We start from the raw sequence: 114,137 nt of genomic DNA, 5'->3' as shown, positions 1-114,137 counted from the left end.
CGCACCGGCGACGCGCTGAAAGACCCAGTCGCCAACCTGAGTTGTGCGGCCCGCATCATGAACGTGACCGTGGCGCGCGACAATGCCATCGCGGTGTTCGACGGGCGCTGGCGCGGGGTTGCGGCGGACTGGGGACCGATGTCGAACCGGTCGAAAATCCCGGAAATGGCGAACTGGACCCGGCAGCAAAGCTATTGTGTCGCGGTCGAAACGATCCGCCCCCGGGCGCGCCCCGCCGATCTGCTTGCCCGGCAGGTCGCCGCGGCGGTGCCTGACCGTCCGTTGCGGCCGCAGCCGCGCCCGGTCCTGTGGGAAACGCGGCTGTCGACGATGACAGTCAGTCAGGTCGCCGACGGGGGCTGATGCCTCGCGAACGACGACGTGATTGAACCATATGGCCGTTTGCGGCGTTCGTTTCATGACTTGTTGCAAGAACAGCGAAAGGAACAGGCATGTCCGCATCTGACTCCAACATCGAGAAGCAGAAGCGTCGGCACAAGGGGCCGCTGATCGGGATGGCCGCCGGGGTGATCTTCGTCGCTGTCCTGCTGTGGGCTTTCCTTGCCTATACAGCTGAACAGGGCGGTGTGCCCGAAGGCGCCGATACCCAGATCGACAGCCGCACAGGCGAAGAAGTGCCAGCCGACGGCTAAACCCTGGCGCACGCGAAGCCCACATTGCCGACGAAAGTCTGCGCCGCCTGCGGGCGGCCTTTCGCGTGGCGCAAGAAGTGGGCGCGCGACTGGGAGAACGTGCGATATTGCTCGAAACGGTGCAGTGGAGCCAGATCTGATCGCAGGGCATGACCGCGCGATGCGTTGCGCGTGGTGGTCTTATCGCATACCAACGCGGCGACGATATTCCTTACATCTTCTGGAGCGCCCATGACGTCCCGCATCGAAAAGCACGGCCTGCAAGTTCAACCGGTTCTGGCGGAATTTATCGAACGACAGGCTTTGCCAGGGACGGGCGTCGCGGCGGATGATTTCTGGGCCGGATTTTCGGACTTGTTGCACGGCATGGGGCCGCGCAACGCTGCATTACTGGCCAAGCGCGAAAGCCTGCAAACGCAGATCGACGACTGGCATATTGCGCATCGCGACAAGCCGCATGACGCAAGTGCCTACGAGGCCTTCCTGCGCGAAATCGGGTATCTGCTGCCCGAAGGCGCGGATTTCGAGATCACGACCGACAACGTCGACCCCGAAATCGCCAAGGTGCCGGGGCCGCAGCTGGTGGTGCCGGTCACCAATGCGCGTTTTGCGCTGAATGCGGCGAACGCGCGGTGGGGCAGTCTCTACGATGCGTTCTACGGCACCGATGCGATGGGCAGCCAGCCGCCGGAGGGGGGCTATGACAAGGGCCATGGCGCGCGGGTCGTCGCACGGACGCGGGTGTTTTTGGACTCCGCTTTTCAGGTGGTTGGGACCAGCCATGCGGACGCGAAAAGCTATGTCGTGCGCGATGGTGCGCTGTTGGTGGAAGATCAACCGCTGGCCCAGCCCGAAAAATTCGTGGGCCATCAGGGTGACGCGGCCAAGCCCGACGCCATCGTGCTGCGCAACAACGGGCTGCACGTCATTCTGGCGTTCGATGAAAACCACCCGATCGGGGCCACCGACCAGGCACATCTGGCCGACGTGCGGCTCGAAAGTGCCGTATCCGCGATCATGGATTGCGAGGATTCCGTGGCCTGCGTCGATGCCGAGGACAAGGTGCTGGCCTATGGTAACTGGCTGGGCCTGATGAAAGGCGATCTGACCGCCGATCTGACCAAGAACGGCAAGACGATGACCCGGCGTCTGGCCGACGATCTGACCTTCACTGGAGCGGACGGCAATGACGTGACGCTCAAGGGCCGTGCGCTGTTGTGGGTGCGCAATGTGGGGCATCTGATGACGAACCCCGCGATCCTCGACCGTGACGGCAACGAGGCTTTCGAGGGGCTGATGGACGCGATGATCACCGTGATGGTCGCGATGCATGACCTGAAACGCGACGGCGGCAATTCGGCGAAAGGGTCCGTCTATGTCGTGAAGCCCAAGATGCACGGCCCCGAGGAGGTCGCGTTCACCAACGAGATTTTCAGCAAGGTCGAGGACGTGCTGGGTCTGCCGCGCGACACGGTCAAGATCGGCATCATGGACGAAGAGCGCCGCACGACGGTGAACCTCAAGCAATGTATCGCAGCCGCCAAATCGCGGGTGGCGTTCATCAACACCGGCTTTCTGGACCGGACCGGCGATGAGATCCACACCTCGATGGAAGCAGGGCCGTTCAGCCGCAAGGACCATATCAAACGCAAGGGCTGGATCGCGGCCTATGAGGACCGCAACGTCGATATCGGGCTGGAATGCGGCTTTTCCGGCAAGGCGCAGATCGGCAAGGGCATGTGGGCGATGCCCGACATGATGGCGGCGATGCTGGAGCAGAAAATCGCGCATCCGAAATCGGGTGCCAACTGCGCCTGGGTGCCCAGCCCGACGGCTGCAACCCTTCACGCGACGCATTATCATCAGGTCGATGTGATGGCGGTGCAGCAAAAGATGCTGTCAGGTGGTCGCCGCGCGCCGGTCAGCGCGATCCTCGACATCCCGCTCGCCAAGTTTCGCGCCTGGACCGACGCGCAGATCATGCGCGAGGTGGAAAACAACGCGCAGGGAATCTTGGGATACGTTGTGCGCTGGATCGATCAGGGGGTCGGCTGTTCCAAGGTGCCGGATATCAATGACGTCGGCCTGATGGAAGATCGCGCCACCTGCCGGATTTCGTCGCAGGCGCTGGCCAACTGGCTGCACCACGATGTGGTGAGCGAGGCGGCGGTCATGGAGGCGATGCGCAAGATGGCGAAGGTCGTGGATGAACAGAATGCGGATGATCCGGCCTATCGCCCGATGGCCCCGGATTTCGACGGGATCGCGTTTCAGGCGGCCTGCGATCTGGTGTTTCAGGGGCGCGAGCAGCCGTCAGGCTATACCGAACCGGTGCTGCATCGCCGCCGCTTGCAGGTGAAAGCGCAACGCAACCACTAACCCTGCCTCAGGGGTTCAGGACCACGTCGAGCCGTTCCAGCCCGTGCACGCCGATCCGTTTGGCAAAGCGGCGCGGCGCGTCGACCAGTTGCAGGTCGGGATGGCGGGTAAAGAGCCGCAAGACCGCGACCTCGACCTCGGCCCGCGCCAGCTGCATTCCCAGGCAGACATGCGGGCCGTAACCGAAGCCCAGATGCGCGTTCGGCCTACGGTCGATCAGCAGGGTTTCGGGGTTTGTGACCCGTGCCGGGTCATGGTTGGCGCTGATCAAGAGCGGGGCGATCTGGCTGCCTTTCTTAAGCGGCACACCCTCCAGTTCGGTATCCTGTGCCACGAACAGTGGTTGCGTCATAATGACGGGCGCGTAGTAGCGCAGCACCTCTTCGATCAGCAGCGGCAACCTTTCGGGCGTGACCAGCACCACGGCCCGCGCATCGGGGCGGGAGGCGACCACGCGGACCGTCCAGGTGATCAGATGAGCGGTGGTCTCGCTGCCCGCCAGAAACAGGGCGACGGCCATGGCGAGTAATTCATCCTCGCTCAACCGGTCGCCGGTTTCCTCTGCCGCGACCAGATCGCTGATCAGGCCGGGGCGGGGTGCCGCGCGCACGTTGTCGAATTCGGCCCGGAAATAGCGCATGGAGCGCCACAGGCCGGGCAGGGCACGGATCAGCGTGAAGGCGTTGGAAATCCGCGACAGCGATTTGGTCATATTGGCGACGCGGGCGCGATCCTCTGGCGGGACGCCCAGCAGGGCGCAGATCGCCTGCAGCGGCAGCGGGCGGGCCAGCCCGGCGGCGATATCCGCCGGACGGTCTGTCGGCAGGGTGTCGAGCAAACCGTCGGCGACATCTTCCATCTGCGGTTTCAGGTCGGTCATGTTGGTTTTGGCGAAGGCCTTGTCCACCAGACCGCGCAGGCGCTTGTGCTCGGCCCCGTCCGCGTTCACCAGGTTCTTGAACAACGGGTTCATGAAGCGCGGCAGGTACCAGAACCGTTGCGCCATGGATTTGCCGGTCACCGGCGTGCTGTCGCGCACGAAACGGTCGGCGTCTTTCAGCAGGGTGCGCGCACCGCTGTCGGTTGTCACCATCCAGACGGTGCCGACCAGCGGCAACCGGACCTCGACCACGGGGGCCTGCGCGCGCATTCGCGCCAGCATGGTCGCCGGGTCGCGCAGGAATTCCGGGGATGACAGATCGTATGACATGGGCTTCAGCGTTTCCGGCTTTCACGGCGTTGTCAAATGTCGCCCGGTTTTGCTTTTCATCGGGCCGGGGCCTGCTATCCTGCCGCAACCGCTCGCATTGGAGGATACCTGCGTGAAGCCCGTCATCGGCATTATCGGCAACAGTCACCTGATCAACGATCAGTATCCGGCCCACGCGACCGGGCATATCAACGCCGAAGCGATCCGCAATGCCGCCGATTGTATCCCGATGATCGTTCCCGCCGATCCGGCGCTGGTCTCGGTCGAGGAGCTGATGACGGTCTGCGACGGTTTCCTGTTCACCGGCGGGCGCCCCAATGTGCACCCGGAGGAATATGGCGAGCCGGAGACCGAGGCGCACGGAGCCTTCGACCGCGCGCGCGACGCGCTGGCCCTGCCGCTGATCCGCGCCTGCGTGACCGCCGGGCAGCCGTTTCTGGGCGTCTGTCGTGGATTTCAGGAGGTGAACGTGGCGATGGGTGGCACGCTGCACCCCGAAATTCGCGACCTGCCGGGGCGCGACAACCATCGGATGCCGCCCGACGGGACGCTGGAAGAGAAGTTCGCGTTGCGCCATACCGTGCGCCTGACCGAAGGCGGTGTGTTTCACCGGCTGCTGGGGCAGACCGAGGTGATGACGAACACGCTGCACGGGCAGGGGATCAAGACGCCGGGCCCGCGTGTGGTGATCGACGGACATGCGCCTGACGGCACGCCCGAGGCGATCTATATCGCCGATGCGCCGGGCTTCACGCTGTCGGTGCAGTGGCACCCGGAATGGCGCGCGGCGCAGGATCCCGTGTCACGCCCGCTGTTTGCGGCCTTCGGGGATGCCTGCCGCGCCTGGGCCGCAGGCGAGCGGCCGGCGATTGCCCGGACCGCCTGACGCGACCATCCGCGAGGTTATCTGATGAGTTCCGCCTCGTGCCGTTTCAGGCACCGGCGCGCCGTGCGGCCATAACCGTTGGGATTGCTGCGCAGATCGGGGAACAGGGTGAACAGTTCCTCGCGGGCGGGGTCCGACACGGCGGACAGGCCGATCGACCCGGGGTGGAAACTCTCGCTGGCGCCGCCCTCGGCAAAGACGATCTCGTGTTCGTCGAACATCATGTGGATGTAGGTGACCATGCCGCCTGCGTCCTGTGTCACGTCCTTGCCGTCGACCAGATGTTTCGCCGCGATCAGCACCTCGCTTTCGCCAAACAGCAGTTCGGCGCGGTAGCCCTGGAACAGCATCCGGTGCTGCGGTGAGACCAGCAGATCGCGCTCCAACCCGGTAACGACACCGGGGCGGATGCGGATCGGCGCAAAGCGGTCCTGCGCGGGCACGGTGCGGCTCTGGATCCAGCGGATCGGCTGCAGCCCGTGGTCGCGGGTGACGACCAGATCGCCGACCTTCAGCGTCGCGATATCGCGCGCGCCGTGCGGTGTGGCGATCCGGGTGCCGGGAGTAAAGCAGATGATGTTCTCGATTTCCGAGAAGTTCAGGATCGTGCCGTCGTCCATCGTGACAGAGCCGGAGAAGGTCTCGTTTCCGTCGGCGTTGATGCCGTTGGACACTTTGACCAGCGTCGAAAGGTCCGCGTTGTCGCCTAGGACAAGTGTGTCGCCCTCAAGCGTGTTGGGGTTACCGTCGTCGGGGGTTTCGCCGCCGGAGCCGCCCATGATGGTGATCGTGCCGTTCGTCGGCTCGCCCAGATCCTCGAAGGTGAAGGTATCGTCGCCGGTGCCGCCGTCGATGCTGTCGGCCTCGGAGAACGTGATGCTGTCGTTTCCGGCACCGGTCTGGATCGTGTCGGCACCTGTGCCTGTCGTGGTGACGGTATCGTCGCCCGCGCCGGTGATCACGTCCTCGTTTCCGGCACCACCGGTGATCGTGTCGTCGCCGCTGCCGGTTTCGACCTGTTCGATTGCGCTGAAGGTGGCGGTGTCTGTGCCGTTGTCGATCGTGCCCGCTTCGGGGCCAGTGAATGTCACCGTGACATCCTCGGCCAGGTCCGATCCGTCGATGCGGTCACCACCGGTTTCCCCGGCTTCCCCGCCGAAGATTGCGTCGTTGCCAAACCCGTCGTTGATCACGACCGTGTCGTCGCCCGATCCACCCTGTACACGGTCATCGCCGGGGCCGCCGTCGATGGTGTCGTTGCCGCCACCGCCGAAAAGTGAATCGTCGCCGCCGGAGCCTGTAATCGAATCCGCGCCGCCGCCGCCGTAGACGGTGATCGGCGCATTCGCGGCAGAGGCGTCGACCGTGTCGTCACCCGCGCCCAGGTCAAGCGTTTCGATTTCGCTGAACGTCGCGGTCGAGGTGCCGTCGGTGATCGTGCCGGCTTCGTCGCCAGTCAGGATCGTGGTGGTGTCGTCACCTGTGGTCGAGACGATGGTGTCGCTGTCCGTGCCACCTTCACCACCGGTGATCGTATCGTTCCCGAACCCGGTGTCGAGCACGAAGCTGTCGGCGTCATCGCCACCGTCAAGGGCGTCGTTGCCCGCGCCACCGTTGATAGTGTCGTTGCCCGCGCCGCCGTCGATGGTGTCGTTGCCACTGCCGCCCAGCACGGTGTCGTTGCCGCCAGCGGCCTCGATCGAGGTTCCGACGGTGTCGTTGGAGGCATCGACGCTGTCGGCGTACTGCGTGCCTACGACGCCCTCGATCTGGCTGAACGTGCCATCCGAGCCGCTGGTACCGACGGTATAGGTGCCGGCCTCGTCGCCGGTAAAGTCGACGGTGACACCTTCGCCCGCGTCGGTGGTCGTGAAATCGACCACGTCGAAGTCGCCCGCGTTTTCACCGCCGGTGATGGTGTCGGTATCGGTGTCGTCATCCAGTGCAAAGGTATCGTTGCCGCTGCCACCGAATAGCGTGTCGTCGCCGCCGCTGCCCAGGATCCGGTCATCGCCGCCTTCGCCGAAGACAGTGTCGTTACCGGTGCCGCCGTCGACGGTATCGTTATCTGCGCCGGCATAGATTTCGTCGTTGCCGTCACCGGCTGAAATGCTGTCGTTGCCCGCGCCGGCCTCGATCAGGTCGTCGTTCGCGGTGTCGCCGGGCAGGATCGCATCGTCGTTGTCGACGATGTCGCCATCGGGGTCGCCCAGATAGCCGCCGTTGATCGTATCGTCACCGGCGGTGCCGGAGACTGTGCCGTCCGGTAGCGGGATGCCAATGGCGTTGAGGTAGAACGGATCGTCGGCAGCGACAGGCGAGATGCCGTTGAGCGTGATCATCTCGCCGTTGGGGAACGTCAGAACCGCGTTGCCGGCGCCGTCGTCGCTGACGGTGACATCGTTGGTGCGGACCGGTGTGCGGTCGGGGTTGCCGGGGGGCAGGTCGAACAGGTTCGTCGTATCGAGCGTGTCGATCCCGGTAAAGGTGCCGTCGCCGTTGGGCGTGGGGGCGTCGAAGCTGTTGATGACGTCGTCGCCGAACCCGTCCTGAAGGATGATGACATCGGCGTCGCTGTCTGGGCTTCCGTCGCCCAGGTCGAAGGTGTCGTTGCCCGCACCGCCGTTGACGGTGTCGGCCCCGCTGCCCAGCGTGACGGTATCGTTTCCAGCCGACCCGGTGACGCTGTCGTCGCCGCTGCCAAGGCGGACGTTCTCGATATTGTCGAACGTCGCGGTATTGCCGCCGGTGGTCAGGGTGCCGTTTTCGCCATCGGCCGCATTGATAGCCGAGAGGTTCAGTGTGGCGTCGGTCGTCAGCGCGCTGGCATCCAGCACGTCGATATCGCCATCGCCTGCGTCTTCGCCTCCGTCGATGGTATCGGTGCCGAACCCGTCGGTCAGAACGATGCGGTCATCGCCGGTGCCGCTGCTGATGCTGTCGTTGCCGGTGCCGCCGTCGATGGTGTCGCGACCGGTGCCGGTCGTGATGCTGTCGTTGCCGCTGCCCCCTTCGACGGTATTGTCGCCGCTGGTCGCGGAGATCGTGTCGTTGCCCGTGCCGCCATAAAGGCTGTCGTTGCCCGCACCGCCGATCAGCGTGTCGTTGCCACTGTCACCCGAAATGCTGTCGTTACCTGTGCCGCCGTCCATGCGGTCGTCGCCGGTGCCGCCGGAGATCCGGTCGTTTCCGGCATCGCCGGAGAGGCTGTCGTTACCGCTGTCGCCGCTGATCGAATCGTCGCCGGTGCCGCCATTGACGGTATCGTTCCCGTCGCCTCCAAGGACGGTGTCGTTGCCCGCGCCGGAATTGATGCTGTCGTTGCCAAGACCACCTTCGATATAGTCGCCTTCGGTCCCGCTGTCGGTGATGGTGTCGTTGCCCGCGCCACCGAAGACCGAGTCGCTGCCAGCGCCGCCGTTGATCGTATCGTTGCCGTCACCGCCAAGCACGGTGTCGTTGCCCGCGCCGGAGTTGATGCTGTCGTTGCCCAGCCCGCCGTCGATATAATCGCCTTCGGTTCCGCTGTCGGTGATCGTGTCGTTGCCGGTTCCGCCGAAGACCGAATCGCTGCCGGTGCCGCCGTTGATGGTATCGTTGCCGTCGCCACCAAGCACGGTGTCGTTGCCCGCGCCGGAGTTTATGCTGTCGTTGCCCGACCCTCCGTCGACATAGTCACCTTCGGTGCCGCTGTCCGTGATGGTGTCGTTGCCGGTCCCGCCAAAGAGCGAGTCACTGCCTGCGCCGCCGTCGACGGAATCGTTGCCGCCCTGGCCGTAGATCACATCGTTGCCGCCGTCGCCGGTGATGATGTCATCATTGCCGCCGTCGACGGGGACGGCGGAGGTGGTCATCTGCAGGTCGCCGATGCGGATCGCGTGCAGACCAAAGGACGGATCGGCGTTGTTGAAGTCAATTTCGATGCGGGACACCGGGCCAGCGACCGAGACCTGCACGAAGCCTTCGATGTCGGCTTCGGACACGTTGCCCGCGTTCGCGGCTGCCGTTGCGGTCGCGATGCCGTTCGGTGCGGTGGATGTCGCGACGCGGCTGGCGTCGCCCGCCGACATCGTCACGTTGATCAGGTTGTTGTTCGCGTCGTAGGCGCGCACGATCACCTGATCGCGGAACTGGTTGTCGAACTGGTCAATGTCGAACAGACCGAACGTGACGTTGTTGACCGTATTGGCATAACCACCCTGCGCCGCCGAGAAATTCAGCGTGGCGGTCACGGCGTTGGTGTTCGTTCCCGCCGCACCGCCGGTCAGGTTGATCGAGGAATTGTCGTTCAGACCGTTGTAGTTGTGCAGCGTATCCGTCGTCTCCATCGACGCTTCGGAGAAGTTCTGCTCCTGCGTGATCGTCGTGGTGACCTGGATCTGGCCATTGGCGGTTGTCCCGGTGACACCGCCCGTGATGCTGGTTTCGTCTACGATGCCCTGTTCCGACCATCGGAATTCAGTCTGGCCCGCGAACTGCCCCGGGGCCGTATCACCATAGATGACGTCGTTGCCCGATCCGCCGGAGATCGTGTCGCGCCCGAAGTTGGCGACCGACCCGTCACCGACGATAAAGTCGTTTCCGGTGCCGCCGTCGATACTGTCGTCGCCCTCGCCGCCGAACAACGTGTCGTTGCCGCCCTCGCCGCTGACGCTATCGTTGCCCCGGGCGGCATAGACGGTATCGCCGCCGCCGCCGGCCTGGATGATATCGTTGTTGTTGGACGGACGGTCGCTTTGCGGATCACCCGTATAGGACCCGTCGATCAGGTCACCGCCGGCGGTGCCGGTGACGGTGCCGTCGTAGAAATCCGAGTTCGCATGATCTGCATAGTTGAAGGCCGGAGCGCCGGTATCGGCATTCGGGTTGGAATCGTAGGCCAGCGTTTCATAGGTTCGCCCGACGATGAGCGGAATTTCCGACATCAGATAGGACCCGGCGGCATTGCCCTGTTCCACCTGGAACTGGACGACCTGGAAGACTTCGCCGGTTACGGTGTCGCGGACGGTCCAGGCCAGTTCTGCGTCGACCGTCGAATTCGTGGATTTTTGCCCGTTGAGGGTGACGTTCGCCGTCGCAAGTTCGCCACCGTTATTGTCGTCGTCAAGGTTCTGGCCGCCGACGCCTGCCTCGTTGTCGGTGATCGTCGCGCGGCCGGTCGCGTTCGCCGGGCCGTTATAGGTGTACGTGTTGCCGACGGTCGTGGAGAACGTGTTGTTGGTCGAGAAGTTGTAGAAAACGACATTGTGCTCAGGCATCAGAAAGACCCTCCGCGATCAGGACGCGGGGAGACGATCCCGACAAGAAAAAACAAAACACCTGACATTTCACTGCTCCGAACTTGCGCCCTGCGGCGCGGCCTTGGTCCGTACCCGGAACGCGGTCGCTCGGGTCGATTACAGGGAACCTAGTCAGTCGGCGTGGTCGGAGTGTGTGTCAATCAAGGCCAAAATGAGGAAAATCAGTTTCGGAGGGCGCTATTACTATATGTTTATCAATGGCTTGTCTGAGGGGTGCCCACTTTATGCCCCATTCTCGCGCTCTGCGTGTGCAGAGGCCACCCTGTGATTGTTTCCGGCAGCGAAATCGCCGCATTCTGTTAACCAAGCCCCTGATTTGCAATGATTTCAGGAACGTGTTTGCGGAATGCAAAGAAACCCTTCGTCGCCCGTGGCCAGGCATCGCGATCCATTGGCGCGACGATCGAAACGATGCGGGGGGCGGACCGCAGATTGCGCCACCCGTGCTGCATCAGCCAATCCCGGTTCGGCCCCACGGGCACGTGGCGGTGCACGACTTGTTGCAGGCCGTGATCGGCCACCCAGTCCGCAAGCCCCGTCGCGGTGCTGACCGGGACGGCCTCGGGAACGCGGTGCTGCCGTAGGTCGGCCTTGAAACGCGTCACCCGATCCGAGGGCGGGGCCGCACCCGTTGCGGCTGTCACGTTCAGCCGCGCCACGCTGACCGCGCCGTAATCCGGAAAGGTCGCATCCGGCGACAGGTCGTCATCGGTGACGAGAATCCCTGTTCGCAAGTCGGGGTCGACATGATCCGGTGCGGGCAGGGCGACCGGGTCGGGATGTGCCGGCCCCTCCAGCGGGACAGCTGTATCTGCAAGACCGGTCGGCGAAAACCGACCGCCTGTAAATTTTGTGATGTTCTCCGCCGTCGCCAGATAGGTCTTTCCGCGGGTCTGCAACCCGCCGACCCAGCGCCATGACAGTGTATTCGACGCCGGATCGCCATCCAGCAGATGCCGCAGAAAAAAATCCGCACCCAGCACCCAGGGCAGGCGCAGCGTGAAAATCCAGATCGACGCGAACCACATCCGCGCGTGATTGTGCAGATAGCCGGTTTCCGTCAATTCCCGCGCCCAGGCATCAAAACAGTCGATTCCGGTATCCCCGGTGCAGGCGGCCTTCCAGCGCTGGCGCAAACCGCTTTCGGTCTGGAGCCGGTTGTGGGCGGCGGACAGGTCCTGCAAGTAGAACGACCAGACCGTCGGGCGCATCTCCAGCCAGCCTTTCCAATAGGTGCGCCAGAATACCTCGGCGATGAACTTGTCAGCCTCTTCAACGCTGTGCATGGACAACACGGCGCCCAGCACCTCGGATTCCGTCACGACGCGGTGGCGCAAATAGGGTGACAGGCGGGACACGTTTTCGTGTCCCGGCAGGTCATGGTTGCGGCGTTGCGCATAGCGGATACCTGCGTCCGGCAGGAAGGCATTTAGCCGGGCGAGGGCGGCGTCGCGGGTCGGTTCGAAGTTCATGACCGCGAGGTAACGCGCAGCGGGTGCGGATCAAGTCACCTGCGCTCAGGCCATGACGCGGGCTTTGCTGACAGCCGCACAGTAGCACCCCAGCACCATGTCCCAACCTGTCAGATAGCTGCTGCTGACGGCATCGGCCGTCGGCCCCAATATCTCGAAACCGCCGTGGGTCAGCTCCAGCCTGCAGCCGTCGCCTTCGGTCGTGAACCGCAGGGTCACGACCGTGGCCTGGTCTTCGTCCTTGCCAGGAAACCAGCTGAACGCCGCGAATTTCCCCGGCTCCCACCCGATGATGCGCCCCCAAATATGGTCTGTGCCGTCTGCTCCGTGTTCGATGATCCGGCCGTCCTTGCCGGGCTCGACGGTAAGTTTCGGTGCCTTTCCCGCGCCGCCGGTGACGGAATGGCTTTGCACCGGCCACCAGCTGTCGAGTTTGTCGAAGAACAGATCGAACGCCTCTGCCGGGCTGAGTGGAACGGTGATGGATTTTTCGATGGGTTTCATGATCTTGTCTTTCCTTGTTGCGCATTCGCCTGGTCCCGCGCCGCACGCTGGAACGCGGCAAGCGCATCGTCCCAAAGGCTGTCGAGATACCGGCGCAGCGCGTCGGCGCCATGCGGGTCGATGGCATAGAGCCTGCGGTTTCCCTGCGGCGTGACCTGCAAAAGGCCCGCATCGGACAGCACGCGCAGGTGCTGACTGACCGCCGGGCGACTGACGGGCAAACCCTCGGCAAGCCGCCCGACGGGCAGCGCGCCGCCGCGCAACCGGTCCATGATCGCGCGGCGCGTCGGGTCGGCGAGGGCGTCTATTGCAAGTTCGTAAGTCATTACTTACTGTAAGCCTTGGCTAACGGATGCGTCAACCCCCGTGGCGGGCGCGGCACCGCTTCCGTTCTGCCGCTCTTGAAGCCCCTGACCGGCACCACTAAGACTCTGTCAGGATAAATGACGTACAGACGCCCCGAGCGTCCCCCTCACGAGGCAAAGCAGATGCAAGATCCAGTCGAAACCTACATGAATCTCGTCCCGATGGTGGTCGAACAGACCGCCCGTGGCGAACGTGCCTACGATATTTTCTCGCGCCTGCTGAAGGAACGGATCATCTTTCTCAACGGCCCCGTGCACGACGGGATGAGCCAGCTTGTCGTGGCGCAGTTGCTGCATCTCGAAGCCGAGAACCCCAAGAAAGAGATCAGCATGTACATCAACTCGCCAGGCGGCGTGGTGACATCCGGTCTGTCGATCTACGACACGATGCAATACATCAAGCCCAAGGTCAGCACGCTGGTGATCGGGCAGGCGGCCTCCATGGGGTCGCTGCTGCTGACCGCCGGAGAGCCGGGGATGCGGTTTTCGCTGCCCAACAGCCGCGTGATGGTGCACCAGCCCTCCGGCGGGTATCAGGGTCAGGCGACGGACATCATGATCCACGCGCAGGAGACCCAAAAGCTCAAGGACCGGCTGAACCAGATTTACGTGCATCACACCGGCCAGACCCTGAAAAAGGTCGAGGCCGCGCTGGAACGCGACAATTTCATGTCCCCCGAAGAGGCAAAGGACTGGGGCCTGATCGACGAGATCGTGGCGAACCGCGCAAAGGACGACGGGGACAGCTAAATCTTCATGAATTCGGGCGATTGTTTCGCTCTGGTCACGTCACGGGACACGGCGGCATTTTGGCGTTGTGGACCGTGTCGGGCTGCCCTAGTCTTTGGGAACCACGCATATTTTTGACCCATCGGCAGGGGAACGACATGGCGAACAATTCCGGCAACGACAGCAAAAACACGCTCTATTGCAGCTTCTGCGGCAAGAGTCAGCATGAGGTGCGCAAGCTGATCGCCGGTCCGACCGTTTTCATCTGCGACGAATGCGTCGAGCTTTGCATGGACATTATCCGCGAAGAAACGAAATCCGCAGGGCTGAAAGCAGGTGAGGGCGTGCCGACGCCGACCGAAATCTGTCAGGTGCTGGATGACTACGTGATCGGCCAGATGCACGCCAAGCGCGTGCTGTCGGTGGCGGTGCACAATCACTACAAGCGCCTGAACCACGCCGAAAAATCCGACATCGAACTGGCGAAATCCAACATCATGCTGATCGGCCCCACGGGCTGCGGCAAGACGCTGCTGGCGCAGACGCTGGCGCGCATCCTCGACGTGCCGTTCACGATGGCCGACGCCACGACCCTGACCGAGGCCGGTTACGTGGGTGAGGATGTGGAGAACATCATCCTCAAGCTGTTGCAGGCCTCCGAATACAACGTGGAGCGCGCGCAGCGCGGCATCGTCTATATCGACGAGGTCGACAAGATCACCCGGAAGTCTGACAACCCGTCGATTACCCGTGACGTGTCGGGCGAGGGTGTGCAGCAGGCCTTGCTGAAGATCATGGAAGGCACCGTCGCCTCCGTACCGCCGCAGGGCGGGCGCAAGCATCCGCAGCAGGAATTCCTGCAGGTGGATACGACGAATATCCTGTTCATCTGCGGCGGGGCCTTTGCGGGCCTCGACAAGATCATCAGCCAGCGCGGCAAGGGCCGTGGCATGGGCTTCGGTGCCGACGTGAAGGACGTGGACGAACGCGGCGTGGGCGAGGTGTTCACCGATCTGGAGCCCGAAGACCTGCTGAAATTCGGCCTGATCCCTGAATTCGTCGGTCGTCTGCCCGTGATCGCGACGCTGACCGATCTGGACGAGGACGCGCTGATCACGATCCTGACCCAGCCCAAGAACGCGCTGGTCAAGCAGTATCAGCGCCTGTTCGAGCTTGAGGATACCAAGCTGACCTTTACCGACGACGCGCTGACCGCCATCGCCAAACGTGCGATCGAACGCAAGACCGGTGCGCGGGGCCTGCGGTCCATCATGGAGGATATCCTGCTGGATACCATGTTCGATCTGCCCGGGATGGATACGGTGACAGAGGTTGTCGTGAACGAGGAGGCGGTGGGCCGCGATGCCGCACCCCTGATGATCCACGACGACAAGAAAAAGCACAAAGAACCGGCGACAGCTAGCTGATGGCTGTCCGGCGAATACCTTCCGGCGGGGAATACGAACCGAAGATCGGGTATTGCCGCGCGGTTGTCGCGGGCGGGTTCGTGCATGTCGCGGGCACCTGCGGCAAGGGCGATACGGTTGTCGATCAATGTGCCGATGCGCTGCGGATCATCGGCGAAGCCTTGGACAAGGCGGGTGCCAGCTTTGCCGATGTCGTGCGTGTCACCTATATGCTGCCGGACCGGAACACGTTCGAACCCTGCTGGCCGCTGCTGCGCGACGCTTTCGGGGACAACCCGCCAGCCGCGACGATGATCGAATGCAACCTGATTACGCCCGCGGATCTGATCGAGATCGAAGTAACGGCGCTCGCCTCCGTGGACTAGACCTTTCCGTCCGTTTCGGGCATGACACGATCAACGCTATCGGAGACACCCCATGGGCATCGGTCATACTCTCAAACGCATCTTCACCTGGTGGGACGGTCAGACCTTCGGCACGCAGTTGTGGACCTGGCGCAAGGGTGAAAAGGTCGGCGAGGATGCGCAGGGGAACATCTTTTACCGCAATGCCGACGACAGCCGCCGCTGGGTGATCTATAACGGCGATATCGAGGCGTCGCGTGTCGACCCGGACTGGCACGGGTGGCTGCACCGCACCTGGGACGAGCCGCCGTCGGAGGCGCCGATCCAGCACAAGCCGTGGGAAAAGCCGCATCAGGAAAATCTGACCGGCACGGCACTGGCCTATGCGCCCGCCGGATCGCTGCGCCAGCCGACGCCGAAACCACGCAGCGATTACGAGGCGTGGTCGCCCGAATAGGCCCGCGTTTTGATTCGGACAGGAGTGTGATCCATGCGTGAGAACGCGACAGAGGTCATCGTCGGCGGCGTCGTTCTGGCGGCTGCCATCGGATTTGGCGTCTATGCCGCGCAGGCTGCTGGCCTTGGGCAGGCTGGCGGCACCTATCCGCTGACGGCCAGCTTTCGCTCTGTCGAGGGGATCACCGTGGGCAGCGATATCCGGCTCGCTGGCGTCAAGATCGGCAGTGTGAGCGACATCAGCCTCAACCCTGATACCTTTCGCGGTGACATGACACTGGCAATGGCCGACGGCGTCGCCATACCGGATGACAGCGCGGTCGTCGTGGCGTCCGAAGGACTGTTGGGCGGCAATTTCATCGAGATCGTGCCAGGCGGATCGCTCGACAATTTTGCGCCGGGCGCAGAGATCGAGGATACGCAAGGCGCGGTCAGCCTGATTTCCCTGTTGCTGAAATTCGTCGGCGGGGAGGATGACGCATGATCCGGCTGCTGACGCTTTGTCTTGTGCTATGCGCGCCTGCGGCCATCGCGCAGCAGGCAAGCTCCGGCACCGGGGGCGAGTTGCGCGTTCTCGACAAGGTCACGGGCAGTGTCACCGACGTCTCGCTTGCACGGGGGGCCAGTCGGCAACTGGGCCATTTGCGCCTGACGCTCGAAGACTGCCGCTATCCCAGCGCCAATCCGTCGGGTGATGCCTATGCGGCGCTGACGGTGTGGTATCGGCAGGATGAACAGCCTTTCTTTACAGGCTGGCTGATCGCCTCGTCCCCCGCGTTGAGCGCGGTGGATCATCCGCGCTACGATATCTGGGTGTTGCGCTGCATGACGTCCTGAGCGTCGGGCACGGCGCCCTGCGCATGAAAATGTGCGGCGTGCTGTGTCGCATCGTCAAGCATCAGCCGATATTGCGCGCGCGGAACTTCGATCGCGCCAAGCGATGCAAGATGCGCGGTGATGAACTGTGTGTCGAACAGGCGAAAGCCGCCCGTTCGCAACCTGTCGACCAAATAGGCCAGCGCCGTTTTCGATGCGTCGCGCGCGGTGCTGAACATGCTTTCGCCGAAAAACGCAGCGCCGACAGTGACGCCATAGACGCCACCCACAAGTCTGCCATCCTCCCAGACTTCGGCGCTATGGGCATGGCCCTGCGCGTGCAGTGCCACATAGAGATCGAAAATAGTGGTGTTGATCCAGGTATCGTCGCGGTCGGCACAGCCATGGACGACATCGGCAAAGGCTACATCGAAGGTGACCCGGAACCGGCCACTGCGCAGCGTCTTGCGCAAACTGCGCGAAATATGGAATTGGTCGAGCGGCAGGACACCACGAAACCGGGGATCGACCCAGAATACCTCCGGATCGTCACGGCTTTCTGACATCGGAAAGACACCGGCGCGATAGGCATGCAGCAGCAGCGCCGGCGTCAGGCGCGTGTCATCCGGCATCGCCGATCCGTCCTAGCCCAAGTTGGTTTCCAGCCAATGTTCCAGCCAGTGAATGTTGTAATCGCCGGTCTGGACGGCTTCCTCGGCCAGCAAGGCGTGGAACAGCGGCACGGTCGTGTCGACGCCGTCGACGATCAACTCGCCCAGCGCACGGCCCAGCCGGGCGAGCGCCTCGGGCCGGTCGCGGCCATGCACGATCAGCTTGCCGATCAGGCTGTCGTAATAGGGCGGGATCCGGTAGCCATCGTAAAGCGCGCTGTCCATCCGCACGCCAAGGCCGCCGGGCGCATGGTACTGCGTGATCGTGCCAGGGCAGGGCGAGAAGCTGGGCAGCTTTTCCGCGTTGATCCGCACCTCGATCGCGTGACCGTTGATCTTCAGGTCGTCCTGCGTGAACGACATCGGCAAGCCGGAGGCGACGCGCAGCTGTTCGCGCACCAGATCGACGCCGAAGATACCTTCGGTCACCGGGTGTTCCACCTGCAGGCGGGTGTTCATCTCGATGAAATAAAACTCGTCGTTTTCGAACAGGAATTCGATGGTGCCCGCACCGATATAGTTGATCTTGGCCACGGCATCGGCGCAGACCTTGCCGATGCGCGCGCGCAATTCGGGCGTGATGCAGGGGCCGGGGGCCTCTTCGAACACCTTTTGGTGGCGGCGCTGCAGGGAACAGTCACGCTCGCCCAGATGGACCGCGTTGCCCTTGCCGTCGCCGAAGACCTGAATTTCGATGTGGCGCGGCGTGGTCAGGTATTTCTCGATATAGACCTCGTCGTTGCCGAAAGCGGCCTTGCCCTCGGCCCGGGCGGAGTGGAAAGCGCTTTCCATTTGTGCGGCCGTCTGCGCGACCTTCATGCCGCGCCCGCCGCCGCCCGCCGTGGCCTTGATGATCACCGGATAGCCGATCTCTGCGCCGATGCGCTGCGCATCCTTGAGCGTCGGCACGCCGCCGTCCGATCCTGGCACGCAAGGCACGCCCAGTGCCTTCATCGTGTCCTTGGCGGTGATCTTGTCACCCATGACGCGGATGTGTTCGGCGGTGGGGCCGATGAAGGTCAGGTCGTGATCCTCCACCGCTTGCACGAAGGCCGCATTTTCCGACAGAAAGCCATAGCCGGGGTGGATCGCCTGCGCGCCGGTGATTTCGCAGGCCGAGATAATGGCGGGGAAGGACAGATAAGACTGGCCCGATGGCGGCGGGCCGATACAGATCGCCTCGTCTGCCATGCGCACATGCATCGCGTCACTGTCGGCGGTGGAATGCACCGCGACCGATTTCACGCCCATCTCGCGGCAGGCCCGCACGACGCGCAGGGCGATTTCACCACGGTTGGCGATCAGGATTTTGTCGAACATGGGGTGCCCCTTATTCGATGATCACGAGGGGCGCGCCAAATTCGACCGGCCCGCCGTCCTCGACCAGAATGCGCTTGATCGTGCCGGAGCGGGGGGCGGGGATCTGGTTCATCGTCTTCATCGCCTCGATGATCAGGATCGTGTCACCTTCGCTGACAGTCTTGCCCACTTCCGAGAAGGGCGGCGCGCCGGGTTCGGGGGACATATAGACGGTGCCGACCATCGGGGATGTCACGGCGCCGGGGTGGCTGGAGGGATCGTCGCTGGCAGCGGCCGGTGCCGTTGCGGGCGCTGGGGCCGGTGCCTGCGGTGCCGCCGCGGCGGCGGGGGCGGCCTGCACCTGTGGTGCGGGGGGCGCATAGCGGCTGACCTTGACGTCGAGGCTGTCATTTTCGCTGTAGTCGCGCTTGACGCGTAACTCGCTCAGATCATTGGCGCGCAGCAGTTCGGCAAGCGCCTGGATGAATGTGACGTCACTGTCGTGGGTGGTCTTGTTGCTCATGTGGTCCTCGGCCCATTTCCCATTCCGTGCGACGTACCGGAAGTAACGCCACGTCGTGTCCCCGTTATAGGGGAACTCTGCGGCAGTGGAAAGCGGGCCTTGCGGTCACACGGCAGCGGTGAAAGGCGCCTGCCGGTGGCCTCTGGAACGGCAGCGTTTCTGAGGTGGTGGGCGCAGTCGGCGGGGTATTTTGGCGCAAGCAAAAACATTGCCGCCATTGGACCCCGGCTGGGCAATCGTTGCGAGTTTCGATGAGCGTGTATGGGCAACAGGCAGACCAACGCACAAATCGTCGTTCGGTCGACGCAGCGTTTCCGCACCTCCGAAAGTTGACCACCCGGCAGCGCGGCAGGCGTCGTTATCCGCGCACGTTCGGCGCTATAGCTTGGGATGGCCCGTGCGGCAGCATGCTGACGCCGAAGGGTTTCAGCGTTCGCTCCGGCCCCGCGACGGCCAAACCCGGATCGGTGATCCGCGCGCGATTGACGGCGGCGACCGCCGTCAGGCTGGCCGGTGGCGGGAGCGGGACATAGGGCTGCGGATCGCGCGCCAGGGCGGCCGCGTCGGCGACTGGGCGTGTGTCTGCGATATGCACCGGGGCCTGGGTGCTGCGGGGCGTCATTACGGGCGCGAGATGGCTGTCCACGGGAACCTCTCAATCAGGGCAGGTTACGGATTGCCCCGAAAATGCCATCAGGAAATTACGAAACCCTTAAGCGCCGCAACCCGCGCCGCGGCCGTCAGATCGCTAGGTATTTCGCGCGCAGCGCCTCGTCATCCAGCACATCCTTCGCGGAGCCGTCATAGACGACGGTTCCTGTGTCGAGAATCACGGCCCGGTCCGCAAGTTTCAACGCCGCGACGGCGTTTTGTTCGACGATCACCGTGGTGATCCCCTGATCACGGATGATATTCAGCGTCTTGGCGATTTCCTGAACGATCACGGGGGCAAGACCCTCGTAGGGTTCGTCCAGCAGCAGGACCTTGATGTCGCGGGCCAGTGCGCGCGCGATCGCCAGCATCTGCTGCTCGCCGCCGGAAAGGGTGACCCCCTCCTGCTTGCGCCGCTCGCCCAGTCGCGGGAACAATCCGTAGATCCGGTCGAGAGACCAGCCGACAGGTGGCGCGATCTGCGCAAGTTCAAGGTTTTCCTCGACCGTGAGGCCGGGAATGATCCGCCGATCTTCCGGCACCAGCGCGATGCCGGCCTGTGCGGCCTCGAAACTTTTCATCTGGTGCAGCGGCTTGTGATCGAGCCAGATTTCCCCGTGGCGCAGCGCGGGATCGTCCAGCCGTGCGATGGCACGCAGGGTCGATGTCTTGCCCGCGCCGTTACGGCCCAGAAGCGCCAGGATTTCGCCCTCGTGGATGTCGAAGCTGACGTTCTGGACGATATAGCTTTCGCCGTAATAGGCCTCGATTTCCCAGACGCTGAGGAATTTGGGATGCGTGGCGGCATTGTTCACGTTCTTGTCGAATGGGGCGTTCATCGTTTTCTCCGTGCCACGAATTTTCGGCGAAAATTCGTTTCTCATGATTTTTCGCGAAAAATCGGGCGTCAGACCTGCGCTTCACCCAGATAGGCTTCGCGCACCTTGGGGTGACCCTTGATGTTCTCGGGCGTCTCCTCGACCAGCGGTGTGCCCTGGGCCAGCACCGTGATCCGTTCGGCGAGCGAAAAGACGACGTGCATGTCATGCTCGATGATCGCCATGGTGATGTCGCGCTTTTCCTTGATTTCCTTGAGCAGGTCGATGGTGTTGTTGGTATCGGCCCGCGCCATGCCGGCCGTGGGTTCATCCAGCAGCAAAAGCCGCGGTTCCTGCACAAGGCACATCGCCATTTCCAGCCGCCGCTTGTCGCCGCGCGACAGGGAGGCGGCAGTCATGTGGCGTTTGTCCGCCATGTTCACATCCGCCAGGATCGCCTCGGCCTGTTCATGAATATCGGTTTCGTGCTTCACGCTTTCGATGGCGTGCATCCGGAACGCGCCGTCGCGCTTGGCAAAGCAGGGGATCATCACGTTCTCGAACACGGTCAGATCGGCAAAGATTTCCGGCGTCTGGAACACCCGGGAAATCCCCATCTGGTTGATCTCGTAGGGCTTGCGCCCCAGCACCGACTGCCCGTCGAAAGTGACCGATCCACTGTCGGGGATCAGCTTGCCCACCAGCACGTTGAGCAGGGTGGATTTGCCGGCCCCATTCGGGCCGATTATGGCGTGGACGGTGTTTTCCTGCACGCTCAGGTTCACGTCACCCAGCGCCTGCAGCCCGCCGAAACGCTTGTTGACGCCTTTGACTTCGAGGATACCCATGATCTTTCCCTATTCCGCAGGCTTCGTGGTGGCGTCCGCCGCATCGTCGGCGGATTTCTTGCGCCGAAACCGGCGACCGATCCGCTGACCCAACTCGACCAGCCCGCCGGGCACGAAGATCACGACCAGCATGAACACCAGTCCCAGCGTCAGGTGCCAGGCATGGCCGACAAAGAAGTTGGCCATGATATAGACCAGCCCATCCTCCAGCCAGTCGGGCAGCACGCCGAGCCAGGTGTGCAGCTGCGCCTCGCTGATCGACGACAGGATCTTCTCCATATACTTGATCGCACCCGCACCCAGGATCGGCCCCAGCAGCGTGCCCGCACCACCCAGGATCGACATGATCACGATGGTGCCGCTTTCGGTCCAGAACATGCGCTCCGCCCCGGCCTGCGCGTCCATCGCGACCAGCAGACCACCGGCGAGGCCGGCATAGAGGCCGGAAATCACGAAGGCCGCCAGCATGTAGGGTTTCTTGTTGAGACCGGTGTAGGACATGCGCTGACTGTTGGACTTGATCGCGCGCAGCATCATGCCGAAGGGCGAGCGGAAGATGCGGATCGAGATGTAGAAGCTGATGATCAGGATGATCGCGCAGAGGTAATAACCCGCCTCGAAGGTAAAGGACCAACCTCCGATATCGAGGTCGGTCTTGCCGTTGAGGTCGATCCCGAAGAGGTGCGGCACGGTCAGCCCGTCCTCGCCGCGCAGGATCATCGGATCGCGCGTCGGGTTGGGCGACAGGTTCGTCTCGCCGCCGGTGATCGGCGTCAGCACCGAATAGCTCAGCCGGTATGCCATTTCGGCAAAGGCCAGCGTCAGGATCGAGAAATAGATGCCGGTGCGCCGCAGGGAAATCCAGCCAATGACCAGCGCGAACAGGCCGGTGACGATGATCGCCATGGGGATCGCGAAGATCACGTTGAAGTTCAGCAGCTTGTACGTCCACATCGCGGTGTAGCTGCCGATCCCGATAAAGGCCGCATGGCCAAAGGACAGATAGCCTGTCAGCCCGAACAGGATGTTGAACCCGATCAGCACGATCCCGAAGATCGCGAACAGCTGCATCAGCGCAGGGTATCCCGCGTTCAGAAAACTGAGCGTGTTGTTTTCGGGGAACGGGTTCAGCAGGAAGGGGGCTGCAAGGGCCATAAAGGCGACGAGCAGCAACAGAAGAAAGTCGCGTTTGTTCAGTCCCAGCATGGCTTAGTCCTCCATGACGCCCTTGCGGCCCAGCAGGCCACGCGGACGGGTAAGTAGAATGATGATGGCGATCAGGTAAATCGCGATCTGGTCGATCCCGATGATCAGGTTGGCCAGCAGACCGGTCGTATCCAGACCGAGGAAGTCGACAGTCGCCGTTTTCCATGTCGGCAGGGACGCGAAGCTTTGCACGATGCCCAGCAGGAAGCCTGCCAGCACCGCGCCGGGCAGGGACCCCATGCCGCCGACGACGACCACGACGAAGCAGGGCACCAGGTATTCCATGCCGAGGTTGTAGCTGGGGGCCTGGATCGGCGCGAACATCACGCCAGCCACACCCGCGACGGCGGCCGCAAGGCCGAACATCAGCGTGAAATAGCGGTTGATGTTGATGCCCAGCATCCCCACCGTCTCGCGGTCGGCCATACCGGCGCGCACGACCATACCGAAGGTGGTGAACTGCAGGAAAGCAAAGACCCCGGCGATGATCGCCACGGAGAAGAAGAAATAGACGATCCGCCAGGCACTGTAGGTGATCGTGCCCATGTCGTAGCCAAGATAGACGCCCAGATCGACGGCCTTGCTCAGCGTGTCGGGCATCGGTGCTTGGATCGGGTTGGCCCCGTAGAGTGCGCGGATCAGGTCACCCAGAACGATCGCCAGGCCGAAGGTCACGAGGATCTGGTCGGCGTGGGGGCGGTGATAGAAATGCCGGATCAGCCCGCGCTCCATCGCCCAGCCGATGAACACCATGATCGGGATCGACACGAAAATCGCCAGCGGCACCGACCAGTCGCTTAGCCAGTTGCCGACATTCTCGCCGAACCAGACTGAAAAATAGGAGGTTTCGACCATAAGAGGATTGCCGAGGAAGTCGGTCTGACTCGGGTCCTCGACCACGCTGACAAGTTTGAAAAAGTCGTCGTTGCTGCCGATTTCGCCGATGTCGCCCAGAAGATCGGTCATCATCACGGCGATGAAGGCACCGATCATGAACAGCGCGCCGTGCGCGAAATTCACGACACCCAGCGTGCCGAAAATAAGTGTCAGGCCAAGGGCGATCAGCGCATAGGCAGAGCCGCGATCAAGCCCGTTGACGATTTGTTGGATGATTTCTTCCATTGTCCCGCCCCAAAGACTGCCATGCCCGCAAGACGGCGTGGCCTTGGTGATGCGCCCCCGCCCGAACGGGCGGGGACGTCGATTGCCTGGTAGTCCGACTTAGGCGCCGGGGTTGCACTCGCCCAGTGTCGCTTCCGCGCCACCGAATGCGGGGTGGTCGGGTGCGTACTCGACCTGCGCGCGTGGTGTCACCTCGACGATTTCCAGCGTATCGTACTGGTTCGACGGGTTCTCCTTGCCCTTCACGACCAGCACGTCCTTGAAGCACTGGTGATCCGCGCCGCGATAGGATGTCGGGCCGTTGCCCATGCCGTCGAAGTCGAAGTCTTCGAGCGCCTCGACCACGGCACAGGGGTTGAACGACCCCGCACGGGTGACCGCATCCGCATAAAGCAGCGTCTGCACATAGCAGGTGTGTGCTGCGTTCGATGGCGGACGACCATACTTTTCACCGAAGGATTTGGTGAAGGCGGCTGTGCCTTCGTCCTCGAGCTGCCAGTTCCAGTTCATCGACCCCAGGATACCCTGAATGTTGGCACCGGCACCGGCGGCCATCAGTTCGGAGTAGAGCGGCACGACGATTTCCATCTGCACACCGTCGACCATGCGGTCGCGGATACCGGCCTGGATCGCCTGTGTGAGCGAGTTCACCATGTCCCCGCCGTAGTGGTTCAGGACCAGCACGTCGGCGCCGGAGTTCAGCACAGGCGTGATGTAGCTGTTGAAGTCACCGGCACCCACGGGTGTCAGCACCGTCTCGGTTGTTTCCCAACCCATCGCCTCGGTCGAGGCCTGCACCGCGTCCTGGGTGGTGTAGCCCCAGTTGTAGTCGGCGGTCAGGTGATAGGCGCGCCGCTGATCGCCGTAGGCGTTCTTGAGCACGGGGGCCAGGGCCGCACCGGACATATAGCTGTTGAAGAAGTGACGGAAACCGTTGGCCTTGCGGTCCTTGCCGGTCGTGTCGTTGGAGTGTGTTAGACCGGCCATGAAGATGATCCCGGCCTCCTGGCACAGCGCCTGCACAGCCACGGCCACGCCCGAGGACGAGCCACCGTTGACCATGATCACGCCTTCGCGTTCGATCATCTGCTGCGCGGATGCCCGCGCCACGTCGGATTTGGTCTGCGTGTCACCGGTGACGAATTCGACCTTCTTGCCCAGGATACCCGTGCCGTCGAGGTTCTTTTCGGAGAAGGTGTTCAGCATACCGCCGTCACCCATGCCGTTCAGGTGCTCGACCGCAAGCTCCTGTGCGCGCAGCTCGTCCAGGCCTTCTTCGGCGTAGGGGCCGGTCTGGGGCACGTTGAAGCCGATTTTGACGGTGTCGCCCTGCGGCGCGTTGGTAAAGCCCGAATGGCCGTCCGCGCGCAGATAGGTGGGCAGCATCAGGCCGGCGCCGGCGAAGGCCCCGGTTTTCAGCACGCCGCGACGCGAGAAATTGGATGTGGACATGAAAATCCTCCCTTTGTGTGATGTGCTGGCCGGGCCTCCCACCCGGACAACCTGCACCTTTTGCTCAGTGCTGCGGGCATTGTTGGTGGGAATGCCCCATTCTCCAACAGGGCTTTGGAGCGGCTGGACATTTTTGTAAATTAATGCACAGATGCTGTAACCAATCTGTAAACCAAACCTCACGCAGGCGCAGAAAGCACTTGAAAGAAAAGCGATATTCGACATGCCGCCGTCCGCGCTGACCGGGACACGCATCCGCGACCGCAGGCTTGACCTCAAACTGCGGCAGGCCGACGTGGCGCAGGCCGTGGGGATATCACCGTCGTATCTCAATCTGATCGAGCACAACAAACGCAGAATCGCGGGCAAGCTGCTCGCGGCGCTGGCACGGGAGCTTTCGGTCGATGCCGCCGTGCTGACCGAAGGCGCGGATCACGCGCTTGTCGATGCCTTGCGCGCGGCGGCCGCGGATAGCCGCGTGGCGGCCGAAACCGACCGCGCCGATGAATTTGCGACGCGCTTTCCCGGCTGGGCCCGCGTCATCGCCGTGCAGACCGAACGGCTGGCCAAGGCGCGCGCGCATGCCGATGCGCTGCGCCACCGCACGCAGTTCGATCCCGGCCTGGCCCATGCCCTGCACAGTGTCATCTCTGCCGTGACCTCGATCCGGTCGACCGCGGATATTCTGGTCGGGGACGACAGGATCGATGCCGACTGGCAGGCGCGGTTCCATCAGAACCTGCATGCCGAAAGCCTGCGGCTGGCGACCGAGGCCGAGGCACTGATCGCATCGCTGAACACGCCCGACGGGGCGACGCATGACGGCCGCTCGCCCGCGGATGAGGTCGAGGCGTACCTGCTGGCGCATGACTTTGTGTTCGATACATTCGAAACCGGCACGGACAGCACGGCGGCTGAAACCATCCGTGCCGCACGGGGCAGCGTTTCACCCGCCGCTGCGGACCTGCTGACGGACCGGTTGACGCAGTTGCATGGGCTGGCGCAGCGGTTCCCGCGTGCATCGTTCGAGCCTGCGGCACGGGACTGCACCCATGACCCGCTGCGTCTGGCACATGCGCTCGACGCCGCACCCGCCGATGTCATGATCCGGCTCGCCATGCTGGACCCGGACCGTGGCCACCCACCGATGGGACTTGCGGTCTGCGACGGGGCAGGGGTGATCACCTTGCAGAAACCGGTGCCCGGCTTTGCCCTGCCGCGGCAGGGCGGGGGCTGTCCGCTTTGGCCGCTCTATCGCGCGCTGGGCCAGACGCAGGTGCCGCTGCGCGGACAGGTGACGCTGCCCGACGCCACGGCTACGCGGCTGATGTGCTATGCGGTCGCTACCGCGCCGCGCGCGCCCGCGTTCGACGCGCCGGTGATCTGGCAGGCCACGATGCTGGTCATCCCCGATCCGCCGCCCGATGCCGCACCGCCCCTGCCCGTCGGCATGACCTGCCGTGCGTGCCCCCGCGCAGGCTGTCCCGCCCGCCGCGAACCGGCCCTTGCCTAACACCCCAGCGCGTCTGTCCCTTTGACAGCCCGTGCAAACCGCCCGTAAGTTCGACGAGGGCAAGGTGTCGGTCGGGGAGGTCGGTCGCTGTTGCCGCTGGGGAGAGGGATGACCGGGCCATGAACAAGCGTGTCCTGTTGATCGAGGATGAACCGAACATCATCGAGGCTATCAGCTTTATCCTGTCACGGGATGGCTGGACCGTGCATGTGCACGAGGATGGTGCGACGGCGATGGACAAGGTCCGCGCGACACCGCCCGATGTCATCATCCTCGACGTGATGCTGCCGGGGCGCAGCGGGTTCGACATCCTGCGCGACCTGCGCGCCGATCCTGTGTCGGAAGGAACGCCGGTGATGATGCTGACCGCGCGCGGCCAGAAGAAAGATCGCGATCTGGCCGAGCGACTGGGGGCCACGCTGTTCCTGACGAAACCGTTCTCGAACACCGAAATCCGCGATCATGTCCGCACCCTGATCGAGGGCGGGTGATGCGCCCGGGTCGGCAGGTCTTTCTGGCGCGCAAGTCCTATCGCCAGCGACGCCTGCGCGATGTCGCGCGGGTCCTGCCGATAGCGGGCATCATCCTGTGGCTGTTCCCGCTGATGGGCGGGTCATCGAGTGCCACCAGCCGTGTCGGGCTTTATATCTTTGCCGTCTGGGTCCTGCTGATCGCGTGCACCGCGCTGGTCACCGCGCGACTAAAGCCTATGGACGATGCAGAGGATGCGGCACCCCGGCAGGACGGCCCCTGATGGCGAATTTCAATCTGATCGTCGCGGTCTCGCTCAGCTACGTGGCTTTCCTGTTTCTGATCGCCTTTCTGGCCGAACGCCGTGCCGCACGCGGGCAAAGCCGCTGGCTCAACTCGCCGGTGATCTACACGCTGTCGCTGTCGATCTATTGCACCGCCTGGACGTTCTACGGCGCGGTCGGCTACGCCGCCCGGTCAGGGCTGGAATTCGTGACGATCTATCTGGGCCCGACGCTGGTGATGATCGGCTGGTGGTGGCTGTTGCGACGGCTGGTCTGGATCGGGCGCACGCAGCGGATCACCTCGATCGCTGACCTGATCTCCAGCCGTTTCGGAAAATCCACGATGCTGGGCGTGATCGTGACCATTCTCGCCGTCATCGCCGCCACGCCCTACATCGCCCTGCAGCTGCAATCGGTGACCCTGTCGTATTCCGTTTTCGCCACGGCCGGCGGGCAGACATGGGCCAGCGATGATCTGAACGCCGCAGCCCTGTGGGTCGCGGTCGGGCTCGCGATCTTCACCGTGCTCTTCGGGACGCGCAACCTCGATGTGAACGAGCGGCACCACGGCATCGTCATCGCCATCGCGGTCGAGGCGGTCGTGAAGCTGCTGGCGCTGGTTGCGGTCGGGCTGTTCGTGGTCTGGGGCGTGGCGGGCGGCGCCGCGGCGACCATGGCGCAGATCGACGCGTCCGAGATCGCGACGTGGAACCAAAGCGGCAGCCGCTGGGTCACGCTGATCTTTCTGTCCGGTGCGGCCTTCATCTGCCTGCCCCGGATGTTCCAGGTGCTGGTGGTCGAGAACGGCGACGAACGCAACCTCGGCGTCGCCAGCTGGGCGTTCCCGATCTACCTGATGCTGATGTCGCTTTTCGTGGTGCCGATCGCGGTGGTGGGGCTGAACCTGCTGCCTGCCGGATCGAACCCGGACCTTTTCGTGCTGACCATCCCGCTCAGCGAAGGGCAGGACAGGCTTGCGATCCTGTCGTTTCTGGGCGGGTTCTCCTCCGCGACCTCCATGGTGATCGTGGCGACGATCGCGCTGGCCACCATGGTGTCCAACCATATCGTCGTGCCGATCTGGCTGAACGCGCGCCCGGTGGGGGCCGCGATCTCCGGCGATGTGCGCAAGGTCATCGTGCGTGCGCGCCGGCTGTCGGTCGCGGGGATCCTTGCGCTGGGCTATGTCTATTTCCGGCTGTCTGGTGGCGGCGGAGCGTTGGCAGCCATCGGTCTTGTCTCGTTCAGCGGTGCGGTGCAGGTGCTGCCCGCGCTGATCGGTGGTATCTACTGGCGCGGGGCGACCCGGATCGGTGCGGCGCTCGGGTTGTTGACCGGGTTTGTCGTCTGGACCTGGACGCTGTTCCTGCCCTCCATCGGCGGTGACTGGCCGTTTCTGGCCGATGTCATGCGCGACGGTCCGTATGGTTTGGCGTGGCTGCGCCCGCAGGCGCTGTTCGGGATCACAGGGATCGACCCGCTGGTGCATGGGCTGCTCTGGTCGATGCTGCTGAACGCGGCGATGTTCTTTCTGGGATCGGTGCTCAGCTTTCCGACGCCGATGGAACGGTTGCAGGGCGCCCAGTTCGTCAACGTCTACGAACAATCCTCCGGCGGGCAGGCCTGGACAGGGGGGGCGGCCAATGCCGAGGACCTGCTGGTCATGGCGCAGCGGATCATCGGCGCGACCGAGGCGCAGCAGATTTTTCAACGCGAGGCCATCCAGCAGGGCAAGGACGGCTATCTGCCCGATGTCACTCCGCATTTCGTGGCCCGGCTGGAACGTGATCTTGCCGGGTCGGTGGGGGCCGCGACGGCCCATGCGATGATCGGTCAGTTGACCGAGGGTGCGACGGTCTCGGTCGAGGACCTGATCGCGGTGGCCGACGAGACCGCGCAGATTCTGGAATACTCCTCGCGGCTGGAGGAAAAATCGACCGAGCAGGAGCGCACGGCGCTGGCACTGCGCGAGGCGAACCAGAAGCTGACGGCCCTGTCGATCCAGAAGGATGCCTTCCTCAGCCAGATCAGCCACGAGTTGCGCACGCCGATGACCTCGATCCGCGCGTTCTCGGAGATATTGCGCGATGGCGGCATGGATGAGGCGGCGCAGGCGCGCTATGCGGGTATCATCTTTGATGAGGCCGTGCGCCTGACCCGGTTGCTCGACGATCTGCTGGACCTTGCGGTTCTGGAAAACGGTCAGGTCACGCTGCAGGCGGAAAACGGATTGTTGTCGGATGTGCTGGACCGGGCGGTGCAGGCCGTTGCCGGATCCGGCCAGGATCTCAGCATCCGGCGCGATGGACCGGCGGGCCGTGTTCGCCTGCACACCGATCTGGACCGTCTGGCCCAGGTTTTCATCAACCTGATCACCAATGCGGCGAAATACTGCGATGCCGCCCGGCCCCGGTTGCTGATCCGCACGCAGACCATCGACGGTCGCGCGGTGGTGGACTTTATCGACAACGGCAGCGGTATCACCGCGCGTGACCATACGCTGATCTTCGAGAAATTTGCCCGGCTCACCGACGAGGGCAAGGCCGGCGGTGCCGGGCTTGGCCTCGCCATCTGCCGCGAGATCATGGACCGGCTCGGCGGCAGCATCGCCTATCTGCCGGGGCAGGGCGGCGGGGCGTTCCGTGTGACCCTGCCGGTCGAGGAGGCACCCGAACTGTCCGCCCGCCCTGATCTGTTAGCAGGTCAGTAACCCGCGCCCGTTACACCCCGGAACGACCGACCGCACCCAGGTCGCAATCGCGGGAACCCGATGTCCGATCCATCCAGCCCATCAGTGCTCGCCCGCATGGCCGCCCGGCGCGCGGTGGCACCGCAGGACGTGCCGATCACCGCGTCACGCGCGGTCAGGGTCGCCGTCACGCGTGCCGCCGATGCCGCGCATGGCATGACCGTGACGGTGTCCGGTCTGCGCGAGGATTTGACGGGCCTCGACAAGCTGGCAGATGGCCTCGATGCAGGCGCGCTTTATCTGTCGCTGCTGGCGGACGAGCGGCTGATCGGTTTTGCGATGGTCGATGCGGACCTGCGTGACGCCGTGATCGAAATGCGCACGACGGGCCAGCTGTCCGCGACCGGGGGCGATGCGCGCGCGCCCACGACGACCGATGCGCTGCTTGTCACGCCGTTTCTGGCAAAGCTGCTGCAGCAGTTGACGGCGACGACCGCGCGGACCGATCTGGATGGCTGGACGGCGGGCGCATGTGTCGGGTCGCGTCTGGCCTCCGCGCGTGCGGCGACGCTTGCCTTGCCCGATACCGACTACCGCACGATCCGTCTGGGCCTCGACATCGCCGACGGGTCCCGCGCCGGCGAACTGGTATTGGTACTGCCCGCCGGACAGGCCGCACCGCAGGCCGAGCCGACCCCCCGCAGCCCGGCGTGGGAGCCGACCTTCCGCGAGACGATCAGCGGGTCCTGCGCCGTGCTCGACGCGGTACTGCACCGGATGAAACTGCCGCTGTCCCAGACGGCGGCGCTCAAGGTCGGGCAGCGTCTGTCCCTGCCGGGCTGCACCGTTGGGTCGCTGCGGCTCGTCGATGTCCGCGGGCGGGTCGCGACACACGCGCAACTGGGTCAATGCATCGGAATGCGCGCCGCCCGGATCGGCCCCGCTGCAAAGCCGACGATGACACCGGCTGCGTTGCCGGATCGCCCCGCGGTTCCGGCTTCCTGAAATGTCGGTCGGCCCTGTCGTGGGCAATGCTCAGGGGGCTTCGCCCTTCTCTGCGGCCAAGGCGTCCAGCTGCGGTTTCAGCCCGCGCAGATCGTAGCCGCAGCGGGTCGTGGCCGCGATGATCTCGTCGCTGGGTTGCCGTCCGGCCTGTCCTAAAGACCACACGATGGAAGAGCGTGTACCTGACGCGCAATAGGCCAGCACCGGCCCTGTCGCCGCATCCAGAGCCTCTGCCTGTGCGGCCACGATATCGGCGTTCAGGATCTGGTGTGTGACGGGGATCACCACGAACGCCAGCCCCGCCGCGCGCGCGGCTTGCGCCATGACGTCTGCATGATGGCTCGGCGGGATTTCCGCGTCGGGGCGGTTGCAGATGATGGTGGTAAAGCCCGCATCAGCGATCGCCGCCATATCTGCGGGGTCGATCTGCGGGCTGACGGCGTAGTCGGGTGAAAGCTGACGAATATCCATGCCCCTGATCTACGCGCCCTGCGCCGCGCCGTCCAGCCACACCCGCGCCCGCGGGGCCACAGCCATCCCCGCCAGCATCGCCGCCACGAAAAGCAGGCCGCCCGGACCGTCAAAGCTCAGCGCCGCCAATGAAGGGCCGGGGCACAGCCCCGACAGCGCCCAGCCCATCCCGAACAGGATCGACCCTATCGCCAACGGCCGGGTGATCGCCGCATCCGGCGTCGCCGGAAACGCGCCACCCAGCACGGGCCTGCGCCCCGCCGTCAGCCGCCATGCTACCGCCATCGGCACGATCGCGCCGCCCATGACGAAGGCCAGCGTCGGATCCCAGTCTCCGAAGACATCCAGCCAGCCCTGCACCTTGGTCGTGTCTGTCATGCCCGACAGCAACAGCCCCAGCCCGAATAGGCCGCCCACGCAAAACGCAGCCAGTCCCCGCATCAGACGATCCCTAACAGGTGCCGTGCCAGCAGCATCGTCACCGCCCCGGCCCCGATATAGAACAGCGTCGCCACGATCCCGCGCACCGACAGACGGCTGATGCCGCAGACCCCGTGGCCCGATGTGCAGCCGTTTGCCATTCGCGTGCCGACCCCGACAAGCAGCCCCGCCAGCACGATCACCGCCAGATTGCCGGTCAGATGCGTCTCCGCCCCGCCGGTCAGCCAGGCCACCACACCGGGCACCGCAATCAGCCCCGCGATCAGTGCAAGCCGCTCGCGCGCCTGGTGCCGCCCGCTGCCGTCCACCAGCCCGCCGACGATGCCCGACGCACCCATGATCCGCCCGTTCACCAGAAGGAAGATCGCGGCAGCCGTGCCGATCAGCCCGCCGCCCAGCAGGCCCAAAAGCCAGTCTGTTTGCATGTCATAATTCTCCTCGCCGCTGTCCTACAGCGTATTGATCGGCACCTTGAAATAGCGTGTACCGTTGTCGTCAGGCTCCGGGAAGTGGCCCGCGCGCATGTTGGTCTGCAGGCTCGGCAGGATCAGCCGGGGCATCCCCAGCTTCTTGTCGCGCGCCTCGCGCATCGACACGAACTCCTCCAGCGGGCGGCCGGCACCGATATGCACGTTCAGCGCCTTCTGCTCGCCCACCGTGGTCTCCCAGGCGAAATCGTCGCGACCCGGTGCCTTGTAATCGTGGCCCACGAAAATCCGGGTCTCGTCCGGCAGGCTCAGGATCTTCTGGATCGACCGGTAAAGGTCCTCTGCCGACCCGCCCGGAAAATCGCAGCGCGCGGTGCCGAAATCCGGCATGAACAGCGTATCGCCCACGAATGCCGCGTCGCCGATCACATAGGTGAGGCAGGCGGGCGTGTGGCCGGGCGTGTGCAGCACGTCACAGCGCAACTGCCCGATGTGGATGCTGTCGCCCTCTTTGAACAATTGGTCGAATTGCGACCCGTCGCGCTGGAATCGGGTGCCTTCGTTGAAAATCTTGCCGAAGGTGTCCTGCACTACGGTGATCCGGTCGCCGATCCCGATCTTGCCGCCGAGTGCGTCTTGCAGGTAGGGCGCGGCAGACAGGTGGTCGGCGTGCACGTGGCTTTCGAGAATCCACGCGACCTGCAGCCCTTCGGCCTTGATCCATGCAATGATCTTGTCGGCCGATGCGGTATCGGTCCGCCCCGCCGCCTGATCGTAGTCCAGCACGCTGTCGATCACGGCGCAGGACGATCCCGCCGGATCGCGAACCACATAGGATACGGTGTTCGTCGCATCGTCGAAAAAGGCTTTCACGTCAGGGTGCATGGCGAATCTCCTCTTGTTGCAGGATAGCGCGGGCAAAAAACATTTCAATATTGGAATGTGTTGGCAGGCGTGCTAGCCAACGGCTCATGTTGCACACACCCGACCCGATGGAATCCGCAGCGCAAGAGGCGGCCGATATGCTCAAATCGCTCTCGAATCCGCGCCGGTTGCGTATTCTCTGCGCGCTGGTGCCGGGGCCGATGACGGTGGGGGAGCTGATGGACACCCTGGGTGCGTCACAGTCCTACGTTTCCGGGCAGCTGCTGAAACTGCGTGGCGAAGGGCTGGTCACGGCGGTGCGCGATGGGCGGCAGGTGCATTACAGCCTGTCCGACCCGCGCGTGCGCCCCGTGCTGGAACGGCTTTACGAGGTTTTCTGCCCCACCGACACGTTCGGGCTGTCGCGGTAGGGTTTCAACTCCGCGCGCGCGACTTGCCGCCGGTGCACGGCATCCGGCCCGTCGGCCAGCCGCAGGGTGCGCAGATGCGTCCATTGTCGGGCCAGCGGCGTATCCTGCGAAATCCCCGCGGCCCCGAACATCTGCACCGCTTGATCGGTGACCTTCAGCGCGACGGCCGGGGCCACGACCTTGATCTGCGAAATCCACGGGGCCGCGGCCCGCTGATCGCCCTGATCCATCATCCAGGCGGCCTTGAGGCACAGCAGCCGTGCCTGCTCGATCTCCATCCGGGCCGTGGCGATCAGGTCATAGTTCGCGCCCAGTTCCGCCAGCGGCTTGCCGAACGCCTCGCGCGCAAGGCTGCGCCGGCACATCAGCTCCAGCGCCTTTTCGGCCTGACCGATGGCGCGCATGCAATGGTGGATGCGGCCGGGGCCAAGCCGCCCCTGCGCCACCTCGAACCCACGACCTTCCTCCAGCAGCAGGTTTTCCGCCGGGACGCGCACGTTATCGAAGCGGATGTGCATATGCCCGTGCGGCGCATCGTCGTGGCCGTAGACCTCCATCGCGCGCAGCTTGGTGATGCCGGGCAGATCGGACGGCACGACGATCATCGAATGCCGCCGGTGCTTCGCCGCCTTCGGGTCGGTCTGCACCATCACGATGTAAACCGCGCAGCGCGGATCGCCCGCGCCCGTCGCCCACCATTTTTCGCCGTTCAGGATGTAATTGTCACCGTCGCGTTTGCACGACATCGCGATGTTCGTGGCATCGGAACTCGCGACATCCGGCTCGGTCATCAGATAGGCGGACCGGATTTCACCTTTCTTGAGCGGTTCCAGCCATTTGGACTGCATTGCTGATGTGCCGTAGCGGGCGAAAACCTCCATGTTGCCGGTGTCGGGCGCGTTGCAGTTGAACACCTCCGCCGCCAGATGCGATTTGCCCATTTCCTCGGCCAGATAGGCGTATTCCACCGTGCGCAGGCCAGTGCCGCTGAATGTGTCCCAGAAATTCCACAGGCCGCGGTCGCGGGCTGTGGCTTTCAACCCTTCCAGTATCTCGGTCTGGCGCGGCGTGAATTGCCAGCGGTCGCCCTGCGCGACCTCGGCCAGAAACTCCGCGTCCAGCGGCGAGATTTCGTCGAGGACCATCGCTTGCACGGCCTCTAGAATAGGTTGCAAGCGCGGGGTGATGCCAAGGTCCATGTCGGTCTCCTTTTGCCGCGCATTGGCGCATCGGCGCGCGCGCGTGTCAATCACGGCTTGCCTTGATCGTAGGGCTGCGGGTTAATGGGCGCATGGATGACGCCGCACCCGGACTGGGCATCAGCACAAGCGCGCTTGGCGCATATCTTTCGGCGCATGTGCCTGATTTCGCGGGCCTGTCGGCAGTGACGAAGTTCACGGCCGGGCAATCCAATCCCACCTACCGCATAGACGCGGAGAGCGGCCCGCTTGTCCTGCGCAGCAAACCCAGTGGCAAGTTGTTGCCTTCCGCGCATCTGGTCGAACGTGAATTTCGCGTGATGCGGGCGCTGGCAGACACGCAAGTGCCGGTGCCGGAGGTGCTGCATCTGGCGACGGACGACGCCTCGCCCTCGGGGCGTGCTTTCTATGTCATGCGGTTTCTGGACGGTCGCATCTTCTGGGATCCGGCCTTGCCGGAGGTTGAAAACCGCGCGGCGATCTATGACGCGATGAACGCTGCACTGGCCGCGTTGCATGATGTCGATGTGGAAGCGGTGGGTCTGGCCGATTTCGGCAAGCCCGGCAACTACTTCGCCCGCCAGCTGGACCGATGGTCGCGGCAATACCGCGCGAGTGCCGACGCGCCCTTGCGGGATATGACGGACCTGATCGACTGGCTGGAACGTCATTTGCCCGCCGACGACGGGCAGATCGCGCTGGTGCATGGCGATTACCGGCTCGACAACATGATCTTTGCGCCGCAAGGGGCTGATATTATGGGGATTCTGGACTGGGAACTGTCGACCCTCGGCCACCCGATGGCCGATCTGGCGTATCAGTGCATGCAATGGCGCTTGCCGCACGACGGCGACATGCGCGGGTTGGGCGGGATTGATCGGGCGAAAATTGGTTTGCCGACGGAGTCTGAATATGTCGCCGCCTATGCCAGGCGGCGCGGTTTAGGAACGATCGACAACTGGCTGTTTTATCTGTGCTTTTCGTTCTTCCGCCTCGCCGCGATCCTTGCCGGGGTCGCGGCGCGGGCGCGGCAGGGAAATGCGTCGAACCCGGAATTGGCAAGGAAATACGGCGCGGCGGTACCGCTGTTGACGCAGATGGCGGTGCGGATCACGCGCGAGGGTGCCTAGGACAGCATGATCCCCACAACGACGGTCATCAGGCCCAAAACGGATATCAGCAACGCGCCGAGGTTGACCGGCAGAATGCGGGATAGGCGGGCGCGCAGGGCATCGTCGTCCAGCCCTGCGCGTTTGGCGCGGGCCACGGCGACGATGCTGTAGATGATCCCGGCGAACCCCAGCAGGGACAGGGCGACCCCGGTCCAGATCAATGCGTCCATTTTGGTCTCCGTCAGTGTGGCGGCGGCTTATCCTGCGGTGGTGGAACTGACAAGTCTTGCAGGCCGTCACAGCGCAGGCTAACACGAGTTTTCCATCAGCCCAGAGGAGCCGCCGAAATGAGTGACGTCGTCGATACAGCCAGTGTTGCAGGTCAGGAGCTGCGCCAGTTCATCGAACGGTTCGAGCGTCTGGATGCGGAGAAAAAGGACATCGCCGACGCGCAGAAAGAGGTCATGGCCGAGGCCAAGGGCCGGGGGTATGATACCAAGGTGCTGCGCAAGGTGATCGCGATCCGCAAGCGCGACGCCAACGATCTGGCCGAGGAAGAAGCGGTGCTGGATATGTACAAGGCCGCGCTGGGCATGTAGCCCGCCGACCCCGTTAGGGGCTGACGAAATGCACGCCCGGCATCGTGGCGATCATAGCCACATCGTTTTCGTACGCCTCTGACAATTCGTCGATCATCGCCTCGGTCGCGCCGGGCAGGTCGACTTCTTCCTCGATCTCGTCTTCGAGGGCGTATTTGTCCAGAAACGCGCCGATGATCCGGCGCTTTTGCGCTTCCGTGCGGGGCGGGTGGGCGCGCATGTAGTTGAGAAACCGGTTCAACCCCTGTTTCGACATGATCGCGGCCAGCAGATCGAAGCCGCCGGTGATCTTCTGGCTGGCGGTGACACCCGCCATGCGGCGGATCAGTTCGGCCCAGATCAGCGGCGTATCCTCGTTGCACCAGACGGTCAGCTGCGAGCGGGGCGCGACGTGCCGGATCCGGCGAATAATGTCGGACCAGCGCATGTCGGCGGGGTGCATGCCGCGCGAAAACTGGTCCCAGCTTTCGTGATCGGATTTCGCAAAGGCCGCCGGCATGAAGGTCGCCGGATTGCGCAGCGCCAGGAAAATCTCGATATCGTCCTCGGCGAAGATGTCGTGCAGGGCGCGCAGCTTTGGTTCGGTCTGGGCGTAGAGGACGCCATCCTCGAATATCCGGTTCGGCACGCAGATGAAGTTCTGGTTGCTGAGCACGAGCCGCTCTGTCGGCGCATCGTCAAGGATCGCATCGAGCAGGACCGACCGGGTGTCGGGCGCGGGTGCGGCCCCGTCGAGCCCCTGTATGGTCTCGCGGATCAGGCGGCGGTATTTGCCGGGGCCGGGAATCTTGACGCCGTCATGGGCGAGAAGTTCGGTGTTTTTGAGCAGCGATTTCAGGAGCCTGTCATCGTCGGTGCAATGGGCGCCAATATGATAGACGATTTCCATGGGGGACCTGACCTGCGCATTTTCCTGAGGTTCAGCATAGTCGTATTTCTGGACAGTTAAACCGGTTTCGGTTAGCCCGACACCGATATGCCTGAGCAAATTCGTCAGTTATCCGCGCCCCGGGCCTTCCGGCCCCGCTTTGCGCCGTGGTCGGTCGGGGCCGCCGTGATCGCCGTGCTGGTGCTTTTGCCCATCGTTGCCGTGCTGTGGTTCGCGCTGACCCCGACGGAGAACATCTGGGGCCACCTTTGGGCCACGACGCTGCCGCGCTATCTGGAAAACACGGTGGTGCTGATGCTGTCGGTGGGGGCGCTGACCGCCTGCATCGGCACTGGCGCGGCCTGGCTCGTGGTGATGTATGACTTTCCGGGGCGGCGCTGGCTGGAGTGGGCCTTGCTGATGCCGCTGGCGGTGCCGGCCTATGTAGGGGCCTATGCGCTGGTGGATTTTCTGGAATACGCGGGGCCGGTGCAGACCGCGCTGCGCGGTGCGATGGGATGGAGCAGTGCCGCCGATTATTGGTTTCCCGCGATCCGCACGCGGGGCGCGGCATCGCTGGTGATGGCGGCCGCACTTTATCCTTACGTCTATATCCTGAGCCGGGCCGCGTTCCGCGAGATGTCGGGCGCGGGGTTCGAGGTGGCGCGGGCGCTCGGGGCAGGGCCGTTCGCGCGATTCCGCCGCGTCGGGCTGCCGTTGGCGCGCCCGGCGATCGCCGCTGGCGTGGCCGTTGTGATGATGGAGACGGTGAATGACTTTGGCACCGTCGATTACTTCGCCGTGCAGACCCTGACCACCGGCATTTTCAGTGTCTGGTTGCAGGGCGGCAATCTGGGTGGGGCGGCGCAGATTTCGGGCGTGATCCTGGTGATGATCGTGCTGCTGGTGATGCTGGAGAAACTGTCGCGACGGCGCAGCCGGTTCTTCGGCGCTGCGCGCAACATGCGCCCGGTGACACGGACCCGGCTGACGAATGCGCCTGCATGGGCGGCGACGCTGCTGTGCACGTTTCCGGTGCTGGGCGGTTTCGTGTTGCCGGTGGCCGTTCTGGCGACACATGCGATGGATGCCGATCAATGGGCCGCACCGGGCCTGTTGCGCGCCCTGCGTCATACGCTGACCGTGGGCGGGCTTGCGGCCGTCCTTTGCGTGGCTGGTGGTGTGTTCATGGTGTATGGTGTGCGCCTGTCGCGGCATCGCCTGCCGGCCCTGCTGATGCCGGTGACCGCCATTGGTTACGCAGCCCCCGGGGCGGTGCTGGGCTTGGGGATTCTCATTCCGCTCGCGGCGCTCGACAATCGCGTGGCCGATTTGGTGCTTGTCGTCACGGGGCACGACCCGGGGCTGATCCTGACCGGCACTGCGGGGGCGCTGGTGATCGCCTATATCGTGCGGTTCTTCGCTATCGCGCAGGGCACGGCGGATGCCGCATTGGGCCGGGTCGCACCGAGCCTGCCGATGGCTGCACGGTCGCTGGGGCGGTCCGCCGGGGGCACGCTGCGGGCGATCCACCTGCCGCTGGTCCGCGCCTCCGTCGGGTCGGCACTGCTGCTGGTGTTCGTGGACTGTGTGAAGGAACTGCCCGCGACGCTGCTGCTGCGCCCCTTCAGCTACGACACGCTGGCGACCCGCGTGCATGCCAAGGCGTCACTTGAAAACATCGCCGAGGCGGCCCCGGCGGCCCTGATGATCACGCTGGTCGGACTGGCCGCCGTAGCGCTGCTGGCGCGGGCCGCGCGATAGCGATTTGCCCTCTTGCAAGGATGTGGCCGAGCCGATAAACGACCGCGCAGTGCCCCTATAGCTCAGCTGGTAGAGCAACTGATTTGTAATCAGTAGGTCCGCGGTTCGAGTCCGTGTGGGGGCACCATCTGTCAGGTCCAAGATATATAGAATGCTGGTTTCTGCAGATTTTGTGGCCCAGGAACCTGATTTTTGCCCCATACGAATGTGGCTGACCAGCGTTTCGTGCCGCCAGCGTCCTGAACGGTTGTCGATGCCCGCACGATCCGTGCGTTCATGTCGACGAGGCGGGGGACGTAGTACTCGATCGCGTTGCCCATCGCGCCGTTCAGGCGGCATTGTTGGTCAAGAATGTCGATGAACGCGAATGGCACCGATGCGAGCGCGTGAACGATCTCGTACAATCGCATTGCGACCGTTCGAGGTGTCAGGGGCGGGGTGCTAAACGATTTGATGAGGTCTTCAAGAGGCTCACGGGCTCTCTCGTCTTGGGTGCATCGAAATCCATAAGTGCGAACACGGGTGGATATTCTATCTTCGCGGCAAGCGTGTCGAGCCACCTGCCGTCGTGCTGCTGCGCGTCGAAAACGATCACACTGTTTGCCAGTAGTCCGATTGCTCGGTGGGATGTACCAAGTGAATTGATGGTGAGAAATACAGTGGACTTTTGTTCTCTCGGTTGGATCAGAGCTCTTTGCGACAAGTCGGGCGGGGGCAGATCAAACATGCCTTGATCTTGATCCTTCCGTCAGGACGGATGCGCGCCACGCCGATCTCGATGGGCCAGCAGCCAGGTTCGAGGCCGGAAGCCTCGATATCCAAGAATTCCAGTCTGGCGATATTCATGTTGGCAGATTGCCTTTCGTCGGCGACGATCTGGTGGAGAAGATGGATGCCACGACTGCTGACGAACAATGCCGCTGAGTCGAAAAGGGTGTCCTCGTGTTCCGCTGTGAAGCGTTTGATCTGCGCCGTTGCGACATGTCACATGTTCGCTGGGGCGAATTCGGATTGTGGATATTGGTCATAGGGAGCCTCCTAGGGTTTGATGCCGCTCTTTTTGATGCGCTTTGGTGCGCGTCAAACAACCCACCTGTGTCTTCGGCACAATAGGGGTAGCGGTATCAGCTTCGGGTTTCGTCCGGCGAGCCTGGAATTGATGCGGGAGCCATACGTGGATCGTATTCTGAACCTCGCGCGATAATTGCTACATGCGATATGGGAGAGATCAGGGAGTGGGACTCCCTTTCCTCGCCTGCAGATGGAGAGGCAAGCCGGGGTTTCCGGGAGAATGGACGGAACGGCTTCACCGAACCGTCGGAGATGTTAAGCGGGTTTCATGGAGAGTCGCGGACGATCGGCCAAGAGACACCGGAGAGGTTTTATAGAAGTAGCGAGCGTTTCTCCGGCCGCTGTCCGCGCAAGACCGCCACTCCGGCGTAAGTGACTCTTGGATTGGCGCGCGTATAGAGCCCGCAGAAAGCATCTCGAAACACGCATAGTCGCTTCTTCAAAGTATTGAGCCGCTCTTGGGGCTGGTGCTCAATCCACTTTCCGCACCTGCAAGTTTTGCCTATTTCCTTTCCACTTCAACGCAAGTCGAAAGTGGGGAACGCAGTGGAAGGTTGTCGGTTCACGCCATATGGTTGTCGGTTCACGCCATATGGAAGTTTACTCGCACAAGAGCGCGCCAAGAGCGAAACAGAACGCGCCCGGCAAGAAAAAGAACGGCCAGAGAGTCTTGAAGACGCACGGATCCTTGACGAGGCGGGGCGCAAGTAGCTTGCGTCGTTGCACGTCTAGAGGGTTGGGCCACCTCCCGAGTTCATTCTTGGCGAAGTCGCCAGTTTTCAGGAACTGCAAGACGCACAGCTCCTCGTCTATTCGAAGAAGGAGTCGTTCGACTACACAAAGTAGGACGGCAAAGGGCAACCGTCGCCGTAAGCTGCGCGTCGATGCGGCATCGCATTATGCATGTGTGATTTCTCTTTCGGTGTTGAACGACAGAGCGCGTTGGCCATCGACAGGAATGCGGACAGCGATGCGCTGTCGGAGAAGCTCGACAAGACGACGAACCCCGAGTTGATGACGGCGTACCGCGCGTCGAAAGATGCTGCTATGCGATGACGCGCCGGATATTTCCAAACGGTTTGACCGTTGTGTTCAGGCAATCGATACGGTGGTCGCTTCGTGGGGTTTCGATCTCGAGACCGACAAGCATGATCCTCGAAAGCGAAGGATCGCGCTTTGCCGATGGTGCATACCGACCGGCGACCGGATCCGATCAAGGTGACTCAGAAGGACCGTCAGCGTCAAATGTAACGGGCCGATAACGAGAAGATCCAGGGTTCCAGCGTCGTCGGCTTCCGCCTTGACCGACTGTTTGACGCGACATCCGGATTTACCGGCAGGTTGGCTTTGGGCTGTGTTTGCTGTGGCTGAATAAGCGTAGGGACGCTGTCGCGCTTGGTCAGACGGGCTACTGCCCTTCAAGAGCCTGGGTGATTTCGGAGAACGTCTTCCGCGCCTTGTGAAGCTCCGCCTTTGCCGTTTCGGCCCGGGTGCTGGTCCACCGGTTTGGAATATCTGATCATGCGCCAGCCGCAGATCGTCAGACATCTCAGAGATGTTCGCGTGTCTGTTCTGCGTCACCAGCATGCGCTCCTTCACGTCGCATATTGCTGGGCCAAGGCAGGTTAACGACGTGCGAGCGACCTCGTTAACCTGTTGCCAGATCGGTATCTTCCCGTCGTTTTCTGCCATGAAACCAAGGATAACGGCCTCGGTTTTACGCATCGGGTCAGGATCAATGTCGTCGGTTCGGTTCAGGTTGGGGTCGTGTTTGGATATTCGTCAGTCTCCGATTGGGGCGTATTGCCCGGTATCCGTATTACTGGGGATTACCTCTACGGGGTGGGGCGGCAGACATAAGGTCGTGTCGAACCACGATGCCGAAAAATAATCGGTAAGAACCGGAACTTTCGCGTTGAAGGTCCACCATGGTTCCCGCAAAATTAATGAGTTAGATGAAACGGCATCCGCAAGAAGAATTGGTTCGGTCGAGCATGAAATGGTATTATGAAGAAACACCTTTGAATGGCGGAGCGCCGGGGAACGCCTTTCAAAGCATCTTCAACGGTTCGGGAAAGAAGCCAGCGGAAACACTTGCGCGTGAAGCTATCCAGAACAGTGTGGATGCCGCAATCGAACCGAACGTAACGGTGCGAGTCGAATTCCGGTTTGCGAAACTGGAGGGAGATCAGCGGCGGTCTTTCGAAGAGGCCGCTGGCCTCGGCGACATGAAGGATCGTGCGCAAAGACTGGGTTTGGTTTCCGGCAATGCTCTCCAGATTTCTGAAGGCCCAATCAATCTTCTATATATCGACGACTACGAGACGACCGGTCTGAAAGGAGATCCTCGATCTCCCTCCTCGAACCTACGTAAGTTGCTGATGGATTTGGGTGGCAGTGACAAAGCCCAAATGTCTGAAAGTTCCGGTGGGTCCTATGGCTTCGGTAAAGCCGTCTACAGCGCATCGTCGCGTTTGGGGACGATTTTTGCTTTCAGCGAGACGGTAGATGAAAAAGGCGCTGCCGTTACCCTTCTGATGGGGTGTGCTTATCAAGAGGGGCACGATCATGAAGGCTTGTCCTACACGGGACGCGCGTGGTTCGGCGTCCCGACCGAAGTCGAAGGAAAGGGCGTACGTTTCGTTCCCTTCGAAGGCTCTCAAGCGCAGGAGCTGGCTGCACAGCTTGGGTTCGAACGAGAGCCGGACGAATTTGGAACTTCGATCATGGTGATCGACGCCGGTGTCGATCAGGCTCATCTTCTGGCTGGTATCGAAGATTGGTGGTGGCCAAGGATTCAGCAGCGGTTGCTGGACGTTTCCATCGTCGCGGAAGATGGTGAGGAACGATCACCGATGCCGAAGAAACGGGTGCATCTAAAGCCGTTCATCGACGCCTTCGACTGTGCGATTGGAAAGACACCCGACATTCCTGGAAAGGCGATGAGACGTCGCTTCAATAAGACGGAAAGTCTGGAACTCGGCCACTTAGGAGCGGTAGTTCTGGATGACAGCGAAGAAGAGAATCCACTGGGTGAGGAATTCGAAAACCGACTGAATTCCGTCGCACTGGTGCGAAGCCCCCTGATGGTGGTCGACTATCATCGTGACTGGTACCCTTCGGCATCGGCTCCGCTGGCAGTGGGCTGTTTTCTCGCCCATGATGATGTTGATTTTCTTTTGAAGCTTTCGGAACCGCCAGACCACAGTAGATGGGATAATGGCGCTACGCGACTTGTAAAGCACTCGCACACCGCTTCCGAGATCGTAGGGTCAGTCATACGTCGCATCAAAACACAATTCCGAAGATTTCAAAATGAGGCCAAGCCTCCAGCACCTTCAAGGCCTCGCCGTCTCGCAAAACTTGAAAGAGACCTGGCCTCGTGGTTCGGTGTCGGACCGAAGGGCCCTGGATCGGGAGTCGGACCTAGCGCCGCACCTATATCGCTGGTTCCAAAGGGCCCACACTTAGCCTTGGAATCGGGGAGCCTGCGGGCACGTGGGTCGGTAGAGATCAAGCTCGCCGAGAAGTACGAAACGGAGCGCTGGTTTCGGTTTCGCCTGATGCTTCAGGTGGCTGAGGAGGATGGCCTGTCATCATCCGATCCGGTCGGTCTCACTTGGTCGAGCGAAAGCGCCCTGGAAGAGCTTCAGGACGGGTTCCTTTTGGGAAAAGTAAATGCGGGTGAGACTATCTGCGTCGAGTTCGTTTCCGATCTTTACGATGCTGGCTGGACCCTAAGATTTATGCCCGAAGTTCTTCCGGTCGAAGAGGAGGCAGTCGGATGAAAGCGTGGAGACGAACCGAGCCTCGAATAGCAAGACCTTTTTTCGCAGTATCTAAATTGGAAAACATTCTAGAAGGCACATCCTTGCTGGTCGGTGATCGTGAACTCGAAGTTTCGGAAGACTCCGTTCAGCTCGACCCTGCCGATTTCGAAGACCTTCATGTAGCGATACTTCCAAAAATCGATCAGGAACTCGTATCGTCAATTCTTGCTGGTCAAGAGCAGCGCTTCGCTTTCGTCATGACATTGCGCGATCCGATGTTCAAACGCCGGGTTTTGCACCAAAGATGGTCCATCGAAGAGTCTCTCCCGGAAAAGCTGTTCTTGGATGAAGAGACCGTCCGTAAATTTGGTCACAGACGCGAATTCGCCGTGAGCATCGCTTTGGTCTTGATGGAAGACGTCGACGATGCCGAGCCTGGTTGGCCGTCGCGCCGAGGATCATGGATCGCTAAACGAAATTTCAAGATTAGACTTAGGAGTATCCGATCCACCTTCGATTTGCGCCAGATGAGCCAACATGAAGCTCTACAATACACAGGTTCTGCAGGTGCGCTTTTGCATGTCGAGATCGATGCAGATCGGTTGGTTTTGGAGGTGGAGGACGGCGCACCACTGGCGACATGTTGGATAGCAGAAGACGCTTACAATGCGATGCAAAGGACGACGGACGGACGATCCCTACAAGGGGTCATAATGCCCGAGGTAATTTGTATGGTCCTTACGCTCGCAGCTCAGGATTTGCAGGAAATCGACGACGTGCCCAAAGGTACGCCTCTTGCAACGATCCTCGAACAACTGGGAGATACATCAGCTATGCGACTGGACGATCTGAAGGCGATCGTGCGCGATCCTCTAAGGTTACGTGCTTTGATCCATCATCGTACATCCTATGTCGATCTTTTGAGGACACTCTGATGCCATATCCTACGTTAAGTGACGTCGAAGCCCGCCAACTGTATTCCGCCTGGAGAGACGGCGGGAACGAAGAAGAACTTTTGTCTGCACTGGATGAGAACGTGGCGCCTGAGGGAGACGAGATCGATTGGGGGAACATCGTTACGTCGATGATATCCGATCTTGAAGACCTCTACGATCGAGTGGACGGCAAGCACGACAAACGTCTATCCGATGATAGGTTCGAAGCATTGGCGTCGACCATCATTCACAAAACGTTGCCAAAGGACGACGCCTTGGCTGATCCCGATTTTTGGATCTGGGTCGCGACCGTTCCCGGTCGGGAACTCATCAGACGCAGGTACGCGCGCAAGGCTGGTGGTCATAGCATACCGGACAGGCTCAACTTCACTTCGGCCAGTGCGCGCGAGACGTTTTATTATCGGCTCTGGATTCGTGCCGAACTGGCCTACGACCCTGAAAGCCTGGATGCCTACGAACTGGCCGCCTACGGAGACATCGATTTCTGGCGAAGCCACGTGTTTCGACAGATGTCTTCCGAGTTTCCCGCGATACTGGCAGCGTTCATCAAGTTCCAGCACCCCAAAGGGCCTACCGGCGGAAAACGGCTCTCTCAGTCGGAAATCCGTGATCTCGTGAAATTGATGCGTCGCGCGGCCGCGAACGTCATGGTAGAAGCCCTCGATGCAGATGATGCAAAGCGGTTCGTGGAGGATCAATGGCGAAAGATGCAGACATCGAGCTGATCGTTCAGGACTTTGAAGTAGCGTTTGCTTCCGATCGCCGTGTGGGGAAGGGTCTGCTCGAGCTTGAGGATCTTACGGAACTTGATTGCGATGAGGACGATTGGAGCCGTTGGTGGCTGTCGTTCCTTCGAGGCGCGCCCCTTCCAAAGGTGAAGTCTGTCGAAAAGTTGCGCTGTATCGATTTGTTCTGTGGATCGGGCGGTTTCAGTCTAGGTGTATCACTTGCCGCACGTGCGGTCGACCGGAGGGCTTGGCTCGAGCGAATAGTCGATGCCGATGAGCGTGCTTTGGGTGTCGTGTCGAGGTCGCTGGATGTTGGTCAAGCGGTCAACGCAGGCGTCTCTTCACTCGTCGATTATCAGGTCCGGCGCAGGGCGGGCGGCTGGAAATTCACGTATCCTCCTGAGATCGTAGACTCCAAGTTCGCGGTGAAGCCACATATCGATGTTTTGTTGGCCGGTCCACCCTGTCAGGGACACTCCAACCTGAACAACCACACGCGTCGGGCCGATCCGAGAAACGATCTGTTCATTTGTACCGTCGCCACCGCTGTAGCTCTTCAAAGCAAAATCGTACTCATCGAAAACGTCCGGACCGTGACCGCTTCTCACGGCGACGTCGTCGGTATGGCAAAAGAACTGTTCGAAAATTGCGGATACGAAGTTTTCGAGGATGTCGTCAGGGCGGACGATCTCGGATGGCCTCAAACCCGCGAACGATACTTCATGACTGCCATTCGCAGGGATGTATTGAAGGCCGAGCTGCCAGACATTCGGAGTAGAGAGACCAAAGATGTACTTTGGGCTATCGGTGATATTGTTGACCTCGAAACTGCTCAAGAACCGTTCGAAACGTCGCCGGTTCCAACCAGGGAGACCAAACGCCGTATCGATTGGCTCTTCGACAACGACGAGTACAATCTTGCGAATAGCGAGCGGCCCGATTGTCACAAAGACGGCACTACCTATACGGCTGTCTACGGTCGGATGTTTCCCGATCGGCCTGCGCCGACCATAACCACGGGCATCGGTACGCCAGGTCAGGGCAGGTTCATTCATCCACTGCGCCGTCGTCTTGTCACACCGAGAGAAGCCGCGCGCATTCAAGGGTTTCCAGATGGCTACGGCTTCGTTTCATCCGGGGAGCCAGGCAAACGCAAAGATTTGGCTAAGTGGATCGGAGATGCCGTGCCCGCACCCATGGGCTTCGAAATGGCACGACGGGCATTTATCGCTGCGGGAATGATGTCGGGAGAAGGCGATCTGTCGTGAACGACACGGTCGACGAAAAAACGCGTTCGCGGATTATGCGATCCGTGAAGCGAAGAGACACAAAGCCCGAGATAGAACTTCGGCGACGTTTGCACGCGATGGGCATGCGATATCGTCTGAACGTTTCTGGGCTGCCCGGAAGTCCGGATCTGGTATTTCCTAAGTTCAGAGCCGTCGTTTTCGTACACGGTTGTTTTTGGCATCGGCATGAAGGCTGCGATAGAGCGACGACACCGAAGACTCGTCACGAATTTTGGTCGGCGAAATTCGAGCGAAACATTCGACGTGACGCTGAAGTGGAGGCTGCGTTGATCAAATCAGGATGGCGGGTAGCCGTCGTATGGGAGTGTGTCGTCCGACAAAAGAATGCCGATCATGTAGCTGGCGAGTTGGCAAGTTGGTTAAGGTCTGGATCGGGCACGGAAATCTCCTTTGGATAGCCCTTTGGGCCCTCGTTGCTCGGCAGTGAGCCTGACAACAGTTCAGTTGATTTCTTTTGCAAAAGCATCTGCCTGACATTCTTCGAGACTAACTCGAAATAGAAAATGAACGACCGGAAAAAGGCATGGATTGATACAGCAACGGTGCTCGTGGTCCGGATCATAACGGAGTGGGAAGACGGCGAGAAGTATCTGCCCATCTACATCGTTTCAAGGCTGAGCAGATCGCCATGAAGTCGCATACCGATCGGTTTGCAGACGTAAGAGCGATCGCCCTAGGACGACCTTGATCATGAAATGTGGAATCTCGTGATCCAAGTGAATATCTTCTGTCGTTATGTCGTAAACTTCCGTGCCGCGGTCGCCGCAGTCCGCAGAAATGATTGCGATGTCGGATTCTTTTTAATTGTGCTGCTCGCGAATCCGCTCGCCGATCAGTTTAGCCAGGTTTCAGGAAGCGCCGGGCGGCGAATTACCTGATCGCTCGCCTCAAAGGCAGCGATCTCAGCCTTGATGTCTTTGAACGGGCTCGACCGCCTACTGCGCGGCAGGCGGATGTCTTCGTAATGAGCCTCTATCATCTGTTGGACATAGCGGATCTGCTTGTTGCGTGGTTCGTGTCGATATCGTCAGTCCGGTACCGGGATTTCTTGCAATCGTTGTAATCGCCGGCGTCCTGCTCGAAAACCGTCAGCACCGTCCGCGTGCCAATCTTTTTTCTGAAATCTCCTGCGGCGCGAATGAAGTTCGTGGACCATTCGCGCAGTTGTCGGGCGTTTTTGCAGCGGATCACCGCAGTGTAGATATTATAACACTGCATTCGCAGGTAGTCGGTCTGTCCACGTGGGTAAGATCGGCCATAGATTCTGTCGGTACGTAATGTGCTCAATATTTCGTTTCGAACGGAGGCGTTTTTGTCCTCGCCACAACGATGAAGGCAAATTGCTTAAAGAAATTGGAGTTTATGTGCGAGAGCGGGGAAATTTTTTTCACCGACTTACAGTGTGGGGGCACCAGATAATCCTCAATGCATGTTTGAAGATAGAACGCTGGGAGATCCGGTCGTTTTTTACATCACTCGTGTTTCAGCCAAAGCGGCGCAGTTCTTGCGAAACGCCGTGTGTGCGCAGGTCGGCGTAGGTCTGTGTCAGCGGCGCCCTGATCCGGGCGGCGAGAGTGGGGTCGAAGATCGCCGTTTGCGACAGGATGTTGTCGATCGTCTGCGAAGGCGAGGTGGCGTGGCAGGTGCGCAGACGGTCTGCCATGGGGTCGTCTGCGTCACTGATGTGCTCTGTCCACGCGACCCAGCCCGCGACGGCGAGCAAGAGGTCGTCGATCCTGCCGTTCACCGCGAGCCTGTCGCCCATCGTTGACAGTAGGCGCTGCGGCAGCTTCTGGCTGCCGTCCATGGCGATCTGTGACAGGCGGTGCCGGATGCCGGTATTGGCAAAGCGGGCCAGCAGCGTTTCGGCGTACTGTTCGAGATCGGTATCGGGGGGCGGGGCCAGCGTCGGGATGATCTCGTTCCGCCAGAGACGGCGCAGATAGGTCGCGACGGTATCATCGGCGACCGCCGCCGCGACGGTCTCGAAGCCTGCCGCAAGGCCAAGATAGGCCAGTGCCGAATGCGCTCCGTTCAGCATCCGCAGCTTCATGCGTTCGAACGGCGCGATGTCCGGCACGACCTGCACGCCGACGGCGGCGAGATCGGGGCAAGCGTCGGGCAGATCGTCCGTCACGACCCATTGCCGGAACGGTTCGTGCAGGACCGGTGCCGCGTCCGGTTCGCCGGACTGGCGTGCGATGCGGGTGATGTCGTCCGGCGTGGTTGCCGGCACGATCCGGTCGACCATGCTGGAGGGAAAAACCCCTTCTGCGGCGATCCAGTCGGCCAGCGCCAGATCGATGCGGCGGGCGAGGTCCAGCGTGACCGCGCGTGTCAGGGCGCCGTTGTCCGGCAGGTTGTCGCAGGACAGGACGGCGAACGGGGCGAGACCCGCGGTGCGGCGCGTCTGAAGGGCGCGCACCAGAAAGCCCGCGGCGCTGCGGGGCAGGGTGGTCGCGATGTCGTGCCGGATATCGGGATGATCGAGGTTCAGGGTGCCGGTCGCGGGGTCGTGGCAGTAGCCTTTTTCGGTCACGGTCAGGCTGACCGTGCTGACGGCGGGATCGGCCATGGCCGCGATTACGGCTGCGGGATCCGTGGGCGCAACAAGAACCCCGCGCACCACATCGATCTGGCGCAAGTCAAGACCTTCGGGCGTCAACGCCGCCGCGGTATAGCGAAAGTCGCGCGCAGCCATCGCATCACGCACCGAAGCGGATCGCAGGCTGACGCCAAGTACGCCCCAGCCGCCGAGGTCCTGCAGATAGCTGCACAGATGGGCGCGGGAAAATGCCCCGAGCCCCAGATGCACGAGCCGGACAGGCGGTCGGTTGGCGGTCAATGGCAACTGCCTGTCAACGCAGATCGCCCATCGGCACCATGTCCATATCGCCGAAGTCGACATTGTCGCCCGCCATCGTCCAGCAGAACGTATAGGCGGCCGTTCCCGCGCCGGAGTGAATCGACCATGGCGGCGAGATTGCGACCTCTTCGTTGGCCAAGACGAGATGGCGGGTTTCCTCGGGTTTTCCCATGAAATGAAACACCCGCGCGTCGTCCGGCAGGTTGAAGTAGAGATAGGCCTCCATCCGGCGGTCATGCAGGTGCGCGGGCATCGTGTTCCACAGGCTTCCCGGTTCGAACTGGGTGTAGCCCATCAAAAGCTGGCATGTCTCGCAGACCTCGGGGTGCAGGAACTGGATGATGACACGTTCGTTCGCGGTCTCCCGGCTGCCCAATTCGACCCGGCGCGCATCGCCGAGCTTGATGAGCTTTGTGGGGCAGGTGCGGTGCGCGGGCGACGAGGTGATGTAGAACCGGCCCTTGCCGGAAAATGTAACGGGACCGGCACCCATGCCGATGTAAAGCAGTTCGCCGTTCTCAAGCGTATGGGTATCACCGTCGACCGCGACCGTGCCGGTCCCGCCGATGTTCAGCACGCCCATCTCGCGGCGGTCCAGGAACCCCGGTGTGCCTGTCTCTGCCATGTGGTCGAGCGTCAGCGACCCCTTGCCGGGCACGGCGGAGCCGAGGATCAGGCGGTCGTAGTGGGAATAGACCAGATTGATCTCGCCCTCGGCAAACAACCCGTCCTTGTGGAAATGACCGCGGAGCCCGTCGGTATCGAGCGTCTTGGCCGTTTCAGGGTCGATGGCGTAGCGGGTTTCGGTCTTGAGGGTCATGTCGTGTCCTTTGACGTTGGAAGTTCAGAGTTTGTAGGCCCGTTTGGCCAGACGATAGGCAAGGTCATGCGCGACTTCGGTCGCATCCGCGCGGGCCAGCCGTCCGGTGGCGACAAGCGTGGCGAGATAGGCGCAGTCGACGCGGCGCGCGACATCGTGGCGGGCGGGGATCGAACAGAAGGCGCGGGTATCGTCGTTGAAGCCCACCGTATTGTAGAAACCTGCGGTTTCGGTCGTCGCCTCGCGGTAGCGGCGCATGCCTTCCGGACTGTCGAAGAACCACCACGCGGGGCCGAGTTTCAGCGCCGGATAGACGCCTGCAAGCGGTGCCAGTTCGCGGGCATAGGTGGTTTCGTCCAGCGTGAAGACGATCAGGGTCAGATCAGGGTTCAGGCCGTGCCTGTTCAGCAGGGGCTTCAACGCCGTCGCGTAGTCGACCGCTACGGGGATGTCGAACCCCTTGTCCGGGCCATAGGTGTCGAAAATATGCGCCGCATGGTTGCGATGCGCGCCGGGGTGCAGTTGCATGACTAGCCCGTCTTCGACACTCATCCCCGCCATTTCGGTCAGCATCTGGGCGCGAAACAGGGCGCGGTCAGCGGCATCGGCATTGCCCGCGATGATCTTGCCGAACAGGGTTTCGGCCTCAGCGAGGGAGAGGTCCGCCGTCATCGGCGTCGGATGGCCATGATCGGTGGCGGTGGCCCCGCGGGATTTGAAAAAGGCGCGCCGGACCCGGTGTGCGTCCAGATACCCGGCCCATGACTGCGTGTCCCGGTCCGTCAACGCGCCCAGCCTGACGACATTGGCCGCGAAGTCCGGCGCATCCGGATCGATCACGGCGTCTGGACGATAGGTCGGAATGACGCGGCCCGCCCAGTCTGACTGCGCGATTTTCCGGTGATGATCAAGTGGGTCAAGCGCCCCGTCGGTGGTCGCCAGTGCCGCGATGCCGAAGCGGTCGAACAGGGCGCGCGGGCGATAGGCCGGATCGGTCAGGCAGGCGGCAACGTGATCGTGGATCGCATCTGCAGTGTCTGCGTTCAGCGGTTCATCAACCCCGAATACATCCGCCAATGCGTGGTCGATCCAGAGTTGCGATGGTGTCGCGCGAAACAGGATGTAATTCTTGGCGAAGATGCGCCAGATCGCGCGGCTGTCGGTCTGGACCGGGGCACCGTCCCTGCGGAGAACGCCAAGGTCTTCCAGTTGCACGCCCTGCGAGAACAGCATCCGGAAAACGTAGTGATCGGGCGTGATGAACAGCTGTGCGGGATCGACAAAGGATTTGTCGTGGGCAAACCACGCGGGGTCTGTGTGACCATGAGGGCTGACAATCGGCAGGTCGGCCACGTCTTCGAACAGATCGCGGGCGATCTTGCGCGCCGTCGCATCGAGCGGGAATAGGCGATCACGGTCAAGCACTGGCATCGCGTCCCCCTTGGTCAGATGCGTTTGTTCAGGTGTGAAACGCCAACAGCTGACCCTTCTCAGGGGAAAGATATTCTAGTATACTAGTTCTGTCAAATGCCGATGCCACCCCGGTTTAGACGGTTCCGCGGACCGGTCTGTCGTTCGTGATGTTGAAGACCATCCCGTCGAGAAGTTCGTCCAGATCAGGGCGTGCGGCGGGGCCGTTCGAGATATCGACAAGCATCAGCGTGCCGTCGGGCCGGATCGCGAATGCCCCGGGTTCGGCGAAGTTTGTATCGGTCTCCGCCTCCGACAGGGGGGCGGAAATATAGAGGCCGAGGACGCGCATCTGATCCTCTGTCAGCCCGTGGCAAAGATCGAAGGTCCAGCCGAATTCATCCAGATCGGCCCGTGCTTTGGCCGCTGTATCCGCCGAGACGACGACCACATCCATATGCGCCGTCCAGTCGGGCAGGGCGGCGTTCAGCTTGTTCAGAAACCGTTTGCAGCGGGGGCAATGACGCCCGCGATAGACGAACAACATGGTCCATCTGTCGGATGGCCCGCCGACGGTTCGTGTGCCGGGCGACCCGACGGCGGCCAGTTGCATCGGAGTAATGGGAGCGCCGACGCGCGGTTTGCGATCTGTCATGTCGTTTCTGTCCTGTCTATCGGTTGGCCCCGGAAGGGCGGTGTCATTCAAAGTAGCTGGCGTGGGCCTCGTGTATGTCCGAAATGGTCTTGTCCAACCGGCCGACATGCGCCCGGACGAGGTCACGGGCATCGGCCACATGACGGCAGGACAAGGCGTCTGCGATGGCGCGATGATCGTCCAGCACCTCCGCCACATCCTCGTGATCCGACAGGCTGAGTACGCACAGGCGGTCGACCGCGCGCTTGCACCGGTTGATCGTCTCGAACGCCATGGGCCATCCCGACAGGCGGCAGATCGTCTCGTGAAACCCGTAGTCCAGATCGTGGAAGCGGTCGATCTTGCCTTTGGCGAGTGCAGCGGCCTGATCCGCGAGGTTTGCCGCAAGGGCGGCGGCGCGGGTCTGGTCCCAGCAGGCACAGGCGCGTTCCATCACCTCCAGTTCGACCGCCAGGCGCAGGAACCGCGTGTTGGCGATCTCGTCGAGGGAAAAGCGCCGCACTACCGTCGCCCGCTGCGGTCGGATATCGAGAAGTTTCAGTGCGCGCAGGCGTCGGAAGGCATCACGGACCGGCTGGCGCGAAACCCCGAATCGCCGCGCGATGTCGGCCTCGGAAATCTTTGCACCGGGCAGGACGCTGAGGGTCACGATATCCTCTTGCAGCCGCTCGAACACCACGTCTGCGGTTGATCTGGACTCGGCGAGGGCCGTGGTATCTGACATCTATTTTCCCTTTTTTTGCAGCGCAGGGGCCAGCGTCGATGCGCGCAATCGTCAAGACACGCACCCCGATCTCTAATTCAGAGGACGGAAAGTGACAACGACAACGCCCTTGACAATTCTGGGATACTAGTCTCCATATTGGTCAGGGCCGCAGATATCCGACCGGGTCGAAACGGCCGATCATGGTTCACCGAAGGCGCGTGGAGGCGCTGTCGTCGCGCAGATCATTTTGGGGGGAGGTCCGGCAGACCGATGGTCCTTGGTGCGGTCTGCGCACAATAGACCGGCGTTGCCGGATGACGCTTCCGGGCGGTGGCGCAGCCTGACACGGCAAAAATTCTGAACTCAGGGAAAGATCAATGTATCAGACACTTTCAAGAACAATTCTGGGCACTGCAACCGCACTTGCCCTTGTCGCATCGACGGCGGTCGCCGAGGAATGGCGCGCGTGGAACATCCATAACGATGGCCACCCGAACACGGCAGCGATGGATCGCTTTGCCGAGCTTGTCGCCGACAAGACAGGCGGCGAAATCACCGTCGAGGTCTTCCATGGCGGCGTTCTGGGCAGCCAGCCCGACGCGCTTGAGCAGGTGCAGCTTGGCGCCATCGACGTGGGCAACTTCAACCTCGGTCCCATCGGTCCGATCGTGAAAGAGGCGAATCTGGTATCGCTGCCGTTCATCTTCCGTGATGTGGATCATATGTTCCGCGTGATGGACGGCCCGGCTGGCGAGCGCGTGTCCGACGCCATGGGCGAGGCGGGTATTCTGCCGATCAGCTGGTTCGACGCGGGCGCACGGTCGTTCTATAACAACACCGGCCCGATCAATTCGCCCGATGACGTGGCCGGGATGAAAATCCGCGTGATGAACAACGACCTGTTCACGGGCATGGTCAACGCCATGGGCGGCAACGGCACACCGATGGCGTTCTCGGAAGTGTATCAGTCGCTGAGCACGGGTGTTGTGGACGGTGCGGAAAACAACCTGCCGTCGTTTCAGTCTGTCGGCCACTTCGAGGTCGCAGGCTACTATTCCCTGTCCGAGCACCTGATCATCCCCGAATGCATCTGCGTGAACACGGCCAAGTTCGACGCGCTGTCCGAGGATATGCAGGCAGCCGTCGTGGAAGCCGCCGAAGAGGCCGCTGTCTACCAGCGCGAACTCTGGGCCGAGCAGACCGAGGCCGCCCGCGAGGCGGTGACGGCTGCCGGTGTCGAGATCAACGAGATCGCCGACAAGACGCCGTTCCAGGATGCCATGGCACCGGTCTATGCCGATTATCTGGCCGCAAATCCGGATATGTCGGAACTGGTTGAAATGGCCCGCGCCACCGAGTGATCGGACCGCCATCACATCGACCATGCGTCCGGCGAACCCGCCGGGCGCATTTTGCGCAAGGGGACCGCAAGACATGAGCGACGCACCGGAACGACAGACGGGACTGGGACCAATCGACAGCGTGTTTCGCGCGATCGTCGCCCTGTGCCGGATCATTACGGGGGTCGCCCTCGTCGCGATGACGCTCTTGCTGGGCTATCAGGTGTTCGGTCGCTACGTCCTGAACGACACACCGACATGGGTCGACCCGCTGTCGCTGCTTTTGGTCATGCTGATCGCGTTTCTGGGTGCGGGCATCGGCGTCTACGAGAATACCCATCTTTCGGTGGTCGTGCTGCGCAAGATGGTGTCGACGAAATTGCGGTCCATGATGGTCGTCACCTCCGATCTGTTGCTGGCGCTCTTCGGCGGTCTGATGCTGTGGTATGGCGGGCAGCTGACGATGTTCAAGTGGAACTCGCTGATCCCGTTGATCCAGTGGCCCGAAGGGTTACGGTCGCTGCCGCTGACGATTTGCGGCGGTATGATCCTTGTCTTTTCGCTGGGCCATCTGGTTCGCCACCTGATCGGGCGTGACACCCGCACCGACAGCATCGAATAGGGCCGGGACATCATGGGACTTGCATTGCTTCTGGGTGTCTTCGCGCTGTGTGTGGCCTTCGGCACGCCTGTCGCCTTTGCCTTGGGGATATCGGCCATCGCGGCGTTCTGGTTCGAGGGCCTGCCGCTGATGATCGGTTTTCAGCGGATCATTTCCGGCATCAACGTCTTTTCACTGCTCGCCATTCCGTTCTTCATTTTTGCGGGCGAGCTGATGTTCCATGGCGGGATCGCGATCAGGCTTGTGCGGTTCGCGCAGGCGGCCGTGGGCGCCGTGCGGGGTGGTCTGGGGATCGTGAACGTGCTGTCGTCGATGCTGTTCGGCGGCATCTCCGGCTCTGCCATTGCGGATATTTCAGCGCTCGGGTCGATCCTGATCCCGGTGATGAAGGACAAGGGCTACGATCCTGACTATGCCGTCAACGTCACGGTCACGTCATCCATCGCGGGCATCATCATTCCGCCCAGCCACAACATGATCATCTATGCCATCGCCGCAGGCGGGGCGGTTTCAATTTCCAAGCTGTTTCTGGCGGGTGTCGTGCCCGGCATATTGATGTGCGTCTGCCTTGCCGCCGCCGCCTATATCGTCGCCGTGAAACGCGGCTACCGGGCCGAGCAGTTCCCCGGCTGGACCGCCCTGACGTTCGCATTCATCGGCGCGATCCCCGGTTTGCTGACCGCCGTCATCATTGTGGGCGGGGTGCTGTCAGGCGTCTTTACGGTGACGGAATCCGGTGCCTTCGGGGTGATCTACGCCTTCCTCGTGACGTTGATCGTTTACCGGTCGATCACATGGGCCAATTTCAAGATCGCGGTCAACCAGTCAGTCAAGACCACGGCGATGGTGATGATCCTGATCGCCTGTGCGGCGGCATTCGCCTACATGCTGACCTACTACCGCGTGCCCACCAAGATGGTCACGCTGCTGACGGGTATCACGGACAATCCGATCCTGATCCTGCTGATGATCAACGCCGTGCTTTTGCTTTTGGGCATGATCATGGACATGGCCGCACTGATCCTGATCTGCACGCCGATTTTCCTGCCTGTGGCGCAGGCGTTGGGCATCGACCCGGTGCAGTTCGGAATGATCCTGCTGGTGAACCTTGGCCTTGGGCTGTGCACGCCGCCGGTGGGGTCCTGTCTTTTTGTGGGGTGTGCGGTGGGTAAGCTGCCGATGGAGAAGGCTGTCCGTACGATCTGGCCGTTCTATCTGGCGATTTTCGTCGCACTGATGCTGATCACCTTCGTGCCTGCGATTTCGATGACATTGCCGAACCTGCTTGGCGGCTAGGCGGGGTCAGGACAGCGCGGTGATGATCCCGCGCAGTTCGGCCAGCCCGCGCAACCGCCCGATCAGGGTGTAGCCCGGTTGCACCGCGCGGTCGACGTCGGACAGCAACGCATGACCGTGATCGGCCCGGAAGGGCAGATCGACGCTGCGGCGGGACTCGGCCTGCAGTAGGGCGCGAATGACCGCGACCAGATCGAGATCACCGTTGAGGTGGGCGCTTTCGCTGAACGACCCGTCGGGCGATTTCGTGACATTGCGCAGGTGCACGAAGTGGATGCGATCCCCGAAGGTGCGTGCGATGACGGGCAGGTCATTGCCGGTCGCGGCACCCAACGACCCGGTGCACAGCGTCAGGCCGTTGGCGGGCGCGTCGACCGCGCTCATGATCCAGTCGATGTCCTGCGCATTTGATACGATGCGCGGTAGCCCCAGAATGTCCTGCGGCGGGTCGTCGGGATGGATGCAGAGGTCGATGCCAAGCTCTGTTGCGGTTGGTACCACCTCTGTCAGGAAGCGCTTGAGGTTGGCGCGCAGATCGTCGTGGGTCAGCCCCGCGTAGGTATCGAGAACACCGCGCAGCCCCGCGATATCGTATCGGTCCACCGCACCGGGCAGGCCGGCCATGACGGACTGGAGCAGTGCTGCCTGTTCCGCCGCGTCGCTGTTGCGGTACCAGATATCGCCTGCGGCGACCGCTTCCGGCGTATAGTCTTCGCGGGCCGCATCCCGCCCCAGCATGTGACATTCGAACGCGGCCATTTTCGCTGCCGAGAAGTGCAGGCAGGTGCCGCCACGCGCGACAGGATGGGCGAGGTCGGTGCGGGTCCAGTCCAGCACCGGCATGAAGTTGTAGCAAACGGTCTTGATCCCTTCGCGGGCAAGGTTGGCGAGCGAATTGCGGTAGTTCGCAAACAGTCGGTTCAGGTCCCCGGTGCCACGCTTGATGTCCTCGTGGACCGGCAGGCTTTCGACCACATCCCATGTAAATCCCGCAGCTTCGATCTCGCCACGGCGTGCAGCGATGGTGTCTTGCGACCAGACCGCGCCATAGGGGATGGCGTGCAGGGCGCTGACGATTCCCTGCGCGCCGGTCTGGGCGACCTCGCTCAATGCGATCGGATCGAACTCTCCGAACCAGCGCCAGGTCTCGCGCATCAGGTGTCTCCGTCGCGGCTGGTTTTCCAGGTTTCGTAGCGCCGCAGTATTTCGGGATCCGTCGGTGGATAAAGGCCGCGGATCGACGCGCCGCCTTTGACCTGTTCCAGCACGAAGGCCTCGAACTGTTCCATTTCGACGGTCTCCAAAGCGATCTCGTCCACCAGATGGCGCGGGATCACCATGACCCCGTCGGCATCACCCAGCAGGATGTCACCGGGATAGACCGCCACACCGCCGCAGGCGATGGGCAGGCCGATATCGACCGCGTGATGTTTTGTCAGGTTCGTCGGGGCCGAGGGTTTGGCCGCGAAGACGGGCATATCCAAAGCCGCGGCCCCCGCCGCATCGCGAATGCCACCGTCGCTGACCACACCTGCCACGCCGCGTATCTGACACCGGGTCAGCAGGATCGACCCGGCGGAGGCGGCAGATGCATCGCCGCGACAATCCATCACCAGCACCGCGCTCGCGGGACAGCTTTCGACCGCGACGCGCTGGGGGTGGTCGGGCTCGCGAAACGCGTCCAGCGGATCGGTGTCCGGGCGTGTCGGAATATAGCGCAGGGTGTAGGCGGGGCCGACCATCGTAGCGGCATCGCCACCCAAAGGCAGGACGCCCTGCACATAGGCATTCTGATAGCCGCGTCTGAACAGAAGCGTAGCGACGCTTGCCGTACTGGCGGCGCGCAGGTGATCCAGCGTGTCGGGGGCAAGGGCAATCGTTGCCGGATCGGCTGGGTTGGGCATGTCTTGGTTACCTTTTCGGTAAGGCGGGCAAGGGCGCGTCGATCAGGGCGCCCTTGTGCTGCACGACCTCGCGCGACAGCGCGCAGGCATAGGCGATCCCGTCGGGCAGAGGCAGCCCTGCGGCGTGGCCCGCAAACAGGCCCGCATTGAAACTGTCACCGGCGGCGGTCGTGTCGGTTACACTGGACAGGACGTCGACGGGAAACTCGTCGACGGCAGACCCTTCGGCATAAAGCACCGCACCCGCGCCGTTCTTGACGACCACCGTTACCGCACCCGTTGCAATATAGCGTTCTGCCGTGGCCCGCGGGCTGGCGTCGGCGAACCAGTCCGCCTCATCCTCGAACGAGGGCAGGACAAGGTCGCTGACGGCGGCACCGTCCATGATCGCGGCCATCATTTCGGCCCCGGACGCCCAGAGTTTCGGGCGCAGGTTGGGATCGAAAGCGATGGTCTTTCCTGCGGCCCGCGCTTGCCCCAACGCAAGCAGCAGGTCCGTCCGCCGTGCCGGTGCGAGAATGGCAAGCGTGATCCCCGAGAAGTAGATCAGGTCGGCGGTCGCCATCGCCGCGTCCAGCGTCGCTGGGTCATCGGCAAGGGAGCGCGCCGCCGACTGGCCGCGCCAATAGGAAAAGCTGCGCTCGCCTTGATCCAGCGAAATCAGGTAAAGACCCACGGTCTTGCCCGCGGCCACCTGCACGAAACGATCGCTGACACCGCTGTCGCGCATGAAGGCACGCATCTTGTCGGAAATTGCATCGTCCCCCACAGCGGTCAGGTAGGACACCGCACATTGCGGCGAACAGCGCGCCAAATACCATGCGGTATTGAACGTGTCGCCCGCGAAACCCAGACGAAATTCGCCGTCCCCGTCGCCGGGGGCCAGCTCGGCCATACATTCGCCAATCGCAAGAACGCGCATGGCGCTTCCTTTCTACGAAAACAACATACCGCCGTTGATGTCGATATTGGCACCAGTGATAAAGGCGCTGTCGTCGCAGGCAAGGAAGAGGACGAGGTTGGCGGCGTCGTCCACATGGCCCTGCCGCTTCAGCGGGGCGTTCGCCTCGAACCCGCGACGGCCCGCATCGGGCGTGTGGATGTTGTGGAAATCGGTGTCGATCATACCGGGGCACAGCGCGTTGACACGGATGTCGGGGCCAAGTTCCTTGGCCAGACCGCGTGTCATGGTCATCACCGCGCCCTTGGACGTGGCATAGGCCACGGCACCGGGCCCGCCGCCATCCCGGCCCGCCTGCGAGGCGATATTGACGATGGCGCCCGTGGTCATATGCGCAAGGCAGGTCTTGGTCATCATGAATGTGCTGGTCAGGTTCAGCGTCATCACGCTGTTCCAATGGGCCAGGTCCATTTCGGCAATCGTCTTGCGCGCGATCAGGCCGCCCGCGTTGTTCACCAGCACGTCCACGCCGCCGAAGTTGTCCACGGCAGCGCCGACCAGCGCATCGACTCCCGCCTGGGTGTTCAGGTCGGCCTGCACGGCGACAGCCTTGCCACCCGCGCCTGTGATGTCGGCCACGACGCTGTCGGCCCCTTTCGAGCTTTCGAAATAGCTGATCGCGACACTGGCCCCTTCTGCTGCGAGCTTTCTGGCGACAGCGGCCCCGATGTCCCGGCCACCGCCGGTCACGATGGCGGTCTTTCCTGCAAGTTTCATGGGTGTCCTTCCTGTTGTGGCCAGTGCTGGCGGGACCGTGGCGTCAGCGTTCGAGTTTCATGAAATAGTCGAAAATCTCGGGCACGTTGCCATCGCCCAGACCTGCGTCCACGGCCGCTACCAGATTGTGAGAGGTACCTTCGGCGATTTGCGCGCGGGTGCCCACATCCTCGGCCATGGCGAGGAAATAACGAAGATCCTTGCTGGCATTGTTGATCGTGAACCCCAGGTCGCTGACCCCGTCGACGGCATAGTTCCTGCAGAAGCCCATGAAAGGAGAATTGGACGGCCCGGCAGACATGATGTCATAGAGCTGCTGGCGGTCGACGCCCGCGCGGTCGGCCACAGCGAAAGCCTGCGACATGGCGCAGACAGTGGTCATGCCGATGTAATTGTTGATCAGTTTCGTGACGTGGCCCGCGCCGAGCGCGCCCAAATAGAAGACATTTTCGCCCTGTTCGTCCAGCACCGGTTTCACCTTGTCGAAGGTGGCCCTGTCGCCCGCCGCCATGATGTTCAGCAATCCGTCCCTGGCGTGCGCGGGCGTGCGCCCGAGCGGAGCGTCGATCATGCCCGCGCCCTTGTCGGCGAGGTCCGCACCGATCTTGCGGGTGGAGGCCGGGATCGACGTGCCGAAGTCGATGAGCACGGCACCTTCCCTGATCCCCGCAAAGATACCGTCGTCACCATAGACAAGGCTTTCGACGACATCGGACGTGGTCACGCAGAGCATCACGATATCGCTGGCCTCTGCCACCGCGCGCGGGGTTGCCGCCTCACTGGCGTTGCCACGGGCCAGAACCGCTTCGACCGCATCGCGTTTGCGGCCCATCACGACAACCCTGAACCCCCGCGTCTGGAGATTTTCGACCATGTTGCCGCCCATAAGTCCAAGGCCGATAAAGCCGATAACGGGTTTGGTCATGATATCGTCTCCGGTATGTGGGGGATCATGGCGATCACAGGAAGTCTTCGCGGCGCGGTGTAAAGACATCAAGCAGCGTGCCGGCCTCCAGGCAGGTTGCGCCGTGTTCGATATCGGGCTGCTTGTAAAGGCTGTCGCCCGCGCCCACGACATAACTCTTGCCGCCGACGCTGAATTCGAACCTGCCCGACATCACATAGGTGATCTGTTCGTGGACATGATGGTGCAGGGGCGCGGTCACGCCGGCCTCGAAATGAACCTCGACCACCATCAGGTTGTCGTTGTGGGCGCAGACCTTGCGCGACAGGCCATCGGCCACGGTCTCAAGCCTGTTGTCGCTTTCGGGGAAGTAATTCTTGACAGTCATCGGTGTCTCCGCGTGCCTTAGCTATTTGCCAGTTTTTTCATCACGACCTTGAAGGTGTGTTCATCGGGATCGGTGAAATAAAGATCAGCGTCATAGCCCTGATCGTCCATGAAGTTGAAAATCCGTTTCGGAGCATCCAGCCGGTAGGGCACCAGAAGCGTCGCGATGCGGTGTCGGGTTGCGGCTGGGTAGTGGGCTGTCAGGCAGGTGCTGACGGGCAGGCCTTTATAGTCGTCCGGGTCCACATCGGTGAATTCGGTCTTTTGGCTGATCTGCGCCTTGCCGCTTTCCGACCAGACCACCTGACCGTAGAAGCCGGACCGCGTCTGCGTGTTGCGGAACGATGACTTGCCAAGCTCGAACGGTTCGTTGGCGTGCAGCAGCCAGTCGAGCGTGACGGGGCTGTCCGCGTCGACCTTGTCGACGATCACGAAGTAGGAGTTGCGCACGAAGTAAACCTCGCGCTCGGCCAGCGTGACCTCGGGCGACAGGCTTTGGTAGGCTGGTGTGGCATCGCCGCAGATATAAATGTGGTCATCGCGCTGTTCGGCGGCGACGATGCGGCCGTTCGACGCCAGCGCCTTGGCTTTGTCCTTGCCGGCATACTGCCCCTTGCCGTTGATCAGGATCGCGTTTTTGGAGCGTGTCTGACGCCGCCATTTCTGATGCATCGAGGAATTGAAGGCGACGTAATAGCCAGACTGGATCGCCTGATCCTCGCCATAGGCTGCCATGCAGAACGCGTTCTGATCACCGTGGCTGTGACTGATCGAGCCGTAGGGGGAGGATTTGAAGACGAATTGGATGTGTTCATCCGGGTCCGCCATCGCGTGTTGAACGCCGACCCATCCGACGCCCTTGAAGTGGCGAAAGCCGCTTTCGGGCGGCGTTGCCTCGACCGTCGGCCAATCTGTACGGAACGCCAGTTCGTCGAACCGGGTATCCCACCAGCCCCAATTATAAAAATCGCCCTCGGTACCCGGGTTCAGGCGATGATTTTCATCGCAATACCACTGATAGGCACCGTTGCCGGTCACACCCCCGAACTGGCGCAGGTTCATGCCGATCTTGATGCAGGTCAGATCGCCCATGGTACTGTCGTCGCCAAAGGTCGCGCGGCGGGTGTTCGGCGCCTTGGTGAACAGCGGGAAGTCGGCGGTGTTCTGAAAGAAGGGCCGATCATAGATGTTGAGACCAGTATAGGATTTCAGCCAGTTGGCGGCATCCAGCAGATAGGAAATGCCCGTCATCCAGTAGTGCGGACCTTCGGCCCAGCCCCCCTCTGCGTCGCCCCAGGGCGAATAAACCGTGTAGAGAAACTCGATCCCGTAGTTCAGCCATTCCTCTGCCTGGCCGGTGTCGTCATCATGCAGCAACGCGATGCAGGCCGGGATGATACAGGACGACACCGACCGCACGGCGTGGCTGTCATAGGGAAAGAGATGGATTTTCGCGTTCAGGATCGCGTGGTCGGCGATGTCGCGGGTCCGTTCGAGCAATGCTGCGCGGACCGTCACACGCTCATCCTCGGAGAGGTCGTCGTAGAGCCAATCATAGCCCCAGGTCAGCGCGTTGCACACGCGGTAGGCCCATTCATCCGTATAGGCGCGCGACGTGACACCCATCGGGTCCCAGCTTGCGGCCTCGAGCAACCATTCCTTGGCGCGGGCGGTCAGCGCCGCGTCGTCCGTGACTTTGCCGCCGATGGCAAGATGGCGGATCGCATACCAGACCTCTTGCCGGTCGATATAGGTCTGCCGCCAGACCGGTGCAGTCCGCTGATGGTTGGGATAGCCTGCCGGTTCGCGAATGATGTCGCGGTCCATCCACGGCAGGACGGATTTTTCATAGAACGCGGACCATGTGCAATGATCCGGGTCCGCCGCGACGGCGGTCTTGAACGCCTCCAACCGGTCGGATGTCATCCACAGGCGCGGATGGTCCGTCGCCACGTTCGAAAGGCGTTCGGCGCGCGCGGGCAGGGACGTCCCCGCCAGCCCCTTGGGCACGGTAAAGCTGCGCGTACTGCTCCAGTCGCTGGATGGTGCGCCGGTCTCGGCATCCCATGTGGCATAGGACCAGTGATAATCACCCGGGTCCAGAACGTGGTCAGGCGTAAAGAAATTCAGTGGCAGACCTTCATAGACCTGCGTCTTACCCTTCGGGAACGTCGGATCGGCGGATAGACGCAGCACGTATTTGCTGTCTTCGTCCACCACAGGAATCCACGTGAACCGGGGCGGGTTTTCGTCCACGCCTGTTTCGGCGACGGGCGCGTACTGGATCGTCAGTCGCCCGGCTTTGGGTTCATCAAGCGTAGGAAGTCTGGTGGCCGACATCGGTCAGTGGTCCCGCATTTTCAATTCAGGAAAGACAAGGCCCGGGGCGGCGGCACCGCCGCCCCGGGTGATTGGTCAATCAGCCGCCGTACTGACGGTCATAGGCGGACTGCATCACGCCAAGCAGTTCCTGCATCCCCATGTCATCCAACTGGGCAAGGTAGGCGTCCCAGTCTTCCATCACGTCGCCGTTGCCAAGAATCCAGCCCTGCTGACGCTCCAGCATGTAGTCGCGGATCGAGCCCCAGGTCCGGTCATAGACCTGCTGTTCCTCTGCCGTGAAGGCCACGCCGAGGAAGTCCGGGATCAGGTAGTCACCCTGTTCGTAAAGCTCGATCCCGGCCAGCGCGAATTCGTTGGTCCACTGGATTTCATAGTCGTAATCCTGGAAGTACCCACGGGCCTGCAGCTGTGCACCGTTTTGGTAGAGCGAACGGTTCACCGGACCCTGGGCCAGGAACTCCTCGGTGAAGATCGGTTCTCCGTCGATCATTTCATAGTGCATGCCTTCGACGCCGAAGTTGGCGAGACGACGGCCTTCCTCGGTGAACCAGAAGTCGAAATACTTGATCGTCTCGACGACGTTCTCGTTGGTATGGCCGATGGCCCAGCCGTCCGGCTTCACAAGGATGCGGCGGTGCTCTTCGATCCGGTTGCCGCCGACAGAGGCGGGCGGGGCCATCGCCTCGAAGGCGAAACCGTCGATTTCGGACGACAGGCTGTTGTAGCCACCGGTCGAGGCGAACCAGTCGTGGGTCGAGCCGCCAAGGTTTTCGGACAGCAGGAAGTCACGCGCGGATGAGCCACGGGTAAAGATTTCAGGATCGATCAGACCGTCCGCATACCAGCGCGCGAGGTTGGCGATACCGTCGCGATAACCCTCGCCGATGTAACCGTGGCCGATCTTTCCGTCTTCGACCAGGAAGTCATGGTAGGTGTCGGACCCGTGCGCACGACCATCCCAGAGCGTCACCAGACGGATCAGTTCGGGCCACTGACGGGCGAAGAAGGGCACTTCGTCGGCGATACCGTTGCCATTGGGGTCCTGTGTCTTGAAGGCGCGCAGGACGGCTTCGTATTCCTCGACAGTCTGCGGCACTTCAAGGTCAAGTGCGTCGAGCCAGTCGGTGCGGATCCAGTAGGCGCGGCCGTATTTACCGTCGGGCAGATAGGGCACGTAATACATCTGGCCATCGGCCGCCTTGACCGCAGCCTCGATATCGGGACGTGTCGCGTAGTAGGCCGCGATGTTGGGTGCGTGTTCCGCGATCAGATCGTTGAGCGGCACAAAGGCACCTTCGGGACCGAACTGGTTGACGAAATCCTTGATCCGGCTGGAACCGACGATGTCGGGAATGGCACCGCCCGCCAGCATCAGGTTCAGCGCCTCGGTGCGGCCGGTATTTTCGTCCGTGCGCATGTTGGCGCCGACGGTGTCGTTGATCAGGTGGATGCCGGTCATTTCACGAGCGGCCTGTTCGACGGGCCAGTCTTCCTCATAGACCGGGTAGCGCGCGTGGTTCATCTGGATTGTCAGTTCCAGCGGTTCATCGACGATCCGCAGGTGACCTTCCGCAAAGGCGGGTGATGTGATGGCACTCGCGGACAGCAAGGCCGCGGCCAGGCTCAGTTTACGCATTTGATTTCCTCCCATTTGCGTTTTCATTCCTTGACACCCCCAAGCAGGATGCCTTTTTCGAAATATTTCTGGATGAACGGATAGACGATCAGCACGGGGATGATCGAACATACGATGATCGCCGCGGTCACGGTTTCCGCGCTGAACCCCGCGGCAGTTTGGACCATGGCGAATTCGTCATCGTCGCTCAGGTTTGCGATGGTGTGGCGCAGGAACACCTGCAGCGGGATCTTGTCCTCGGACTGCAGCAGGACCATGGCCCAGAAAAACCCGTTCCAGCGCGATACGATGCAGAACAGCGTGATCGTGGCGATGGCCGGTTTGCTGAGCGGGATGAATACCTTCCACAGCACCTGAAAATCATTGGCCCCGTCCATGCGCGCGGCCTCTTCGAAGCTCTGCGGGATCGATTCAAAGAAGTTGCGCAGCAGGATGATGTTGAAGGCGTTGATCGCGAAGCCGATGATGATACCGAACATGCTGTCCAGCAGTCCCAGATCGCGCATGTTCAGAAAGAACGGGATCAGGCCCGCGTTGAACCACATGGTGAACGCGATGAAGAGATTGAAGAACCGCCGGCCCTTCAGTTGCGGGCGCGACAGCGCATAGGCGCAGGGCACGATGAACACGAGGCTCATGATCGTGCCGCCGATCGTGTAGATGAACGTGTTGCGGTAGCTTAGCCAGAACTGCGGGTCCGTAACGATATAGCCATATGCCTCCAGCGTGGCGTCAATCGGGGTCAGCACGACCTTGCCCGCCTGAGCCGCGAAACCGGAGCTGAACGAGACGGCGGCGATATAGATAAACGGGTAGAGCGTGGCCACCGTAAACATGCCGATCAGCACCGACACGATGATCGCGAACAGTTTGTCGCCGCGGGAATAGAGGTTCCAGTTCATCATGGGTCTATCCTCCTACCAGAGCGACGTGCGCGAGTAGCGCCGCGACAGGGTATTGGCGGTCATCACCAGCACAAAGGCGACGACGGCGTTGAACAGACCCGCGGCAGCGGCAAGATCGTACTGGCCGGACTGCAGACCCTGCCGGTAAACCCATGTGTTGACGACATCGGCGGTCTCGTATGTCGACGGCTGGTAGAGCAGGATCACAAGCTCGAACGACACTTCCATGACGTTGCCGATGCGGATGATGAGCATGATCAGAATTGTCGGCAGGATCGACGGGATAGTGATTTTCCACATCATCTGCCAGCGGTTCGCCCCGTCCACCACGGCACTTTCGTAAAGCGACGGGTTCACACCCGCGATGGCGGCCAGAAAGACGATGGAGCCGAAGCCGGCCTCTTGCCAGATGCCCGTACCCACGAAGATCGGGCGGAACCATTGCGGCTGGGTCAGGAAATAGATCGGGTCCATGCCGAACCAGCCGATGATCGTGTTGATGATACCGGCCGTGGGCGAAAAGGCGGTGATTACGATCCCGGCGATGATCACGGAAGAAATGAAGTGCGGCAGATACACGATGGTCTGCGCGGTCCGCTTGTAGGTGGCGTGCATGACCTCGTTGAACATCAGCGCAAGGATGATCGGGGCAGGGAAGCCGAACAGCAGATTGTAGAAGCTGATGGTGATCGTGTTTCGGACGGCGCGGATGAACTGGTCGTTGTTGAAAAGTGTCTGGAAATGTTCCCATCCGATCCAAGGGCTGCCGGCGACACCGCGGAAAATCGAATAGTCCTTGAAGGCGATCTGCAGGCCGTACATCGGCTTGTACAGGAAAACGAGAAACCAGACGATCGTCGGCAGCAGCATCGCGTAGATCTGCCATTCGCGGCGAAAGTGGTCCCAGACCTTGACCCAGTTCTTGTCCGGTGTGCGGGTCTGCTTGCGGTCGCGCAGCGCCTCGTTCGCCTCGACGACGACTTCTTCGATGGGGATTCCGCCGACGTCGGAATTGCGATCAGACATCGCCCTAGCCCCCCACCTTCAGCGCGCGTCCGGTTTCGGCGTCGAACAGTTTGACCAGATGCGACGGCACATGCACCGCATCCACGCCGGACAGATGGGCGATATCGCCGTTGGTGTCGGCCTTGAACACCAGCTCCGTCTCGCCATGCCGCGCGTGAAGCAGTGCCTCCGACCCCAGCGGCTCGACCAGATCGAGATTGATCGGCAGTGTGGACGAAGGCCCTTCTGCGGTCAGCGTCACATGCTCGGGCCGGATACCCACGATCACATCCCGCCCCGCATGGGCCGCGACAGATCCGTTGATTTTGATTTCCGAATTACCGATCTGCGCGCCGGTTTCCGTCAGCTTCGCTTTCATCTGGTTCATCGGCGGTGACCCGAGAAAACCCGCGACGAATGTGTTGGCCGGGTCGTTGAACAGCTCCATCGGTGTGCCGATCTGTTCGATCCGGCCATCGTTCATCACCACGATCCGGTCGGCCAGCGTCATCGCCTCGACCTGATCATGGGTCACGTAGATCGAGGTGACCCCAAGACGGTTGTGCAGACGCTTGATTTCTGCCCGCATCTGGGTGCGCAGCTTGGCGTCGAGGTTCGAAAGAGGCTCGTCGAACAGGAATACCTTTGGGTGACGCACGATCGCACGGCCCATGGCGACCCGCTGGCGCTGCCCGCCCGACAAATCGGCGGGACGACGATCGAGGTAGGGGGTCAGGCCAAGAATTTCGGCGACATCGTCAATCGTGGTTTTGATCTCGGCCTTCGGCATTTTCCGGATACGCAGGCCAAAGGCCATGTTGTCCGCCACGTTCAGGTGTGGATAAAGCGCGTAGTTCTGGAACACCATCGCCACATCACGGTCTTTCGGGGCGATGCGGTTCATCCGGCGACCGTCGATCATCAGGTCGCCGTCGGTGATCTCCTCAAGCCCCGCGATCATGCGCAGGGTCGTGGATTTGCCGCAGCCCGACGGGCCGACAAGCACCACGAATTCCTTTTCGGCCACGTTCAGATCGATGCCGTGAACAACCTGCAAAGCCCCGTAGGCCTTTACGATACCTTCCAGTTCAACACCGGCCATCGTCCCCTCCACGTGTCGCACCCGGACCGCATTTTCCAGCGGCCGGCGAATCGTTTCCTCGGTTCTGGTATACTAGTCGAATTTCTGGAATGCTAGTCTGGTATACTAGTTTACTTTGTGCTACTCGTCGGGCAGCTTGTGGTCGAAGGGACTGTAATGATGGCGCAGACACTGACACAGAATGAACGGCGCACGAGTGTCGACGATGTCTTCGACACGCTGCACGAACAGATCGTCACGCTGCACCTCAAACCCGGCGACCGTATATCCGAGGCCGAGATCGCGGCGCAGTTCGGCGTGTCGCGGCAGCCCGTCCGCGATGCGTTCAGCCGGCTTGCCAATCTTGACCTGCTTTTGATCCGGCCCCAGCGCGCGACCGAGGTGCGGCGCTTTTCCATGCGGCAGATCGAAAAGGCCCGCTTTATCCGCGCTGCAATCGAGAAAGAGGTGCTGCGCCGCGCCGCGACCCACTGCGACGACAAGGGCGAGGCAAAGCTGAACGCCGCACTTGCCGCGCAGGCAGAGGCGGTCGCCGCCACGGATGTCGAACGGTTCGGACAGCTTGACTATGAATTTCACGAGGTCCTGTGTGTCATCGCGCAGGTCGACTATGCGTTCGAGGTCATCCTCGAGGAGAAAGCCAAGGTCGACCGTCTTTGCATGCTCGGCATCGAAAAGGAGCAGCGTATCCCCGAGCTGCTGGCCGATCACAAAGCCATCGCCGACGCCGTCGTCGCCCATGATGGCGACCAGGCGGTCGCGGCGGGCCTCAAGCACCTTTCGCGTCTGGATACCACGATCGAGCGGATCACGGCGACCAACGCAAATTACTTCGAGAGCGCGAACGCCTGAGCGCGACAAATATCCCGTCGCAGGCACGATGCGCGGGAACGGAACCGGTCCATGACCTCGATTTCAGATCACCCCAGACCGACGCCCGGCCCCGGTGCCGCGCAGGTATTCGCATTGGCCTGGCCGATGACGCTCAAGGCGATTTTCCTGCATGGCACCGTCGTCATCGACGGCTTCCTGCTGTCGTCGCTGGGCGAAGGCGCGCTTGCGGCGATGGGGCTGGCCGCAGCACTTGGCGGGATCGTGCTGGGCGTGATCTTTGCGTTTTCCCACGCCATGCAAATTCGTACCGCACAGGCCTTTGGCGGTGGCGATCCTGTGTTCCTGAAATCCGTGCTTGCCGCGGGGCTGACCATCAGCATCGGGATCGGGGTTATCGGTGTTGCCCTGATCCAGATCTGGGGCGACACGCTGATCGGCGCGCTGGCTCCGACCGATCAGATCGCGGCCGATGCCCAGACCTATCTTCTGATCTTCACCGTCGTCATTCTGGGCGAAGGTGTCGGTCAATGCATCGCCAGCTTCTTCAACGGATGCAGCCGCAGCAAGCTGCCGCTTTACGGCTATCTGCTGTCTGTGCCGATCAACGTTCTCGCCAGCATCGGGCTGATCCATGGGCTGTGGGGTCTGCCTGCGCTGGGTGTGGCGGGCGCGGCGCTGGGCAGTGCCGTCGCGATCACGGTGCAGACCCTGTTCTGGGTGGCCCTGCTGCTGCGCACCAACGGACACTTGCGGCATGTCACTGGCTGGCGTCACGGCACGTTCGGGCCCACGGTGCGGCGTCACCTGACCTTTGCCCTGCCGATCGCCGCGACCTTCGTCAGTGCCACCCTGTCCACCCATGTCTGTTCGCTGATCTATGCGAATATGTCGCTCTACGGCTTCGCCGCGCTGACCCTCATCGCCCCTTGGAACCTGCTGGCCGGGCAGGTGGCGATGCAGTGGACGCAGGCCACGGGCATCATCGTGGCGCAGTTGTTGGGGAAACACACACATGGTGACGTGCTCGACCGGTTTCTGTCGCGCGCGTGGATCGGGGCCTTTGTCGCGGCGGGGATCGTGTCGCTGATCTTTCTGGCGATGTGTCTATCGCTGGACTGGATCTACCCCAATCTGGAGCCACAAACCCGCGCGATCCTGTTCGGGTTCCTGCCGATCCTGCTGATCATCCAGTTCCCCCGCGCCACGAACGCGATCTGCGGCAACACCCTGCGCGCGGCAGGCGACACGGTTTATGTCATGCATATTTTCATCTGGTCGCAATGGGCGTTTCGCGTGCCGGCCACGGCACTGTTCGTTCTTTACCTCGACCTTTCCGCCTTCTGGATACTGTCGCTGTTCCTGTGGGAGGAGGTCATCAAATTCCCCGCATTCCATCGCCGCCTGTGGCGCGGTGACTGGAAGCGGTCAGACGTCGCCGCATGATCCCGGTCGAAACACTCAATCCGAAAGGACAAGCAATGAACCGATTTTCCCTGGATACCACACGGGCCTTCGTCACCGGTGCCAACACCGGTATCGGACAGGCGATCGCGGTCGATCTGGCGCGCCACGGCTGTCACGTGATCGCGGTGGGCCGTTCGTCGATGGAAGAGACGCTCGCCCGTGTCGCGGAGGTCGGTGGGACAGCCGATGCCGTGCAGGCCGATCTGGGCACGGTCGCGGCCGCACAGGCGGCATTCGAAAAGGCCGAGGCGGAGTTCGGTCCCATCGACACGCTGGTCAACAACGCGGGCATCATCCGCCGCGACGACAGCCTCGCCTTCACCGAAGCGGATTGGGACGCGGTGATGGACATCAATCTCAAGGTCGTTTTCTTCCTGTCGCAAGCCTTCGCAAAGTCCCGCGTCGCCGCAGGGCAGGGGGGCAGCATCATCAACATCGCGTCGCTTCTGTCGTTTCAGGGCGGTATTCGCGTGCCGTCCTATACGGCCTCCAAAAGCGGGGTCGCGGGGCTGACGAAAATCCTGTCGAACGAATGGTCGGCAAAAGGCATCACGGTCAACGCGGTCGCGCCGGGGTATGTCGTCAGCAACAACACCACCGATCTGCGTAACGATCCCGACCGCAACATGGCCATCCTCGACCGTATTCCGCTGGGCCGCTGGGCCGAGCCGGAGGATATCGCGGGTGCCGTCACATTTCTGGCGGGGCCCGCCGCGCGTTATGTCACGGGGATCACGCTGCCCGTCGATGGCGGCTGGCTGGGCCGCTAGGACAGGAGGTACCCTGGTGCTGAAGGCATACGATACCGCCACGCGCGCCGCGCTCAACCTCGTGGATCCGTATGTTCACGGGGACGGGGCCGTGCCGCAGGACCGGGTCTGGCCTTATCTGCGCGCCCATTTTTACCCGCTGCGCTGGGTCATCGTGCTGAGCCTGCTGATGACGACCCTTGCCGCCAGCGTGGAGGTCTGGCTGATCAGCTATGCAGGACGCCTGATCGACATGCTGGCGGCAGGCGCGCCAGCGACGATCTGGCGGGATCATGCCCCCAGCCTGATCTTCGCCGCGGTGATGCTGGTCCTGCTGCGCCCATTGATCCAGTTCCTGCGCCATGCGGTCAACGACATCGGGCTGGATGCCAACGCAGCCAGTCTGTTTCGCTATCGTGCCCACGCCCATCTGACTCAACAGCCCGTCGGCTGGTTTCAGGAGGACCTTGCCGGGCGCACCGCCTCGCGTCTGGTGCTGATGGGCAACTACGCCACCGCCGTGATCTACCAGTCCCTGAACGCGGTCGCGTTCGGTGCGGTCTATATGGTCGGGATCGTCGTGTTCATGGCCGGTACCGATGCCCGGCTGGCGCTGCCGCTGCTGCTGTGGGCAGCCCTTTATGCCGGGATCATGATCTGGATCGTGCCGCGGGTCGTCCGAGCGATGGAGACCTTCATGGCGGCGAAATCCGCGCTGCTGGGGCAGGTCGTCGACGTGTTTTCCAACTTCGACACGGTCAGCCTGTTCGCCAGCCGGTCCGAGATCGAACAGAACCACACCGACGCGCTGGAACACACCCGCCAGAAGCTGTTTCACGCGCGCCAGATCAGCGTCGGTCTGCGCACCACGACGATCTGGCTGGAAGGGGTCATTATCGTGGGGTTCGTCGGTTGCGGCATCTGGTTCTGGTCGCAAGGCATGGCGACGATCGGTGTCGTCGGCACGACGATCGCCCTCTCCCTGCGCATCGCCAACCTCGCCGAATGGGTCATGGATGCGGTGGGACGTATTTTCGAACAGGTCGGCTCTGTCCGCGAGGCGCTCAGAACCCTCGGCCAGCCCCTTGCCATCCCCCATGATGCGGCATCGCCGGACCTTGTGTTGAAACAGGGCGCTATTGAAATCTCGGGCGTGCGCCATCGCTACGGCAAACAGGACGGCGGTTTGGAGCGGGTGGACCTCTCTATCGCCCCGGGCGAACGCATCGGGCTGGTCGGCCCGTCCGGTGCCGGCAAGTCGACGCTGGTCAACCTGATCCTGCGATTTTATGCCCCGGAAGAAGGGACGATCTGCATTGATGGACAGGACGTGGCGCAGGTCGCGCCGCAAAGCCTGCGGGACAGTATCGGGATGGTCAGTCAGCAGGCCGCCCTGCTGAACCGCTCGGTGCGCGACAACATCGCGCTGGGTCAGCCGGACGTGACGCAGGATGACATCGAACGGGCCGCGCGCCAGGCCCACGCCCATGATTTCATCCTCGGTCTGCAGGACAGCAGGGGCCGCCGCGGTTATGACGCCCATGTGGGCGAACGTGGCGTGAAGCTGTCCGGCGGGCAGCGCCAGCGCGTCGCACTGGCCCGCGTGATCCTCAAGAATGCGCCGATCATGATCCTGGACGAGGCGACAAGCGCGCTCGACAGCACTGTCGAGGCCGAAATCCAGACTGCCCTGCGCGAGGTTATGGCGGGCAAGACCGTCATCGCCATCGCACACCGTCTGTCCACCATCGCAGAACTCGACCGCATCGTCGTCATGGACGAAGGCCGTATCGTCGAACAGGGCAGCCATGAAGACCTGCTGACAAGGGACGGGCTGTATGCGACGTTCTGGGCCCGGCAGTCCGGCGGGATCATCGGGGTCCGGGATACGGAACAGGCCGAAACATGACGGGCGTGACCGAATATTGCCGGCACGTCCTTGCGCGCCATTTCATCGGCGATATCGCAGGGACCAGCGCGCCCGCCTATCCGACCTTTGCCGATGACGCGCTGTATCGGAACGTTTTTGATGTGATCCGTAAAGGCAGAACATTGGGAAATATGTCTGATGCCTGAGAAAATACACTTGCGGCAGGCGGAGCGTTCGGACCGGCAATACCTGCTTTGGCTCGAAGAGGTCTGCATGAAAGACTACGCGGTTGCGCTTTGGGGGCAATGGCGGCCATCGGCCACTTTGGAGGACCTCGACCACCGCCACCACGATATGATCGAAGTCCGAGGCGAAACCGTCGGATGCATCGCCACGCGCCTGGAGCAGGACGCGCTCTTCATTACCAAGTTGTACCTCGCGCCCAAAGCCCGCAATCGCGGAGTCGGCTCGCAAGCCTTGAAGCAGGTTGTAGAGCGCAGCACACATCTGGGACGCCCGGTGCGTCTTCGGGTCCTCGTCAACAACCCGGCGGTGTCATTCTATCGACGCCACGGGTTCGTTATCGACACGCAGACGGCCGAGCATGTCTACCTCATTCGCAACCCGCTGGCCAAGGAGCGCACGACATGAAAATTACCGACGCAAAGGTCTTCGTGGGCGGGCCGGGGAAGAACTATGTCACGCTCAAGATCATGACCGATCAAGGCATCTACGGTCTGGGCGATGCCACGCTCAACAATCGCGAAACCCTGCCTGCGGCCTATCTACGCGACTATCTGATCCCCAATCTGATCGGTATGGACCCGCGCCGGAGCGAGGACATCTGGCAGTTTTTCTATCGCGGTGCCTATTTCCGGCGCGGGCCGATCGCCATGGCGGCATTCGGCGCGATCGACATGGCGCTCTGGGACATCAAGGGCAAATTGGCCGATATGCCGCTCTATCAGCTTTTCGGCGGGAAAAGCCGCGACAGTGCCATGGTCTACGCGCATGCCACGGGGGCGGACTTGCCCGACTTGATCGACTCCGTCGCCCGCTATGTCGATCAGGGATACAAGGCCGTGCGGGTCCAATGCGGCATCCCCGACATGCCCACCGCCAGCTATGCGGTACCGGATGAAAGGGGCGGGGACGGTGACTACATCACCGATTTCAGCGGCATCCGCCCGAAGACCGAAATCTGGGACACGGACAAATACCTCCGGTTCATGCCCGACGCCCTCGCCGAAATCCGCAGCACCTTCGGACCTGACCTGAAGATCCTGCACGATGTGCATCACCGTCTTTTGCCGCGCGAGGCCGCGGTCCTGGCCAAAGCCGTCGAACCCGTGGGTCTCTACTGGCTCGAAGATCCGACCCCGGCGGAGGATCAGAATGCCCTGCGGCTGGTGCGCCAACACAGCACCACGCCCATCGCCATCGGCGAGGTGTTCAATGCGATCTACGATTGCCACACACTGATACAGGACGAACTGATCGACTTTATCCGCGTTGCCGTAACCTATGCCGGTGGCATCACGCCCACCAAACGGATTGTCGATCTGGCTGGTCTGCATCACATCCGCACCGGGTTTCACGGCGCGCCCAGCCATTCGCCGATCTCGATGGCGGCGCAACACCATCTGAACGCCTGGGCACCCAACTTCGGCATTCAGGAGTTTCTCGTGCTGGGCACACCGGAGTGCGACGCGCTGTTCCCGGCTGCGCATCGCATGCGGGAGGGTGCGGTATACGTCAGTGATGCGCCCGGTCTTGGCGTCGATTTCGATGAACGCGAGGCGGCGAAATATGAATACGAACCGGGAAGCCACCCTGTCGTGCGCCTGCAGGACGGAACGCTCTGGAACTACTGAAGACCGGTCATACCGAATTCACGTCAATCCTTCGCCTGCCCAACTGTCGCCCTTCAGGCGTCTACGGGACAAATCGCTTTCAGGATGCAATCCGCCAGCCGCGCGGCACCTGTTGCGCTCAGGTGATAGCCGTCCGAGGAATAAAGATGCCCGTCGTCGCCGTCGGACCGCAGGATCGCGTTGGCGTCGATCACGGTCAAGCCGCCTCCCGCCGCCACATCGGCAAGGGCCGCGTTATAGACCTGCGCCGACCGCGTGCACTCGACGGCACCGCCATTGATCCGCTCCGCAAAGGGCAAAAGCGTCGTGATGCAATAAACCTCTTTCAACCTTGGACGCCGATGCGCGAAGGTCACGATATCGCGCAGTCGCGCAATGAATATGTCGAGTGGTGTATAGGCGCTTTCATTCGCGGGTCGTTCAAGCATGGCCCGGTACCGCGATGCAAGAGCAATGCATTTGTCCGCGCCAGCCTTACCGCTCAACTGCACGACGTTGGGCATGTCGTCGGGGGCAAAGATGCGTGGCGCGCAGTCGACGATGCCGACGTGGATGATCAGCTTTTCCATGTGGTCGAGCGTCTTTTCGTCCAGTGAGGTCAGGAAATCATGCGCTTGCGGCATCGTGCGTTTGGGATGGGCAAAGGGCTGCAACAGAACGCTGCATCCAGTCGCAAGCAGCCGGTCCTGCAATTGAACGGGATATGCCTCGGTGAAGATGCCGTCGTCACCGGGACGGGCAAAGGCAAGGCTGTCGCTGATCAAAAGGCAGTTGCCGTCATCCCCGTAACGATGCTGAAAACGGGTCAGGAAATTCTGTTGCGACGTAAAGTCGGGCGTCGGGACATAGGGTGGGGCATGTGCTCTGCAGTAGGACATCAACGCGGCGAAGCGGCGTTGCCCCGCCATGCCATCACCCGCTTTCAGAAGGTGGTCGATGGCATCGCATTCGGACAGAACATGGGTCTTGGCCGCCACAACCGCGGCTTTCTTCGCGGCAACGTCCCGGCGTTCTTCCAGGCTCGCCAGCAGGTTTTGCGCGACCTGATCATCGGGATTGCGGGTGCAATACGCACTTTGCACGTCGAGCGCCGCGTCCAGCGCGCCGCTGGCAAGCAACCTGCGTGTCAGAAGCCGTACCGGCCCTGCCGATTGGGGGTAACGGGCCGACGCGATGTGCAACACCGCACTCGCCTCATCAGTCTTACCGTGCGCCATCAGCATGTCGTAAATCGCATAGCACAGTGGGAGCGACGCCTGCGCCGCGAGCGGACCGCCCTCGGCGATCAGGTCCGGCCAACGCCAGTCCACGGATACCTCTACTGCATCCAGATGTGCCAGCAGATCCCGGGCGGCATCACGCGACCGTGCCATATCGCCGGTTTTGAGAGCGGCAATCAGGGGGGATATGTCAGGTCTCATCGCGGATCCGGCTGAGTTGCGTCAGCGTCAACCTAGCCGGGTCGGGGCGTGCGCGACAGGGCCGTGGAGCGAAATCGGACTGCTTGTCGAGGACATATCTGTCAGGCTTTGCAGACAGGCCGCAGATTGCTGCGACCTGTCCCCATTTCGCGCAAGCACGCCCTAGACGATGGCGAGATCGTCGACAAACCGGATGTCATCGGCATCCCAGACGCCGATCAGGTTGATCTTGTCGCCACCCTCCAACTTGATCTGCGTGAAGCCGAAACCCTCGCGGATGCGGGCGATCTCTGCGCCACCAAGGTCCAGCATGTCCTGTGACGTGTCGAAATCGGCGATGGTCGTCGTGTCGCGGCGATGATCGCCGGTGGTTTCGGGGCTGAACATGAAGGTGTCGGCACCGGCTCCGCCGAAGGCGAGATCCCAGCGGCCACCACCGGTGTCGATCATGTCGTCGCCGTCGCCACCGAAGACGAAATCGCGCCCGGCGCCGCCGTCGATCATATCGTCGCCGTCGCCGCCGAAGATCTTGTCGCGGCCCGCGCCGCCATCGATCACGTCATCCCCCCCGTTGGCAAAGACGAAATCGTTTCCGCGCTTGGCGTCGATCTGGTCGGCTTCTTCGGTGCCGCGCAGCACATCGCGCCGGTTGGTGCCGGCGATCAGGTTCAGAACCGGTGCGAAGTCGAAGCTGACGATCACCGGATCATGGTCCGAGTTCCGTGCCGAACTATTGCCGTCGTAAAGCGAAGGGTCGCGCCCGAAGTCGAGGTTGTAGTCGAAGGCGTCGGCCTCGTCGGCGTTGATGTGCCATTCGGTGACGCCCGCGACCTTGCCCGCCAGCGTGTCGTTGGCCAGCGCGTAATCCAGCGTGCCGACGAAACCGTCGAAGACGAAGGAATAGGCGCTTTCGCCAAGTTCTTGGGCTGCGATGTCGGTGTAGCCGTCCGCGCTCAGTTCGGTCAGCGGGTCCTCTTTCGAGTAGGCGTTCAGGTCGCCGAGGATCAGCACGTTTTCGGCACCCTGACCGGTCGGATCGCTGTTGAGCCAGTCGCCGAGAATGTCGGCGGCGGCGGCCCGGGTCGCATTGTTGTTGCCCTGGCCGTCGCCCTGATCCTCGTCTGCGGCAAGACCCGAAAGCGATCCCTTGGATTTCAGGTGATTGACGGATACGGTGATCGTCTCGCCGGTATTCAGATCCTCGAACGTCTGGGCGATGGCGGGGCGGTTCAGCCCGCGGCCCGCGTCGAGCGGGTCGATGAAGTTGCGACCCTCGAAGGTTTCCAGGATCGCCAGATCGCCTTTCAGCGCCACACTGTCCTTTTTGTAGATCAGCCCGTTGGAGATCGCGTCGCCGCCGATGAATTCCTGCCCGGGATCGACGAAGGCGTAGATGTCGGCACCCAGCTTTGCGTTCACGCGACCGACCAAATCCTTGATCGCGAAGGTGTCGCCCGCAAAGTCGTTTTCGATCTCGATCAACCCCAGAACGTTGGCGTCCATCGCGACGATTGCGTTCACCAGCTTGTCCGCCTGCCGTTCGAGTTCGGCGGCGCTGTCCGCGCCGCGCGGACCGGACCCGTTGTCGGTGGTGTTGCCGTTCTCGTCGATGGTGGTGAAGTAATTCAGCACGTTCAAGCTGGCGACCTTGAAGTTGCCGCCGATGTCTTCGGGCTGGTCCTGACGCGGGTTGGTGGAGGTATAGGTGCCGGTCGGCGCGTCGATGCGGTATTCGTCGAAGGAGTAGCTGAGCACGCCCGAAATGTCGGAAATCGTGTCGCCCATCCGGAACGTGTCGGTGTTGGACAGTATGCCATCGTTGCCGTCGATCACGCGGATTTCGTCGGGGTTCTGGTTGCCGAACCCGTCATCCAGCACGACGGTGCGCTGGGCCACATCCCGCAGATATGCGTCGTTGCCCGCGACATCCGGCGCGTTGTTCTGGGTGAACTGCGCGGGCCGATCGCCAGCGGTGACGTTGTACTGGCCAAACCGGTCGAGGTTGAACAACTCCGTCACCGTCATGCTTTGATCGACGTTGACCAGCATGCCTTCGTAGGCTTCCAGATTCGCGACGTAGTTGCCGTTGTCATCGAGCGCGAAAGCGGCGGTGGGGAAAGTCACGTCGACCGCGTCGGGCACGGTCTGTTCGGTGTCCAGCACCGCGACGGAGGTGGCGGAAATCTGCGTCTGGCCGAAGAATTCGCTGACCGTGCCCGTGACCTCGACCAGATCGCCGATGTTCACGTCGACGTCGGGGCTGGAGCCGTCGAAGATGAAGATGCCTTCCGACGTCAGATCGTTGAAATCGTAGTCGGTGATTTCTTCCTGCAGATAAAACCCGTTGCGGTCGCCATTGGTGCCCAGCAGCCCGTCCTGAAAATCGGCGGTGACGATCGCCTGCACGGTCACGATCTGGCCGACCAGCGCGCTTTGGTCATCCGTGCCGATCACCGCACCGGCCCCGGTGCCCGCGTCGCCCTGGATCGTGCTGATCAGAGTGATCTCTGTCGGTGGCGCCACGACATTGGTTTCGCCCGGGGTGGGGGCCTGGGTGACGAAGCTGCCTGTCCCGTCGGGGTCGCGCGCGATGGCGTCGACGGTCGCATCGCCGTTGGCGGCCTCGTTGATCTGGTCGGTCAGGCCGAGTGCCGCAAGCAGTTCCGCGTCATCGGCATCGTTCGTGTCATAGGCGACGGCATCGACAAGATTGTCTGTCGTCGGTGTCTCTGGCGCGGTACCGTCGTAGAGCGCCACGGCATCGGCCCCGTTCTGGATACCGTTGGTCGTGAAGGCCACCAGATCGACGTTGGCGACATTGGCGGACCCCACGACGAAGAAACCGTTTTCATCCGTCGTCTGGCCATTGAGCGAGATCCTGCTGTATTCGCTGTCGTCGCTGCCGTTGAACAGAACGATGTTCAGCCCTTCGAGCGATGTGTTGCCCGCTCCGCCGTCATAGAGTTCGATGAATTCGGCGCTGTCGGTGCCGGGGTTGTCTGCATCGACCTCGTTGATGGTAATCGTGCGCACGGGCGGCTCGGCGGTGAAACCGGCAAGGGGAATCGGTGTGGCGGCGGTGGCATTGTCACTGGCCCCGTCGAGCGCGTTGGGGCCCGAGAAGGTCCATTGTGCGGGGTCGAATGTCGGGCTTGCGGTGGCGCCGGGGACACGCGCGGCCCAGCCATCCATATACTCCCAGGGTTGCCCTGTGCCGTCGGTGTCGATGTCGCCGTAAAGGTCGATCACGGTGCCGTCCTCGAACAGCTCGATCGCGTCGTCGCCGTTCACGTTCATCGCGCTGGTGGTATAATTGGGCGCAAAACCCATGAATTCGGTAAAGCCCGCGGTTTCACTGGCAAGATAGATATAATCGCCAGCGGAAGCGGCCACTGCGGGGAAGGTGAATTCCTCGCCGTCCGACCCACCGCCGTTGTTCGCTCCGCCGATCCCATAGCGCGACAGATCCGCGATATCTTCGGTGACATAAAGCTCGACCCCTTTGGGCAAACCGCCGGTGAGTGGTCCATCGAAAACGGCTGAAATGATAAGTGACATAATGATACCCCCGAGGTGTTTGCAGATGTGCCGCTGCCGATCCTGTGGCCGGATCACGACGTGGTTGTGACAATCTGCACGCAAACCGTCCGTCTTTCCTAGTGCAATCCTGAGTTGACCTTACGTCCGCGCGCAAAAGCGCCGGTCGGGTCTTGTCTGCGAACAGACCGCGCCGGACCGAAATTGATTCGAATGCAGCGTCGGGTGATCAGGCGGCATCGGTGCGATACTTTTTTCGCGGTGTCGGCAATCTCCAATCCTTTGAATCCAAACACGGATTGTTGACGTGGCGTCAATCGTTGTCGTCGAGCGGCAAAGTCAGCGACCTCGACGGAGTTGACAGTCGAAAGATGCAGAGCCTACGCTTGCCATATACGAGCCGAATTTATTCGCTTTATTTTCACAGTCCACACGGCCCGTTGGGGGGCAGGGCGATTTGTACGATGATTTGAAACGCGATTTCGCAGGATTTGCGAAACGATGCGGCAAATGGGTGTCATTTATACTGGTCGCACTCTTGGTCGCCTGCAGACAGGAGAATTCCGTCGTGACGGACCCGCAGAGTTTGGTCGACGTCGTTCCGGCATCGCTGCCCGCCAGCGGGGCGGCGGGATTTGTCGCGGCACCGGGTGCGCAGGGCGGGTCGGTGCAGTTCGGCACCGCAATCGCCATGAGCGACGACACGATCTATGTCGGCGATCCGGGTCGCAATGCGGTCGTCGTGTTCCGGCGCGGGGGAGGCAACAACTGGGTTCGCGGTGACGACTTGCGCGCGCCAAGTGGCGTTCCCGGGTTCGGGCATGATCTCGCCCTGACCGGCGACACGCTGGTGATCGGGGCCTACAGCGCCGTCGGCGGCGAGACCGGGTCTGTCTATACCTATGCCGTAGCAACCGGGCTGACCCGCATCGCGCAGACCGACGCGTCCTACATCGTCGGCTTTTCGGTTGCGGCATCCGATGGTGCGATCGCCTATGGCCAGCGGCGGCAGAACGACCCGACCGAGCAAGCGGGACGCGTCATCGTGCTGCGCGGCGGAACAGAGACGGTTTATGGCGCTCCGACCGCTCCCGACTATTTCGGGGCGAGCCTCGCCATGGCGGGGGCGCGACTATTTGTGCTCGCCCCCGCGATCGGCCCGCAGGGTGGTGCCTTTCTTTATGACGTCACGCGCGGGCCCGACTCGGCGCAGGCTTTTGTCGTGCCGTCCGGGTTGGGCAAGGCGCAATCCGGCAACCCGCTTGCCGTCTCGGACGCGGCCTGTGTCATTTCCGGGGCCGGTCAGGCCGACGGAACCGCTTCGCTGGGGTGGTCGGGGTGCAACCCGTCCGCGCCTTATGTGCTGGACGCGACCGGCCCTGTGACCGGAGAGGGGAATGTCATTGCATTTGCCGACCGTCTGGCAGTGCCGCGTTTTGGTCTGACCGGGCCGTTCAGTATCGACTTTTACGACGGGGCAGGCGCCGCATCGCCTAGCCGGTCCTTCAACGCGGGCGGTGTCGCCGGGGCCACGCGGCGCACGGTCGCGCTGTCCGCAAACTATCAGGCCATTGCCCTCGTTTCGGGCAACGGCACAACGCAACTATTGATCAATCAACGCTAAGCGCCCGCTGCGGGCAGAATAAATTGAAGGGAGACTGATATGGCGATCCATGGAACCGACCAACGGACCCGCGTGACGGATTTCACCACCGAGGGGAACAGTTCAATCGTGGCGGTCGACGGACTCAAGACCGCACCGACCGCGCGGGTATCACAGGTGCCGGAGAACATCGTCGGGACGGGGATCCAGATCGGCGACAATTTCGCACTGACGGCGGGCCATGTCGTGTTTGACAACGGAACGGCGATCGTGTCGGGCCGCGTCACCAAAGGCGCGGATGTCGGCGCGCTCGGGGCGCGTCCATCGACCGGGTTGTTTCTTGCGGATACCAATTTCACGTCCGCCAGCGTGACCTATCCCGATGGCTATTCGACCTCTGCGAATTTCGACCACGATATCGCGTTGATCCAGACGAGTTCCGCCATCGGCGCGACAAATATCGGGATGGCGGTCTATCTCAATCACAAGGACGCCGACGGGATCAGCATCACGACGTCGGGCTTCCCGGCAGCGTTCAATGCGCCCAACACCGTGACCACGACGCCCGTCGATCCGGTTTTCGGATACCTAAACCAGGCGACCCGCGCCTATACCTCGTCCGGTCGGGTCGACAGCACCAATCAGTCCGGCCGGTTCGGCTATGACAACAACGTGGATACCGAAGGCGGACAAAGCGGCAGCGGCGTCTGGACAAAAATCGACGACGGCACGGAAATGAACAAGAAGGTCGCGGCGGTCGTGGGCGTTCACACCAATAGCGGCAACGGCGGACACCTGATTACCGACAACGAGTATCAGGTCATCGCGGCCGCCATGGAGGCGGCCAACGAGAAGAGCGAGACGCTTCCGCAAAGCTACATCATCGGGACCAAGGAAAGCGCGTTGAGTTTCCTGCCGCTGTTCAGTGATGGCGCCGATATCATCAAAGGGACTTTCCTCAAGGAACGGATCGTCGCCGAAAGCGGTGACGACCGGATCGAGGGCGGCAAGGGCGACGACCGGATCGAAGGCGGCGACGGTGTCGACCATGCCCGCTTCTCCGGCGATGTCACCGACTATACGTTCACCATCACTGATGGCAGCAATCCCGACCAGCCCAAGGTGCAGATCGAACATACCGACGGCACCAAGTCCGACGGCAAGGACCAGGTCAAAGAGGTCGAGTTCGCGGTCTTCAATTTTGAAGACAAGCAGAAGCGCGGCGAAACCGGCTTTGGCGAAGACGACGATGGCAACGTGTTCTACGTGCCGCTTCTGGCCGACCTCGACGATCCGACCAAACTGCGCGACGGGCCTGAGATCACGGCCAAGCAGGACGTCAAGGACAGCAACGGCGACCTGATCGGTTCGTTCTCGGCTGAACTGCCCGCCTTCACGTTTGACGGTGACGTGAACTACACGTTCAACATCGGTGCGGATTCCAACATTCTCTATAACTTTGTCTATATCGTGGACTCGTCCGGGTCGATGAGCGGCACGCGGATCACCCAGACCAAGGCGGCCTATGCGTCGCTGACGCAATCGCTGGTGGATTTGGGCATTGCGGCGCAAAGCCAGTTTGCGGTGGTCGACTTCGATTCCAGCGCGCGGTTGTTTCCGGGTCTTGACGCGGCCGGTGCCACGAGCGTCGTCAATGGCCTGAATGCAGGCGGTGGTACCAACTTCGGTCCTGCGCTTGCCCGGGCCGAGGACTGGTTCGAAAGTCTGGCCAACGTCAACAGCGCCACCAACGTGGCCTATTTTCTATCTGACGGTCGGGGGTCGGGGGCCAGCCCGGATCTGCAGACGGTAAACGAGGGGGCCAACCCCGCCACCGTCGACGTGCGGGCCTTTGGCATCGGGAGCGGAGCCGATATCGCCTCGCTGAGCATCATCGACTCGAACTCCGCCACGGTCCTGTCGAGCGCGTCCGACCTGGCCGGGGCCTTTGCGGTGTCGGGTGTGGACAAGTCCACCATCGAAAAGATCGACGTTTTGCTGAACGGCGCCGTCGTCGATTCTATCGCGCCCGGTTCGCTCGCTGACGGGCCGCTGGGCCTGACCTACAGCGGCAGCATCGACGCGATCCCGGTCAAGGCGGGTGACGAGCAGAACGTGACGTTCAATCTGGTGTTCAACGACGGGTCACCGACGGCCACGATCTCGACCAAACTGACCGACGGGCAGAAAGAAGTCCGGCAGGCCTCGTCCGACGGCAAGACCGAGATCGTTTCGCTCAGCGTCGTGCAGTCCGACTATGTCGTCACTGGTACAGCCGAGACGGTCAACGGCAACAATCTGGACAACACGATCCAGGTGGACGGCGGCAACCATCAGGTCTTTGGCAACGACGGTGACGATACCTTTGTGGTCAACGGCGGTTCGGCCGTCATCGACGGCGGCAAGGGCGTCGACACCGTCGTGTTCAACAAATCGCGCGCGGACGCCGGCGTGATCGCCGCCGCAGGCAGCCTGATCACCGTCGGCGACGACTTCACGCTGATCAACGCCGAGTTTGCGCAGTTCACCGATGCGCGTGTCGACCTGTCGACGCTGGTCGAGGTGGCAGAGGTCCGGATCGACCAGCCCACGGTCACAGTGCTGGAGAATGCCGCGAACCCGACAGCTGCCTTCACGCTCGAACTGTCTCAGGTGCTCACCGGCGATGTGGTCGTCGAATACGAGACCGTCGCAGGCACGGCACTGGAAGGCCGTGACTTTACCCCGACGACCGGAACGGTGACCTTTGCGGCAGGTGAGACCTCCAAGGTCATTTCCGTCGATATCGTCAATGATCGCGCTGTCGAGGAGATCGAGGACTTCTCGATCAACCTGACGATCACGCAGGGCGACGCGACGTTCGACGGGGACAGCCAGACCAGCGTGCTGACCGTCGGCATCGAGAGCGAAGACCTCGCCCCCGGCAACAGCCTGCGCTCCAACACGCTGGAAGGTGACGACAGCGATGACGACATTGCCGTCTTCAGCGGCGTCAACGTCATTACCGGCGGCAACGGCAGCGACTATCTGATAGGCGGTTTCCAGGTCGACCGGATTTCCGGCGGCGCGGGCAACGACCTGATCCGCGGCGATGCGGGCACGACGCTTGGCGGCTCCGACGTGATCGAGGGCGGCACAGGTGACGACCTGATGATGGGCGGCAAGGGCGCGGACACTTTCGTCTTCAACACCGGCGACGGGGCCGACGTGATCGGTGCATTCGCGCATGGCGACGTGAACTATGGTCCGATCCTTGGTCACACGGCGACGGCGACAGCCGCCGACTTCCAGCTTGGAATCGACCATATCAAGTTGACCGGCTTTTCGGGCATCACGGCCAGCAATGTCCTGTCATCTGTCACCGACGGTGCCGATGGCGCGGTGTTCAGCGCGCAGGGTACCGAGATCACGATCTTCGGGGTCGACAAGGCCGATCTGTCTGCCGACGACTTCCTCTTCGTATAAATATAAAGGGCTTGAACAATGAACCATTTCACAAAGATGAGCCTGCTTGGCTCTGGCGCACTGTTGCTTACGGCCTGCGGCGGGGGCGGCGGCACGACCATGACACCGGCGGGGGGCGACGAATATCTTGCACTTGCCAATACCGGTGGCGAGGCGGTCACGAACGCCCTGGGCGGAACCGGTTTACAGTCGAACGGTACGACCGGCGCGCTTGCGCTGGTGTCCAATACCGGCAGCCTCGATCACGCCGACCGCAGCCAGACCTTCGGCGACGGCACCGGGACACTGACCGATGCCGACGGCCCGGACGACAATGGTGTGTTGTCCGATGCCAACGGGTCGCTGACCTATGGTGGGCAGGGCTTTACCGGGACCTATACCTACGCCGCACCCTACGCGCAGTCCTACACCGCGGGCGGCACGTCCTATGATGTGACCGGTGTGGGCGGTGTCGTCACGTTGCCTGCGGACATGCCGACATCCGGGATGGTCACCTACACCGGCGAGGCGGTCGGCACGATCGTGACCGCGACGCAGGGCATCGACCTGACTGCGGGTGCGAGCCAGGTGACCGTGACCTATGGTGGAGAGGTCGGCGTGGTGATGAACAGCTTCACCGCGACCGACCAGTTGACCGGCAATGCGACGACCGCGCCGATCGACACGATCTCGATGCAGGACATGACGATTTCGGGGAACGGATTCTCGGGTGGAACGGTCACCACATCGCTGAACGGAACCGACGTGAGCATCACGGGCGCCAACAGTAACAGCACCGCGATGGGAAATTTCTTTGGCATCGACACGGCGGCGAACCGGCCTGACGAAGTTGGCGGCGGCGTGCTCATCACCGGGCCGGACGGCACGATTGCGGGCAGCTTTATCGCGGATTGACCCTAATCCTGATAGATATGCACCAGGCCCGGCCGTACACGCAACGGCCGGGCCTCTTTATATCATGTGGGCGCTTTGACCGCTGTGCCGTCATATTGATGCACGGTGATCGGCGCTCACCTGCGCTGTGATGCGTGTGCTACACAACCTGTCCGGGGACATTCGCCCGCCGTCCGCGCATCGTGCAGGCGAAATCACTGACTTTGACCGGCGGTGACCTGCGCTGCGGGTTTTTGGTTGCACTCTTGCAGTCAGGTTGTTCTAGTCGGTCTCGAAAATCGAGCGGCCGAAGCCGCCGCGACCTAGGGGAGAATTGGGTGTCCGATACTGATGCCAAGTCCGCGTTTGTGGAATTCAAGCGTGTGCAAAAGAGCTATGACGGCGAAGTGCTTGTCGTCAAAGACTTGAACCTGTCGATGCCCAAGGGCGAATTCCTCACGATGCTGGGGCCATCTGGATCGGGCAAGACGACCTGCCTGATGATGCTGGCCGGGTTCGAGACGGCGACACATGGCGAGATCATGCTGGACGGCAAGAACATCAACAACATCCCACCGCACAAGCGCGGGATCGGCATGGTGTTCCAGAACTATGCGCTTTTCCCGCATATGACGGTGGCCGAAAACCTCGCGTTTCCGCTGCAAGTCCGCAAGATGAGCAAATCCGTGCAGGAGGAGAAGGTCGAACGGGCACTGGGCATGGTCCAGATGAACAGCTTTGCCGGACGCCGCCCAAGCCAGCTTTCGGGCGGTCAGCAGCAGCGGATCGCGCTGGCCCGCGCGCTGGTGTTCGAACCCGAACTGGTGCTGATGGACGAACCTCTCGGCGCCCTGGACAAGCAATTGCGCGAAACCTTGCAATTCGAGATCACCAATCTGGCGCACGAGCTGGGCATTACCGTCGTCTATGTGACGCACGACCAGACCGAGGCGCTGACGATGTCGGACCGCGTCGCCGTGTTCGACGATGGGCGCATCCAGCAGCTGGCCCCGCCGGACGAGCTTTACGAGAAGCCTGAAAACAGCTTCGTTGCGCAATTCATCGGTGAAAACAACACGCTGGACGGCGTTGTTCAAGAGATCAAGGGCAACACCTGCATCGTGAAGCTGGACAGCGGCGACGTGATCGACGCGGTCCCTGTGAACGTCGGCAAGGTTGGCGACCGCACCAAAGTGTCGATCCGGCCCGAGCGTGTGGAGTTCAACCCCGAGCGGCTGAGAGCGGGAACGCACACGCTGAAAGCCGAGGTGCTTGAATTCATATATATGGGTGACATCTTCCGCACGCGGCTGCGCGTCGCGGGCAAGGACGACTTTATCATCAAGACACGCAACGCCCCCGACCAGCAACGGCTGGAGCCGGGGCAGATGATCGAAATTGGCTGGCTGCCGGAAGACTGCCGCGCTCTGGACGCCTGACCTTGACCGACAGGAACATCGGTCGCCCGGACCGCTGTTCTGAAAGACCAATCCGGGTAACGAAACGGGAGAAACCAATGAAAATGACCAAGACACTGATGGCCACTTCCTGCCTGACGCTGACCGCCACCATGGCGTTCGCCGATGGGCATATGGCCGATGAAATGACGATCGTCAGCTGGGGCGGCGCCTATTCGGCCTCTCAGCAGAACGCTTATCACGACCCCTATATGGAAATGACCGGCGTCAACATCATCAACGACGAATCCTCGGCCGAAGCCGTGGCAAAGCTGCGTGCGATGAACGAAGCCGGCAACGTCACATGGGACGTGGTGGATGTTGTTGCATCCGACGCGATTCGCCTGTGCGACGAAGGCCTCGCGCTCGAGATCGACGCGGACGAGCAGCTTGCACCGGGTGACGACGGCTCCACAGCCTCCGAAGACTTCGGCGACCTGCTGGTGTCCGACTGCTTTATCCCGCAGATCGTCTATTCGACCACCGTGGGCTATCGCACCGACCTTGTGGGTGACACGCCTCCGACCGAAATCTGCGCGATCTTCGACACCGAAGCCTATCCCGGCATGCGGTCGCTGGAAAAGCGCCCGATCGGCAACCTGGAATGGGCGCTGCTCTGTGACGGCGTCGCCAAGGAAGACATCTACGACGTGCTGGAAACCGAAGAGGGTCAGGCCCAGGCATTCGCCAAGCTCGACACCATCAAGGACAGCGTGATCTGGTGGACCGCCGGTGCTGATACGCCACAGCTTCTGGCTGACGGCGAGGTCATCATGGGTTCGACCTACAACGGTCGTCTGTTCAGCCTGATCGAAGAGCAGGACCAGCCAGTAGCGATGCTGTGGGACGCGCAGGTCTTCGACCTCGACGGCTGGATCATTCCTGCCGGTCTGCCGCCAGAGCGTGAGGCCCGTGCGCTGGACTACGTCCGTTTCGCCACGGACACGCAGCGTCTGGCCGATCAGGCCAAGTACATCAGCTACGGTCCCGCACGTCAGTCCTCGGCACCGCTGGTCGGCACACACGCCGATCTGGGTATCGAGATGGCACCGCACATGCCGACCGATCCGGCCAACGCGACCAACACCTTCCTCTATAACTACGAGTGGTGGGCCGACTATCGCGACGATCTGGATGCGAAATTCCAGGCCTGGCTGTCGCAGTAAGCCTTTGGCGGGGCGCAATGTCCCGCTGATCTGAATACATGCGGTCCCGGATCAACCGGGGCCGCATCACCTGCACGACAGGCACCGGGGACCAGATGTCAGATACCACGCAAATGTTGGCCGCCGACGGCAGACCGCTCAAGGCATCGCTGAACCGCGCATTGCGCCGCCAGAAACTGCGTGCGCTGCTGCTGATCGCGCCGTTGCTGATCTTCATCCTCGTGTCTTTCGTGATGCCGATTGCCGACATGCTGCTGCGGTCGGTCGAAAACCAGATCGTCAGCGACACGCTACCCCGCACCACCGCGACTTTGGCCGACTGGGACGGCGAGGATACGCCCGAAGCTCCGGTGTTCGAGGCGCTGGCCCGTGACCTTGCGGTCGCGGTCGAGGCCAAGGCGCACACCCGGTTGGGCAGTCGTCTGAACTACGAATTGACCGGTGTCTCCTCCCTGTTCCGCAAGACGGGCCGGGGTGTCGACGACATCGGCGAGATGCCGCAGGAGGAGCTGGAAGAGGCGAATCCGATCTGGGAAGAGCGCGACACGCTGGGCACGCTGATCGGCACCGACGACTGGCTGACGGCGATGGGGGACTGGATATCCGACGGCGAGGAGGGATCGCCCCCGTCGTTCGAGGCGCGCGACACGATGGTCGCGCAACTGCCCGATACCACGCGACTTTATACGTCATTCGCGGAAATGGCAGAGGCCGAGGACGACAACGTTCTGAACGAAAAACCCTGGCCGATCCTGTTTCACGTGCTGGCGCAGGAACTCCCCACCGCGGACCTGTCCGCCGAAGGTGTGCCCGCCGATACGAGGACGCTGCTGACAGAGGCCGAAACCGCCCTGTCCGGTGTCACGCTGGCCGACCCAAAAGCGGTGTTTCTGGATATCGACGAGGATTGGGGCGACCACGACGTCTGGAAGACGATCCAGACCTACAGCCCCGATTTTACCAACGGTTACTTCCTGAATTCCATCGACATGCAAAAGGGCCTCGACGGCCCCGAATGGCGCCCCGAGAACGAGCAGATTTACCTGACGCTTTTCGTGCGCACCATGTTCATGTCGATGACGATCATGTTCAGCTGCATCCTGCTGGGTTATCCGATTGCCTGGTTGCTGTCGAACATCCCCGACCGCACCGCGAACCTGCTGATGATCCTTGTGCTGCTGCCGTTCTGGACATCGCTGCTGGTGCGGACATCGGCGTGGAAGGTGCTGCTGCAACAACAGGGCGTCATCAACGATGTTCTGGTCTGGATCGGAATCGTCTCCGACGGTGACCGGCTGCAACTGATCAACAACCAGACAGGCACGATCATCGCGATGACACACATCCTGTTGCCGTTCATGATCCTGCCGATGTATTCGGTGATGAAGACGATTCCGCCGTCCTATCTGCGCGCGGCGAAATCGCTGGGGGCCACGAACTGGACAGCGTTCTGGCGGGTCTATTTCCCGCAGTCGGTGCCGGGCATCGGCGCGGGGTCGATCCTCGTGTTCATCCTGTCTATCGGCTACTACATCACGCCCGAACTGGTCGGCGGCACCAAGGGTGTCTTCATCTCCAACCGGATCGCCTACCATATTTCGACCTCGCTCAACTGGGGTCTGGCGGCGGCGCTGGGAACGATCCTGTTAGTGGTCGTGCTGATCCTTTACTGGGCCTACGACCGGATCGTCGGTATCGACAACGTGAAACTGGGGGGCTGACGCAATGGGTGTGCCTGTCTATGCGACGACCGGACAACGGATCTGGTACTACAGCTTCCGCGTGATCTGCGGGTTGATCTTTTTCTTCCTGATCGCGCCGATCATGGTGATCGTGCCGCTGTCGTTCAACGCCCAGAACTTCTTTACCTTCACACCGGAAATGCTGGCTTTCGATCCGGCGGGATATTCGACCAAGCACTACGAGGATTTCTTCACCAACTCCGACTGGCAGTTGGCGCTGCGCAACTCGCTCAAGATCGCGCCCGTTGCGACGATCTTGTCGGTGTCTTTGGGCACCTTGGCCGCCATCGGGTTGAGCCAAAGCCACGTGCCGTTCCGTCGGGCGATCATGGCGATCCTGATCTCGCCGATGATCGTGCCGCTGATCATTTCCGCCACGGGCATGTATTTCTTCTATTCCAACCCCTACATCCCGATCCCGTTCTACGGGAAACTGGAACTGCCGTTCACGCTGTCGGGCACCTATTGGGGCGTGGTGCTGGCGCACGCCGCACTTGGTATTCCTTTCGTCATCATCACCGTCACGGCGACGCTGGTGGGCTTTGACCGGTCACTGACGCGGGCCGCGGCGAACATGGGGGCGGGGCCTGTCACGACGTTCTTCAAGGTGCAGATGCCGCTCATTCTGCCGGGTGTGGTATCTGGTGGCCTCTTTGCTTTCATCACGTCGTTCGACGAGGTCGTGGTGGTGCTCTTCGTCGGCTCCGCCGGGCAGAAAACGCTGCCGTGGCAGATGTTCACCGGCCTGCGCGAACAGATCAGCCCGACGATCCTCGCCGTGGCGACGATCCTGATCGCGGTGTCGATCCTGCTGCTGTTCACGGTGGAAATCCTGCGCCGCCGATCCGAACGCCTGCGGGGCATGTCACCCAGCTGAAAGTCACCCTAATTCTGCCCGATTTGCCCGATATTGACGTGCACGTAATCTTTGCGCAGCCGGGTCAGCGTTATGCCCTATGACATCTACGTTCTGGACGAATCCGACATCACCGTCAGCGGCGGTAGCCAGTTGGATGGCGTCACTCAGGGTGACGGGTCGCATCTGAATGGGCTGACGATCACGCTGAACACAAACGACTGGTTCGCGGTGAGCATCGATGACGACGATGCCAACTTTCAGGACAACGACAATGGGCAGCGGCTGGACGGCGCGCAGACCATCGACGGCGTGACCTATGCCGATAACACGGTGGTCGAGGCGGAATATTCAATCCAACTGTCGGACGGGGTGAACACCTGGACGGTTGTGGCCTTCAACGTCAACAACTCCTCTCCGTCCTATGGCACGGTCGAGGGGCTGGCTTTCATCGGCGGGCCGGGTGGCTTTCCTCCGGTGGGTGTCCCGCTCACGGTGGTCAGCACAGGCGAGGGGCCGAATTTCGCCGCCAGCAGCTATGCCACGCCGATCTGCTTTACCGCAGGCACCCTGATCGACACGATCACCGGCCCGGTCCCTGTCGAACGGATCGAGGCCGGCGATCTGATACGCACAGCCGACGATGGTTATCAGCCGGTGCGCTGGCACGGGCAGCGCCGTTTCGCGGCCACAGGCGATCTTGCGCCGGTCCATTTCGCTGCCGGGGCCATCGGCAACACGCGCGCACTGCGGCTGTCGCCGATGCACCGGGTGCTGGTGACAGGCTGGCGGGCAGAGCTTTATGGCGGTGAGGATGAGGTACTGGTGCCCGCCAAGGCTTTCGTAAACGGCACGACCATCCGGCGCATCGTGGGTGGCTTGGTCGACTACCATCACCTGCTGTTCGACAGGCATCAGATCGTGTTTTCCGAAGGTATCCCGACCGAAAGTTTCTTTCCCGGCGAGATGGGTCTGAATGCGCTGGACGGCGCGGTGCAGGCCGAGGTGCTTGCGCTCTTCCCCGAACTGGCGGGCGAGGCGGGTCAGTCCGATGCCTTGGCCCGGCCCGCGCTGCGCCTGCGCGAGGCCTGCGCGATGCTGGGCACCGGCGCTACGGCAAGATCAGCAGCCATAGCCAGACTGTAATGATCGACAGGCCAGTCGCGATCAGGACGGCGGAGGCCGCGACACGCTTGGCCCGGCCATACATATTGGCGAAAACATAGGCGTTGACGCCGGGTGCCACGGCACTGGTCAGAATGGCGGAGCGGAAGGCATCGGTGCCGAGGCCCGTCGCGCGGCCCATGCCCCAGGTGATCGCGGGGTGCAGGATCAGCGAGATCGCCACGACGAAGATGATCGTGCGCATGTCGCCCTCGGGTCGGTAGCGATAAAGCACACCACCCAGTCCGAAGAGGGCTGTGGGCAGGGCCGCGCGGCCCATCAGCGCCACGGCATCGTTCAGCACGGCAGGCACGGGGAAATTGGTGATATTGACGGCAAGGCCCAGTGCGATGCCGATGATCAATGCGTTGTGGAACATCGCCTGCAGCACCTTGCCAGGCAGGGCGGCCCGCGATCCGCCCGCGTTGCGCACGATTTCCATCGCGGTGATCCCGACGAGGTAGCCGAAGGGCGCGTGCAGCGCGATGATCGCATAATTGCCCTGCAACGCATCCGCGCCGAATGCGCGTTCGGTGATCGGCAGGCCCAGCAGGACGGTGTTGGAAAACAACCCGCAAAAGCCGATCGCCACGCTGTCCTCCCAATCGCGGCCAAAGATGTAGCGCGCGCCCAGCAGGCCTACAACAAAGCCCGCGAGCGCGCCGGTGTAGAAGCTGCCGAGCAGCGCCAGATCGAAGACCGCCGCCAGGTCGATGGTCGAGATCGCGCCGAACAGCAGGCAGGGGATGGCAAAGCCTTGGGTAAACTTCATCAGCAGATCGACGCCGTCGTCGCTGAAGAACCCGCGCCAGACGGCGACATAGCCGAAGCCCAGAACGATGAAGACCGGCAGGATGACGTCGAGCAGGGCGCTCATTGTCGGGAACCTTTTTGTGGTGGAGGTGTCGGTGCCTCCGGCGGGAGTATTTGCGGCAAGATAATACTAGGGCAGGTGTACCGTGATCGTCATGCCGTCATAGGCGGGGGTGACATGGCCGGGCGTCTCCGCCGCGACGGTGTCGTAATCCAGATCGTTGTGCATGTTCGTCAGCACCGCCTGTTTCGGGGCGGCGCGGGCGATCCAGGCCAGCGTGTTGGCCAGATGCGAATGGGTCGGGTGCGGATCGCGGCGGAGGGCGTCGACGATGAAAGTGTCGAGGTCCTGCAGGTATGGCCACGCTTCCTCCGGGATCTCCGCCACGTCGGGCACATAGGCCACATCGCCGATGCGGAACCCCAGCGCCTCGATGGAGCCGTGGTTGACTTCGAACGGGGTGAAGGTGATGGGGCCGCCCGGACCGTCCACCGTCACGTCGCCGTCGATCAGGTTCAATTCGCAGATCGGTGGGTAGGGCGACCCCTTTGGCTGCACGAAGGCATAGCCGAACCGATCGAGCAGCGCGGTCGAGGTATCGCCGTCGGCCCAGACCTGCAGCCGTTCGCGCATGTTGAAGACCACCATGCGCAGATCGTCCAGCCCGTGCACGTGGTCGGCGTGGGCGTGGGTGTAGATCACCGCCTGCAGGGTGCCGGTATCGGTGTCCAGCAGCTGCTGACGCAGGTCGGGGGAGGTGTCGATCAGCACGGTCGTGCTGCCGTCCGGCCCGGTGCGGCGGACCAGCAAGGAACAGCGCTTGCGTCTGTTCTTGGGGTTTTGGGGGTCGCAGGCGCCCCAGTCGCCACCGGGCCTGTCCGACAGGCGCGGCACGCCTCCCGACGACCCGCAGCCGAGGATCGTGAAGGTAAGGGTGTCGCTCATCCCGCCGCCTTGCTGAACAGCCGGTCGAAGTTGGCGGTCGTCTGTTTGGCAAAGTCGTCCAGCGAGAGGCCGAACATTTCTGCGCCCTTTGCCGCGGTGTGGGCGGTGTAGGCGGGTTCGTTCGTCTTGCCCCGGTGCGGCACGGGGGCGAGGTAGGGGCTGTCGGTTTCGACCAAAATCCGGTCGAGCGGGGCGGCGGCGAAGATATCGCGCACCTCCTGGCTTTTGGGGAAGGTCGCGATGCCGGACATCGACAGGTAGAACCCCCGATCGAGAGCGGTTTTCGCAAGCGTAGGTCCGCTGGAATAGCAGTGCATGACGCAGCTATAGGCCCCGTTGGCATATCCCTCGGACAGGATGCGGGCCACGTCGTCATCCGCCGCGCGCGCGTGGATGATCAGCGGCAGGCCGGTTTCGCGGGCCGCGTCGATATGCACCCGCAGGGATTGCTGCTGAATGTCTGCACTGTCGGCGGTATAATGGTAATCCAGCCCGCTTTCGCCAATGCCCACGAATTTGGGATGCCGTGCCATGGCGACGAGTTCATCGACGGTGGCAAACGGTTCGTCGGCAGCGCTCATCGGGTGGGTGCCGGCGGCGTAGAACACCGGTGCGTGTGCTTCGGCGATGGCGCGCACCTTGGGTTCGTTGCGCAGCCTTGTGCAGATCGTCACCATCCGCGTCACCCCGGCGGCGACGGCCCGGTCGATTACGCCAGCGCGTTCATCGTCAAAATCGGGAAAATCCAGATGGCAGTGACTGTCGACGAGGATGGGGGCAGACATGGCGCGATCCTAGGTTGCGGCGACACTCTGCGCCGTCTCTTCGATCTTGAAAACCATATCAAGGATCAGCGCGGCAGGGTCAAGGTTCACCGCCCGCCCGTGCCGCACCCGCGCGGACAGGTCCTGTTGCAGTTGCGCCCAGCGGCGCGCGGCATGATCGTCGGGCGACAGGCGGGCCAGCAGCCGCGCCTCGCCCGGTGCGGCCTGCGTCGCCGGTTCGCCCATCAGCCCGGCACGGGCCGTACGGGACAGGAACAGATCGCACAGATCAAGCAGGAGGCCATAGCGGGTATCGTTCTTCGCCCCGACGCAGGCGTTGGCGAGTGCCAGCGCTGCGGTGCGGTTGGCATGGGGCAGACCGTCGAGCAATTTGACAAGTTCGGCATAGAGCGGCAGCCCGTCGTGGTTCAGCAGGCGGACCGCATCCCCGGCGGAGCCTGCGGCCAGCACGGTCAGCGCCTCGGTCGCATCGGCGGTATGCCCGGCCTGCGCAAGTGCGTCGCGCAGATCCGGGGCAGCCAACGTGTCGCAGCGCAGCGCCCGGCAGCGTGACCGGATCGTCGGCAGCAGGCGCGAGGGCTGATGCGTGATCAATAGGATCGTGGCCAGCGTCGGCGGCTCTTCGAGTTCCTTCAGGATCGCGTTCGCCGCGTTCCGGTTCAACTCATCCGCCGCATCCACGATCACCACCCGCCGCCCGCCGTCCGCCGCCGACATATGGAAAAATGACTTGAGCCCGCGCACAGCATCGACCGTGATCTCGGACCTCAGCTTTTTCGTTCTGTCGTCGCAGGGGCGGCGCACGACGAACAGGCGCGGGTGCGCACCCGCGGCGATCAACCGTGCATCCGGGCTGTCCGGCGCGATGGCGAGCGTCGTTGCGGGCGGTGGCGTGCCGAACAATCCGTCGTCGGTGGGCTGCAACAGCAGAAAGCCCGCGATCTTCCAGGCAAGTGTGGCCTTGCCCACACCGCGCGGGCCGGCGATCAGCCAGCCGGAATGCAGCCTGCCGGAATTGAACGCCGCGAGGAAATCCGCTTCGGCCCGGCCTTGACCGTAAAGAACGGGCGTTTCGCGCGGATGCGGCGCGCCCTCGATCCGGTCCGGTTCGGGCAGGACTTCGTCGCTCATAGCCGGGCCGTGGCCTGCAATGCCACCTCCACCGCGACATCGGTGGCGGGGCGGTTGCCGTCGATCACGACACAGCGGTTCGGCTGCGCCTTGGCCAGCGCAAGGAACCCATGGCGCAGGGTTTCCTGGAACCCCAGCCCGAAATCCTCGAACCGGTCCTCGCCGGACTTGCGGGCCAACCCGCGTTCAAGCGCCGTCGCCGGGTCCATGTCGATGATGAACGTAAGGTCCGGGTCCCGCCCGATCATCAGGTCGTGCAACTGATCCACGACATGCCGCAGATCGCCGCGCGTGGCCCCCTGATAAATGCGCGTGCTGTCGGCAAAACGATCGGTGATCACGGTCTTGCCGGCGGCGAGCGCAGGCTGGATCGTTTTTTCCAGATGATCGCGGCGCGACGCGGTAAAAAGCAGGATTTCGGTCTCCGCCGACCAGCGGTCCGGGTCGCCCGTCAGCACAAGCTGGCGGATATCCTCGGCCCCCGGCGCGCCGCCCGGCTCGCGGGTCAGAACGACATCCTGACCGTCCTGCCGCAATCTGTCGGCCAGCATCCGGGCCTGCGTGGATTTGCCCGACCCGTCGATCCCCTCGAAAGAGATGAAGGTGCCTTTGCCCAAGGTTCAGGCCGCGTCGTCGGACAGGATGGTCGGCATCTCGGCGTTTTCCGGGCCGAACTTGTTCCACAGTACACGCGCGGCGACACGCAGCCGTGTCTCGAACCCGCCCTGCGCGACGGCGTTGTCGGTAATCAGCGGCAGCCGTGTTTCCGGCAGCCCCTCCAGCGTGATGATCAGCTCCCCGACCTCCTGACCGTCGGCGATGGGGGCCTCCAGCGGTCCGTTGTAGACGACCTCTGCCGCGATCCCGTCGTTGTTCAGTAGCGGCACCAGAAGTTTCACATCCTCGGCCACGGTCAGCCCGACGCTGCTTTGTTCGCCCATCCAGACATCGGCCTCGGCCAGTCGTGTGCCTGCGCGCACGACCTCGCGTTCCGCGAACTGCCGGAACGCCCAGTTGACGATGCGTTCGGCCTCTTCGGCGCGCTGTTCCTGCGTCTCCAGCCCAGTGATGACGAAGATCACGCGGCGGTCGCCCTGCTTGGCCGATCCGACGAGGCCGTAACCCGCCTCCGACGTGTGGCCGGTCTTCAGCCCGTCGGCGCCGATCCCCAGCCCCAGCAGCGGGTTGCGGTTCTGGCTGTTGGCGGGCGCGCGCCCGTCGAATTCATACTCCTGCTCGGCAAAAAGCGGGTAGAACGTCGGGTAGTCGGTGATGATGCGATTGGCCAGAACACCAAGATCGCGCATCGACATGCGGTGACCGACAGCGGGCCAGCCGTTGGAATTGGCGAAGGTCGAATTCGTCATGCCCAGCTGTTGTGCACGGGTCGTCATCAGTTGTGCGAATCCGGCCTCCGTGCCGCTGGGCGACAACGCCTCGGCAAGCACGCAGGACGCATCGTTGCCAGACAGCACGATCACGCCGCGCAACAGGTCCTCGACTCGCACCCGGTCATTGGTGTTCAGGAACATGGTAGAGCCGGTATAGTCCTTGCAGTGCTGAGATACCGGCAGCACGTCGTCGGCGGTCAGGGTTGCGGTCTGGCCGTTCAGCGGGCTGATCGCCTCGAACGTCATGTAGATCGTCATCAGTTTGGACATGGACGCGGGCGGCAACGGCTCGTCTGCGTTCTTTTCCAGCAGGACCGTGCCTGTCGTCTGGTCCATGACGAAGGCCGCCGTGGCGCGGGTGTCAAAGCTCTGTGCTGCAGCACCCAAAGCAGTTACGGACCAGAACAGGCAGACAAGGGCAGGGCGCAGGAAATCGTATCTCACGGGGGGCAGGCTCCGTCTGGGGGTCGCCTACGGTGGCCGCGGGCGACGACATTGGTTCAGGCACGGCCCGGCAGCAGGCCGCACGTCGTCAGTTGCTTACAAAATACGCGTCGGCAAAGCCAAGCGTCTTTACTTTGTCGAGGATCGCTGCGCGGTCCGCCGCCGTCGGCGCAGGCCCCACGATCACACGCCAGAACGGGCGACCCTGGCTTTCCTGGGCCAGCACGCGGGTCGAAAGCCCGTCAGCCCGCAACCGGTCCGCGGTGCGTGTCGCATTCGCCTCGACGCTGAAAATGCCGATCTGGACGTAGGGTTTGTCAAGCGTGCTGGCGGCCGGGGTCGGCGCAGGCGCGGGTGTCGGGGCGGGTGTCGCGACGGCCACCGGTGTGACCGGTGCGTTCGCTTCTGCCGCATCGATGGCGGCGGCGGCCCCTGCGATCGGATCGAGCGATGTCGCGGCAACCTCGGGCGGCGTATCGAAATCGGTAACGGCGGCGGGTGTCGGCTCCGGTGCTTCCTCGCGGCGCAGCGCGATCACCGACAGCGTGGCAGGCGCACCGGCCAGCACACCCAGTTCAGCGGCGGCATCGGACGAGACCTGCAACGCGGGGCCGGGGTTGTCACGCTCGCGGCGGAACAGCGCGCCGATGACCGTCTGATCGTTGGCGGTGTTGCGGATGATCACCCGCTCCGGGTCGGTCACGTCGGGGTGGGCCACCCAGACACCGCCCAATGACGGCCGCCCGTCCCACAGGCCGGGCTCCGTGACCGAGAAAATTTCAGGGGCTTCGACATCGCGTTCGACAAGTGAAATGCTGTCACCGGATGCGATAGCCGTGCCACTGCCCGCAGGATCGCCCGCGCCGAGAAAGCTGAACGCACCGGTCTCGTCGCAGCCCGCCGCGACCAAAAGCGCCGCGATGGCCAGCCCCGTCTTGCGTATTCCATGTCTTTTCAAATGTTTGCCCGCCATATCTCGCCCCTTTGTCTGCGCCCCGGGTTGGCCCGGATGCGGCCGGCACCGATTGCTTCGATGCCCTGCTGTCGTCACTTCGTCGTGTCACCGGCACGATCACTTTGGATACGCTGTCGGCGATTTTGCCGCAGGCTAGCCGTTTACGTGTAATTTTGAAAGAGAGGAGCGTGGCCCTTCGGCGGATTTCCTCACCCGGTGAACGCACTTTCCGAATCGCGACGGAGCGCCTATGAGCATCCCGTCGGAGGCTTGGCAGAGTGGTCGAATGCACCGGTCTTGAAAACCGACGAGGGTGAAAGTCCTCCCAGGGTTCGAATCCCTGAGCCTCCGCCAGTATTTCCCGCAGCCTTGAAACCTTCGTGCACCACACGTCCGAAGAACCGCGGTTGAACCCCGGTGGCCAATCGCGGATGTTGCCATCGGAACGGGGTGGAGTTGGCCATGCGATCAGCGATCTGGATGACGGTGGTGCCGTGCCTTTGCGCAGGCATGGCTTTGGCCACGCCCTTGCCCGATCCGGTGACGGATGACGCCTACCGCCCGGTCGATCTGGCCGAGGCGAAACTGGGGCAGTTGCTGTTCTACGATCCGATCCTGTCGGGCAATCGCAATATTGCCTGCGGCACCTGCCACCACCCGGATTTCGGCACGGCGGACGGGATGGCGCTGTCGCTGGGCGAGGGGGGGATCGGGCTGGGGCCTGACCGGGTGGCCGACCCCGACAACCTGCCCGAACAGCGCATCCCGCGCAACGCGCCTGCGCTGTTCAACCTTGGCGCGCATGAGTTCACCGTCCTGTTCCACGACGGCCGGATCGAGGTGGACGCGCGCCGCCCCGGCGGTCTGCGCACCCCGATGGATGCCGATATGGTCGCGGGGTTCGACACGCTCTTGTCCGCGCAGACGATGTTTCCGGTGCTGAGCCGGGACGAGATGGCGGGCGGGCATCGCGAGAATCCGATCGGGCGGGCGGTGCGCCAGGGACTGATCACAGGCGAGGGCGGGGCCTGGGACCTGATCGCGCAGCGGGTGGCGGACATTCCGGAATATGCGGAGGCTTTCGAACGCGTCTATCCGCACATCGCGGCACCCGAGGATATCGCCTTCACCGATATCTCCAACGCCATCGGTGTGTTCATGGAACACGAGTGGCGGTCCGACACTTCGCCTTTCGACGCCGTGCTGCGCGGCGAGCGGGACTTGCCACCGTTGCCCGCCCGCGGGATGGCGCTGTTTTACGGCGATGCGGGCTGTGCTGACTGCCACAGCGGGCCGTTTCTGACAGATCACCGGTTTCATGCGATGGCCGCGCCGCAACTGGGGCCTGGCAAGGCCGCCACCTTTGAAGATCACGCGCGCGACGAGGGGCGGTTCCGCGTGACCGGCGACCCTGCGGACCTCTACGCCTTTCGCACGCCTTCGCTGCGCAATGTCACCATGACCGCGCCCTATGGCCACGCGGGTGCCCATGCCGATCTGGCCGGTTTCATCGCCGACCATGCCGTCCCGGCGGCGGCGCTGGCCCGGTTTGACCGGTCGCAGGTCGTGCTGCCCGCAATGGACGTGGTCGATTTTACTGTGCTGGACGATCCCGCACAGATCGCCGCCATCGCAGGGGCGGTGACGACCCCGCCGGTGAATCTGAGCGAAGACGACATCGCGGCACTGACGGCCTTCATGGAAGCGTTGACCGATCCGGTCGCTTTCACCGGGCGCTTGGGCGTTCCGGAATCCGTGCCGAGCGGGCTGCCCGTGCCCTAATCCGCATTGATGAAGTTTGTCGTCTGATTGGCCGGCACCTGCTGTGACACTTCCGTGCCGTCGGGCCAGATCACCGTGACCTCCGCCCGGTCGGCATCGCCCAAACCGAAATGCAGCGGCAGGGCCTGTCCGCCCGCGTGCCCGCCGCCGACCGTCATCTGCCGCGATTGCAGCCTGTCGGTTTTTACCCGCACCACCGCGCCGATGGCATTGCGGTTCGGACCGTTCTGCGAAAGTGCCACACGCAGCCAGTTGCCGGTGTCGGGTGTCACGTTGCGATAAAGCTCCAGCGGCGCGCGCCGGTTCCCCACGACCAGATCGAGCCGCCCGTCGCCATCGAAATCCGTCAGCGCCGCCCCGCGGGACCGGTCCAGCGTGGCTATTCCGGCAGTGGCGGCCATTTCTACGAAAGTCCCGTCGGGTTGCTGCATTAGCAGGTTGTTAGGATCGCGCGTGGCCATGCCGGGCATCTGGTCGACGTTGCCCTTGGTGATGAACAGATCCGCGCGCCCGTCATTGTCTACATCGCCGAATTCCGCGTGCCAGCCGGTCGAGGGTCGCCCGTCGCCGCCAGTATGCGGGCGCTGCGCGTAGGTGCCGAGGCTGTAGGGCGCGTTGGCGTAGGTGCCGTTGTCCCGCGCCAGTTGCAGCAGTTGGTCGCCCATCGAGGTCAGCATTACCTCGTCCCGGCCGTCGCCGGTCAGGTCCGCGCTGGCGATCCCCATGCCCCAGAGCGATACGTTTTGCCAGCCGTCTTCCGGCCCCAGAAACCGGCCCTCGCCAATGTCCCACATCTGCTCGTGACCGCCGCTGACATAATAGTGGCGGTCGTTGGAGATGCGCAGGGTGGGTCGTTCACGTGCGTCCCGGGCGGCGAGCATGGACAGCGGGCAGAAGCCGGGGGCGAGGGTTTCGCTGGTGTAACCGCCGTCGGTCGGGCGCAAGATCGCGTTGTCATCGCAGGCCTCGAACGGGCCGTCCGGGTCCGTGCGGTCCACGTAGTTGCCTAGGGCCAGCGTCGGGCGGTCATCGCCGACATTCCACCAGGCGGTGAACGCGGTGGTCCACTGGTCGCTTTGCGGGATGCCCCAATCGGCGGTCGCATTCGTAAAGCCGCAGTCGAGACCGCCACGCAGAGCGACGTTCGGCCCCGCGCGCATCACGAAAAGGTCCATGACCCCGTCGTTGTCGATGTCGAGCGGATAGGCCCCGGTCACGCTTGTCAGTTCGGGCAGCGGCGTGTCGGCAAAGGTGAAATCACCCGTGTTGCGGATCAGACGGGCCGGGCCTGCGCCGCCTGCGACAAAGATGTCGGGCAGGGCATCGCCGTCGCAGTCGAACACCGCGACACCACCGCCCACGAAATGCTCCCATCCGCCGGTATAGCTGTGATCGGGCAGGGCGGCAGAGCGATCCTCGAACAGCGGCTCGGCCATCGCGGGACCGGCCAGCAGCAACGCGGCGCACAGGCGGATCACGCCCGCGCCTCGCCCAGCACCGCATCCGTCACCGCCGACAGCGCCAGCGCCGTCGCTCCCCGCGCCCAGACCTGATCGCCCCAGCCATGGATATCCACCCGGCAAGGCGCGCGCCCCTCCGAGAGTGTCAGGCTTTGCATCTCTGCCAGCACCTCTGCCGCATAAAGGTAGTCATACCGCATCCGCGCGCCCGACAGGATGATCAGGTCGGGATCGAAAAGCTGCACGACGTTCGACAGGCCCACGGAAAGATACCGCCCGGCGCGTTTGAAGATCGTGCGGGCGGGCAGGTTGCCGGCCTTGGCCTGCGTATAGAGCGTTTCCAGCATCGTATGCGGGCTTTGCAGATTGCGCGGGTTGCGGTCCAGCGCTGTCGCCGCCTCCCGCGCCAGAGCGTAATCGGCGAGATAGGCTTCCAAACACCCGCGTTGCCCACAGCGGCAAAGCGCGCCGTCCAGGTGCACCTTGGTATGGCCCAGCTCCAACCCCATGCCGCGCGACCCGCGAAACAGCCGGTTGTTCAGCACAAGCCCCATGCCGACACCGTTTTCGATGGTAACGACTGCAAAATCCTTCATGTCCCGCCCGGCCCCGAACCAAAGCTCGGCCAGCGTCAGCATATTGGCGTCGTTGTCGATATGGGCGGGGATGCCGAACCGGGTGTGAAAGGCTGCAGCCAGATCGACGTCACGGTCCAGCAGTAGCGGGGACCAGGCAATGACACCCGCCGCATGATCGACGATGCCGGACACACCGATGCCCACCGCGCTGATCTGCGGCAGCGCAACGCCAGTGTCACGCAAAACGACCTTCAGCAGGGTGTCGATCTCGTCGAGAACCTGACCGCAGGTTTTGCGATGGCTGGTCGTGGGTCGTGTCGCCTCTTGCAGCGTGCGGCCGGAGAAATCCGACAACATGATCGAATGACGTTCGTCCGACAGCTTGATGCCGATCACGTAGCGTGCGTCGGGCACGATCTCCAGAGCGACAGGGGGGCGGCCCCGTCCACTTTCGCGCGGGGCATCCTCGACCTCGCGCAGAAGGCCGGCGGCGATCAGATCGGCCGTCAGCACGGTTGCGGACCCGGCGCTGATTCCAAGCGCGCGGGTTACGTCGGCGCGCGCCGCCCGGCCGCTGGCCCGCACGTGCTCGAAAACCTGCTGACGCATCGGGCGGCTGTCGGTTTCAAGCGCGGGCAGGACTGGTCCGCAGCCTGCGGCACCGTCCTGCCGTAGGTCCGGTTGCGCATCATCCATGAATAGCGGCCATATTTTCTGCACCTGCAAAAATAAAGATTGGTTTGAAAAAGAAGTCTGCCCGGATAATCAATTCGAATCCAGCCCAATTTGCTATGGACCGGGGCGCAATCATCTTTTTTATTTTGACAGATGAACTAAATAGCGGCAACCTGCGCAAACGGGTTGATCGACTCGGCTTGCACGATACGTCGCGCGGGCAAACTCTGGGAGGAAAATATGCATAAGACAATTATCGCCGCCGCCATCGCCGTGGCCGGTTTCAATTCGGCCGCTCTGGCAGACGCGCATGGCGTGACCGTCGGCGTCAGCTGGTCCAACTTTCAGGAAGAGCGCTGGAAGACAGATGAGGCCGCCATCAAGGCCGCGCTGGAAGCTGCCGGTGCCACCTATGTCTCCGCCGACGCGCAGTCGTCGTCGGCCAAGCAGCTGTCGGACGTGGAAAGCCTGATCGCACAGGGCGTCGACGCGCTGATCATCCTGGCACAGGACAGTGCGGCCATCGGCCCGGCTATTGATGCCGCCGACGCCGAAGGCATCCCTGTCGTGGGCTACGACCGTCTGATCGAAGACCCGCGCGCATTCTACCTGACGTTCGACAACGTCGAAGTGGGTCGCATGCAGGCGCGCGCCGTGCTCGAAGCACAGCCCGAAGGCAACTACGTCATGATCAAGGGCTCGCCCACCGATCCGAACGCAGACTTCCTGCGTGGCGGTCAGCAAGAGGTGCTGCAGGCGGCCATCGATTCCGGTGCCATCACCATCGTTGACGAGGCCTATACCGACGGCTGGCTGCCCGCCAACGCGCAGCGCAACATGGAGCAGATCCTGACCGCCAACGACAACAACGTCGACGCGGTCGTGGCGTCCAATGACGGCACCGCCGGTGGCGTCGTGGCGGCACTGACGGCGCAGGGCATGGAAGGCATCCCTGTCTCGGGTCAGGACGGCGACCATGCCGCGTTGAACCGCGTGGCGCTGGGCACGCAGACCGTCTCCGTCTGGAAGGACGCACGCGAGCTGGGCAAGGCCGCCGGTGAAATCGCCGCCGAACTCGCCATGGCGGAAGAGGGCGGCATGGTCGCCATCGAAGGCGGCCAGAAGTGGACATCGCCCGGTGGCACCGAACTGAACGCCATGTTCCTGGCCCCCGTGCCGATCACCGCCGACAACCTCGATGTGGTCGTCGATGCGGGCTGGATCACGCAAGAGGCGCTTTGCCAGGGCGTGACCGACGGTCCATCGCCTTGTAACTAAAGGGTTCTCCCTATTCGGTCCGTTGCACTTTTTGCAGCGGGCCGACGCACTTTGCCATCACCCTGCCGGAAAACCGTTCTGCCACGCGTGTTCGCCCACGGTTGCCATGACCGTTTTCAAGTCAGTTTTCAGCCGTCCACAGCCCGGAGCCTTCGCATGTCCGACGCGACCAAGACCGACGCGCCCCCGCGCAAATCATTCCTGCAGACGCTGGAAGTCGACACCCGCCTGCTGGGGATGATCGGGGCGTTTCTGCTGATCTGCATCATCTTCAACGTGTTGACCGACGGGCGTTTCCTGACCCCGCGCAACGTGTTCAACCTGACGATCCAGACCGTCAGCGTGGCGATCATGGCCACCGGCATGGTCTTCGTCATCGTCACCCGCCACATCGACCTTTCGGTGGGCGCGCTGCTGGCGACCTGCACGGCCGTGATGGGCATGACGCAGACGCAGTGGCTGCCGCAGATGATGGGGTTGGACCTGGGCCATCCGATGATTCCCTGGATCACGATCCTGGTCGGGCTGCTGACCGGTGCCGTCATCGGCGGCGCGCAGGGCTGGCTGATCGGTTATCAGGGCATTCCGGCGTTTATCGTGACGTTGGGCGGCCTGTTGATCTGGCGCAACGTCGGCTGGTATCTGACAGCGGGCCAGACGATCGGGCCGCTGGACCAGACGTTCCTGCTGTTCGGCGGGATCAACGGGACGCTGGGCGCGTCGCTCAGCTGGATCGTCGGCATCCTTGCGACCGTCGCGGCACTTTTCGCGCTCTGGTCGGCACGGCGCACCAAGGTCGCGCATGAATTCCCCGTCAAGCCGATGTGGGCCGAGGTCGCGATGATGGCGCTCGTCGCCGCGGCGATCCTGGGCTTCGTCGCGATCCTGAACGCCTATGGCGTGCCCGAGCGTGTTATCGCCCGCGACCCCGCACTATACGGTTGCGCGGACGCGGAAGGCTGTGTCGCCGCCTACGGCATTCCCTATTCGGTGCTGGTCCTGATCGCCGTCGCGGTCATCATGACTGTCGTGGCGCGCCGCACCCGGCTGGGGCGCTATATCTTCGCCACGGGCGGCAACCCCGACGCGGCCGAACTGTCGGGCATCAATACCCGCCTGCTGACGGTCAAGATTTTCGCCATCGTCGGCGTGCTCTGCGCGCTGGCGGGCATCGTGGCCTCGGCCCGGCTGGGCTACCACACCAACGATATCGGCACGCTGGACGAATTGCGCGTGATCGCCGCGGCGGTGATCGGCGGCACGGCGCTGTCTGGGGGCATCGGCACGATCTACGGCGCGATCATCGGCGCACTGATCATGCAGTCGCTGCAATCGGGCATGGCGATGGTCGGCGTCGACGCGCCATACCAGAACATCGTGGTCGGCGCGGTGCTCGTCTTCGCCGTCTGGGTCGACATTCAATATCGCAAGCGGACGGGAGCGAAGTGATGGCAACGCCTTTGGTAGAAATGAAGGACGTCTCCATCGCTTTTGGCGGCGTCAAGGCCGTGGATCACGTGAGCATCGACCTCTATCCCGGTGAAGTCGTTGGGCTTTTGGGTCACAATGGTGCGGGCAAATCGACGCTGATCAAGATGCTGTCGGGCGCCTATAAAATGGACAGTGGCGAAATCCGCATCAACGGTGAAAAGGCCGTCATCAACTCGCCCCGCGACAGCCGCGACTACGCGATCGAGACGATCTATCAGACGCTGGCGCTGGCCGACAACCTCGACGCCGCCAGCAACCTGTTCCTGGGGCGCGAGCTGACGACCGCCCTGGGATTCGTCGACGACAGCCGGATGGAGTCCGAAACCCGCAAGATCATGGCGCGGCTCAACCCGAACTTCAAAAAGCTGAAAGTTCCGGTGTCGCAACTGTCCGGCGGGCAACGGCAATCCGTCGCCATCGCCCGTGCGGTCTATTTCAACGCGAAAATCCTGATCATGGACGAACCCACCGCCGCGCTCGGCGTGCACGAGACCAAGATGGTCGCGGAACTGATCCAGGAGTTGAAGAAACAGGGTCTCGGCATCTTCCTGATCAGCCACGACACCCGCGAAATGATGGAGCTTTGCGACCGCGTCGCGGTGATGAAAAACGGCAAGATGGTCGGGGCGGAACGGGTCGAAGACGTGACGGAAGACGACATCCTGTCGATGATCATCCTGGGTAAGAACCCAAGAGACAAGGCCGCCTGATGTTCATCGGGATTGATCTGGGCACATCGTCTGTCAAGGCGGTGCTGATGAACGACGCGCAGGATATCGTCGGCGAACATTCCGCGCCGCTCACCGTGCAACGCCCGCATGACGGCTGGTCCGAACAGGACCCTGACAGTTGGTGCAGCGCCGCAGTCACCGCGCTGAAGGCGCTGGCGGCGGATCACGATTGCAGCGCGGTTGCGGGCATCGGGCTGGCCGGGCATATGCACGGGGCCACGCTGATCGGGGCCGACGACAAGCCGTTGCGCCCCTGCATGTTGTGGAACGACACGCGCAGCCACACACAGGCCGCCGCGATGGACGCGCAGGCGCAGTTCCGCGACATCACCGGCAACATCGTCTTTCCCGGTTTCACAGCGCCCAAGGTCGATTGGGTCCGCGAGAACGAGCCGGAGATCTTTGCGAAAATCGCCAAGGTCCTGCTGCCCAAGGATTACCTGCGCCTGTTCCTGACCGGCGACCACGTGTCCGAAATGTCCGATGCCGCAGGCACCGCCTGGCTGAACACCGGCGCGCGCGACTGGTCCGATGACCTGCTCTCGGCCTGCCACCTGTCGCGCGACCGGATGCCGTCGCTCGTCGAAGGCTCTGCCGTGTCGGGCAAGCTGCGGGCCGATCTGGCTGCCGATCTTGGCCTGCCGCAATGCGTCGTGGCGGGCGGGGCGGGCGACAACGCCGCCGCCGCCATCGGTGCCGGCACAGTGCGCGACGGCACCGCCTTCGTATCGCTCGGCACATCCGGCGTGCTGTTCGCGGCAACCGATGGCTACCGCCCCGATCCCGAAACCGCGGTACATACCTTCTGCCACGCGGTGCCGGGCACCTGGCACCAGATGGGCGTGATCCTCGCCGCGACGGATGCGCTGAACTGGCTGTCCAATCTCACCGGGCAAAGTGCCGCCGATCTGACACGCGATCTGGGCGATCAGCGCGCGCCGGGCCGCACGCTGTTCCTGCCCTATCTGGGCGGCGAACGCACACCCCACAACAACGCCGCCATGCGCGGGCAGTTCCTGCATCTCGACCATGCGACCGATGCGCTGGCGGCGGCGCGCGCCGTGCTGGAAGGGGTCACCTTCGCGTTCGCCGATTGTCAGGAGGCGCTGGCCGCGACCGGCACGACGATACAGACCGCGCTGGCCATGGGCGGCGGCGCGAAATCGGAGTATTGGTTGCGGGCGATTGCCACAGCACTCGACATCACGCTGGAGGTGCCGCAGGCGGGCGACTATGGCGCGGCGCTGGGTGCTGCACGTCTCGGCATGATGGCCGCAACCGGCGCGGGGGCAGAGATCGCGACGCAGCCGCCGATCGCGCGCAGCGTTACGCCTGTCGCGGGGCTGCGCGCGGCCTTCACCGATGGCCACGCCCGCTACAAAGCCGCTTACGCCGCGTTGAAAGACCTCTAGCACCGCGCCCTTGTGCGCCCGTCGCCCCGCGCCTAGTCTTGCGCAAAACCCGGGCGGGGGCAGGGATGCTGGGCACCATATTCAAGGCGATGCGGCGGGGGCATATGAATGTCACCATGCGCTCTGGGCGCGATCTGACCGTGCGCCTGATGGAACGGCCGGGCCTGTGGATGGACGCCGACGAAATCGCGGCCCTGACCGCCGACCTGCGCCACATCGCGGGCAAGACGCTGGCCGCCGGTGCGCTGGATTACGGTGTGTTCTCGGGCGACAAGACCCGGCTGGAGCAAACGATCATCACCCTCGTCAGAAAACGTGACGGCACACCGGTCGCCTTCAACGCCCTGGCCGTGATGGAGGTCGCGACAGAGCCCGCCCAGACTGAGGTGCTGCATCTGGGGCTGGTCATGGTCGACCCTGATCAGCGCTCGAAAAGCCTGTCCTGGGTGCTTTACGGGCTGACCTGTTTTCTGATCTTCCTGCGCAGGCAGTTCCGCCCGGTCTGGGTGTCGAACGTCACACAGGTGCCTGCGGTGATCGGTATGGTGTCGGAGATGTTTTCCAACATCTACCCGCGCCCGGTGGGCGACCGACGCACGCTCACCCATCTGATCCTCGCGCGGCGGATCATGGAGGATCATCGTGCGGTCTTCGGTGTCGGTCCCGATGCCGGGTTCGACGAGGAAAATTTCGTGATCACCAACGCCTATACCGGCGGGTCCGACGATCTGAAAAAGTCGTGGGATCAGGTGACGCTGCACCGCGACGAAAAGTTCAACACCTTCTGCGCCGACCGCCTCGACTACGCGCGCGGGGACGACATTTTGCAGCTTGGCGTCATGGACCTGCGCGCGATCCGCACCTATCTGGTCCGCGACGTGCCGCGCACGGCACTGGCGGGGGTGCTGGCGACGGGGATCTTCGTGGCACTGCAAAGGCTGATCCTGCCGGTGGTCTATTGGGCAGACAGCGGCAAGCCGTGGTCGATCCTGCGGCCCGCAAAAGGCACCGGGCGCTGATGTTCAGCTACGCCGAAATGACCACCCGCAACATCGGTTTCGTGACCGAGGCGGAGCAGGAAAAACTGCGTGGCGGCTGCGTCTTCGTCTGCGGCACGGGCGGCATGGGCGGCGCGGTGGTCATGGCGCTGGCGCGGATGGGCGTGGGCCATCTGATCGTCGCCGATATCGACCATTTCGAGGTAAGTAACCTGAACCGTCAGGTGTTCGCTTTCGCCGAAACCATCGGGCGAAACAAGGCCGATGCCACGGCAGACCTTTGCCGCGCGATCAACCCCGAGATGCAGATCACTGTCTATCACGAAGATTGGCCCGACCATCTGGACGCGATCCTGAAGCAAGCTGCCATCGTGGTGAACGGCACCGACGATCTGGGCGCGTCGCTGCTGCTTTATCGCGCCGCCCGCGCCGCCGGGAAAGCGGTGATCGACGCCTACGCCGCCCCCTTTCCTTCGGTCTATGTCACGCAGCCGGGCGATACGCCGCATGAAGAGCGACTGGGCTATCCCACCATTGGCACCGCTTGGGACAAGCTGACGGAGGATCAGCGCGCCACCGCATTTCTGCGGGAATCCGAATGGGTTGTGATCCACTCCTCATCCCGTCACCACATCGATCTGGAGCTTGTCGGAGAGGTCGTCGCCGGTAGGCGCAGCCGGATGTCGTTTGCGCCGATGGTGATCCTGACCGGGCAGTTGATGGCCTATGAGGCCGCTGCCGCAGTTTTGGGCCGGGCGCATGGCGCAGACAATCGCGGCTATTTCCTCAATCCCTACAAGGGGCGCACGGAGCGGCCGAAACCGCGCTGGCTGGCGGCCTTGATGCGGCCTGTCGTGCGGCGGTTCCTGATGCGGCTGGCGGGGGATGCAACGTGATCGCCAGCGCCAATGTCATCACCGATCTTTACCTGTCCATCGCGGCGCTGATCGGGCTTTACGTGCTGGTCCGTGTCCTGCGGGCGCAGGATGCCGACGATCCGATAACCCGCCGGTTCCTGTTCGGCCTACGCGTGACGATGCTGCTGTTTGCGGGACGGGCGCTGGTCGTGTTGACGGGCGGCGCGGGTTTTCGCTTCGTCGTGCTGCTGGCCGCCGCGCTGTTGCCGCTGGCGGTGCTTCTGCTGACCGAAGGGCTGCTGCGCCGCCACGCGCCGCGCTGGATCAAGCTGGGTGTGGCGGGTGGCACGCTTTTCTTCGCATTGCTCGCCTTTGCCGCGGCATCATGGGTGGAGCCGTTTCGCCTGAACGCGCTGCTGGTCTTTCAATTGGCGGGGTTCGGCGCGGCGGGCTGGATGGTGCTGACCCGCGACCGGAACAGCCTGTCGGCGGCGGAGAACCGGACCGTCGGGCGGCTGGGCCTGTCGCTGTTCCTGCTGATCCCGTTGATCGGGGCGGATTTCCTGATGGTGCTGATCGGGTTGCCAGTGCAACTGTCGGCGATCGGTGTGCTTGTGCTCTGCTGGCTGGCCATCGGGCTGCGCCGGGCGCAGACCGGGCATGGCGCGCCGCTGATGGCGCTGGCGCTGACAATGGCGGTGGCGCTTGCCATTGGCGCGTTGCTGCGGGCGCTGGTGCCGCTGGCACCGGGCGGCACGGTGATCGTCACCGCGATCATCCTCGCCGCGATGCTGCTGCTGGCGATCCTGAACGATGCCTATGCCTTGCGGACGGAGGCGCGCAGTCACAGCCTTTTGCGGCGGCTCGCGGCTGCCCCGACGGATGATCCCATGCGGTTTCTGCGCGATCTGCAGGCGCATCCATTGGTCGACGGGGCCGCGGTCGTCACCCCCGATCAGATCGCCGATCTGGACGACGGCGTGCTGGATCGGATATTCACCGCGTCGCCGGTGTTGCGGCAGGCTGACCCGCCGCGGCTGGATCAGGACGCGACCGACCATATCCAGCACCTGTTCGCGCGCTTTGCCGCCACGCATATCCTGCACGTGTCGGGTGACCCGCGCCTGATGGTGGCCCTGGCGATGCCGGCACTGGCGACCGCACCGATGGCGGAGGCGGAGTTGCAGGTGGTCCAGCGCATGGCGGCGCTGATCGCGGCAAAGGGGGCGGTATGATTTCCGACGAAACCTTTGCCGGAGTCGTGACGCGCGCGAACCTTGCGCCCTCCGTCCACAACACACAGCCCGCCCGCTGGCGGCGTGACGGTGACGACCTGCTGATCGCCGCTGACCTGCGCGTGACCCTGCCGGTCGGCGACCCGGCAGGATACGACACGGGCCTGTCCTGCGGTGCGGCGGCGGAGGCGACGGTGCTGGCGTTTGGGGATGCCGGGTTCGAGGCGGATGTGACCAGCCGCTGGGCCGACGACGACCGCCACACCTGGCCCGGCCACCGGATCGCAGCCCGGCTGCGCCTGTCGCAGGGACAGGCGGCGGACCCGTTGGTCCGGCGGTTGGAGGATCGCGCGACGTGGCGCGGACCGTTCCGGGACGAGGTGCCGAAGCTCTACGGCTGGAGCCGCCCGGACACGGTACTGGTCCTCGATGCGCCGTCCCGCGACTGGCTGGCGGCGCGCAACGACTGGGCCAGCCTGCAGATCATGCGCGGCAAACCGTTCCGGCGCGAATTGCTGCACTGGATGCGGCTGTCGGAAGGACATCCGCGTTACGCACATGATGGGCTGAACCGCGAAAGCCTGCGGATGGATGTCACCACGGCCCGTGCCGCGCGCTGGGCGCTGGGGCCGTTCTGGCGGCTGCTCGATCTGGTCGGGGCGACGAAGGGCCTGACAGCAGAGGCCGAGGCGACCCGGACCGCACCGGTCATCGCCTGTTTCCACCGCCCGGCGGATGAGGACCCTGTCACGGCGGGCCGCGCCTATCTGCGGCTGTGCCTGGAGGCCGCGAACCTCGGGTTCGCTGGGTGGCCGATGGCGGCGTTGTCGGACCACCCCGACACCCGGGCCGAGATTTGCGACCGCTATGCCATCGGCCCCGACCGGCGGCTGGTACAGGTCATCCGTTTCGGCGTACCGGCGGCAAAAATGCCGCCGCGTGCAAGACGACCCCTCAGGGAGATACTCGCATGACCGAACACCGCAAGCTGGCGCGCAGGCTGTTCGACGCAGGCGTCGCTGCCGCCGCGCCGGACGATGCCGTCACGCGTCATCTGGGTGGGCTTGACCGCCCCGCACAGATCGTGGCGGTGGGCAAGGCGGCGCTGCGCATGGCGGGGGCCGCTCTAGCGGCGCATCCGGGTGTGCCCTGTCTGGTCGTGACGAATTATGAAAACGCGGCGGACCTGCCCGGTGCCACCGTGATGGCGGCGGGCCACCCGGTCCCGGACGCGGCCGGGGCCAGGGCGGCAGCGGCGGTTCTGGACACGGTGGGTGCGGCAACCGGCCCTGTGCTGGTGCTCGTCTCCGGTGGCGGATCGGCGCTGCTGCCTGCCCCTGCGGGGGCGATCACGCTGGACGACAAGGCGGCACTGAACCGGCTGCTGCTGGGTAGCGGGCTGGACATCCGGACGATGAATCTGATCCGCCAGCAGGTGTCGCGGATCAAGGGCGGCGGTCTGCTGCGCGCCGCCGCCCCGCAGCCTGTCACGGCGCTGATCCTGTCGGACGTTGTGGGCGACGATCTGTCGGCCATCGCCAGCGGTCCTACGGTGGCCCCGCTTGGCACCGCGGCGCAGGCGATGGCCGCGATGCAGGCGGCGGGCATCTGGGATCAGACCCCGGCCAGCGTACGGGAGCATTTGCGGAATGCGCAGTCGGATCCGCCGGCGCTGCCGGAGGCGCGCAACATCCTGATCGGATCGAACGGGCAAAGCGTGGCGGCCATGGCGGCTCTCGCACCGGATGCGCATGTGATCGCCGACCCCGTCGAAGGCGACGTCGCCGACGCGGCGCGCGTGATCTGTGACGCGGCTGGCCCGGGCATCACGCTCTGGGGGGGTGAGACGACGGTGCAGCTGCGCGGCACCGGGCGCGGCGGGCGCAACCAGGAACTGGCCCTGCGGATCGCGCGCGAGGCCGTGCGGCGCGGCTGGACCCGCTGGACCTGCCTGCAGGGTGGCACGGACGGGCGCGACGGTCCGACCGATGCGGCGGGCGGGCTGGTGGACGACGGCACGCTCGGGCGGATCGCGGCGGCGGGCGGCGATCTCGACGCGCTATTGGGTAACAACGACAGTTATGCGGCGCTCGATCTGGCGGGTGACCTGTTGCTGACCGGGGCGACGGGTACCAACGTGGCCGATCTCGGCGTTCTGATCCGGTCGGACTGAGGTTTTGCGCCGTGCTGCGCACGTCGCGAGAGGGCGGGGGCGGCTGCGCCGCCCCCGCCTGTCTGAGTATTTTGGGCAAGGTGATGCGGGAAGGTGCGCCCCGACTGGCGGGTTGGTCGCCCGGCGGCGATGTCAGTCGACGGGCAGGCCGCTTGGGACACTGTCGGGACGGCCGAGCGGGCGTGTCGCCGCGGTTTCTCCGGTGAGGGCGTTCAGGAAGGCCACGAGATCGGCGATCTCCGC

General features: G+C 62.8%; 104 protein-coding genes and 2 tRNA genes (2 of these 106 cut by a window edge). 56 read left to right on the top strand and 50 right to left on the bottom strand.

Features of this window, described 5'->3' with window-relative positions; all coding sequences use genetic code 11:
• The 4 genes from AC04PH_RS12115 to AC04PH_RS12100 all read left to right on the top strand — a co-directional run.
• Nucleotides 1–363: the end of a transglycosylase SLT domain-containing protein gene (locus AC04PH_RS12115; RefSeq protein WP_483065995.1), read on the top strand. It extends 564 nt beyond the left edge of the window; 363 of the gene's 927 nt are visible here — the last part of the coding sequence; the start codon falls outside the window, past its left edge; it ends in the stop codon at nt 361–363.
• Nucleotides 364–452: 89 nt separating this feature from the next.
• Nucleotides 453–653, top strand: coding sequence for a hypothetical protein (locus AC04PH_RS12110; protein WP_483065994.1), 201 nt, complete (start codon nt 453–455; stop codon nt 651–653).
• A 24-nt stretch (nt 654–677) separates the two neighbouring features.
• A complete protein-coding gene (locus tag AC04PH_RS12105) occupies nt 678–806 on the top strand; it encodes a DUF2256 domain-containing protein (RefSeq protein WP_483065993.1) in 129 nt (42 codons plus the stop codon).
• 78 nt (nt 807–884) lie between these two features.
• Nucleotides 885–3,032, top strand: coding sequence for a malate synthase G (locus AC04PH_RS12100; RefSeq protein WP_483065992.1), 2,148 nt, complete (start codon nt 885–887; stop codon nt 3,030–3,032).
• A 7-nt stretch (nt 3,033–3,039) separates the two neighbouring features.
• On the opposite strand, the gene AC04PH_RS12095 is transcribed toward AC04PH_RS12100, so the two are convergent.
• Nucleotides 3,040–4,242: a cytochrome P450 gene (locus tag AC04PH_RS12095; RefSeq protein WP_483065991.1), complete on the bottom strand. Its 1,203-nt coding sequence runs from the start codon at nt 4,240–4,242 to the stop codon at nt 3,040–3,042.
• A 112-nt stretch (nt 4,243–4,354) separates the two neighbouring features.
• Between AC04PH_RS12095 and AC04PH_RS12090 the strand changes: the two genes are divergently transcribed.
• Nucleotides 4,355–5,128 carry a gamma-glutamyl-gamma-aminobutyrate hydrolase family protein gene (locus AC04PH_RS12090; protein ID WP_483065990.1) on the top strand — a complete coding sequence of 258 codons (774 nt, stop codon included), beginning with the start codon at nt 4,355–4,357 and terminating at the stop codon, nt 5,126–5,128.
• A 17-nt stretch (nt 5,129–5,145) separates the two neighbouring features.
• Here AC04PH_RS12090 and AC04PH_RS12085 read toward each other — a convergent pair whose 3' ends face one another.
• The 4 genes from AC04PH_RS12085 to AC04PH_RS12070 form a co-directional block, all read right to left on the bottom strand.
• Complete coding sequence (locus AC04PH_RS12085) at nt 5,146–10,386, bottom strand: Hint domain-containing protein (RefSeq protein WP_483065989.1); 5,241 nt, start codon at nt 10,384–10,386, stop codon at nt 5,146–5,148.
• 341 nt (nt 10,387–10,727) lie between these two features.
• On the bottom strand, nt 10,728–11,900 hold the full coding sequence (locus tag AC04PH_RS12080) for an FAD-binding domain-containing protein (RefSeq protein WP_483065988.1): 1,173 nt from the start codon (nt 11,898–11,900) through the stop codon (nt 10,728–10,730).
• Between the two features lie 45 nt (nt 11,901–11,945).
• Nucleotides 11,946–12,404: an SRPBCC domain-containing protein gene (locus AC04PH_RS12075; RefSeq protein WP_483065987.1), complete on the bottom strand. Its 459-nt coding sequence runs from the start codon at nt 12,402–12,404 to the stop codon at nt 11,946–11,948.
• A complete protein-coding gene (locus AC04PH_RS12070) occupies nt 12,401–12,730 on the bottom strand; it encodes an ArsR/SmtB family transcription factor (protein ID WP_483065986.1) in 330 nt (109 codons plus the stop codon). The genes AC04PH_RS12075 and AC04PH_RS12070 overlap by 4 nt, the downstream gene beginning before the upstream one ends.
• 162 nt (nt 12,731–12,892) lie before the next feature.
• On the opposite strand from AC04PH_RS12070, the gene AC04PH_RS12065 reads away from it, so the two are divergent.
• The 6 genes from AC04PH_RS12065 to AC04PH_RS12040 all read left to right on the top strand — a co-directional run bounded on the left by AC04PH_RS12065 (nt 12,893) and on the right by AC04PH_RS12040 (nt 16,562).
• Nucleotides 12,893–13,519: an ATP-dependent Clp protease proteolytic subunit gene (locus tag AC04PH_RS12065; RefSeq protein ID WP_483065985.1), complete on the top strand. Its 627-nt coding sequence runs from the start codon at nt 12,893–12,895 to the stop codon at nt 13,517–13,519.
• 137 nt (nt 13,520–13,656) lie between these two features.
• Complete coding sequence (gene clpX, locus AC04PH_RS12060) at nt 13,657–14,925, top strand: ATP-dependent Clp protease ATP-binding subunit ClpX (protein ID WP_483065984.1); 1,269 nt, start codon at nt 13,657–13,659, stop codon at nt 14,923–14,925.
• Complete coding sequence (locus AC04PH_RS12055; protein WP_483065983.1) at nt 14,925–15,290, top strand: Rid family hydrolase; 366 nt, start codon at nt 14,925–14,927, stop codon at nt 15,288–15,290. Before clpX ends, AC04PH_RS12055 begins: the two co-directional genes overlap by 1 nt.
• 52 nt (nt 15,291–15,342) lie before the next feature.
• Nucleotides 15,343–15,726, top strand: coding sequence for an NADH:ubiquinone oxidoreductase subunit NDUFA12 (locus AC04PH_RS12050; protein ID WP_483065982.1), 384 nt, complete (start codon nt 15,343–15,345; stop codon nt 15,724–15,726).
• Nucleotides 15,727–15,759: 33 nt separating this feature from the next.
• A complete protein-coding gene (mlaD, locus tag AC04PH_RS12045; RefSeq protein WP_483065981.1) occupies nt 15,760–16,209 on the top strand; it encodes an outer membrane lipid asymmetry maintenance protein MlaD in 450 nt (149 codons plus the stop codon).
• Nucleotides 16,206–16,562, top strand: coding sequence for a DUF2155 domain-containing protein (locus AC04PH_RS12040; RefSeq protein ID WP_483065980.1), 357 nt, complete (start codon nt 16,206–16,208; stop codon nt 16,560–16,562). Before mlaD ends, AC04PH_RS12040 begins: the two co-directional genes overlap by 4 nt.
• On the opposite strand, the gene aat is transcribed toward AC04PH_RS12040, so the two are convergent.
• From aat to AC04PH_RS11995, 9 genes are all read right to left on the bottom strand, one after another.
• Nucleotides 16,526–17,173 (bottom strand): leucyl/phenylalanyl-tRNA--protein transferase, encoded by a 648-nt coding sequence (aat, locus tag AC04PH_RS12035; protein WP_483065979.1) that lies wholly within the window; start codon nt 17,171–17,173, stop codon nt 16,526–16,528. The two genes, AC04PH_RS12040 and aat, sit on opposite strands and share 37 nt — an antisense overlap.
• Nucleotides 17,174–17,185: 12 nt before the next feature.
• A complete protein-coding gene (accC, locus tag AC04PH_RS12030) occupies nt 17,186–18,532 on the bottom strand; it encodes an acetyl-CoA carboxylase biotin carboxylase subunit (RefSeq protein WP_483065978.1) in 1,347 nt (448 codons plus the stop codon).
• A 10-nt stretch (nt 18,533–18,542) separates the two neighbouring features.
• Nucleotides 18,543–19,034 (bottom strand): acetyl-CoA carboxylase biotin carboxyl carrier protein, encoded by a 492-nt coding sequence (accB, locus tag AC04PH_RS12025; RefSeq protein WP_483065977.1) that lies wholly within the window; start codon nt 19,032–19,034, stop codon nt 18,543–18,545.
• A 358-nt stretch (nt 19,035–19,392) separates the two neighbouring features.
• Nucleotides 19,393–19,680 (bottom strand): hypothetical protein, encoded by a 288-nt coding sequence (locus AC04PH_RS12020; protein ID WP_483065976.1) that lies wholly within the window; start codon nt 19,678–19,680, stop codon nt 19,393–19,395.
• Nucleotides 19,681–19,774: 94 nt separating this feature from the next.
• Nucleotides 19,775–20,524, bottom strand: coding sequence for an ABC transporter ATP-binding protein (locus tag AC04PH_RS12015; RefSeq protein WP_483065975.1), 750 nt, complete (start codon nt 20,522–20,524; stop codon nt 19,775–19,777).
• A gap of 68 nt (nt 20,525–20,592) precedes the next feature.
• The gene (locus tag AC04PH_RS12010; RefSeq protein ID WP_483065974.1) at nt 20,593–21,351 is read right to left on the bottom strand and encodes an ABC transporter ATP-binding protein; all 759 of its coding nucleotides are present in this window, start codon (nt 21,349–21,351) and stop codon (nt 20,593–20,595) included.
• Between the two features lie 9 nt (nt 21,352–21,360).
• The gene (locus tag AC04PH_RS12005; RefSeq protein WP_483065973.1) at nt 21,361–22,557 is read right to left on the bottom strand and encodes a branched-chain amino acid ABC transporter permease; all 1,197 of its coding nucleotides are present in this window, start codon (nt 22,555–22,557) and stop codon (nt 21,361–21,363) included.
• 3 nt (nt 22,558–22,560) lie between these two features.
• Nucleotides 22,561–23,679 (bottom strand): branched-chain amino acid ABC transporter permease, encoded by a 1,119-nt coding sequence (locus AC04PH_RS12000; protein ID WP_483065972.1) that lies wholly within the window; start codon nt 23,677–23,679, stop codon nt 22,561–22,563.
• A gap of 99 nt (nt 23,680–23,778) precedes the next feature.
• The gene (locus AC04PH_RS11995) at nt 23,779–25,131 is read right to left on the bottom strand and encodes a substrate-binding protein (RefSeq protein WP_483065971.1); all 1,353 of its coding nucleotides are present in this window, start codon (nt 25,129–25,131) and stop codon (nt 23,779–23,781) included.
• Nucleotides 25,132–25,354: 223 nt separating this feature from the next.
• Here AC04PH_RS11995 and AC04PH_RS11990 point away from each other — a divergent pair, with 223 nt between their 5' ends.
• From AC04PH_RS11990 to AC04PH_RS11970, 5 genes are all read left to right on the top strand, one after another.
• On the top strand, nt 25,355–26,644 hold the full coding sequence (locus AC04PH_RS11990; protein ID WP_483065970.1) for a short-chain fatty acyl-CoA regulator family protein: 1,290 nt from the start codon (nt 25,355–25,357) through the stop codon (nt 26,642–26,644).
• A gap of 119 nt (nt 26,645–26,763) precedes the next feature.
• Nucleotides 26,764–27,135 carry a response regulator transcription factor gene (locus AC04PH_RS11985; protein ID WP_483065969.1) on the top strand — a complete coding sequence of 124 codons (372 nt, stop codon included), beginning with the start codon at nt 26,764–26,766 and terminating at the stop codon, nt 27,133–27,135.
• Entirely contained in the window at nt 27,135–27,398 is a 264-nt protein-coding gene (locus AC04PH_RS11980; RefSeq protein WP_483065968.1) for a hypothetical protein, read from the top strand. The genes AC04PH_RS11985 and AC04PH_RS11980 overlap by 1 nt, the downstream gene beginning before the upstream one ends.
• Entirely contained in the window at nt 27,398–30,109 is a 2,712-nt protein-coding gene (locus AC04PH_RS11975) for an ATP-binding protein (protein ID WP_483065967.1), read from the top strand. The genes AC04PH_RS11980 and AC04PH_RS11975 overlap by 1 nt, the downstream gene beginning before the upstream one ends.
• 60 nt (nt 30,110–30,169) lie before the next feature.
• Nucleotides 30,170–31,093, top strand: coding sequence for a flagellar motor switch protein FliM (locus tag AC04PH_RS11970; RefSeq protein ID WP_483065966.1), 924 nt, complete (start codon nt 30,170–30,172; stop codon nt 31,091–31,093).
• Between the two features lie 30 nt (nt 31,094–31,123).
• Here AC04PH_RS11970 and AC04PH_RS11965 read toward each other — a convergent pair whose 3' ends face one another.
• The 4 genes from AC04PH_RS11965 to AC04PH_RS11950 are packed head-to-tail and all read right to left on the bottom strand — an operon-like array spanning nt 31,124 to nt 33,318.
• Nucleotides 31,124–31,564 (bottom strand): protein tyrosine phosphatase family protein, encoded by a 441-nt coding sequence (locus AC04PH_RS11965; RefSeq protein ID WP_483065965.1) that lies wholly within the window; start codon nt 31,562–31,564, stop codon nt 31,124–31,126.
• 9 nt (nt 31,565–31,573) lie between these two features.
• Nucleotides 31,574–32,005: a DUF6691 family protein gene (locus tag AC04PH_RS11960; protein ID WP_483065964.1), complete on the bottom strand. Its 432-nt coding sequence runs from the start codon at nt 32,003–32,005 to the stop codon at nt 31,574–31,576.
• The gene (locus AC04PH_RS11955; protein WP_483065963.1) at nt 32,005–32,430 is read right to left on the bottom strand and encodes a YeeE/YedE family protein; all 426 of its coding nucleotides are present in this window, start codon (nt 32,428–32,430) and stop codon (nt 32,005–32,007) included. Before AC04PH_RS11955 ends, AC04PH_RS11960 begins: the two co-directional genes overlap by 1 nt.
• A 24-nt stretch (nt 32,431–32,454) precedes the next feature.
• Nucleotides 32,455–33,318, bottom strand: coding sequence for an MBL fold metallo-hydrolase (locus tag AC04PH_RS11950; protein WP_483065962.1), 864 nt, complete (start codon nt 33,316–33,318; stop codon nt 32,455–32,457).
• An 86-nt stretch (nt 33,319–33,404) separates the two neighbouring features.
• On the opposite strand from AC04PH_RS11950, the gene AC04PH_RS11945 reads away from it, so the two are divergent.
• A complete protein-coding gene (locus AC04PH_RS11945) occupies nt 33,405–33,728 on the top strand; it encodes an ArsR/SmtB family transcription factor (RefSeq protein ID WP_483065961.1) in 324 nt (107 codons plus the stop codon).
• Here AC04PH_RS11945 and AC04PH_RS11940 read toward each other — a convergent pair.
• Nucleotides 33,683–34,927, bottom strand: a complete 1,245-nt coding sequence (locus AC04PH_RS11940; protein WP_483065960.1) for an acyl-CoA dehydrogenase family protein — start codon at nt 34,925–34,927, stop codon at nt 33,683–33,685. The two genes, AC04PH_RS11945 and AC04PH_RS11940, sit on opposite strands and share 46 nt — an antisense overlap.
• A gap of 92 nt (nt 34,928–35,019) precedes the next feature.
• On the opposite strand from AC04PH_RS11940, the gene AC04PH_RS11935 reads away from it, so the two are divergent.
• A complete protein-coding gene (locus tag AC04PH_RS11935; RefSeq protein WP_483065959.1) occupies nt 35,020–36,057 on the top strand; it encodes a phosphotransferase in 1,038 nt (345 codons plus the stop codon).
• Here AC04PH_RS11935 and AC04PH_RS11930 read toward each other — a convergent pair.
• Entirely contained in the window at nt 36,054–36,269 is a 216-nt protein-coding gene (locus AC04PH_RS11930; RefSeq protein WP_483065958.1) for a hypothetical protein, read from the bottom strand. The two genes, AC04PH_RS11935 and AC04PH_RS11930, sit on opposite strands and share 4 nt — an antisense overlap.
• A 117-nt stretch (nt 36,270–36,386) precedes the next feature.
• Between AC04PH_RS11930 and AC04PH_RS11925 the strand changes: the two genes are divergently transcribed.
• Entirely contained in the window at nt 36,387–36,638 is a 252-nt protein-coding gene (locus tag AC04PH_RS11925) for a DUF2312 domain-containing protein (protein WP_483065957.1), read from the top strand.
• A 13-nt stretch (nt 36,639–36,651) separates the two neighbouring features.
• Here AC04PH_RS11925 and AC04PH_RS11920 read toward each other — a convergent pair whose 3' ends face one another.
• Nucleotides 36,652–37,527 carry a hypothetical protein gene (locus AC04PH_RS11920; RefSeq protein WP_483065956.1) on the bottom strand — a complete coding sequence of 292 codons (876 nt, stop codon included), beginning with the start codon at nt 37,525–37,527 and terminating at the stop codon, nt 36,652–36,654.
• Between the two features lie 87 nt (nt 37,528–37,614).
• On the opposite strand from AC04PH_RS11920, the gene AC04PH_RS11915 reads away from it, so the two are divergent.
• Complete coding sequence (locus tag AC04PH_RS11915) at nt 37,615–39,270, top strand: ABC transporter permease (protein WP_483065955.1); 1,656 nt, start codon at nt 37,615–37,617, stop codon at nt 39,268–39,270.
• 51 nt (nt 39,271–39,321) lie between these two features.
• Nucleotides 39,322–39,397 (top strand) — tRNA-Thr (locus AC04PH_RS11910).
• Nucleotides 39,398–39,401: 4 nt separating this feature from the next.
• On the opposite strand, the gene AC04PH_RS11905 is transcribed toward AC04PH_RS11910, so the two are convergent.
• Nucleotides 39,402–39,674, bottom strand: coding sequence for a hypothetical protein (locus AC04PH_RS11905; RefSeq protein WP_483065954.1), 273 nt, complete (start codon nt 39,672–39,674; stop codon nt 39,402–39,404).
• 1,570 nt (nt 39,675–41,244) lie between these two features.
• On the opposite strand from AC04PH_RS11905, the gene AC04PH_RS11900 reads away from it, so the two are divergent.
• The 6 genes from AC04PH_RS11900 (at nt 41,245) to AC04PH_RS11875 (ending at nt 47,503) form a co-directional block, all read left to right on the top strand.
• Nucleotides 41,245–41,397, top strand: a complete 153-nt coding sequence (locus tag AC04PH_RS11900; protein ID WP_483065953.1) for a hypothetical protein — start codon at nt 41,245–41,247, stop codon at nt 41,395–41,397.
• An 899-nt stretch (nt 41,398–42,296) separates the two neighbouring features.
• On the top strand, nt 42,297–44,129 hold the full coding sequence (locus AC04PH_RS11895; protein WP_483065952.1) for a hypothetical protein: 1,833 nt from the start codon (nt 42,297–42,299) through the stop codon (nt 44,127–44,129).
• Nucleotides 44,126–45,046 carry a hypothetical protein gene (locus AC04PH_RS11890; RefSeq protein ID WP_483065951.1) on the top strand — a complete coding sequence of 307 codons (921 nt, stop codon included), beginning with the start codon at nt 44,126–44,128 and terminating at the stop codon, nt 45,044–45,046. The genes AC04PH_RS11895 and AC04PH_RS11890 overlap by 4 nt, the downstream gene beginning before the upstream one ends.
• Complete coding sequence (locus tag AC04PH_RS11885; protein ID WP_483065950.1) at nt 45,046–45,792, top strand: DUF6339 family protein; 747 nt, start codon at nt 45,046–45,048, stop codon at nt 45,790–45,792. Before AC04PH_RS11890 ends, AC04PH_RS11885 begins: the two co-directional genes overlap by 1 nt.
• The gene (locus AC04PH_RS11880) at nt 45,765–47,063 is read left to right on the top strand and encodes a DNA cytosine methyltransferase (RefSeq protein WP_483065949.1); all 1,299 of its coding nucleotides are present in this window, start codon (nt 45,765–45,767) and stop codon (nt 47,061–47,063) included. Before AC04PH_RS11885 ends, AC04PH_RS11880 begins: the two co-directional genes overlap by 28 nt.
• Nucleotides 46,964–47,503, top strand: coding sequence for a very short patch repair endonuclease (locus tag AC04PH_RS11875; RefSeq protein WP_483065948.1), 540 nt, complete (start codon nt 46,964–46,966; stop codon nt 47,501–47,503). Before AC04PH_RS11880 ends, AC04PH_RS11875 begins: the two co-directional genes overlap by 100 nt.
• A gap of 1,085 nt (nt 47,504–48,588) precedes the next feature.
• Here AC04PH_RS11875 and AC04PH_RS11870 read toward each other — a convergent pair.
• The 5 genes from AC04PH_RS11870 to AC04PH_RS11850 all read right to left on the bottom strand — a co-directional run bounded on the left by AC04PH_RS11870 (nt 48,589) and on the right by AC04PH_RS11850 (nt 53,580).
• Complete coding sequence (locus AC04PH_RS11870) at nt 48,589–49,950, bottom strand: mannitol dehydrogenase family protein (protein ID WP_483065947.1); 1,362 nt, start codon at nt 49,948–49,950, stop codon at nt 48,589–48,591.
• A 13-nt stretch (nt 49,951–49,963) separates the two neighbouring features.
• The gene (kduI, locus tag AC04PH_RS11865; protein ID WP_483065946.1) at nt 49,964–50,791 is read right to left on the bottom strand and encodes a 5-dehydro-4-deoxy-D-glucuronate isomerase; all 828 of its coding nucleotides are present in this window, start codon (nt 50,789–50,791) and stop codon (nt 49,964–49,966) included.
• Nucleotides 50,792–50,815: 24 nt separating this feature from the next.
• Entirely contained in the window at nt 50,816–52,222 is a 1,407-nt protein-coding gene (uxaC, locus tag AC04PH_RS11860) for a glucuronate isomerase (protein ID WP_483065944.1), read from the bottom strand.
• A 115-nt stretch (nt 52,223–52,337) separates the two neighbouring features.
• Nucleotides 52,338–52,856 (bottom strand): redoxin domain-containing protein, encoded by a 519-nt coding sequence (locus tag AC04PH_RS11855; protein ID WP_483065943.1) that lies wholly within the window; start codon nt 52,854–52,856, stop codon nt 52,338–52,340.
• Between the two features lie 43 nt (nt 52,857–52,899).
• Nucleotides 52,900–53,580: a GntR family transcriptional regulator gene (locus AC04PH_RS11850; protein ID WP_483065942.1), complete on the bottom strand. Its 681-nt coding sequence runs from the start codon at nt 53,578–53,580 to the stop codon at nt 52,900–52,902.
• A gap of 359 nt (nt 53,581–53,939) precedes the next feature.
• Here AC04PH_RS11850 and AC04PH_RS11845 point away from each other — a divergent pair, with 359 nt between their 5' ends.
• From AC04PH_RS11845 to AC04PH_RS11835, 3 genes are all read left to right on the top strand, one after another.
• On the top strand, nt 53,940–54,923 hold the full coding sequence (locus tag AC04PH_RS11845) for a TRAP transporter substrate-binding protein (protein WP_483065941.1): 984 nt from the start codon (nt 53,940–53,942) through the stop codon (nt 54,921–54,923).
• Between the two features lie 73 nt (nt 54,924–54,996).
• Nucleotides 54,997–55,524, top strand: coding sequence for a TRAP transporter small permease (locus AC04PH_RS11840; RefSeq protein ID WP_483065940.1), 528 nt, complete (start codon nt 54,997–54,999; stop codon nt 55,522–55,524).
• A 12-nt stretch (nt 55,525–55,536) separates the two neighbouring features.
• On the top strand, nt 55,537–56,820 hold the full coding sequence (locus AC04PH_RS11835; RefSeq protein ID WP_483065939.1) for a TRAP transporter large permease: 1,284 nt from the start codon (nt 55,537–55,539) through the stop codon (nt 56,818–56,820).
• Nucleotides 56,821–56,826: 6 nt separating this feature from the next.
• On the opposite strand, the gene uxuA is transcribed toward AC04PH_RS11835, so the two are convergent.
• From uxuA to AC04PH_RS11780, 11 genes are all read right to left on the bottom strand, one after another.
• Entirely contained in the window at nt 56,827–57,975 is a 1,149-nt protein-coding gene (gene uxuA / locus AC04PH_RS11830; protein ID WP_483065938.1) for a mannonate dehydratase, read from the bottom strand.
• Nucleotides 57,975–58,724 (bottom strand): ribonuclease activity regulator RraA, encoded by a 750-nt coding sequence (locus tag AC04PH_RS11825; RefSeq protein WP_483065937.1) that lies wholly within the window; start codon nt 58,722–58,724, stop codon nt 57,975–57,977. Before AC04PH_RS11825 ends, uxuA begins: the two co-directional genes overlap by 1 nt.
• Before the next feature lie 7 nt (nt 58,725–58,731).
• Complete coding sequence (locus AC04PH_RS11820; protein WP_483065936.1) at nt 58,732–59,646, bottom strand: sugar kinase; 915 nt, start codon at nt 59,644–59,646, stop codon at nt 58,732–58,734.
• A gap of 12 nt (nt 59,647–59,658) precedes the next feature.
• Entirely contained in the window at nt 59,659–60,402 is a 744-nt protein-coding gene (locus AC04PH_RS11815; RefSeq protein ID WP_483065935.1) for an SDR family NAD(P)-dependent oxidoreductase, read from the bottom strand.
• 43 nt (nt 60,403–60,445) lie between these two features.
• Entirely contained in the window at nt 60,446–61,396 is a 951-nt protein-coding gene (locus tag AC04PH_RS11810; RefSeq protein ID WP_483065934.1) for an NAD(P)-dependent oxidoreductase, read from the bottom strand.
• On the bottom strand, nt 61,362–61,694 hold the full coding sequence (locus tag AC04PH_RS11805) for a cupin domain-containing protein (protein ID WP_483065933.1): 333 nt from the start codon (nt 61,692–61,694) through the stop codon (nt 61,362–61,364). Before AC04PH_RS11805 ends, AC04PH_RS11810 begins: the two co-directional genes overlap by 35 nt.
• 17 nt (nt 61,695–61,711) lie before the next feature.
• Nucleotides 61,712–64,033 (bottom strand): DUF4962 domain-containing protein, encoded by a 2,322-nt coding sequence (locus AC04PH_RS11800; RefSeq protein ID WP_483065932.1) that lies wholly within the window; start codon nt 64,031–64,033, stop codon nt 61,712–61,714.
• Between the two features lie 79 nt (nt 64,034–64,112).
• The gene (locus tag AC04PH_RS11795) at nt 64,113–65,672 is read right to left on the bottom strand and encodes a type 2 periplasmic-binding domain-containing protein (RefSeq protein ID WP_483065931.1); all 1,560 of its coding nucleotides are present in this window, start codon (nt 65,670–65,672) and stop codon (nt 64,113–64,115) included.
• 23 nt (nt 65,673–65,695) lie between these two features.
• On the bottom strand, nt 65,696–66,577 hold the full coding sequence (locus AC04PH_RS11790) for a carbohydrate ABC transporter permease (protein WP_483065930.1): 882 nt from the start codon (nt 66,575–66,577) through the stop codon (nt 65,696–65,698).
• A gap of 12 nt (nt 66,578–66,589) precedes the next feature.
• Entirely contained in the window at nt 66,590–67,603 is a 1,014-nt protein-coding gene (locus AC04PH_RS11785) for an ABC transporter permease (RefSeq protein ID WP_483065929.1), read from the bottom strand.
• A 4-nt stretch (nt 67,604–67,607) separates the two neighbouring features.
• Nucleotides 67,608–68,684, bottom strand: coding sequence for an ABC transporter ATP-binding protein (locus tag AC04PH_RS11780; protein WP_483065928.1), 1,077 nt, complete (start codon nt 68,682–68,684; stop codon nt 67,608–67,610).
• 159 nt (nt 68,685–68,843) lie between these two features.
• Between AC04PH_RS11780 and AC04PH_RS11775 the strand changes: the two genes are divergently transcribed.
• From AC04PH_RS11775 to manD, 7 genes are read left to right on the top strand one after another with little or no spacing between them, the layout of a single operon-like run.
• The gene (locus AC04PH_RS11775; protein WP_483065927.1) at nt 68,844–69,536 is read left to right on the top strand and encodes a GntR family transcriptional regulator; all 693 of its coding nucleotides are present in this window, start codon (nt 68,844–68,846) and stop codon (nt 69,534–69,536) included.
• A 51-nt stretch (nt 69,537–69,587) separates the two neighbouring features.
• Nucleotides 69,588–70,961, top strand: coding sequence for an MATE family efflux transporter (locus tag AC04PH_RS11770; protein ID WP_483065926.1), 1,374 nt, complete (start codon nt 69,588–69,590; stop codon nt 70,959–70,961).
• Nucleotides 70,962–70,996: 35 nt separating this feature from the next.
• A complete protein-coding gene (gene kduD, locus AC04PH_RS11765) occupies nt 70,997–71,752 on the top strand; it encodes a 2-dehydro-3-deoxy-D-gluconate 5-dehydrogenase KduD (RefSeq protein ID WP_483065925.1) in 756 nt (251 codons plus the stop codon).
• A gap of 16 nt (nt 71,753–71,768) precedes the next feature.
• Nucleotides 71,769–73,640: an ABC transporter ATP-binding protein gene (locus AC04PH_RS11760; RefSeq protein WP_483065924.1), complete on the top strand. Its 1,872-nt coding sequence runs from the start codon at nt 71,769–71,771 to the stop codon at nt 73,638–73,640.
• A complete protein-coding gene (locus tag AC04PH_RS11755; protein ID WP_483065923.1) occupies nt 73,637–73,807 on the top strand; it encodes a hypothetical protein in 171 nt (56 codons plus the stop codon). Before AC04PH_RS11760 ends, AC04PH_RS11755 begins: the two co-directional genes overlap by 4 nt.
• A complete protein-coding gene (locus AC04PH_RS11750) occupies nt 73,800–74,252 on the top strand; it encodes a GNAT family N-acetyltransferase (RefSeq protein ID WP_483065922.1) in 453 nt (150 codons plus the stop codon). Before AC04PH_RS11755 ends, AC04PH_RS11750 begins: the two co-directional genes overlap by 8 nt.
• Nucleotides 74,249–75,475, top strand: a complete 1,227-nt coding sequence (gene manD, locus AC04PH_RS11745; protein ID WP_483065921.1) for a D-mannonate dehydratase ManD — start codon at nt 74,249–74,251, stop codon at nt 75,473–75,475. The genes AC04PH_RS11750 and manD overlap by 4 nt, the downstream gene beginning before the upstream one ends.
• Nucleotides 75,476–75,528: 53 nt before the next feature.
• On the opposite strand, the gene AC04PH_RS11740 is transcribed toward manD, so the two are convergent.
• Together AC04PH_RS11740 and AC04PH_RS11735 are read right to left on the bottom strand one after the other, a co-directional pair.
• Entirely contained in the window at nt 75,529–76,896 is a 1,368-nt protein-coding gene (locus AC04PH_RS11740) for an SGNH/GDSL hydrolase family protein (RefSeq protein ID WP_483065920.1), read from the bottom strand.
• Nucleotides 76,897–77,058: 162 nt separating this feature from the next.
• Nucleotides 77,059–80,454, bottom strand: a complete 3,396-nt coding sequence (locus AC04PH_RS11735; protein ID WP_483065919.1) for an ExeM/NucH family extracellular endonuclease — start codon at nt 80,452–80,454, stop codon at nt 77,059–77,061.
• Nucleotides 80,455–81,001: 547 nt separating this feature from the next.
• On the opposite strand from AC04PH_RS11735, the gene AC04PH_RS11730 reads away from it, so the two are divergent.
• From AC04PH_RS11730 to AC04PH_RS11695, 8 genes are all read left to right on the top strand, one after another.
• Entirely contained in the window at nt 81,002–82,057 is a 1,056-nt protein-coding gene (locus tag AC04PH_RS11730) for a hypothetical protein (RefSeq protein WP_483065918.1), read from the top strand.
• 39 nt (nt 82,058–82,096) lie between these two features.
• Complete coding sequence (locus tag AC04PH_RS11725; RefSeq protein ID WP_483065917.1) at nt 82,097–85,501, top strand: Calx-beta domain-containing protein; 3,405 nt, start codon at nt 82,097–82,099, stop codon at nt 85,499–85,501.
• An 18-nt stretch (nt 85,502–85,519) separates the two neighbouring features.
• A complete protein-coding gene (locus tag AC04PH_RS11720; RefSeq protein ID WP_483065916.1) occupies nt 85,520–86,395 on the top strand; it encodes a HupA family protein in 876 nt (291 codons plus the stop codon).
• Nucleotides 86,396–86,712: 317 nt separating this feature from the next.
• A complete protein-coding gene (locus tag AC04PH_RS11715) occupies nt 86,713–87,813 on the top strand; it encodes an ABC transporter ATP-binding protein (RefSeq protein ID WP_483065915.1) in 1,101 nt (366 codons plus the stop codon).
• Nucleotides 87,814–87,890: 77 nt separating this feature from the next.
• Nucleotides 87,891–88,997 (top strand): extracellular solute-binding protein, encoded by a 1,107-nt coding sequence (locus tag AC04PH_RS11710; protein ID WP_483065914.1) that lies wholly within the window; start codon nt 87,891–87,893, stop codon nt 88,995–88,997.
• Between the two features lie 95 nt (nt 88,998–89,092).
• Complete coding sequence (locus AC04PH_RS11705) at nt 89,093–90,718, top strand: ABC transporter permease (RefSeq protein ID WP_483065913.1); 1,626 nt, start codon at nt 89,093–89,095, stop codon at nt 90,716–90,718.
• Between the two features lie 4 nt (nt 90,719–90,722).
• Entirely contained in the window at nt 90,723–91,616 is an 894-nt protein-coding gene (locus tag AC04PH_RS11700) for an ABC transporter permease (protein WP_483065912.1), read from the top strand.
• Nucleotides 91,617–91,688: 72 nt separating this feature from the next.
• On the top strand, nt 91,689–92,741 hold the full coding sequence (locus AC04PH_RS11695) for a Hint domain-containing protein (protein WP_483065911.1): 1,053 nt from the start codon (nt 91,689–91,691) through the stop codon (nt 92,739–92,741).
• On the opposite strand, the gene AC04PH_RS11690 is transcribed toward AC04PH_RS11695, so the two are convergent.
• From AC04PH_RS11690 to AC04PH_RS11660, 7 genes are all read right to left on the bottom strand, one after another.
• Entirely contained in the window at nt 92,707–93,636 is a 930-nt protein-coding gene (locus AC04PH_RS11690) for an AEC family transporter (protein ID WP_483065910.1), read from the bottom strand. The genes AC04PH_RS11695 and AC04PH_RS11690 overlap by 35 nt on opposite strands.
• Nucleotides 93,637–93,702: 66 nt before the next feature.
• On the bottom strand, nt 93,703–94,518 hold the full coding sequence (locus AC04PH_RS11685) for an MBL fold metallo-hydrolase (RefSeq protein ID WP_483065909.1): 816 nt from the start codon (nt 94,516–94,518) through the stop codon (nt 93,703–93,705).
• On the bottom strand, nt 94,515–95,303 hold the full coding sequence (locus AC04PH_RS11680; RefSeq protein WP_483065908.1) for a TatD family hydrolase: 789 nt from the start codon (nt 95,301–95,303) through the stop codon (nt 94,515–94,517). The genes AC04PH_RS11685 and AC04PH_RS11680 overlap by 4 nt, the downstream gene beginning before the upstream one ends.
• Before the next feature lie 9 nt (nt 95,304–95,312).
• A complete protein-coding gene (locus AC04PH_RS11675) occupies nt 95,313–96,434 on the bottom strand; it encodes a DNA polymerase III subunit delta' (RefSeq protein WP_483065907.1) in 1,122 nt (373 codons plus the stop codon).
• A complete protein-coding gene (gene tmk, locus AC04PH_RS11670; protein ID WP_483065906.1) occupies nt 96,431–97,051 on the bottom strand; it encodes a dTMP kinase in 621 nt (206 codons plus the stop codon). The genes AC04PH_RS11675 and tmk overlap by 4 nt, the downstream gene beginning before the upstream one ends.
• A gap of 3 nt (nt 97,052–97,054) precedes the next feature.
• Nucleotides 97,055–98,269 (bottom strand): D-alanyl-D-alanine carboxypeptidase family protein, encoded by a 1,215-nt coding sequence (locus AC04PH_RS11665; protein ID WP_483065905.1) that lies wholly within the window; start codon nt 98,267–98,269, stop codon nt 97,055–97,057.
• Nucleotides 98,270–98,357: 88 nt separating this feature from the next.
• On the bottom strand, nt 98,358–99,242 hold the full coding sequence (locus AC04PH_RS11660; RefSeq protein WP_483065904.1) for an SPOR domain-containing protein: 885 nt from the start codon (nt 99,240–99,242) through the stop codon (nt 98,358–98,360).
• 246 nt (nt 99,243–99,488) lie between these two features.
• Here AC04PH_RS11660 and AC04PH_RS11655 point away from each other — a divergent pair.
• Nucleotides 99,489–99,578 (top strand) — tRNA-Ser (locus tag AC04PH_RS11655).
• Between the two features lie 108 nt (nt 99,579–99,686).
• On the top strand, nt 99,687–101,006 hold the full coding sequence (locus tag AC04PH_RS11650) for a cytochrome-c peroxidase (RefSeq protein ID WP_483065903.1): 1,320 nt from the start codon (nt 99,687–99,689) through the stop codon (nt 101,004–101,006).
• On the opposite strand, the gene AC04PH_RS11645 is transcribed toward AC04PH_RS11650, so the two are convergent.
• Together AC04PH_RS11645 and AC04PH_RS11640 are read right to left on the bottom strand one after the other, a co-directional pair.
• Nucleotides 101,003–102,442, bottom strand: coding sequence for a CRTAC1 family protein (locus tag AC04PH_RS11645; protein WP_483066190.1), 1,440 nt, complete (start codon nt 102,440–102,442; stop codon nt 101,003–101,005). The two genes, AC04PH_RS11650 and AC04PH_RS11645, sit on opposite strands and share 4 nt — an antisense overlap.
• A gap of 38 nt (nt 102,443–102,480) precedes the next feature.
• Nucleotides 102,481–103,740, bottom strand: coding sequence for an ROK family protein (locus AC04PH_RS11640; protein ID WP_483065902.1), 1,260 nt, complete (start codon nt 103,738–103,740; stop codon nt 102,481–102,483).
• Nucleotides 103,741–103,959: 219 nt separating this feature from the next.
• Between AC04PH_RS11640 and xylF the strand changes: the two genes are divergently transcribed.
• The 9 genes from xylF to AC04PH_RS11595 all read left to right on the top strand — a co-directional run bounded on the left by xylF (nt 103,960) and on the right by AC04PH_RS11595 (nt 113,894).
• Nucleotides 103,960–104,997: a D-xylose ABC transporter substrate-binding protein gene (gene xylF / locus AC04PH_RS11635; RefSeq protein WP_483065901.1), complete on the top strand. Its 1,038-nt coding sequence runs from the start codon at nt 103,960–103,962 to the stop codon at nt 104,995–104,997.
• Between the two features lie 156 nt (nt 104,998–105,153).
• Nucleotides 105,154–106,446 (top strand): sugar ABC transporter permease, encoded by a 1,293-nt coding sequence (locus tag AC04PH_RS11630; RefSeq protein WP_483065900.1) that lies wholly within the window; start codon nt 105,154–105,156, stop codon nt 106,444–106,446.
• The gene (locus AC04PH_RS11625) at nt 106,446–107,198 is read left to right on the top strand and encodes an ATP-binding cassette domain-containing protein (RefSeq protein WP_483065899.1); all 753 of its coding nucleotides are present in this window, start codon (nt 106,446–106,448) and stop codon (nt 107,196–107,198) included. Before AC04PH_RS11630 ends, AC04PH_RS11625 begins: the two co-directional genes overlap by 1 nt.
• Nucleotides 107,198–108,631 (top strand): xylulokinase, encoded by a 1,434-nt coding sequence (gene xylB / locus AC04PH_RS11620; RefSeq protein WP_483065898.1) that lies wholly within the window; start codon nt 107,198–107,200, stop codon nt 108,629–108,631. The genes AC04PH_RS11625 and xylB overlap by 1 nt, the downstream gene beginning before the upstream one ends.
• A 116-nt stretch (nt 108,632–108,747) precedes the next feature.
• Nucleotides 108,748–109,650: a hypothetical protein gene (locus AC04PH_RS11615; RefSeq protein WP_483065897.1), complete on the top strand. Its 903-nt coding sequence runs from the start codon at nt 108,748–108,750 to the stop codon at nt 109,648–109,650.
• The gene (locus AC04PH_RS11610) at nt 109,650–110,525 is read left to right on the top strand and encodes a HesA/MoeB/ThiF family protein (protein ID WP_483065896.1); all 876 of its coding nucleotides are present in this window, start codon (nt 109,650–109,652) and stop codon (nt 110,523–110,525) included. The genes AC04PH_RS11615 and AC04PH_RS11610 overlap by 1 nt, the downstream gene beginning before the upstream one ends.
• On the top strand, nt 110,522–111,721 hold the full coding sequence (locus AC04PH_RS11605; protein ID WP_483065895.1) for a hypothetical protein: 1,200 nt from the start codon (nt 110,522–110,524) through the stop codon (nt 111,719–111,721). Before AC04PH_RS11610 ends, AC04PH_RS11605 begins: the two co-directional genes overlap by 4 nt.
• Nucleotides 111,718–112,695 (top strand): nitroreductase family protein, encoded by a 978-nt coding sequence (locus AC04PH_RS11600; protein WP_483065894.1) that lies wholly within the window; start codon nt 111,718–111,720, stop codon nt 112,693–112,695. Before AC04PH_RS11605 ends, AC04PH_RS11600 begins: the two co-directional genes overlap by 4 nt.
• Nucleotides 112,692–113,894 (top strand): glycerate kinase type-2 family protein, encoded by a 1,203-nt coding sequence (locus AC04PH_RS11595; protein WP_483065893.1) that lies wholly within the window; start codon nt 112,692–112,694, stop codon nt 113,892–113,894. Before AC04PH_RS11600 ends, AC04PH_RS11595 begins: the two co-directional genes overlap by 4 nt.
• A gap of 132 nt (nt 113,895–114,026) precedes the next feature.
• Here AC04PH_RS11595 and AC04PH_RS11590 read toward each other — a convergent pair whose 3' ends face one another.
• On the bottom strand, nt 114,027–114,137 hold the final stretch of the coding sequence (locus AC04PH_RS11590) for a cytochrome-c peroxidase (RefSeq protein WP_483065892.1). Its footprint extends 1,176 nt past the window's final position; 111 of the gene's 1,287 nt are visible here — the last part of the coding sequence; its start codon lies off the right edge, out of view; it ends in the stop codon at nt 114,027–114,029.

This window comes from Yoonia sp. KMU-150, assembly GCF_056858355.1.
The sequence above is the reverse complement of the archived record's forward strand: the minus strand, read 5'-3'. Positions and strand labels throughout refer to the sequence as shown.

What these genes read in the sequence shown, in the direction of transcription:
- AC04PH_RS11630 (WP_483065900.1), top strand. Translation starts at nt 105,154, where the DNA reads ATGTCCGACGCGACCAAGACCGACGCGCCCCCGCGCAAATCATTCCTG.
- AC04PH_RS11810 (WP_483065934.1), bottom strand. Translation starts at nt 61,396, where the DNA reads ATGTCTTTACACCGCGCCGCGAAGACTTCCTGTGATCGCCATGATCCC.
- AC04PH_RS11685 (WP_483065909.1), bottom strand. Translation starts at nt 94,518, where the DNA reads ATGAGCGACACCCTTACCTTCACGATCCTCGGCTGCGGGTCGTCGGGA.
- AC04PH_RS11895 (WP_483065952.1), top strand. Translation starts at nt 42,297, where the DNA reads ATGAAACGGCATCCGCAAGAAGAATTGGTTCGGTCGAGCATGAAATGG.
- AC04PH_RS11720 (WP_483065916.1), top strand. Translation starts at nt 85,520, where the DNA reads ATGAACCATTTCACAAAGATGAGCCTGCTTGGCTCTGGCGCACTGTTG.
- AC04PH_RS11835 (WP_483065939.1), top strand. Translation starts at nt 55,537, where the DNA reads ATGGGACTTGCATTGCTTCTGGGTGTCTTCGCGCTGTGTGTGGCCTTC.
- AC04PH_RS11970 (WP_483065966.1), top strand. Translation starts at nt 30,170, where the DNA reads ATGTCCGATCCATCCAGCCCATCAGTGCTCGCCCGCATGGCCGCCCGG.
- AC04PH_RS12000 (WP_483065972.1), bottom strand. Translation starts at nt 23,679, where the DNA reads ATGGAAGAAATCATCCAACAAATCGTCAACGGGCTTGATCGCGGCTCT.
- AC04PH_RS11645 (WP_483066190.1), bottom strand. Translation starts at nt 102,442, where the DNA reads ATGGCCGAGCCGCTGTTCGAGGATCGCTCTGCCGCCCTGCCCGATCAC.
- AC04PH_RS11850 (WP_483065942.1), bottom strand. Translation starts at nt 53,580, where the DNA reads ATGTCAGATACCACGGCCCTCGCCGAGTCCAGATCAACCGCAGACGTG.
- AC04PH_RS11780 (WP_483065928.1), bottom strand. Translation starts at nt 68,684, where the DNA reads ATGGCCGGTGTTGAACTGGAAGGTATCGTAAAGGCCTACGGGGCTTTG.
- xylB (WP_483065898.1), top strand. Translation starts at nt 107,198, where the DNA reads ATGTTCATCGGGATTGATCTGGGCACATCGTCTGTCAAGGCGGTGCTG.
- AC04PH_RS11660 (WP_483065904.1), bottom strand. Translation starts at nt 99,242, where the DNA reads ATGGCGGGCAAACATTTGAAAAGACATGGAATACGCAAGACGGGGCTG.
- AC04PH_RS12110 (WP_483065994.1), top strand. Translation starts at nt 453, where the DNA reads ATGTCCGCATCTGACTCCAACATCGAGAAGCAGAAGCGTCGGCACAAG.
- AC04PH_RS11675 (WP_483065907.1), bottom strand. Translation starts at nt 96,434, where the DNA reads ATGAGCGACGAAGTCCTGCCCGAACCGGACCGGATCGAGGGCGCGCCG.
- aat (WP_483065979.1), bottom strand. Translation starts at nt 17,173, where the DNA reads ATGCCGGATGACACGCGCCTGACGCCGGCGCTGCTGCTGCATGCCTAT.
- kduD (WP_483065925.1), top strand. Translation starts at nt 70,997, where the DNA reads ATGAACCGATTTTCCCTGGATACCACACGGGCCTTCGTCACCGGTGCC.
- AC04PH_RS11880 (WP_483065949.1), top strand. Translation starts at nt 45,765, where the DNA reads ATGGCGAAAGATGCAGACATCGAGCTGATCGTTCAGGACTTTGAAGTA.
- AC04PH_RS11705 (WP_483065913.1), top strand. Translation starts at nt 89,093, where the DNA reads ATGTCAGATACCACGCAAATGTTGGCCGCCGACGGCAGACCGCTCAAG.
- AC04PH_RS11740 (WP_483065920.1), bottom strand. Translation starts at nt 76,896, where the DNA reads ATGAGACCTGACATATCCCCCCTGATTGCCGCTCTCAAAACCGGCGAT.
- AC04PH_RS11930 (WP_483065958.1), bottom strand. Translation starts at nt 36,269, where the DNA reads ATGGACGCATTGATCTGGACCGGGGTCGCCCTGTCCCTGCTGGGGTTC.
- AC04PH_RS11710 (WP_483065914.1), top strand. Translation starts at nt 87,891, where the DNA reads ATGAAAATGACCAAGACACTGATGGCCACTTCCTGCCTGACGCTGACC.
- uxuA (WP_483065938.1), bottom strand. Translation starts at nt 57,975, where the DNA reads ATGCGCGAGACCTGGCGCTGGTTCGGAGAGTTCGATCCGATCGCATTG.
- AC04PH_RS11770 (WP_483065926.1), top strand. Translation starts at nt 69,588, where the DNA reads ATGACCTCGATTTCAGATCACCCCAGACCGACGCCCGGCCCCGGTGCC.
- AC04PH_RS12080 (WP_483065988.1), bottom strand. Translation starts at nt 11,900, where the DNA reads ATGAACTTCGAACCGACCCGCGACGCCGCCCTCGCCCGGCTAAATGCC.
- AC04PH_RS12065 (WP_483065985.1), top strand. Translation starts at nt 12,893, where the DNA reads ATGCAAGATCCAGTCGAAACCTACATGAATCTCGTCCCGATGGTGGTC.
- AC04PH_RS11800 (WP_483065932.1), bottom strand. Translation starts at nt 64,033, where the DNA reads ATGTCGGCCACCAGACTTCCTACGCTTGATGAACCCAAAGCCGGGCGA.
- manD (WP_483065921.1), top strand. Translation starts at nt 74,249, where the DNA reads ATGAAAATTACCGACGCAAAGGTCTTCGTGGGCGGGCCGGGGAAGAAC.
- xylF (WP_483065901.1), top strand. Translation starts at nt 103,960, where the DNA reads ATGCATAAGACAATTATCGCCGCCGCCATCGCCGTGGCCGGTTTCAAT.
- AC04PH_RS11940 (WP_483065960.1), bottom strand. Translation starts at nt 34,927, where the DNA reads ATGGACCTTGGCATCACCCCGCGCTTGCAACCTATTCTAGAGGCCGTG.
- AC04PH_RS11945 (WP_483065961.1), top strand. Translation starts at nt 33,405, where the DNA reads ATGTTGCACACACCCGACCCGATGGAATCCGCAGCGCAAGAGGCGGCC.
- AC04PH_RS11600 (WP_483065894.1), top strand. Translation starts at nt 111,718, where the DNA reads ATGATTTCCGACGAAACCTTTGCCGGAGTCGTGACGCGCGCGAACCTT.
- AC04PH_RS11955 (WP_483065963.1), bottom strand. Translation starts at nt 32,430, where the DNA reads ATGCAAACAGACTGGCTTTTGGGCCTGCTGGGCGGCGGGCTGATCGGC.
- accB (WP_483065977.1), bottom strand. Translation starts at nt 19,034, where the DNA reads ATGAGCAACAAGACCACCCACGACAGTGACGTCACATTCATCCAGGCG.
- AC04PH_RS11755 (WP_483065923.1), top strand. Translation starts at nt 73,637, where the DNA reads ATGACGGGCGTGACCGAATATTGCCGGCACGTCCTTGCGCGCCATTTC.
- AC04PH_RS11795 (WP_483065931.1), bottom strand. Translation starts at nt 65,672, where the DNA reads ATGCGTAAACTGAGCCTGGCCGCGGCCTTGCTGTCCGCGAGTGCCATC.
- AC04PH_RS11690 (WP_483065910.1), bottom strand. Translation starts at nt 93,636, where the DNA reads ATGAGCGCCCTGCTCGACGTCATCCTGCCGGTCTTCATCGTTCTGGGC.
- AC04PH_RS11640 (WP_483065902.1), bottom strand. Translation starts at nt 103,740, where the DNA reads ATGGATGATGCGCAACCGGACCTACGGCAGGACGGTGCCGCAGGCTGC.
- AC04PH_RS12085 (WP_483065989.1), bottom strand. Translation starts at nt 10,386, where the DNA reads ATGCCTGAGCACAATGTCGTTTTCTACAACTTCTCGACCAACAACACG.
- AC04PH_RS11855 (WP_483065943.1), bottom strand. Translation starts at nt 52,856, where the DNA reads ATGACAGATCGCAAACCGCGCGTCGGCGCTCCCATTACTCCGATGCAA.
- AC04PH_RS11840 (WP_483065940.1), top strand. Translation starts at nt 54,997, where the DNA reads ATGAGCGACGCACCGGAACGACAGACGGGACTGGGACCAATCGACAGC.
- AC04PH_RS11680 (WP_483065908.1), bottom strand. Translation starts at nt 95,303, where the DNA reads ATGTCTGCCCCCATCCTCGTCGACAGTCACTGCCATCTGGATTTTCCC.
- AC04PH_RS11815 (WP_483065935.1), bottom strand. Translation starts at nt 60,402, where the DNA reads ATGAAACTTGCAGGAAAGACCGCCATCGTGACCGGCGGTGGCCGGGAC.
- AC04PH_RS11890 (WP_483065951.1), top strand. Translation starts at nt 44,126, where the DNA reads ATGAAAGCGTGGAGACGAACCGAGCCTCGAATAGCAAGACCTTTTTTC.
- AC04PH_RS12040 (WP_483065980.1), top strand. Translation starts at nt 16,206, where the DNA reads ATGATCCGGCTGCTGACGCTTTGTCTTGTGCTATGCGCGCCTGCGGCC.
- AC04PH_RS11845 (WP_483065941.1), top strand. Translation starts at nt 53,940, where the DNA reads ATGTATCAGACACTTTCAAGAACAATTCTGGGCACTGCAACCGCACTT.
- AC04PH_RS12075 (WP_483065987.1), bottom strand. Translation starts at nt 12,404, where the DNA reads ATGAAACCCATCGAAAAATCCATCACCGTTCCACTCAGCCCGGCAGAG.
- AC04PH_RS11975 (WP_483065967.1), top strand. Translation starts at nt 27,398, where the DNA reads ATGGCGAATTTCAATCTGATCGTCGCGGTCTCGCTCAGCTACGTGGCT.
- kduI (WP_483065946.1), bottom strand. Translation starts at nt 50,791, where the DNA reads ATGACCCTCAAGACCGAAACCCGCTACGCCATCGACCCTGAAACGGCC.
- AC04PH_RS11805 (WP_483065933.1), bottom strand. Translation starts at nt 61,694, where the DNA reads ATGACTGTCAAGAATTACTTCCCCGAAAGCGACAACAGGCTTGAGACC.
- AC04PH_RS12095 (WP_483065991.1), bottom strand. Translation starts at nt 4,242, where the DNA reads ATGTCATACGATCTGTCATCCCCGGAATTCCTGCGCGACCCGGCGACC.
- AC04PH_RS12055 (WP_483065983.1), top strand. Translation starts at nt 14,925, where the DNA reads ATGGCTGTCCGGCGAATACCTTCCGGCGGGGAATACGAACCGAAGATC.
- AC04PH_RS11700 (WP_483065912.1), top strand. Translation starts at nt 90,723, where the DNA reads ATGGGTGTGCCTGTCTATGCGACGACCGGACAACGGATCTGGTACTAC.
- AC04PH_RS11980 (WP_483065968.1), top strand. Translation starts at nt 27,135, where the DNA reads ATGCGCCCGGGTCGGCAGGTCTTTCTGGCGCGCAAGTCCTATCGCCAG.
- AC04PH_RS11935 (WP_483065959.1), top strand. Translation starts at nt 35,020, where the DNA reads ATGGATGACGCCGCACCCGGACTGGGCATCAGCACAAGCGCGCTTGGC.
- AC04PH_RS11610 (WP_483065896.1), top strand. Translation starts at nt 109,650, where the DNA reads ATGTTCAGCTACGCCGAAATGACCACCCGCAACATCGGTTTCGTGACC.
- AC04PH_RS11625 (WP_483065899.1), top strand. Translation starts at nt 106,446, where the DNA reads ATGGCAACGCCTTTGGTAGAAATGAAGGACGTCTCCATCGCTTTTGGC.
- AC04PH_RS11735 (WP_483065919.1), bottom strand. Translation starts at nt 80,454, where the DNA reads ATGTCACTTATCATTTCAGCCGTTTTCGATGGACCACTCACCGGCGGT.
- AC04PH_RS11920 (WP_483065956.1), bottom strand. Translation starts at nt 37,527, where the DNA reads ATGGAAATCGTCTATCATATTGGCGCCCATTGCACCGACGATGACAGG.
- AC04PH_RS11985 (WP_483065969.1), top strand. Translation starts at nt 26,764, where the DNA reads ATGAACAAGCGTGTCCTGTTGATCGAGGATGAACCGAACATCATCGAG.
- AC04PH_RS11925 (WP_483065957.1), top strand. Translation starts at nt 36,387, where the DNA reads ATGAGTGACGTCGTCGATACAGCCAGTGTTGCAGGTCAGGAGCTGCGC.
- AC04PH_RS11900 (WP_483065953.1), top strand. Translation starts at nt 41,245, where the DNA reads ATGTGTGATTTCTCTTTCGGTGTTGAACGACAGAGCGCGTTGGCCATC.
- AC04PH_RS11965 (WP_483065965.1), bottom strand. Translation starts at nt 31,564, where the DNA reads ATGGATATTCGTCAGCTTTCACCCGACTACGCCGTCAGCCCGCAGATC.
- AC04PH_RS12010 (WP_483065974.1), bottom strand. Translation starts at nt 21,351, where the DNA reads ATGGGTATCCTCGAAGTCAAAGGCGTCAACAAGCGTTTCGGCGGGCTG.
- AC04PH_RS11750 (WP_483065922.1), top strand. Translation starts at nt 73,800, where the DNA reads ATGCCTGAGAAAATACACTTGCGGCAGGCGGAGCGTTCGGACCGGCAA.
- AC04PH_RS12100 (WP_483065992.1), top strand. Translation starts at nt 885, where the DNA reads ATGACGTCCCGCATCGAAAAGCACGGCCTGCAAGTTCAACCGGTTCTG.
- AC04PH_RS11650 (WP_483065903.1), top strand. Translation starts at nt 99,687, where the DNA reads ATGCGATCAGCGATCTGGATGACGGTGGTGCCGTGCCTTTGCGCAGGC.
- AC04PH_RS11820 (WP_483065936.1), bottom strand. Translation starts at nt 59,646, where the DNA reads ATGCGCGTTCTTGCGATTGGCGAATGTATGGCCGAGCTGGCCCCCGGC.
- AC04PH_RS12005 (WP_483065973.1), bottom strand. Translation starts at nt 22,557, where the DNA reads ATGCTGGGACTGAACAAACGCGACTTTCTTCTGTTGCTGCTCGTCGCC.
- AC04PH_RS12070 (WP_483065986.1), bottom strand. Translation starts at nt 12,730, where the DNA reads ATGACTTACGAACTTGCAATAGACGCCCTCGCCGACCCGACGCGCCGC.
- AC04PH_RS11885 (WP_483065950.1), top strand. Translation starts at nt 45,046, where the DNA reads ATGCCATATCCTACGTTAAGTGACGTCGAAGCCCGCCAACTGTATTCC.
- AC04PH_RS11990 (WP_483065970.1), top strand. Translation starts at nt 25,355, where the DNA reads ATGCCGCCGTCCGCGCTGACCGGGACACGCATCCGCGACCGCAGGCTT.
- AC04PH_RS11615 (WP_483065897.1), top strand. Translation starts at nt 108,748, where the DNA reads ATGCGCTCTGGGCGCGATCTGACCGTGCGCCTGATGGAACGGCCGGGC.
- AC04PH_RS11725 (WP_483065917.1), top strand. Translation starts at nt 82,097, where the DNA reads ATGGCGATCCATGGAACCGACCAACGGACCCGCGTGACGGATTTCACC.
- uxaC (WP_483065944.1), bottom strand. Translation starts at nt 52,222, where the DNA reads ATGCCAGTGCTTGACCGTGATCGCCTATTCCCGCTCGATGCGACGGCG.
- AC04PH_RS11775 (WP_483065927.1), top strand. Translation starts at nt 68,844, where the DNA reads ATGGCGCAGACACTGACACAGAATGAACGGCGCACGAGTGTCGACGAT.
- AC04PH_RS11595 (WP_483065893.1), top strand. Translation starts at nt 112,692, where the DNA reads ATGACCGAACACCGCAAGCTGGCGCGCAGGCTGTTCGACGCAGGCGTC.
- mlaD (WP_483065981.1), top strand. Translation starts at nt 15,760, where the DNA reads ATGCGTGAGAACGCGACAGAGGTCATCGTCGGCGGCGTCGTTCTGGCG.
- AC04PH_RS12050 (WP_483065982.1), top strand. Translation starts at nt 15,343, where the DNA reads ATGGGCATCGGTCATACTCTCAAACGCATCTTCACCTGGTGGGACGGT.
- AC04PH_RS11915 (WP_483065955.1), top strand. Translation starts at nt 37,615, where the DNA reads ATGCCTGAGCAAATTCGTCAGTTATCCGCGCCCCGGGCCTTCCGGCCC.
- AC04PH_RS11995 (WP_483065971.1), bottom strand. Translation starts at nt 25,131, where the DNA reads ATGTCCACATCCAATTTCTCGCGTCGCGGCGTGCTGAAAACCGGGGCC.
- AC04PH_RS11950 (WP_483065962.1), bottom strand. Translation starts at nt 33,318, where the DNA reads ATGCACCCTGACGTGAAAGCCTTTTTCGACGATGCGACGAACACCGTA.
- clpX (WP_483065984.1), top strand. Translation starts at nt 13,657, where the DNA reads ATGGCGAACAATTCCGGCAACGACAGCAAAAACACGCTCTATTGCAGC.
- accC (WP_483065978.1), bottom strand. Translation starts at nt 18,532, where the DNA reads ATGTTCGACAAAATCCTGATCGCCAACCGTGGTGAAATCGCCCTGCGC.
- AC04PH_RS11785 (WP_483065929.1), bottom strand. Translation starts at nt 67,603, where the DNA reads ATGTCTGATCGCAATTCCGACGTCGGCGGAATCCCCATCGAAGAAGTC.
- AC04PH_RS11790 (WP_483065930.1), bottom strand. Translation starts at nt 66,577, where the DNA reads ATGATGAACTGGAACCTCTATTCCCGCGGCGACAAACTGTTCGCGATC.
- AC04PH_RS11825 (WP_483065937.1), bottom strand. Translation starts at nt 58,724, where the DNA reads ATGCCCAACCCAGCCGATCCGGCAACGATTGCCCTTGCCCCCGACACG.
- AC04PH_RS11695 (WP_483065911.1), top strand. Translation starts at nt 91,689, where the DNA reads ATGCCCTATGACATCTACGTTCTGGACGAATCCGACATCACCGTCAGC.
- AC04PH_RS11960 (WP_483065964.1), bottom strand. Translation starts at nt 32,005, where the DNA reads ATGCGGGGACTGGCTGCGTTTTGCGTGGGCGGCCTATTCGGGCTGGGG.
- AC04PH_RS12015 (WP_483065975.1), bottom strand. Translation starts at nt 20,524, where the DNA reads ATGAACGCCCCATTCGACAAGAACGTGAACAATGCCGCCACGCATCCC.